Here is a 107,596-nt window from a genome sequence, read left to right as displayed (position 1 = left end):
CTGCCACTATGGTGGGAGAGTATGTCACCGCCTTTCTTTTGAAAAACCTTCAATTTAATTATTGAAGGTTTTTTTTTTGTTTGTTATTTTTTTTGAAAAAAATTAACCCAAAATGTATGGTGGGAAATTTAATTAGTTTTATTTTGTAATTCATTTATGAAAAGAATAATTATCATTTTTTTATTAACTTTTAACAGCTTGTTTGCTCAAGTTGGGGGTGAGAGTATTTATAATTTTTTAAATTTAACTGGCTCAGCACGTCAAACAGCACTTGGAGGAAAAGTACTTACTCTAATAGATGATGTTAACCAACCTAATTGGAACCCAGCCACGATTAATAAGAGATTAAACAATAATTTAGGTGTTGGTTATTTAAATTATTTAAGTGATGTAAATTTTTTGTCAGCAGCTTATGCCGTGAATCTTAATGATAAGATTGGTACTGTTCATGCTTCTATTAATTACTTGAATTATGGGAAGTTTATTGGAGCCAATGAGTTAGGCGAAGAAACAGGTAGTTTTGGAGCTTATGATGCATCTTTAGCTATTGCATACTCACATCGTTTATTTAATTCAAATGTTCAAGTTGGTGGTAGTTTGAAATTTATTAATTCTGTAATTGAGAATTATTCTTCATTTGGGTTAGCTCTGGATTTTGGGATTATTTATTATAATGATTCAAGTCCTTACATTGTTACATTGGTTGTTAGGAACATGGGGTCGCAAATATCGGCATATGATGAGGAAAAAGAGAATTTCCCTACACAAGTGGATTTTGGAGTTTCTTATAAACTTGAAAATGTTCCTTTAAAGTGGTATTGTACAATTGATAATATTCAGAAATGGAATATTTCTGAAAGTAATCCTTCAAATGATATTGTTGATATAGATGGAAATAAAACGAAAGAAGAAATATCTTTTTTTGATAATGCATTGAGACACGTTTCTATTGGTGCTGAACTTTTTTCAGAAAGTGTATTTAATATACAGTTAGGATATAATTTTAGAAGATCGAAGGAGTTTAAATTGATTGATAAGAGAACTTTTTCGGGGTTTACTGCTGGTTTTGGAATAAGAATGAAAAAAATTAGGTTTAATTATGCATTTTCAAAGTATCATCCAGCATCCAATGCTAGTACATTTAGTTTACTAATAAATTTGAATTAAAATTGAAAAGAATTACAATTGCAATTGATGGTTTTTCATCTACTGGAAAGAGTACGGTTGCCAAGGAATTGGCAAATAAGTTGGAATATGTATATGTTGATTCTGGTGCAATGTATAGAGCGGTTACGCTTTTTGCGATGGAGCATGGTTTTATTACGGAAAATATTTTTAATCAAAATGATCTTATTAAAAATTTAAAGGATATACAATTAGAGTTTAAATTTAACACATTACTTGGTTTTGGGGAGATGTATTTGAATGGTAAAAATGTTGAAAAAGAAATTCGTTCTTTAGAGGTTTCGAAGTTGGTAAGTAAAGTAGCGGCTATTTCTGAGGTAAGAAAAGTTTTGGTTGAACAGCAGCAAAAGATGGGAGCAAAAAAAGGTGTAGTAATGGATGGAAGAGATATTGGTACTGTTGTTTTTCCAAAGGCTGAATTGAAATTATTTATGAATGCTTCTGCAGAGAAAAGAGCTCGAAGACGATTTGATGAATTAACAAAACGAGGTGATGATGTTTCATTTGATGAGATTTTAAAAAATGTTGAATATAGAGATTATATTGATTCAACTCGAAAAGATTCACCTTTATACAAAGCTGATGACGCGATTGAAATTGATAATTCTGATTTGAATTTAGAAGAACAGTTTGAAATAATTTTAAAAATAGTTAAGAAAAGAATTAGGGAATCTTAAGGGATATTTAAATATTTATGAGTTTGTAATGAAATTTTCCAATGTGGGTTTTTCATTACAAATTCAACAATTAAAGGAGTCATTTTTTCTCTTTTACTCCATTCTGGTTGTAAAAACAATTCACAATTTTCTGATACTTTTGCAGCTTCATTTTTAGCAAATATAAAATCGTGTTTATTGGAAATTATAATTTTAAGTTCATTAGCAACCTTATATATGCCTTCTAATGGCATTTTAGTTTTTTTTGGAGAAAGGCAAATCCAATCCCAATTTCCGCTTAATTTATATGCACCTGAAGTTTCGATGTGAGTTTTAATATTATTTTTCTTAAGTAGAGAAGTTATATAATCCAAGCTCCACATTAAAGGCTCACCTCCTGTTACAACAACAGTATTTGCGTAGCTTTTGGCATTTTCAACAATTAAATCTGTTTTTGTGGGAGGATGTAAATTAGCATTCCAACTTTCTTTTACATCGCACCAATGGCATCCAACATCACAACCTCCAATTCTAATAAAATAGGCGGCTTTCCCAGTATGAAATCCTTCACCTTGAATTGTGTAAAATTCTTCCATTAAAGGCAACATTTCACCTTTATTTATTTCTTCTTGAATTTGGGCACTAATTTTCATGGTGCAAATATAGACATTAGCTTTATATTAAAATAATGGAATATAATTTCTATTGAAATTTTTAATTTGACTTATATATGTTATTTTTATCAAAAAATATATAATGAGTAGAAAGGAAGATTTTTTTAATATTATTACGGAAGGATATAAATGTAAAGGTGATTATTTAACATTTGGCTCTGCTATTTTAGATGGTGAAACTTTGAAAGATGCTTTTGTAAATGTTCCATTGAAAACATTAAACAGGCATGGTTTAATTGCTGGTGCAACTGGTACTGGTAAAACAAAATCGTTACAAGTCATGGCTGAGAATCTTTCAGAAAAAGGAGTACCGGTTTTATTGATGGATATTAAAGGTGATTTAAGTGGTTTGGCACAACCTAGTCCTGGGCATAAAAAAATTGATGAGCGTCATGAGGCTATTGGATTACCATTTGAAGCAAAAAAGTTTCCAGTTGAATTATTATCTATTTCAGAACAAGATGGTGTTCGTTTAAGAGCAACTATATCTGAATTTGGACCTGTATTGTTGTCACGAATATTAGATTTAACGGAAGCTCAAAGTGGAATTGTTTCAATAATTTTTAAGTATTGTGATGATAATAAGTTACCTCTTTTAGATTTAAAAGATTTTAAGAAAATTTTACAATTTGCTACGGCCGAAGGCAAAGAGGAGTTGCAAGCAGAGTACGGTAGAATTTCTACAATGAGTACCGGAGCAATTTTAAGAAAGTTGGTTGAAATAGAACAACAAGGTGGTGATTTGTTTTTTGGAGAGCGTTCTTTTGATGTAAAGGATTTGGTAAGACAAGATGAAGATGGTAAAGGGGTTATTTCAATTTTACGTTTAACAGATATTCAAGACAAGCCAAAAATGTTCTCTACATTTATGTTACAATTATTGGCTGAAATTTATAGTACCTTTCCAGAACAAGGGGATAGTGGAAAACCAGAATTAGTAATTTTTATTGATGAAGCTCATTTAATATTTAAGGAGGCGTCTAAAGCTTTAATGTCTCAAATTGAAAGTATTGTTAAGCTAATACGTTCTAAAGGAATTGGATTATTTTTTGTAACTCAAAATCCAAAAGATATACCAGAAGATGTTTTGGCACAATTGGGTTTAAAAGTGCAACATGCACTAAGAGCTTTTACGGCAAAAGATAGAAAAGCAATTAAACTTGCTTCAGAAAATTATCCAGACACCGAATATTATGATGTTGATGAATCATTAACACAACTTGGAATAGGAGAAGCATTTGTATCAGCACTAAATGAAAAGGGTATTCCAACACCGTTAGCAGCTACAATGATGAGAGCGCCAATGAGTAGAATGGACGTTTTATCAGATAAAGAGCTAAAACAATTAATTGATAATTCTAGATTGTATTATAAGTATAATGAAGATATTGATAGAGAAAGTGCTTATGAATTGTTAAATGAAAAGATTGAGTCTATTAATGAAAAAGAAGAAGTTGAAAAAAAGAAAAAAGAAGCTTCAAAATCAACAAGGTCTTCTAGTAGAAGTGGAAGAAAAAGTACTCGAATGAACCCAATTTTAAAAGTAGTAACAAGTGCAACTTTTATTAGAGGAGTTTTGGGAATATTAAAGAGAGTTATGTAAATCAAATATTAATTGGTTTCTTTCGTTATATTATAAATTTAAAAATATTTATCTGTTTTATGTCATTAGTGAAAAAAGTTTTTTTATTGTTAGTTTCTATCATATTTATACGATGTGGAAATGATAATGAATTTCTAATAAAAAAAGGAAATGTAGGTAATATAAATAAGAAAACTACTGTACAAGAGCTAAATTCTATCTTTAAAAATGATTCTATTGCAATAAGTGGTATAGAAAATTTGGATGACAAGGAGTTAAATCTAAATTCAACAAATGAACTCATTGTTTATTCCAAAGCAGGAAAGAAAATGTTGGAAATTGTACCTGATAATCAGAGTGATTCTATATCCAAAATAAAAAGTGTCCAAATTTTTGATTCAAATTATAAAACGGATAGGGGAATATCATTAAAATCTACATTTAAAGAAATTAATGAAAACTATATGGTTAACAAAGTTGAAACTACTTTAACCTCGGCAACGCTTTTTATTGATGAATTGAACGCAACAATTTCTATTGATAAAAAAGAATTAGGTTTGAATAGTTTTAGTAGGGAACAAGTTTCTATTGATCAAATACCTGATATTGCGCGAATAAAATATTTTACTATTTGGTTTAATTAATTTGAAACAAAATTTCTAAAAAAAAACTATGGAGGTTCTTTACCGTTTCCAAAATTGAATACTGAAAATTTTGAACCTCCAATTGCTTTTAGATTTATTATTATTATTATTATTATTATTAGTCTAAGTAATACTCATTATCCAATTTCGCAACAGTACATTTCCAGTTTAAAGTTGTTCTAATTTTAATTTTTAAAGCTTGACTTTGATGTGGTTCACCATGATTTATTAAGGTGAGTTTAGGCGGTTTTTTAAAATGTTTTAGCCAATCTATTAATTCGTTTTGATCTGCGTGACCAGAGAATGCATTAATTTTAAAAACTTCGGACTTAATTTTATAATACTTTCCAAAGAATTTTAGTTCGGGATCTCCGGATAGTAAAGATCGTCCACGTGTTCCTTCTGCTTGAAACCCTACAATTAAAATACTATTTTTTTTATCTTCGATGCATTTATCTAAATAATGTAATACTCTACCACCCGTTATCATTCCACTTCCAGCGAGTACAATTTTTGGATTATTATCATTGACTACTGATTTAGAAATTTCTACGTCACTAATTAATTGGACAGTATCTATCATATTTTTTATATCCTCTGATGATAATTTGTGATTGTTGGAATGAGAAAAATAAACATCAGTGGCATTTACACCCATTGGACTATCTAAATAAATAGGTATTTTAGGTAGCTTATTCTTTTGTTTTAATAAACTTAATAAATAAATAATTTCTTGAGCTCGTTCTACTGAAAATGTTGGTATTATTAATATCCCACCTTTTTTGTAAGTATGATTAATATATTCTAGTAATTTTTCATTTATCGAAGTTTTTTCGTGCAATCTGTTTCCATAGGTGGATTCTAGTATCAAATAATCGGCATTTTCAATATATTCAAATTTAGGAAGTAATATTGGATCTTTTCTACCAATATCACCAGAAAAAACTATTATTTTACCGTTAACTTTAAGTAAAACAAAAACGCTACCTAAAATATGACCACTATTTAAAAATTTAAATTCAATTTCGTCATCTACTTTATACCAATTATTGGATTCAACAATTTTAAAATTTTTTAATGCAATTTTTGCATCTTCAACAGTATATAATGGTAATGGTTTGTTGCGCTTGGAATATTGATATTTAGCTGCTCTACGCGCATCTTCTTCTTGAATTTTACCAGAATCAAGCAAAATTATTTTGGTTAAATCTTTTGTGGCCGAAGTGCAATAAATAGGCCCATTATAACCATTTTTAACAAGTACGGGTATATAGCCAGAATGATCTAAATGCGCATGAGTTAAAATTACCAGATCTAATTCCTTTAAATTAAAAGGAAGTGGTTTCCAGTTCTTTTTTCTTAATTCCTTTAATCCTTGAAACAATCCACAATCAATTAATATTTTTTTATAATTAAATTCAAGTAACATTTTGGACCCGGTAACTGTGCCTGCTCCACCATAAAAAGTAAGTTTCATATTTAGAGAATTTAATGAATAAATTAGGTGCTACAATCATATCTAATTTACAAAAAACAAATGAGAATAAATAATTGTAATATAAAGGATTAATGCGTAAATTTAGTAGTCAATTATAAGTTTTCAGCTTATGAAAATAAACAAAAGCAAATTTTATTCTATCTATTTTTTTATTATTATTTCAGCTTTTCAATTATTTTATTCTTGTGATAATAGTGAAGAAAAATTTTCACCTATAAAACAAGATATGGTAGAGTCGGTTTATGCTTCTGTAATAATTCAACCCGATAGTTTGTATAATGTTCACAGTATTGTTTCTGGAATATTAGAATTTAATTTTGTAAAAGAAGGAGATTTGGTTAATAAAAATGATTTATTGCTTCAAATTTCAAATACGACTCCATTATTAAATACTAAAAATGCAAAATTGGCCTTTAACCTAGCTAAGGAAAACTATGAAGGAAGTGCGGCAATTTTAGATGGAATAAAAGATGAAATAATAGCAGCAGATTTAAAATTTAAAAATGACTCTATAAATTATTTTAGACAAAAGAGATTGTGGGATAAAGGAATAGGTTCTAACATTGAATTCGATGCAAAAAAGTTAAATTTTCGGTTATCTAAAAACAACTTACAATTGTTGGAGGGAAAGTATAATAGAACTAAAAAAGAATTACTTTCTATTCTTCAACAAGCGGAAAATAATTATAAATCATCTAAAAATAACACCGAAGATTTTACCATTAAAAGTGCAATAACTGGCAAAGTATATGAATTATCAAAAATGCCTGGAGAGATTGTTTCTAATTTTGAATCTTTAGCAATTATAGGGAGCGCAAATTTTTTTATAATTGAAATGCTGATAGATGAAGTTGATATAGTAAAAATTAAAGAAAATCAACAGGTAATTATAAGTTTAGATGCATATAAAGATGAAGTTTTTGAAGGTGAGATTTCAAAAATTTACCCCAAAAAAGATGAACGAAACCAAACATTTAAAGTTGATGCAATTTTTACTAAATCGCCAAGTAAATTATATCCAGGTTTATCAGGTGAAGCAAACATTATAATAGGAACTAAAAAAGATGTTTTAACGATACCAAAAATATATTTAACCGAAAATAATGAAATTAAAACTTCAAATGGTTTAAAGAAAGTAATAACTGGATTACAAAATATGGAATTTATTGAGGTGGTTTCTGGAATCTCGGAAAATACAATTATTTATAAACCAAAATAATGACAAACTGGAATGTAATAGCATCTATTGCAAAAACACATTTGCTAACCAAAATAAAGCAAACATCAACTGCTGCAATTGGTGTAACTTTTGGAATAGGAGCATATATTACTTTAGTTAGTTTTATGTCAGGATTAAATCAAATGATGGATGATTTAATTTTAAATTTAACACCTCACATTCATATTTATAATGAAATCGAACCATCAGATAGGCAACCATTAAATTTATATGATAAATTTAAAAATAGTTTTAATGTTGTACATTCTATAAAGCCTAAAATGAATCAAAAAAAGATTCATAATGCATTTCCTATTATAAATTATTTAAAAGAAAATGAAAATGCATTAGGTGTTTTACCGCAGTTAAAATCGCAAATATTTTATATAGCTGGATCTATTGAAATGGCAGGAAGTTTAACGGGAATTAAACCATTGGAGGAAGCAACTTATTTTAAATTAGATGATTATATTGTTCAAGGATCCTCAAATGAGCTTCATAATAACTCAAACGGAGTTTTATTAGGAATTGAAATTGCAAAAAAAATGTCACTACGGGTTGGTGATAGAGTGCAAATAAGTACCATTGATGGAGGTGTTTTTCCTTTAAAAATTGTAGGGTTGTATCAAAGTGGAATTGCAGATATTGATGCGATTCAGAGTTTTGCTAACATTAAAACTGTACAGCGCATATTAGGAGTTCCGCAAAATTATATAACCGATATTAACGTAAAATTAAATAATATTGATAAAGCATTTTTATTAGCAAAAAACATTGAAAAACAGTTTAATTTAACCGCTGTTGATATAAATACCGCCAATGCTCAATTTGAAACAGGAACATCTATTAGGAATTTAATTACCTATGCGGTTTCAATTACATTGTTAATAGTAGCGGGATTTGGTATATATAATATTTTAAATATGCTTATTTATGAAAAAATGAACGATATAGCAATATTGATGGCTACTGGTTTTTCTGGTACTGATGTGCAATTAATATTTATGTTACAAGCAATAATAATTGGAATTGTGGGAGGAATATTTGGTTTAGTAGTTGGTTACGGTTTATCTAATTTAATAGATAATATTCCTTTTGAAACACAAGCTCTACCAACGGTTAAAACCTATCCTGTAATTTTCAATATTTGGAATTATGTAATTGGAATTTCATTTGCTTTTATTTCAACTTTTTTTGCAGGATATTTTCCTTCTCAAAAGGCAAAAAAAATAGATCCTGTAACCATTATAAGAGGTCAATAATATGAATTTAGTTTTAGAAACAAATAATATTAATAAATACTTTAAAAAACCTGTACTTTTTCATGTTTTAAAGGATATTAATTTTAAAGTTTCTAAAGGAGAATTTGTTTCAATAATGGGGAAATCGGGTTGTGGAAAGTCTACATTATTGTATATTTTGTCAACTATGGATAATGATTATACTGGAAAATTGTTTTTAAATAATCAATTGGTGACAGGTAATTCAAGACAAGAATTATCGGCCATTAGAAATAAACATATAGGGTTTGTTTTTCAATTCCATTATTTATTATCAGAATTTTCGGTTTTGGAAAACGTTATGTTACCAGCTAAAAAACTAGGAAGAAAAACATTTAAAGAAATAGAATTTGATGCATTACAAAAACTAAAAATGTTACATATAGATCATTTAGCAAAAAAAAGAGCATCTAGAATTTCTGGGGGTGAAAAACAGCGAGTAGCCATTGCAAGAGCATTAATAAACAATCCGTCAATAATTATGGGAGATGAACCCACAGGAAACTTAGATAGTCATAATTCTGAAAACGTATTTAACGTTTTTAAAGAATTAAGTGTGGAGCAAGGATTGTCATTATTAGTTGTAACACACGATGATGACTTTGCTAGTCGTTCTGATAGAATAATACGAATGGAAGATGGAAAAATTATTGTTTAAATAGAGAATTGTTTTATTTTTAGTTTTGAAAAACTTATAGAATGAAAAAATATAAAATTCAAAAAACACCTTTCATTGTTCCAACAACAGATGGAAAGTTAATAGAAGAACATTTTGGTTTGGCTAGTATTGTATCCGAATTAAGTATTGCTCATATGATTGCACCTCCAAATTGGTCTGAACCTTTTCAAACTCCTAAATTTGATGAATACACATACATAATTAAAGGTAAAAAACAGTTTAATATAGAAGGTGATATAGTAATTTTAAATGCTGGGCAATCAATAAAAATTGAAAAAGGAACAAGAATTAAATATTCAAATCCTTTTGAAGTAGAATGTGAATATTTAGCAATTTGTTTACCTGCTTTTTCAATGGACTTAGTGAATAGAGAGGATTAAAACGAATTAAAAAATCAAGTATTTTTCTCGGATCTTTGAAAAGAAAAAGGAAGGTAAAATAGAAAAAAGTAAGGTAACAAAACTAACTCAACAACAATAATATATGAAGGCCAATTACCCAAATAATCCAATGCAGTTGGACCTATTGGCTTATGATTTGTATAAAAATAATTTGCACCGGTAATATAATTAACCAAAAACATAAGAATTATATAAATCTGTAACGCAAAGAACGATTTAAATACACTTTTTAATCTTGGTTTGTAATTATATACAAACGTAACATATAGAATAAAAATTATTAATCCAGCATGTACATGCCAATACTTAAAAAACACAAAATTAGGAAACCCATTTCGTAAATCTGGAGTAATAACAGAATGAGATGTTCCTGCTAAAATCCAAAAAAAAAGTATTTCATAAATAGTTTTGTTTTTCGTTATTGAAAATACGGGAAGTAAAAGAGCAATTATATTGCAAAGATGCAAAGGAAGGTCTTCTTTTATATTAAAACCGTTTAAATAAATTTTAAGAAATGTCCAAACAATTACTGTTGTAGATAAAGAGAAAGCTAAAATATTACCAACAATATATTGTTTTTTCTGATTGATATTTTTAGCCCAATTTATTAATAAGATACCAAAAATAAGATAAAAAATGAAGGCAATCACATGTTGATTGCCAAACATTTCAAAATCTTGGTTGTATTTTAAAAAGTATGATTCAGTCAAAAAAACAATTTTATTGACTAATATACTAAAAGTATTTTAAGATTTTTGTTTGCAAGCTAAAAGAGTATTCTTCATAAGCATTGCAATTGTCATTGGTCCAACTCCACCAGGAACAGGTGTTATATAGGCAGATTTTGGAGCTACACTTTCAAAATGAACATCACCAGCTAAGCGATATCCACTTTTTTTAGTAGTATCACTAATTCGTGTAATTCCAACATCAATAATGGTAACACCATCTTTAACCATATCACCAGTTAAAAATTCGGGAATACCTAAAGCCGCGACAATTATGTCTGCTTGTAATGTTAATTCTTTTAAGTTTTTTGTTCTACTATGAGCTACAGTTACAGTTGCATCACCAGCAGGTCGTTTTTGACTCATTAAAATACTCATTGGACGACCAACTATATGACTTCTTCCAATAACAACAACATTTTTACCTGAAGTTTCAACTTTATATCGTTCTAATAATTCTAAAATTCCGAAAGGAGTTGCAGGTAAAAAGGAAGGTAAATCAAGTGTCATTCTTCCAACATTGGTTGGATGAAATCCATCAACATCTTTATCTGGATTAACAGCCATTAAAACTTTTTGCTCATCTATATGTTTTGGCAAAGGTAATTGAACAATAAAACCGTCTATATCTGGGTTTGTATTTAGTTTTTCAATTTCTTCTAACAATTTTTCTTCCGTAGTTTCTTCAGGTAAATCAATTAATGTAGAATTAAAACCAACTAATTCACAAGCCTTTACTTTTGCATTTACATAAGTCATACTCGCTCCATCGGTTCCAACTAATATTGCTGCTAAATGAGGAGTTTTTTCACCTTTAGCCTTAATTTGTTTTACAGATTCAGCAATTTCTAGTTTTAAATCTGCTGAAGTTTTTTTACCGTCTAATAAAATCATATTAATATAGTTTTCAGTATAAAAAAAGGTAAACTTTATCGGTTCACCTTGTAATTTTTATTTACCCATTCCTTTCATCATTTGCATCATTTGCCTGCCACCACCACCTTGCATCATTTTCATCATTTTACTCATTTGAGTAAACTGTTTAAGTAATTGATTTACTTCTTGTATAGATGTTCCAGATCCTTTTGCAATTCTCTTTTTTCTACTAGCATTAATTGTTCTTGGTTCAGTTCTTTCACCAGGAGTCATTGAATGAATAATAGCTTCGATACCTTTAAATGCATCATCATCAATATCCACATCTTTCATCATTTTTCCAGCACCAGGAATCATTCCCATTAAATCTTTCATATTACCCATTTTCTTGATTTGCTGAATTTGTTTCAGGAAATCATCGAAACCAAATTGGTTTTTGGCAATTTTCTTTTGAATTTTACGAGCTTCTTCTTCGTCGTATTGTTCTTGAGCTCGCTCAACTAACGATACAACATCTCCCATTCCTAAAATTCTATCGGCCATACGGTTTGGATGGAAAACATCAATTGCCTCCATTTTTTCACCAGTACCAATAAATTTAATAGGTTTATCTACAACCGATTTAATTGATAATGCAGCACCACCTCTGGTATCACCATCTAATTTTGTAAGTACAACACCTTCAAAATTTAAAATATCATTAAACGCTTTTGCAGTATTAACAGCATCTTGTCCAGTCATAGAATCCACAACAAATAAGGTCTCCTGTGGATTTACAGCTTTATGAATGTTTGAAATTTCAGTCATCATAGCTTCATCAACTGCTAAACGACCCGCCGTATCAATAATTACAACATTTTTACCTTCAGCCTTTGCGTGTTTAATTGCATTTTCTGAAATTTCTACAGGGTTTTGATTTCCAACTTCAGCATAAACTTCAACACCAATTTGTTCTCCAACAACTTGTAATTGATTTATGGCAGCAGGACGATAAACATCGCAACCCACTAATAAAACGTTCTTGTTTTTTTTAGTTTTTAAGTAATTTGCTAATTTACCAGAAAAAGTTGTTTTACCCGATCCTTGTAAACCAGACATTAAAATAACTGTAGGTGTTCCTGATAGATTAATTCCAACAGATTCACCACCCATCAATTCAGTTAATTCATCCTTTACAATTTTTACCATTAATTGCCCAGGGTTTAAGGATGTTAATACATCCTGTCCTAACGCTTTTTCTTTAACAGTATTTGTAAAGTTTTTAGCTATTTTAAAGTTAACATCGGCATCTAAAAGTGCTCTACGTACTTCCTTTAAAGTTTCGGCAACATTTACTTCTGTAATTTTACCGTGTCCTTTTAATACGTGGAGAGCTTTATCTAATTTATCACTTAAATTATTAAACATGTTTTCGCTTTAATTTTGAGAATTGCAAATATAATAAAAATGGATAAGAAAATATTTTATTAAACATCATTTTATCTTATTCTTAAAAGATTAATTTCTTAACCCTAGAACACAAATTTTTAATTATCAACAATTGATTATTAAATCTTGATTAAACATATTTAAGATTATTGAATTATTATTTTTGATTTGGGATTTAAGGTAGTTATAGAAAAAATTTACGCAAACGTAATAGTAATAATAGTAACGCTCTAGTTTAAATAATTATCTAAAATTTGCAGAAATATTTAAAAGAAATGAAAAAAGTTATAGTAATTGGAGGTTTATCAGCAGGACCATCTGCAGCTGCGAAAGCCAGAAGAGAGGATGAAACGGCCGAAATTATTTTATTTGAAAAAGGGGCAAATATAAGTTATGCAACTTGTGGTATGCCTTATGCATTTTCGGGTGTTATTGAAGATAGAAGTAACCTAATAGTTGTAAAGCCAGAATTGTTAAAATCGCGTTTTAATATTGATGTTCGTTTAAACGAAGAAATAATTAAAATAGATACAAAAAATAAAGTAGTTTATTCCAAAAAAGGAGATTATGGTTATGATACTTTAGTTTTTGCTACTGGAGCTAAATCAATTGTTCCTCCAATAAAGAATATTGAAAAATCAACAAATTGGTCTACTTGCAGATCAATGATTGATTTTGATAAAATTACCGAAGAAGGGTTAGCTTCACAATCAAAACATATAACAGTTATTGGAGCAGGCTTAATTGGGGTTGAAGTTGCAGAAAATTTGCGCGACGCGGGCAAGGAAGTTACTTTAATTGAAGGCGACAATCAAATTTTAAACATGTGGCAGCCTAAATTTGGTAAGTTTGCAGAAGAAGTTTTAAAAGATAAAGGAATTGAAGTTATTACAAGTGGATTGGTTTCAGAATTTAAATTAGATGATGAATGGAAAATTTCCGAAGTAATAATAGAGGACGGAAAAACTGTAAAAACAGATTTTGTTATTTTAAGTGTTGGAATAAAGCCAAACACTGAATTGCTAATTGAAAACGGAGCTGAACATATAACTAATGGAGCCCTAAAAGTAAATGAACGAATGGAAACATCAATTAATGATGTTTATGCCGCGGGAGATAATGTTTCTATTAAAAATATTCAAACCGGAAAATTTGATTATTTCCCATTAGGAACTCATTCAAACAAAGCGGGGAGAGCTGCTGGGGCAAATGCCGTTGGAAGTAGCATTGAGTTTAAAGGAGCCTATAAAACTGCGATTATAAAAGTTTTTGATTATACACTGGCTAGAACCGGTATGAATCCGAAAGCTCTAAAACATTTAGACATTTCTTTCAAAACCGTTTTAACTATTGCAGGTGCAACACCTGGTTATTACCCTGGACAGAAAGATTTAATTACAGAAATTTATTACGATTCCAAAAGCGAAGTAATTTTAGGTGCAGAATTATTTGGTGAAGTAGGTGTTGATAAGCGCATTGATGTTTTAAGTACGGCTATTTATGCAAAACTAAAAGTTTCTGATTTAGCACAATTAGATTTGGCCTATGCGCCTCCATATTCACCGGCAAAAGATCCGGTTGTGGTTTCAAGTTTTGTTTCAGAGAATATTTTAAATGAAAATAGTACTCAAATGTCTATTGAAGAATTGGAATCTTATTTAAATGATAAAAAGTCTTCAGAATATTTATTGATAGATGTTAGAACCGTAGATGAGTATGAAAAAGGAACAATTCCTGAAGCTTTAAGTTATCCATTAGATAGTATTCGAAATAATATAGAAATTATAAAAAATAAAAATAAGCCAGTATTAATTTTCTGTCAAAAAGGACTACGAGGTTATTTGGCAGAATTAATATTACGTCATAATGGAATTAAAAACGTAGTTAATATAGCCGGAGGTTATAAATTATGGCAAATGTATAGTGACAAAATCACAATCCCAAAACCCGTTTTTGTGGATTTAAAATAATAGATATTTGTTTGTTTATAAAAGCATCTATAGCTTAATTTTAAGTTGTAGGTGTTTTTTTTTGTTTTATAAAAACAATGTTTATTTTTTATAAGTGTTTAATATTTACTATATTAGTGATCTTAAGTAATAAAAGTTACATAAATAAATCAATTACCCCTTAAATTGATTTAAAATTTTGCCCACCAAATTAACCTCATTTTTTATCCTGATATCAATAATATTTGATATATATTTTATTAACTAATTAACTAACTAAAAACAATTAATTATGAAAACAAAAGCAACATTATTGTCGCTACTATTTTTGTCAGTAGCGCTATTATCTTCATCAACTACATTTGCACAAGATGAAAAAGAATCTTATTCAATGGTAGAAATAACTTTTATGCTTCCAAAAATAGGAATGGAGAAGAATTTTGAAAATTCAGTTAAAGAACATAATGCAAAGTACCACAAAGATGGGCCATTTAGAGCTTCATTAGATTACATTTTAACAGGGAAGGAAGCAGGTTGGTACGTTTGGATTATGGGTCCATGTACATTTTCAAATTTGGATAATAGACCAGAAGATGATGCACATAGAGCGCATTGGGATAAAAATGTATCTCCTACTGTAGCTAAATATGGACGAACTGAATATTGGAGATATAATGAGAAAATATCTGTTCCAGGTGATGTTGTTCCAAAATATGAAACTATTTGGTTTTTAGATATTGAAAGTGGTCAATACAATAAATTTACCGAATTCATGAAAAAAGTTAAAGAGGCTAATGAGAAAAGAGGCGATATATTTTATAGAGTTTTTAACAATCAATTTTCAGATAATGACGGTAGAGATGTTGCCATAGTTTGGCCTTTTAAAAACTGGGCAGAGTTAGATGATGAAAATAGCGAAATTAGAGAAACATATGAAGAAATAAATGGTCCAGGAAGTTGGGAAAGAGCTTTGGACGATTGGAGATCCTTTACAAATTCTGTAATTTCTCAACATTGGAAAATTGGAGTGAACTAACAAATACAAAAAAACATGGATATAAAAAATATCCATGTTTTTTACATTTTAATATCTATTTATTTAAAATTAGAGATGTTCTTTTAATCTTTAATAAATTTTATCGAAGAAGTATTCACGCAGTATCGCTGTCCCGTTGTTTCTTTTGGCCCATCATTAAAAACATGACCTAAATGACCATCGCAAGTTTTACAAATAATTTCGGTTCTTATCATTCCGTGAGATTTATCCAAAACAAATTCTACTGTACCGTCAATAGCATCATCAAAAGATGGCCAACCACAATGAGATTCAAATTTACTATTAGATTTAAAAAGTTTGGTTTTACAACCGGTACAAATATAAGTTCCTTTCTCAAAATGAGAAGTTAATCCTCCTTCACTAGCTCTATCTGTTCCTTTCTGACGCAAAACATAGTACTCTTGTGGAGTTAAAATTTGCTTCCATTCTTCATCAGATTTTTCTACTTTTTTAGTCATAGTTTTTTCTTTTTCCTGTGAAATTCCGTTAAAACCAAATAACAAAATTACAATTAAATAAAAATAGTTCATTTGCTAATATTTAGATAATTTAGGTCGATATAAAACAAAATAGCTTACAAATAAAATTAATTTTTTATCAATTGCTGATAATTCTTATTACTTGGAAATAACTCAATAAGTTTTTTAGCTAATTCACCGGCTTTATTAAGTTTATTTTGATCTCTATAAATAGAATAAGATAAAACTAATAAATTTTCATCATTTACATTTTTTTTCAATCCATATTCCAAGGCTTTAAGTGCTCCACTATAATTTCCCATATCATTTAGCATAATTGCGTAATAATAATGATTTTGTGGGTCTGTTGGCGCAAACTTTGTTGCTTCTTTCAATGTTTTTAAAGCGTTATTTTTATCGTTAGCTCTTATGTATGCAAAAGCTAAGGCTTGGTACGCAATTGAAAATTCCTTATTAATGGAAAGCACCTCTTTTAATAGCTTAATACTTTCTTCGTTTTCTCCTTTCAATCTTTTTAAGTCGGCATAGTTAACCTTTACAATTAAATTTAAGGTATCCAATTCAACGGCCTTTTTAAAATAGTTTTCGGCTTGGTCTAATTTATTTAACCCAATTGCAGCAACTCCTAAAGAAGATTGTCCTAATGAGCGATCTTGCCAATACAAAAGCTGTGTTATATATTCTTTCCTAGCCTGCTTAATGATTTGTTGTTTTTCGGGTGATAAATTATCTGTAGGCATATCATATAAAAAACTATTTGCTATATGTCTAACACTTGTAACTGTATCGTTAGCTAGCGGCATTGCATATTGCTGTTGAATTTCTTTGGATAATGATCTTATGGATTCCAATGCGGCCCGTCTTACCAATGGACTTTGTGATTTTAAAGCCATACTTAGATTGTCAAAAGCAAGAGAGTTGTTTTGATAATCTTGATATTTAATAGCTGTACCTAAAACTATATCCGAAATATTTTTATCTTTTATAACCGCATTTAACTCATCCTGTGCATTCGGTTTATTGTTTCTAACTTTATTAAAAGCAAATCCAAAATGAGGAATGGTATCATATTTATTGCCATACCATTTTCTAAAATGATCTAGAGACCACTCATTTGTTTTGTCCGTATGACAATTATTACAAGCATTGGTCGCTCCAGTTTTCACACTTATATCAGGTCTTGGAATACGCAAACTATGGTCAGATCTAGGATCAACAACCATTATTGTAATTTTTGGCATATGACAACTAATACAACTTGCACCTTCGCCATCTACTTTATGTTTATGATGATCGGTTGATTGGTATTTATCGGGCATATGACATTGAGAACAAACATTATCTTTCGGAATTTTTAATTTTCCGCTATGCACATTATGGCAATCTTTGCACATTACACCTTTTTGATACATTTTACTTTGAAGAAAAGAACCATAAACATAATCTTCGTCGTTATTTGTACCGTCATCGTTGTATAATGGATAATCTAATGTAGATACCATATGAGTATGTTCGAGTACTTTACCAAAAGTATATTCATCAGTTAATTGAGTTCTTCTAGAGTGACAACGCCCACACCATTCAACCTGCATTTTATTATCTCGAGGTTTGCTTCGCGTAACCAATCCACTTTTTGGGTCAATATTCCAAACAGCAGAATCTCGATCCATAATATCAAAAACCAATCCCATATTAGGTAAATCTTCTTTTTCATCTTGTTCGGCCCATTTTGCATGAATATCTCCAGGTCCATGACAGGCCTCACAAGAAACATTTATTTCATCAAAATGAGTATTATAGGTCATTGTTTTAGGATTGTAATCTTTTTTAACATTTGTAGAATGACATTCCGCACACATATAATTCCAATTTTGTAGCGATCTTCCCCAGTTAAGTTCATCGTGAGAAGCGATAAATTCATCAGGATATAAATGTTGCCATTTTTGTCCTCCATCTTCTTTTGCACGTGAATCCCAAAAAGGGGTTAATACTTGTAATTTGCCTTTAGGAAAAATTACTAGATATTGTTGTAGCGGATAATGACCAAAAGTATATTTAACCTGAAAATCTTTATACTTACCATCAGGTCCTTGGGTATTTACAAAAAATAAACTATCTCTTTTAAAAAATTTGCTTGTAACACCATATGCAATATGTTTAGTATTATTAAAATTACCTAAAACAGTTTCATCTGTAGGTAATTGCATTGCCAATTGATGGTCTGATCCTATCCAATCATCATATTCGGGTTTATGGCAATCTGCACATTTTGACGATCCAATAAACCCTTCGTCATGTTTATGATTTTTTAACGCTATTTCCAAGGGAGAATATGTTTCTTTTTCCTTACATGAAAAAAGTGATAATGAAAGAGTGATGAATATAAAAAACACAATGTTTTTTATTGAAATATGAAATTGAACTGCTGAAATATTCATTAGGATTTTTAAGTGAATTATTAAGAAATAATATAAATGCTAAAATAATAAAAAGGATTTAGATGATTACTAACCTTTAATAGTTAAATAAGTGACTTTTTGAAGTAGAAGTGTGTCAAAATATTAATTACAAAATTATTACTGTTATTATAAATGAAATGGGATTTTATTCAGTCAATGATTTATTTCATTTATAAAAATTAATTTGCTTATTAATATAGAATTTGTAATTTTAGTCAAAAACAATCAAAGAAAAATAGAAAAAATGAAAAAAATCGTATCGTTAACACTAGTGCTACTTTTTATAGTAAGTTGTTCTACAGTTCCAATTACTGGTAGAAAAAGAATAAATATAGTAAGTGATTCTCAAATTTTACCTGCCAGTTTTGAACAATATGCCGGTTTTTTAAAAGAAAATAAAATTTCATCAGATTTAAAAATGTCGAATGAAGTTCAATCTGTTGGTGTGCGAATTTCCAAGGCAGTTGATAAATTTATGAGAGCTAATAATATGGTATCTGAGGCTAATAACTATAGATGGGAATTTAATTTAATAAATGACCCAACAGTAAATGCTTGGTGTATGCCTGGAGGAAAAGTAGTTTTTTATGAAGGTATATTACCAATTTGTGCCAATACAGATGGTATTGCTGCAGTTATGGGACATGAAGTTGCTCATGCATTTGCAAAACACGGACAAGAACGAATGACAACTGCATATGGACAACAATTGGGTGGAATTGCAGTTGCAATTGGAACCTCAAAAAAAGATCCAAGAACAGCTCAATTATGGAATACAATTTATGGTGTTGGATCTCAGGTAGGAATGCTAGCATACAGTAGAACTCACGAAACAGAAGCAGATAAATTAGGTATGGTATTTATGATTATGGCAGGATACCAACCAGAAGAGGCCATTAACGTATGGATTCGTATGAGTCAAAGAGCTGACGCATCTAGTGCTCCACCAGAATTTTTAAGTACACATCCTTCAAACCAAACTAGAATTGCCAACTTAAAAGCTTATTTACCTACAGCTGTTAAAATGGCCAAAAAGTATAATGCAGTAAATACAACATCTGCTAACTAAAAATTTGAAATAAATTTAATTATAGTATATTGTAAACCGTTCTTTAATTAAGGGACGGTTTTTTTATTTTATACATATGCTAAAAAGAGGTGATAAAAAATTAATAAATGCTTGGGCATTTTATGACTGGGCAAATTCTGTTTATTCATTAGTAATTAGTACTGCAGTTTTTCCAATTTACTATAGTGGAATTACAGAGTCATTTGCAAATACCGAAGGAAAAGTTGCTTTTTTAGAAACCCAATGGAACCCTACCACATTATATGATTATACCTTAGCATTTTCATTTTTAATTGTTGCATTTATGTCGCCAATTTTATCTGGAATAGCTGATTTTACGGGGAATAAATTAAAGTTTTTAAAATTCTTTTGTTTGTTAGGATCAATTTCGGTTGCTAGTTTGTTTTTTTTCGAAGGAAAAGATACGCTTTGGGTTGGAATCGTAGGAACAATTTTTGCGAGTATTGGTTTTTGGGGAAGTATAGTTTTTTATAATGCTTATTTACCCGAAGTTGCTTTTCCAGAAGACCAAGATAGGGTTAGTGCTAAAGGTTTTATGATGGGATATACCGGATCTATACTGTTATTGCTATTAAGTTTGGTTGCGGTAAACAAACCAGAGTTTTTTGGACTTGAAAGTGCCGCAATGGCATCTCGTTTAACTTTTGTATTGGTAGGAGTTTGGTGGTTTGGTTTTGCCCAAATTACTTACCGAAGACTACCAAATAATGTTTATGATAAAAAACCTTCAAATCATCCAATTTGGAAAGGTTTGCATGAACTAAAAATTGTTGGTAAAGAGTTGATGGTTCATCCCGAATTAAAGTTTTTTCTTTCTGCTTTTTTTGTGTTTAGTGTTGGAGTACAAACAATAATTTTAATGGCGGGAATTTTTGGGAGTAAAGAATTAGGTTTACCAACTTTAGATTTAATTGCAGTAATATTGTTGGTTCAAATTGTTGCAATTTTAGGAGCTTATGTTTTTTCTAGATTATCGAAAAAAATTGGAAATATTTCAACTTTAAAAATTACTATTAGTATTTGGGCAATTGTATGTTTTATTGCGTTTATGTTGGACAAGGATCAAGAAAATGTACATTTATATTTTTATGGACTAGGTGGTTTAATTGGTTTGGTAATGGGAGCAATTCAATCTTTATCGCGCTCAACATATTCAAAATTGTTACCAGATACTCAAGATCATGCAACATATTTTAGTTTTTATGATGTAGCTGAAAAACTGGCAATAGTTTTCGGTATGATTATTTTTGGATTATTAATTTCATTAACGGGTTCGATGCAATGGAGTGTATTGTTTTTGGCAATATTCTTTTTAATATCCTTTGTTTTGCTGAACTTTGTTGGAAAAACAAAATATGTCCAATAAATCCGATTTTATTATAGTTGGTGGAGGTGTAGTTGGTTTAGCAACAGCATATAAATTACAATTAAAATTTCCTGATAAGAAAATTACTATACTTGAAAAAGAGGAAGATGTAGGAATGCATCAAACAGGAAGAAATTCTGGAGTTATGCATTCGGGTATTTACTATAAACCTGGAAGTTATAAAGCTGAAAATTGTAAAGATGGGCATAGACAACTAGTTAATTTTTCAGAAGAAAATAATGTAAAACACGATATTTGCGGTAAAATTATTGTTGCAACTTGCGATGAAGAAATTCCTATTTTAGAGGGTATATATGAGCGTGGTTTGGAAAATGAAACTAAAGGTATTAAGTTTCTTTCTTCAGAAGAAATTAAAGAAAAAGAACCTTTTATTGAAGGTGTAAAAGCAATTTGGGTGCCAACTGCAGGAATTATTGACTATGTGGGGCTTTGTAAAGCGTTGGTAATTAAAGTGAAATCTATTAATGCTAAAAGTAAATTTATTCCAAATTGTGAAGTTAGAGAAGTAATTGCTGATAAAGATAACACCGTTTTAAAAACGTCAAGAGAAGATTTTTTAGCAACTAAAGTAGTTTTTTGTACTGGTTTACAATCGGATAGAGTGGCAGAAAAGGATAATTTAAAATTAGATTTACATATTGTAGGTTTTCGAGGAGATTATTATGAGTTAACTAAGGAAGCCAAACATAAAATTAAAAATTTAGTATATCCTGTTCCCGATCCTAAATTTCCATTTTTAGGAGTTCATTTTACGAGAATGATAGATGGAAGTATTGAATGTGGACCTAATGCTGTTTTTACATTTAAACGTGAAGGTTATAAAAAAACTAGTTTTAGTGTTAGAGATACTTATGAGGCTTTAAAATTTAAAGGCACTTGGAAATTATTTAGTAAACATTGGAGAAAAGGAATAGACGAGTATAAGCGTGCTTTTTCAAAACGTTTGTTTGTAAAAGCTTTGCAAAAAATGATGCCTTCTGTTACTGTTGACGACGTTAAAGTTGCTCGTTCTGGTGTGCGAGCACAAGCAATAGATTATAGTGGAAATATGGTTGATGATTTTAAAATTATGAAACACAATAACAATATTCATGTTTTAAATGCTCCATCTCCTGCTGCTACGGCTTGTTTAGCTATTGCTGATGAAATTGTAAATGTTGTAATACAATAAAAATGAAGTTTTTTCAAAAAGAAATACAGTTAAACCCAGTAAAAAGAGGGTTTCATTTAATTACAGAAGATATTTTAATTGCATTACCTAAACTAAAGGAAATTTCTATTGGGCAATTACAAGTTTTTATTAAACATACTTCAGCAAGTTTAACTATAAATGAAAATGCAGATCCATCTGTAAGAGTTGATTTTGAAAGTCATATTAATAAAATGGTTCCAGAAAATATGTCTTATTATATTCATACTTATGAAGGTTCAGACGATATGCCAGCACATATTAAAGCATCACTTTTAGGACCTTCAATTCAAATTCCAATTACCAATGGCACTTTAAATTTAGGTATTTGGCAAGGAATTTATTTGTGTGAACATAGAGATTATGGCGGTTCTAGAAAAATGGTAATTACAGCTTTTGGAAATTAGTATATATGCTTAAAAGTCGATTTGTTGAAATATAGGGTTTTTAACCGATATATTAAAATATAGGGTTTATAACCGATATATTTTTGTTTTGTGTGATTAAAATAATATATTTGAGGAAAAGAACTATTAAAATGACAAGTGTAATAACAGGTGATATTATAAATTCAAGAAATGTTGGTCCACAATTATGGATTCCTAAATTAAAAAGTGTATTAAATAAATACGGGGTAGAACCAACCCAATGGGAAATTTACAGAGGAGATAGTTTTCAATTAGAAGTGCAACCAGATGAAGCATTATTAGCCTGTTTATTAATTAAAGCTACCATTAAAACTATAAAAGAAATTGATGTAAAATTAGCAATTGGTATTGGAGAAAAATCATATGTTTCAGAGAAAATAACAGCTTCAAATGGAAGTGCATTTATAAATTCAGGAGAGTGTTTTGAAGGCTTAAAAAAAAGTATATTAGCTGTAAAATCTCCTAATGCTGAATTTGATACAAAAATGAATTTATTATTTGATTTAGCACAATTAACTATAAATAGGTGGACACAAAAATCTTCAGAAATTGTAAAAATTTCAATAGAGAATCCTAATTTAACTCAAAAAGATTTAGCCAAATTAGTAAATAAAACACAAAGTACAATAAGTGAAAGTTTGAAAATATCTGGTTACGAGGAGGTTATGGGGATGGAAAACTATTATAGAAACCAAATTGCTAAATTATGTTAGTGTTTTTTTTAAAATTATTTCTGGCGCATATTGTTGGAGATTTTGTATTTCAACCATATAAATGGGTAAAGAGTAAAGAAAAGAAAAAATATAAATCACCTTATTTGTATTGGCATATTCTAATTCATACAATTGCTTTATTAGTTGCACTTCAATTCAATTTTAACTATTGGCTAGGGATTTTAATAATTATTAGTTCTCACTATTTAATTGATTTGGCAAAATTATATTTAACTAAAAAAGTTAATTTTAGATGGTTGTTTTTATGGGATCAGTTGGCTCATTTATTTGTGATTTTAGGAGTAGTTCGTATTTATAAAGTTTATGAAATTAATTTTTCTGCATTTTATAAACCTCAAATATTGTTGTTAATAATTGCCATTTTATTAGTTACAGCTGTTTCTTCAATAGTTATGAAAATAATTATTTCTAAATGGGAATTAGATAGTAATTCAAACAAAAAATCGTTAAATGACGCTGGAAAATATATTGGTATTTTAGAGAGGCTGTTTATTTTTATATTTGTTATAACAAATAATTGGCAAGGAATTGGATTTTTATTAGCCGCTAAATCGGTTTTTAGGTTTGGAGATTTATCAAAATCAGAAGATAGAAAACTAACCGAATATATATTAATTGGTACGTTATTAAGTTTTGGATTGGCCATAATTATAGGAATAAGCTATAATTATGTATTAAAAACCTTAATTTAAATTAATTATTCTCCTGATTCTAAGTATTTCGTAGCTCTTGAAACCGCCATGTTTATATTTGTAACAATATATTTTCGATCAATAATAGAATAAATTTCATGCTTCCTGAAATCAGCTCTCAAATCCGGACTTATTCCTGATAAAATAATTAAAACACCTTCAGATTTAAAGGTTTTAATTATTTCTTTTAAGCTTTGAAACCCAGTAGCATCTATCATTGGAACATAACGCATCCTTAAAATAACAACTTTATAATCTTTATTAAATGTTGTAATTGTTTCTTGAAATTGTCTTGCAGCTCCAAAAAACAAAGGTCCATTTATTTCATAAAGCAATACTTCTTTTGGTAAATTAGATAATTCTTCATCAAAAAGATGTTCTCCTTTTCTAATTTCAGAAGACATATTTTTAACGTGAACAGATTCACTCATTCTCTTCATAAACATAAGGCTGGCAAGTACAATTCCTATTTCAATTGCAATAATTAAATCAAAAATTACTGTTAGAAAAAAGGTAGTAAATAAAATAATTATATCGGTTTTATTACCTTTTAAAATGGATCTAAATTGGCGCCATTCACTCATATGATATGCCACAACAATTAAGATACCCGCCAAACAAGACATTGGTATTAGTTTTGCATACGGGGCAAATAAAAGCATAATAGCAAGTAAAACTATTGCATGAATAACACCTGCAATTGGAGTTCTACCACCATTTTTAACGTTGGTTGCTGTTCTTGCAATTGCACCAGTAGCAGGAATTCCACCAAAAATTGAGGAAAATATATTTGCAGCACCTTGTGCAATTAACTCCATATTTGAACGATGTTTTCCACCAATCATAGAGTCTGAAACAACTGCAGAAAGCAGAGATTCGATACTACCTAAAATAGCAATTGCAAATGCTGGTTGAATTAACGCTTTTACAATTTCAAAATTAACTTTAGGAAGTGATGGTAAACTTAAACTGTTTGGAATTTCGCCATAATTACTTTCAATGGTAGCAACAGGAATATTAAAGTAATGAACTACAAGAGTTGAAAGCAAAATAGCAATTATTGAACCTGGAATTTTATATGCCTTTTTTTGAAAGAGTATTGTAAGTAAAATTGTGGATCCAGCAATTATAATTGCAGCCCAATTAATTTTGCTGAAACTTTTAAAATACAGCATCCATTTGTCTATAAAATGAGCAGGTACATTTGAAATATTAAGCCCTAAAAAGTCATTAATTTGAGATGAAAAAATGATTAGAGCAATTCCGCTTGTAAAACCAACAATTAAGGAATATGGAATAAATTTCAAATAGTTTCCAAGTTTTAAAATTCCCATTATAATAATAATGAACCCGGCCATAAAAGTTGCAATGGTAAGTCCGTTAACTCCATATTGTTGTACAATACCATACACAATAACAATAAAAGCGCCAGTTGGGCCACCAATTTGAACTCTACTTCCACCAAAAACAGATATTATTAGTCCAGCTATTACAGCTGTAATTATACCTTTTTCAGGCGAAACACCAGAAGCTATTGCAAACGCAATTGCTAGAGGAAGTGCTACAATTCCTACAATTAAACCAGAAAGAATGTCTTTGATTAAGGTTTCCTTAGATATCCCTTGTTTTAAAAGCGAAAACAATTTTGGAATAAATTCTTTTTGCATTTTAATAAAAAATTAGGATGCAAATTTAGTAATTCTATAGACTTAACAGTTTAAAATGAGAAAAACTTTTAGATAAATTTCTAGATGCTTTTTTACTAATTCCAATCTCAATATCCCATAAATAGCCCTGGACTGCTAACATGTATGCTTTTGGTTTTTTGTTATAAAAGGTTTCACATAGATTTAAAATTTGGGTAGGAGGAACATTATGAGTTGAGAAAGAAACGTGTTTTGAAGGAAAAATTTTTTCAAATTTAAATCCATTTTTTAGTTCCGTTTTACAAGCATCTACAAAAACCACTGTTTTATAATCTCCAATTAACTCGGCATCTTCAACCATTAATTGGTATTTGTACACTATATTACTTGTATTAAACCCTTCTTTTTCTAAAAGTTCTAAAAAACGCCAACCAAGTCCATCATCTTGGCGTGTATTATTTCCTATTCCAATTATAAGTATATTATCTAATTCTTTCATCAATTATATTTCCTTTAGAATCTTCTAATTGTACAATTAAAGGCATTTGCCCTAAAGCGTGAGTAGCACAACTTAAACAAGGGTCGTAGGCTCTAATTGCTATTTCTATCTGATTTAACATTGGTTCGGTTATTTCGGGTTTATCGCTTAATACTTCATTTGCTACCGCTCTAACACCTCTATTCATTGCTTCATTATTATGTGTTGTTGAAACAATTAAATTACATTTTGTTATTAAACCTTTATCATCTGTATGGTACTCATGAATTAAAGTACCTCTTGGAGCTTCAATAATACCAATACCTTTATTTCTTGGAGTGCCATTTCTAACCAAATCATTGCCCATTAATTCATCATCTAAGAGAAGTTCTTTCATTAATTCTGCACAATGAAGCATTTCGATTAAACGAGCCCAGTGCGTATGCATTGTCATATTATTTGGTTTGTTTTGTGTATATGACTTAAAAATTTGTCTTTCAATTTCTGCTAGTGGCGTATTAATATGTGAGCAAGTATTTAATCTTGCCAATGGCCCTACGCGATTCCAACCTTTTTCACGACCATATTTTGTCATATATGGGAATTTTAAATATGACCAAGGTTCAACTGCTTCTTTAAAATGGTATCGATATTCAATATCTTCAATATTTAATAATTCATTTCCTTCTGAATCAATAGAGCGTAAACGACCATCATATAATTCTAGTGCTCCAGTTTCTTGATCCACTAAACCTAAATGGTTAGAAGGGTATTTAGCAAAACTATCAATCCAATTTGCATTTTCAGCGTGATAGGTTTTTATGAAGTTAATTATTTCTTTTGACCATTCGATCATAGTATCAACACTTGGAATCTGTTTTCCATCTAAAAAATATTCACGTTCTTCTTTTGTAAAAGTTTTATGAACACCACCAGGAACGGCTAATATTCCATGTATCTTTTTTCCAGCCAAAGCTTTAATAATTTCTTGACCGAATTTTCGCATTAAAATTCCTTTTTTAGCTAATTCTTGATTAGATTCTGCGACTGCAACAATATTTCTTTTTTCGGCAGGGGCATTTATTCCAAATAATAAATCGGGTGATGCTAAATAAAAAAAATGTAATGAATGTGATTGAAAAACTTGTCCATAATGTAATAATTTACGCAATTTTGTAGCTGTTGGCGATAAATTTTCTGGATCTACTCCAACTAATTGGTCAATAGCTTTTGCAGCTGCAATGTGATGACTAACAGGGCAAATTCCACATAAACGTTGTACAAGCACAGGTGCCTCCCAGTATGGATGACCTTGAATAAATTTTTCAAAACCTCTAAATTCAACTATATGTAAAAAGGCATCTTCAACCTGACCTTTTTCATTCATTTTAATGGTAACTTTTCCATGACCTTCAACACGAGTAACGGGTTCTATTACTATTTTTCTTTTGCTCATTTTGTTAGTTTTTAAAAGTTAGTCGTATTTAAATTCTGGATAGGAAATAGAATATTCCTCTTCAAAAAGAATGTTTTTTACAACATTCCAAATGTGGTTTGCGTTTGGAGGGCAACCAGGAATATGATAATCTATTTTAACAACCTCGTGGTTAGAGTATACTTTGTTTAAAATTTTTGGTATATCTTCATGGTTTGGTATTACTGTTTCATCTTCTTCACTTGTAAGAGAATCTAAATAAGCTTCACGTAAACATTCTTCTAAAGGAACAGTATTTCTTATTGCTGGAAGTCCACCCCAAATTGCACATTCTCCAACAGAAACTAAAACATCACAGTTTTTTCTAAATTCACGAAGAACTTCAATATTATCGGTGTTACAGCAGCCTCCTTCAATTAAACCAATATCACAACGGTCAGAAAATTTTTTAATATCAGTTAAAGGAGATTTGTTAAATTCTACCAATTCAATTACATCTAAAATACCTAAATCTATATCTAATAAGGACATGTGGCATCCGAAGCAACCAGCTAATGAGGTTGTTGCAATCCGTTTTTTCTTTAGGTTGGTTGTTTTATGCTTCTTAATATCAGTTAACGGAATGTTTTTATTAGCATTTGAATTATCAAATTGTCGATCTCCAAAAGGTTTTCCAAACGATTTTCCTTTTACTAAAATAGAACCTGTTGGACAAATATGCATGGCATGTTCTGCTTGAGATTCTGAAAGTTTAGCTTCTTGTTCATAATCAACAGATACTAATGTTTGATTTCCTCTATTTGTAAAGTTAAAAACTTTATAACCATCATTTGTTATAACTTCTTCAATACAGCGCTTGCATTTAATACAGCGGTTTTGATTTACAACTATGCGTTCTGGACGAGCATCAACAATTCTGTCTACAAATAAGTGAGGAAATCGGGTATAACGAATTCCTGTTTCGTAACCTAAATTTTGCATTTGACAATCTCCACTTTTTTCGCAAGAAGGGCAGAAGTGGTTTCCTTCAACAAACATCATTTCTAAAATAGCTTTTCGAGCATCTAATAATTCAGGAGTGTTTACTTCAATATCCATTCCGTCATCAATAGAAACTGTGCATCCAGCAATTGTTCTACCGTTTTGTTTAACCGTACAAACCCTACAACTTCCTAACGGATTTAAATGTTTGAAATAACATAAAGTAGGAATAAATATTCCGTTTTGTTTGGCAGCTTCTATTAGGTTTTGGCCTTTTTCGGCTTTACAATCTCTTCCGTCTATTTTAAATGTTACTTCTTTCATTTTACAATCTTTAAAGTTGTGTATCTTTAATTATACTATCAAATTCGTGTATGGCATTTTCCATATCAAATTCTACATTTTGGGATTCGTTTGAAGGTGGAATTTTTAGATTAAAATATTCTTTAAACTTATCAATGGAATATATTAATGAATTTGGAGAGGATTTTCCCAAACCACATCTGCTAGAAAGTTTAATTATATTACCCCATTCTTTAATTTCATTAACATCGTCATTTGAAGCTAAACCACGCTGCATCTTTTTAACTTTTTCATTTAGAATAAAATTACCAGCTCTACACGGTGTACAAACCCCACACGATTCTTCTTTAAAAAACTCCATAAAGTTGCGTAGTATATGTAAAATATCTCGTGTACGATTAAATACCATAAAACTACCACCACATAGAATATCTTCCATACAAATTTTTCGATCGAATTCAGCTGGAGAAACGCATTCTCCTGATGGTCCGCTAACTTGCACATAATATGGAGCAGTTGCTTGGCTCATTTCTATACCTAATAATTCTCTAATTGATGTCCCATATTCAATTTCATAAATTCCAGGTTTGGCAACATCACCAGAAATACTAATTAGTTTTGTACCTGGAGTTTCCTTAGTTCCTATACTTAGGAAAAAATCTTCGCCAAGTTCTATAATTCTTGAAGCATAGGCTAAAGATTCTACATTATTTACTACTGTTGGTTTATGTTTAAAGCCGTGTTTTGTTGCACTCCACATACGTACTGGCGGTTCTCCTCTGCGGCCTTCCATTGATTCTATTAAGGCAGAAGCGGCACCACAAACATAGGAGCCAGCCCCTAATTGAATTCTTATATCAAAATCAAAACCTTCAATTTTTTGAATGTTTTTTCCTAAAAAATTTTGATTGTAAAATTCATTTATTAAATCGTCTAATTTTTGTTTAAAAAATTGATACTCGGCACGTAAATAAATAATCCCTTCCTTGGCACCAGTTGCATAACCAGCTAAAACCATGCCTTCAATTACCAAACCTGGTATATGTTGTAATACCGCACGATCTTTAAATGTTCCAGGTTCTCCTTCATCAGCATTGCAAATAATGTACTTTTCGGTATCTTCATTACTTTTACAAGATTGCCATTTGTAGCCAACATCAAAAAATGCACCACCACAGCCTTTTAGTTTGGACTTATATATTTTATCAATTATTTCTTGAGGTGTAAATTTTATTCCTTCTTTTATACTTTTACCTAATTCATAATTTCTAAAAATAATTGTTTTATCATCTTCGGGTGTGAATTGAATTTTACTAATGGTTTTACTAGCAAAATCTTTTACATTTTCGCCATTTTTAATTTTAGTAATAATTTTTCTAACCTTATTTGGGGTTAAATCTGTAAAAGGTTGAAAATTTATTAAAGCCGCAGGTTCTTGATCACTCATTCCAATACAAGAGGTTTCAAATAAAGAAAATTCTGAATTGCCATAATCGCCAAAATTGCAACCAGTTTCTTTTTCAATTGTAGCCTTAACATTTTCAAATCCTTTTAAATCGGAAATAATGCTATTATTTAAATAAATAATATTTTTTTCGGTAGGTTGGTTATGAAAAAAATGATAGAAGGATACCACGCTTTCAATTTCTATGGTTGATACATTTAATTCTTTCGAAATAGTTTCAATAGCACTTTTTGAAACAAAACCAAATTTGTGTTGATATTCCCAAAGTTTATTTAATAACAATGTTCTGTCCATGTGATAAAAATTTGATACAATTAAAGTTACGAAGTTTTTAGCTTGAAATATATGATTTCAAACGTTTTCGAACGATTTGAGTATTTTTAAAATCTTTCTAGCAGGTACTTTTGTTTTGTCAATATTTTGTTGTTTTTATAATTAAGTATTAATAAAAAGTAATGTTTCTTTATTAGATTTGTTTGTTGAAAAATCAATAATGCCATATTAATTATGATTTTTATTTAAAAACACGATGTAAAGAATCGTATATTTTAAACTATATGTAAAATATAATATAATTAAATCTTTAATTTTGTGTGCTTTGAATAATATTATCGTATTCAAAAACTGCGGCTTCCATATCAAATTCAATATTGCAATCTTCTTCGCAAACAAAAACTTTTAAGTTAAAGTATTCTTGAAATTTATCTATTGCCGAGATAAATGTATTGGCTGCATATTGCCCAAGTCCGCATCTACTGGTTAATTTCATAATTTCACCTAATTCTTTAATTTGATTTAGGTCTTCACTTGAGGCAATTCCCTTTTTTATTTTTTTTATTTTCTCAATTAAAATTTGATTTCCAGCTCTACAAGGTGTGCAACTTCCGCAAGATTCTGTTTTAAAGAAATGAGTGAAATTCTCTATAATTTGTATGATACTTCTATACTTGTTAAAAATCATTATAGATCCACCACACGCTAAATCTTCTTTAGATATTTTTCTGTGAAATTCATTTTTGTTAATGCATTCACCAGAAGGTCCACTAATTTGAACGTAATTTGGAGCTGTTGCTTGGGCCATTTCCATACTAATAAGTTGGTTTATGGAAGTTCCCCATTCAACTTCATAAATTCCTGGTTTTGCAACATCTCCAGAAACACTTAATAATTTGGTTCCCTTGCTTTTAGAAGTGCCAATTTTTTGAAAGAAATTACTTCCTAACTCTATAACTCTTGCAGCTAAAGCCAAAGTTTCAACATTATTTACAATGGTTGATTTATTGTTATAACCTATATGTGTTGGGAAATATTTTCGAATTCTAGGTTCTCCACGTTTGCCTTCTAGCGATTCAATTAAAGCTGTTTCTGCCCCACAAACATAGGCTCCGGCTCCTAGAAATACTTCAATATCAAAATTGAAATTCTTAATGTTGGCAATATTTTTCCCTAAAAAACCATTAGTGTAAAATTTATTGATAGTTTTTTCAATTTTAGGTACTAAATAATTGTATTCAGCACGTAAATAAATTATTCCTTTTTGGGCACCACTTACATATGCAGCCGTTACCATTCCTTCTAAAACTAATCCTGGGGCATAATTTAATAAAGCCTTGTCTTTAAAAGTTCCGGGCTCACCTTCATCAGCATTACAAATAATATACTTTTTATTGGTTGCACTATTTTTTGAATATTGCCATTTAGTAGCTGTTGGGAAAAATGCACCTCCACGACCGGAAACATCGGCCTTTTCTATTTCTTTTAAAACTTCATTTGGTTTTAGGTGTTTTAATTTAGTTATTGTATTACCTAAGGAATAATTTCTAAAAAATATAGTTTTATCTTCTGTAGGTTTATATTGAATTTTACTGGTAGGATTGTCTTCAATATCAGTTAGTTTTCCTCCACCTTTTAAATGATTAATTAGACTACTTACTTTTTTAGGTGTTAAATTTGTAAATGGTGATGAATTAATTAGAGCAGCCGGTTCTTTATCACTTAAACCAATACATGAAGTTTCGAACAATGAAAACATTGGATTTTTATCATAAATTCCAAAAGTGCCACCTGTTTCTTTTTCAAAAGCACTTTTAACTTGGTTAAAGCCTTTAAATTCTGAAACAATGCTATTGTTGAGATATATAATGTATTTTCCTGTTGGTTTTGAGTGAAGGAAATGATAAAAAGTTACCACACCTTCTATTTCAATTTTTGAAACATTTAATTTTTTTGCAATTTCAGTAATTGTGTTATTGGAAATATAACCGTGTTTTTGTTGAAATCCCCAAAGAACTGGTAAAAGACTTGACCGTTTCATATTTTATGGATTTTACCTTAAATTTAAGCATTATATGCTTGATTATCAATTGATTTTTAAATCTTATTGATTTTTTAATGTATTAAATGAAAAAGATCAATTATGGTAATTTATGTTTAAAGGTTTAATTTATTATGGCTGTATTTTACAGTTTTATAAAAAAGTTAGGGTTTAAAATAAGGAAAATTTATTGTCTAGTATTTAGAATCAAAATAAATTAGAAAATTGTTAATTGTATGTTAAAAATAGTTTTTAAATAATAAGATTAAATTGTCTGTTTTGTAGTATTTTTGCACCTTAATTTTTTTATAAACATTAACTAATCAACACAATGAAACATCTAATTACTCTTTTTACAATTTTAGTGACTGTATCTGTTACTTCTCAAAATTTTCAATTGCATAACGATTTTGAAAGAGGACATTTAACTACAACATTTGAAATGTTTAAACCAGATAAGTACGGTAATACATTTACTTTTATAGATTTTGATTACAATGCAGCAGCAGGAACAAGCTTAGCTTATTATGAAATAGCTCGTGTATTAAAAACTGAAAAAATGCCAGTTGGTTTACATGTTGAATATAATGCAGGTCATACAAATAGTTTTACAATTCCAGAAGCTTGGATTTTTGGAGCTAACTATAGTAAGGGAAATGCAAAATGGGGATTCTCAACATATGCAGGTTATAAAGCTTTTACTGGTGCAGGTGAAGGAAATTTTCAAGTAACTGCTACTTGGTATTGGAATATTATTGCCGATAAATTAACATGTTCTGGTTTTGCAGATTTTTGGTCTGAAAAAGGAGATTTTGCTTTTGGTTATACAGATATAAATGTATTTTTAGCAGAACCTCAATTATGGTATCATTTAAATAAAAGTTTTTCTGTTGGTGGAGAACTTGAGATTTCATCAAATTTTGGAGGTGGAAGCGATGCAATTAAAGGAAGACCTACATTAGGTGTTAAATGGAATATTTAAAAACTAGATTATGTTAGATAAATTTTTTAAAATAACAGAAAACAAATCAACTTTAAAAACTGAGGTTATTGCAGGTATTACAACATTTATGACAATGGTGTATATATTAGCTGTAAACCCGAGTATATTAAGTGCCGCAGGAATGGACAAAGATGCAGTATTTACTGCAACAGCTTTATCTGCCGTAATTGCTACTTTAGTTATGGCTTTAGTTGCTAAATTACCATTTGCCTTGGCGCCAGGTATGGGTTTAAATGCCTTTTTTGCATTTACAGTTGTATTAGGAATGGGATATTCTTGGGAATTTGCTTTAACAGCAGTTTTCCTAGAAGGTATTATTTTTATATTATTAACGGCATTTAATATTAGAGAATTAATTGTAAATTCTATTCCGTTAAATTTAAAACACGCCGTATCAGTTGGTATTGGACTATTTATTGCTTTTATTGGATTAAAAGGAACTGGATTAATTTCTGATAACCCTGCAACATTAGTGCAATTAGGCGATATGAAAAATCCGGCAGTTTATGTTGGTTTAGCAGGTGTAATTTTAATTGGAGTTCTTTTAACTAAAAAAGTAAAAGGAGCTATTTTAATAGGTATTTTAGTATCAACTATAATAGGTTTATTTGTTGGAGTTACAGTTATTCCAGAGAACTTTACATTTGTTAGTTTACCTCCATCAATTGAACCAATTTTCTTTAAATTCGATTTTTCTCAAATATTTACAATAGACATGTTGTTGGTGTTATTCACATTTTTATTTGTTGATATGTTTGATACCGTTGGAACTTTGGTTGGAGTATCTTCAAAATCGGGAATGTTAGATAAAGAAGGTAGAGTGCCAAGAGTAAAACAAGCATTATTTGCAGATTCAATAGGAACTTTTGTTGGTGCAATATTGGGAACTTCAACAGTTACAACATATGTAGAAAGTGCTGCCGGTGTTGCCGAAGGAGGTAAAACAGGTATGACAGCCTTAACTGTTGCTGGTATGTTTGCTTTATCATTATTTTTTGCTCCGGTATTTATGATAATTCCTGCTGCGGCAACTGCTCCAGCACTAATTATTGTAGGGTTATTTATGATTTCTCCAATAATGAAAATCGATTTAACTGATTTTACGGAAGCTATTCCAGCATTCTTTACCATTATAATGATGCCTTTAACATATAGTATTGCTGAAGGAATTGTATTTGGTATGCTATCATATGTTTTACTAAAGATACTTACAGGGAAATTTAAAGATATTAAACCTATAATGTACATTATTGCAATTCTATTTATAATTAAATTTTATGTTTAATTCTAAATAAGAATAAAACAAAAAAGAGTGTGCAATTGTTGCACACTCTTTTTTTTGTTTAAGATTTAAAAGTAATTGCTGTAGCTCAGTTTAATCTTTAATTATATTTTAAAGCAGTAATAGTGTTTAAAATACGAGTTATTTATTAATTTATTTTACAAACGAATGTAAATCTTTTCCAGTGGGTTCTTCAAAAACTTCTAAATCAAAGTAAGGAATTGCTGCAATTACATGGTCAAAAATATCTGCCATTATTACTTCATAATTAGCCCATTGTTTATTACTGCTAAAACAATAAATTTCTAAAGGAATACCTTTTGAGGTTGGAGCTAACTGCCTTACCATAGAAAACAAATCTTTACTTACAGAAGAATTTTGTTCTAAATATAAATCTAGGTACTTTCTAAAAACACCAAAATTAGTTAAGTTAAGTCCATTTATTAAAACAGACTTATCAGCATTTATTTTTTTATTGTGTTCAGTAATTTCTTTACTTTTAAATTCAAGATATTCCGTTACTAAATGTATTTTTTTTAAGTCATCAATTTCTTTTTCAGTTAAAAATTTTATTGAAGATTGCTTAATTAATACAGCTCTTTTTATTCTTCTTCCTCCAGATTCTTCCATTCCTCTCCAATTTTGAAAAGAATCTGAAATTAAACTATACGTTGGTATGGTGGTAAATGTATTATCCCAGTTTTGAACACGAACTGTTGCTAAATTAATATCCGTTACGGTACCGTCTGCACCAAATTTAGCGTACACAATCCAATCACCAATTCGTACAATGTCATTAACTGAAACCTGGATAGAAGCTACAAAACCTAAAATTGTATCTTTAAAAATTAACAAAATTACAGCAGATGCTGCTCCTAATGTTGCAAAACTTAAAATATCTCTTCCTGTTATTTGATAAACAATAAAGAAGGTTGCTAGACCCCATAAAAAAATCATTACAACTTGCACATAACTTTCTAAAGGTTTGTCTTTATAACGCTCTTTAGTTCTTAAATACTTATGCGTAGATCTTAAAAAACTTCTAATAATTTTTACAAATAGAACAACAGCATAAATATTTATAACATTATTAAAACTTTTTAATAAGAATGGAAAATCTTTTAAAACTAAGGGTACTAGACCTTTTAAAAATAATAGAGGTATGATATGTGCAAAATATCTAGAAAATTTACTTTGCACTAAAAAATCGTCAAAAGTTGTTATTGTTTTTACTGAGAAAACATCAAATGACTTAATAATGACTTTTCTTAATACTCTATCCAAAAAATATGCAGTTAAAATAATTAAACTAAGTACAATTATTAAATTTATAGTCTCAGCCCAAAAATCAGAAACACCCTTATTTATTAACGCTTCTTTAATAAAATTTAGGTAATCAATAAATTTAATAGAATCAATCATATTTTTTATTTTTAGCCTTTATAAAGATCCAATATGTAGTAAAGAAGGTAAAGAATTAATTAAAAAAACTGTTTAAAATGCGGCTATTTTAAAATAGACAAAAATTAAAATACATAACTTGTTTTAATATTTTAAGATGCTGAGAATTAATTGCTTTTAGAAAACATTTAGTTTAAATGATGGATTTTTTAAACTAAAATTCAGAATTTACGTTCCAAGATTCTAAATAATCTTTAACTTCTTTTATAAACATTCCTCCTAAAGCACCATTTACAACTCTATGGTCATAAGAATGTGAAATAAACATTTTATGCCTTATTCCAATAAAATCTCCTTCAGCGGTTTCAATTACGGCCGGAACTTTTCTAACTGCTCCTAATGCTAAAATGGCAACTTGTGGTTGATTAATAATAGGAGTTCCAAATACACTTCCAAAACTACCAACGTTTGTAACAGTATAAGTTCCATCTTGAATTTCATCGGGTTTTAGCTGTCCGCTACGGGCTCTATTTGCTAAATCATTAACAGCTTTTGTCATTCCAACCAAATTTAACTGGTCTGCATTTTTAATTACAGGAACAATTAAATTACCATCGGCTAATGAAGCTGCCATTCCTAAATTAATAGCTTTTCTTTTAATTATTTTGTCTCCATTAACAGAAATATTAATCATTGGAAAGTTCTTAATTACTTTTGCTACAGCTTGCATAAAAATAGGAGTGTAGGTTATTTTTTCTCCCTCACGTGCAAAGTATTTATCTTTAATGTTTTCTCTCCATTTTACAATATTTGTAACATCAACTTCAATAAATGATTGAACATGAGCTGAGGTTTGTACAGATTGTACCATATGATGTGCAATCATTTTACCCATTCTACTCATTTCAATTATTTCATCATCTCCATTAACTGAAACAGGAGCCGCTTTAACTTCTAATTTTGAAGGTGTAATTTCTTTGGCAGTAGTAATTACGATCGGTTTTTTATCTTCAATTTTTTTGGCTGTTTCTTTTTTAGAATTTTTACCAGATTTTAAATACGCTAAAATATCGTTTTTGGTTACTCTATTATCCATTCCAGTACCAATAATAGATTCTAATTCGTCCATTGATATACCTTCAGTTTCGGCAATATTTCTTACAAGAGGTGAGAAAAATTTACCACTTGGAGAAACTTTTTCAATACTTAAGGATTCAATAGTTTTAGCTACTTCTTGTTCAATTTCTTCTATATTATCTGTTATTTCAATTGCATTATTTTCATCCGCTACAGTTCCATTTTCATTATCTAGAGTTTCAATTATAGCTATTGTTTCACCAACTTTTACTACGCTATCAACTTCATAAAGTAAATCTATTACTGTACCTTCTACTTCACTTGGTATTTCAGAGTCTACTTTGTCAGTAGCAATACCTACAATTGATTCGTCAAGTTCTACGCTATCACCAACTTGCTTTAACCAAGAAGTTATTGTTGCTTCCGCTACGCTTTCACCCATTTTTGGAAGCTTTACTTCGAATTTTGCCATTGTAAAATATTTAAGTGCTGCAAATTTACAAAAAATATGTCCTACCTATTAATAAACAAAGAATAATTGAAAAAGTGATTTATATAAAATTGTAAAGTTTTTAAAATAAACAATTTATAAGTTTAAATTTTGATAATTAGTTATAATTACTGCCATTGTATTGAATATTTAATAAACGGGTTGTCAACTTTAATTCTTTTTTTAAAGTTCTCATAGTTTACTAATGTAAACGGTTAGCAATATTTGTTACATAACAGTGTAATAAAAATTGCCTTTGATGCTCTTTTACTAAAGTACTTTTGCTTCAAACTAAAAGAAACAAAAAATGCAAAGAAAATATGTTTTATTGGCAACAACTTTGTTACTAACTTTATTAAATTTAAAGGCGCAACAAGAAATTGAGATTTCTAAAGATGCCATATTGCAAAAGGTTTTAGAAAATAATTATACTCTTAAAATTTCTGAACAAAATTATAAAGCTGCAAAGGCAGAATTCAATCAGACCAATTCAATATTATTACCAAATATTTCTGTATCTCATTCGGGTATTTCAACAAATAACCCATTAATGGCGTTTGGCTCAAAGTTGAATCAAGAAATTTTGACAGCGGCAGATTTTAATCCGGAGCTATTAAATGATCCTGATAAAATTGAAAACTTCACAACCAAAATAGAAGTTTTACAACCAATTTTTAATGCAGATGGAATTTATATGCGTAAAGCTGCAAAAGCAAAAATGACAGCAATGGAATTACAAACTGGTAGAACAAAAGATGCTATAAAACTTGAAGTAGCAAAAGCTTATATGCAATTACAACTTGCTTATAAGGCAGTTGAAGTTTTAGAGAAAGCTAAAGAAACGGCCTTTGAAAGCAAAAAAATTGCCGATAATAATTTTAAACAAGGTTATATGCAAAAATCGGATGTTTTATCGGTTGAAGTATATGTTACCGAAGTTGAGAATCAATTGCTTTCTGCAATAAGCAATGTGCAAAATGCTTCAGATTATATTCACTTTTTAATGGGTGAAGATTTAAACCAAACATTAAAGCCAAGTACAACATTAGTTTCGGAAGTAAACTTGGATGTATATAACAATCAAATTTCAAATAATAGACCAGATATTGAAGCAATGGAAAAAAGTACAGATGCTTTTCAAAACATGTATAAAGCTTCAAAAATGAGTTATTTACCTACTTTAAATGCTTTCGGAAGTTATCAATTGTATGATGATAAAATACTTAGCGGAAATGCAAGCGGTTATTTAGTTGGAGCACAACTATCTTGGAATTTGTTCGAAGGATTTAAAAGAATTGGAAAAACTCAAAAAAGTAAAGCCGAATTGGATAAGGCTAGCTTAAGTTTAGATGAATATAAAAGTAAAAGTAATTTAGAGTTTAATAAATCTAAACGTCAATTAAAAGATGCTGAAAACAGTATGCGATTAACAAAATTGGCCGTTGAACAATCTGAAGAAGCTCTTAGAATTAGAACTAACCGATTTAAACAAGGTTTAGAAAAATCTTCAGATTTATTAATTTCTGAAACACAATACTTACAAAAACAATTAGAATATCTTCAAACGGTATTCAATTATAATTTCACCAAAGAATACGTGAAATTTCTAACAAATTAAAACTAAAAAAATTAAGATTTAAAAAATCATTCATATGAAAACAATTACTAAAATATTATTTATAACAACCCTGTTTTTTATTTATAGTTGTGGCAAAGAAAAAGTAACATCAGCAGATAATAGAACAACTGTTAATGTAACAGTAAGTAGTCCAAAAACAGAAAGTGAATCATTTATTACTGCAAGTGGAAAAGTAGAAGCTGTACAAAATGCAAATTTAAGTACGCGTATGATGGGTTATGTTACAAATGTTCATGTAAAAGTTGGTCAAAAGGTTACAAAAGGACAGTTATTGGTAAGCATTAACAGTGCAGATATAAACGCTCAAAAAGCACAAGTTAATGCTTCAATAGCTGAGGCAGAAGCTGCCTTAAAAAATGCTGAAAAAGACTACAATCGTTTTAAAGCACTGTTTGAAGAGAAAAGTGCATCGCAAAAAGAAATGGACGATATAACTGCCAATTATGAAATGGCAAAAGCCCGCTTAGAAGCAGCAACTCAAATGAAAAATCAAGTTAATGCTCAACTTTCATATTCTAACATTACATCTCCATTTAGCGGAGTTGTTACAGGGAAGTTTATTAATAAAGGTGATATGGCAAATCCAGGAATGCCGTTAATTAGTGTTGAAACACCTGGTAAATTTCAAGTCATGGCAATGGTTCCTGAAAACGAAATTACTTCAATAAAAAATGGAGCTACGGCAAACGTTTTAATAAAATCTACCAATGATATAATTAAAGGAAAAGTAACTGAAGTTAGTTCATCGGCAAAAAATACAGGAGGTCAATACATGGTAAAAGTACTATTAGAGGAAAGTGATGTTAAATTGCTTTCGGGAATGTTTGCTTCTGTTCAGTTTTCGTCGAGTAATTCAAATAAATCGTCAGCAATTTTAATTCCTACAACTTCAATAATTTACCGAGGAGAGTTAAGAGGAGTCTATGTTGTTAGTGAAAGTAATACAGCTTTATTACGTTGGTTAAGATTAGGAAAAGAATTTGGTGATTATACAGAGGTTTTATCAGGTTTATCTCCAAATGACAAATTTGTTTTAACTGCAGAAGGAAAATTAGTAAATGGAGCAAAACTTAATATCCAATAATTATGAAGGAAGGATTAGCTGGTAGTATTGCCAAAGTATTTATTAATTCAAAACTGACCATTTTACTCATGATTATGTTTATGGTAATTGGTGTATATAGTTCATTTTTGATTCCAAGAGAAGAAGAACCTCAAATTGATGTTCCAATTGCTGATATTTTTGTTAGTTATCCAGGGGCAAGTCCGCAAGAGGTTGAGTCTAGAGTTATAAATCCTTTAGAAAAAATTGTATCTAATATAAAAGGTATTGAATATGTTTATTCAACTTCTATGAATGAGCAAGCAATGTTAATTGTGCAATTTTATGTAGGCGAAGATATCGAACGCTCATTTGTTAAGCTTTATAACGAAATTATGAAGCATATGGATCAAATGCCGCAAGGCGTTTCAATTCCATTGGTAAAAACAAGAGCAATTGATGATGTACCAATGTTAGCCTTAACTTTGTGGAGTGAAAATTATGATGATTATCAATTAAAACAAGTCGCAAACGAGTTAACTAGTGAAATTGAAAAAATAAATGATGTTGCTATTACTAAAACAATTGGAGGAAGAAATCGCCAAGTTCGTGTAGTTTTAGATAAAGATAAAATGGCCGAAAGTGGTTTGGATATGTTAAGTATTACTCAAAAAATACAAGCAAATAACCAACAGTTAACTTCTGGTAGTTTTGATAAGAATAATACTGAATATCTTGTAAACACGGGTAACTTTTTGACAAGTGTTGAAGATGTTGAAAATTTAGTAGTTGGTGTACAACAAAATCAACCAATATATTTAAAGCAAATTGCTAACATTTCTGATGGACCTGAGATTCCAAAAGAATATGTGTCTTTTGGTTATGGAAAAGCTAACGAATTATCGAACACTTTTAATTCTGAATATCCAGCTGTTACTATTTCTATAGGGAAAAGAAAAGGAGCTGACGCAATGAAAATTTCAGAAAAAATCTTAGGTAAAGTTGAACATTTAAAGCAAGACTTATTGCCTAATGATGTGCATATGACAGTTACACGTAATTATGGTGAAACAGCCTCACACAAAGTTTCAGAATTGTTAATGCACTTAATTGGATCCATTTTAGCCGTTACTATTGTAGTTATGTTAGCAATGGGCTGGCGAGGTGGATTGGTAGTTTTTCTTTCAGTTCCAATTACATTTGCTATGACGTTGTTTAGCTACTATATGCTAGATTATACATTAAACAGAATTACATTATTTGCCTTAGTATTTGTAACCGGTATTGTGGTGGATGACTCCATTATTATTGCCGAAAATATGCATAGGCATTTTAAAATGAGGCGATTACCTTTTAAGCAAGCTGCTTTATATGCTATTAACGAAGTTGGAAACCCAACAATTTTAGCAACTTTTACAGTAATTGCATCGGTATTACCAATGGCGTTTGTCTCTGGTTTAATGGGGCCTTACATGAGCCCGATGCCAATTGGAGCTTCAATTGCTATGATTATTTCTTTATTTGTAGCATTAACAATTACACCTTACTTAGGTTACTATATTTTAAGAGAAAAAGAAACGCAAGAGAATAAAGAAGAAGCCGGTTTAGAAACTTCTTTAATTTATAGAATATACAATAAGTTTGAAAAACCTTTAATTGAAAATAAGGTAAAACGTTGGGGATTTTTAGGGTTTACATTCTTACTTTTAATAGGTTCATTAGCATTGTTTTATACAAAAGGAGTTGCGGTAAAAATGTTGCCATTTGATAATAAAAATGAATTTCAAGTGGTTGTAGATATGCCCGAAGGAACAACATTAGAAAACACATCAGCCGTTACTCTAGAAATTGCAAATTATTTATCACAAAGACCCGAAGTTGATAATTACCAAAGTTTTGTTGGTACTTCAGCACCAATTACATTTAATGGTTTAGTTCGTCATTACGACTTACGTGGAGGTTCTAATATGGCAGATATTCAAGTAAATTTGGTAGATAAATCATTACGATCAGAACAAAGTCATGATGTTGCTAAAAAATTAAGAGCAGATATACAAGCAATTGGAAAACGATTTAATGCCAATGTAAAATTAGTTGAAGTTCCGCCAGGACCACCAGTACTTTCTACAATTGTAGCAGAAGTATATGGACCAGATTATGAAGAGCAAATTAAAATAGCTAAACAATTAGAACACATTGTTGCCACAACAGACGATATTGTTGATGTTGATGATATGATTGAAGCCGATCAAACAGAATACAATTTTGTAATTGATAAAGAAAAAGCAATGTTAAATGGGGTTGCTCCACAACAAATTGTGGCTACACTAAAAATGGCGCTTTCAGAGCAACCAATTTCAACATTATATAAAGAATCTGCCAATAACCAAGTTGGTTTAGTATTAGCATTTGATGAAAAGGAAAAATCATCTTTAAATGATATTAAGCAAGTAAAAGTAATTTCGCAAAGTGGAATGGCAATTCCAATAGGAGACTTAATTAAAATTGAAGAAAAAGTAAGAGACAAAACAATTTATCGTAAAAACCAAAAACGTGTTGTTTATGTTGTAGCTGATATGGCAGGAAAATTAGAAAGTCCTGTTTATGGAATTTTAAATATGAGTGACCGCCTGGGTGAAATTAAAATACCAAATGGTTATAAATTAAACGAGGAATTTAATCAACAGCCAGAACACGAAGATGATTATACTGTAAAATGGGATGGAGAATGGCAAATTACTTTTGAAGTATTTAGAGATTTAGGAGCTGCTTTTGCGGTTGCAATATTTGTAATTTACTTATTAATTGTTGGTTGGTTCCAAAACTTTAAAGCACCATTAGTAATGCTGGTTGCTATACCACTTTCTATGGTTGGAATTATGTTAGGTCACTGGGTTTTAGGTGCTTTCTTTACAGCAACATCAATGATTGGTGTAATTGCTTTAGCAGGAATTATGGTACGTAATTCAGTATTATTAATTGATTTTATTGAATTGCGTTTAGAAGATGGAGTACCATTAAAACAAGCAGTTATTGAAGCCGGAGCTGTTAGAACTACACCTATTTTATTAACTGCTGGTACAGTTGTAATTGGAGCATTTGTAATATTGTTCGATCCTATTTTTCAAGGACTAGCAATCTCATTAATGGGTGGTACAATAACTGCAACAGTTCTTACATTATTGGTAGTTCCGTTGGTGTATTATATGACTGAAAAGCACAAACATGAGGATAAATAATCAATTATTGACATTCTAAATGAAGTGATAACAGAATTAAGAATCTTATTGTCAAGAGCAAAAAGATTCTTCACTACCGTTGAGAATGACTTATAACAAATACGTCAATCCGAACTTGATTCAAGTTCTTACAAAATTGGAAACAATTATGATGAGATTCTGAATCATGTTCAGAATGACGAGTAAAAAAATACAGCATTATTCACCAAAAACACCTAAAATGAAACTACTATTAATAACAAGTGTATTAGAATTTGAAAAAGACATTTGCAAGCTTTTTAAAAAAGCGGAGATTAATGTTTACAGTACTTCAGATATACAAGGGCATAAATTTTTTTCCTCGAAAAATATACAGGATAATTGGTTTTCTGCCCAAAGAGATTCTCACGATTCTAAATTATATTTTTCTTTTACTTCAGAAGATAAAATTGATATCATTTTTAAAAGTATTGAAGAATTTAATTCGAAAAAAACGAACTCTAATCCAATTAAAGCAATTGTATTAGATATTGAAAAATTTATTAATTAAAAATAAGACAATATGAAATCAAGATTAATGAACATTATACCGGGAGCTTTTATATTAATTAGTTTGGTGTTAGCTTTAAAAGTTAATATAAATTGGCTATGGTTTACTGCATTTGTAGGGGCTAATTTATTTCAACGAGGTTTTACAAATTGGTGCTTACTAGAAATAATTCTAGGCAAATTAGGAGTAAAAGATTAAATTATTTGTAATATTGCCGAAAATTTAAGGTATTAACAAAATAGCAAAACATATAATTTCAAGTGTATTAATGTTTGCTGTACTGCTTCCTTTCGCCGTACAGTTTGTGCACTCATTCCATCATCATTCACATCATGTTTGTAATGAATATGATTTGCATATTGATGAACACGAATTTGATTGTTCTGTTTTTCACTTTAAAATTAATCAGAATTCTGTAGATTTTTCTTCTGAAATTGTAATAAATGAAAATACTTTTTCAGAAACAAAATTTGCAACTTTTGAAGCTTTAATAGCTTCAATTAAACTTACACATAAATCATCAAGAGCACCACCAGTTTTATTGTAACAAATAGTATAAATACATATAATTAACAATAAAACAAATTCATATATGAAATCATATATTTTAACCTTATTTATGGGGTTAACGAGTATTGTGTATTCGCAAAACTCAATAAAAGGTACTGTTTCTAGTACACATAATCAAAAATTGTTTGGAGTAGAGGTTTATATAAGTGAACTAAATAAAGGTACTGCAACAAATGAATACGGATATTTTGAATTAAACAATTTGCCAAGTAGTACTTTAAAAATAAAAGTAGCTTATATTGGATATAAAACTCAAATAAAAACTATAAAATTAACTGAGGAAATTACCGAATTAAATTTCATTCTAGAAGAGAGTGTGTTTAAAATGGATGAGGTAATTATTTCAACTCCTTTTAATAAACTACAAAGTGAAAATGTTATGAAAGTTGAAAAAGCTTCATTAGCTCAACTTCAAAACAAAGGAATTGTAACTTTAAGTGAGGGAATTACAAGTGTTCCTGGAGTTTCAGTAATTTCAACAGGAACAGGTATAGGAAAACCAGTTATTAGAGGTTTAAGAGGGAATAGGGTTTTGGTTTACAGCCAAGGTTTAAGATTGGAAAATCAACAGTTTGGAGACGAACATGGCTTGGGAGTTGATGCTTCGAGTATTGAAAGTATGGAGGTAATAAAAGGACCGGCATCTTTATTATACGGTTCTGATGCATTAGGAGGAGTTCTATATTTTAATCCTGTAAAATTTGCACCACTTAACACATTTAAAGTTTCTGGATCTCAAACTTTTTATTCTAATACGGAAGGTACAAATACATCGTTAAGTGCTAAGCAAAGTTTTAATAAGTGGAAATTTTTAGCAAATGGAGCATATAATACACATAGTGATTATAAAACATCAAATGATGAAAGAGTAACCAATACTAGATTTAATGAAACAAGCTTTAATGCTGCCGTTGCTTATAATAGTGAAGTAATTTCCAGTGCGCTTCGGTTTTTATATAATGACAGTAATATTGGAATTCCTGAAGAAATTGGAGATCAATCTACTTCAAAAGATAAACTTTTTCCATATCAGGCTTTAACTACAAGAATGGTGAGTTTAAATAATACGTTTTTCTTAAATAATTCAAAAATTTCGACAGTTTTTGGATTTACTAGAAATAATAGAAATGAGTTTGAAGAACACCATCACGAAGATGAAGAACATGAAGATGAAGAACATGAAGAAGAACATGTTGAAGCTGCATTACAACTAGTGTTAGATACATATAGTTATGATGTAAAATGGCATTTACCAGAAATTAAAAATATTGATGCAGTTTTTGGAGTTCAAGGAATGTATCAGGAAAATAGGAATTTTGGTGAAGAAATTTTGATTCCGAATGCTGATATTAATGACTTTGGAATTTTTGCTACTGCTATGCACGCTATTGATAATCGTAGTATTCAAGCAGGGATTCGGTTTGATTATAGAAATATAGCAACTCAATATCATGAAGTGGCTCATGAGGATGAAGTTCATATATTTGAAGCTATCGATAAATCTTTTAATAATATATCGGCTTCATTGGGCTACAAAACATTAATTTTTAATAAAATTATAAGTAGAATTAACTTAGCCTCAGGATTTAAAGCTCCAAACTTGGCTGAGTTAACTTCAAATGGTGTTCATCATGGCTCAAATAGATTTGAACTGGGTAATAATTTACTTGAACAAGAAAAGAATTACCAAAGTGATATATCTTTTGAATACAAAACAGATCATTTTGAAATGGTATTAAATGGTTTTTATAATTATATAAACGACTATATTTTTATTTCTCCAACAGGTGAAATTGAAGACGATTTTGAAGTGTATAGTTACACACAAGACAATGCTAAATTGTATGGTGGAGAATTTGGTTTACACTTGCATCCGCATCCTTTAGACTGGATGCACTTACATAGTAATTTTGAAATGGTAGTTGGTAAACAAAACAATGGAGATTATTTGCCTTTAATTCCTGCAAATAAATTAACAAATACTATTAGAGCAGAAATTAATAGTATTAAATGGTTACAAAATGGTTTTGCCTCAGTAACACTAGAAAGCACTTTTGAACAGGATAATTTAAGTGCATTTGAAACCAAAAGTGATGCATATAATTTGTTGAATTTGGGAATTGGGGGAACTATAAAACTGAGCAAGTTAAGTTTTGATGTTAATTTCAACATAAATAATGCATTAGATAAATCTTATATTTCACATCTTTCTCGTTTAAAATATAATGGAATAAATAATATTGGAAGAAATTTTATAACAAGTATAAAATTTAATATTTAATAGCTAGAATAATTCTAAATTAAGGGTTTACAGAACAATCTAAAGCTTGATATTTAGGTTGTTCTGTTTTTATGGTTAATTTTGTGAGATTTTAAAAACAAACCCAAAATGATACCAACACAAACTAACAACACATCAGAAATTAAAAGTACTCCCAGGCGGATAATTATTGGAATTCAATTTTTATTTGTTGCATTTGGTGCTACTGTATTAGTTCCGTTATTAATTGATATTGATCCGTCAGTAGCCTTATTTACTGCCGGTGTAGGAACACTAATTTTTCACATAATAACAAAAGGTAAAGTTCCTGTATTTTTAGGAAGTAGTTTTGCTTTTATAGCGCCAATTGTTGCAGCCACAAAATTATATGGTTATCCAGGAACACTTGGAGGTCTTATTGCTGTTGGTATTGTATATGGTATTGTTTCGGCAATTGTAAAGCTATGGGGATTAAAGGTAATTGAAAAAATATTTCCATCAATTGTAGTTGGTCCCGTAATTATGATTATTGGTTTATCATTGGCTTCTGTAGGAGTTGATATGGCCAAGAATAACTGGCTAATTGCAATGTCTGTTTTAATTACAGCTATTGTAATTGTTGTATACGCAAAAGGTATTTTAAAACTTATTCCAATATTTATTGGAATTGTAGTAGGATATATAATTTCAATTTTTGCAGGTTTGGTAGATTTTTCTTCAGTAAACGAAGCAGCTTGGTTTGCACTTCCAAAATTTACGACACCAGAGTTTAACTGGGCGGCAATTGTTTATATGATTCCTGTTGCTGTAGCACCAATTATTGAGCATATTGGAGATATGTATGCAATAGGTGGAGTTGCCGAGAAAGAATTTGTAAAAGAGCCAGGTTTACATAGAACTTTACTTGGTGATGGTATTGCAACTGCTTTTGCAGGATTTTTAGGAGGGCCTCCAAATACAACATATAGTGAGGTTACTGGAGCTGTAGCTTTAACAAAAATTACAGATCCAAGAGTTTTACGTATTGCAGCTGTTACTGCAATTATATTTTCATTGGTAGGTAAAATTAGTGCTGTATTAAAAACAATACCTGCTGCAGTTTTAGGTGGAATTATGTTATTACTTTTTGGAATGATTGCAAGTATAGGTATTAAAACTTTAATTGATGCGAAAACAGATTTTTCCAAAACTCGTAACCAAGTTATTGTTTCAATTATATTAACAATTGGTATTGGAGGCGCTCAAATGAGTTACGGTAATTTTTCATTAGCTGGTATTGGTTTAGCATCAATTGTTGGTGTTATTTTAAACCTTATATTACCAAGTAAGTCTTCACCTATAAAAGGAAGTCACGTAGAAGATTAAAAAATATTTTGTATAAAAAAAAGTCCATTTAAATTAATTTAAATGGACTTTTTTTGCTTTAAACGGTTGTACTAAGATTCACTAACCTTTAATCTTGCAGTAGCAGCAACAGTTTCTTTTGAAAAATCGTCATCTAAATATTTTAAATATCCAACAATTGCAATCATAGCTGCATTGTCAGTAGTATATTCAAATTTTGGGATATAAGTTGTCCACCCAAATTTGGTTTCAGTTTCTTTTAAAACTTTTCTTATTTCTGAATTAGCACTAACTCCACCGGCAATAGCAATATGCTTAATTCCGGTTTGTTTTACAGCTAGTTTCAGTTTGTCAAATAATATTTCTACAATTGTATGTTGAATGGAAGCGCAAATGTCATTTAAGTGTTCTTCAATAAAATTGGGATTTTCTTTTACCTGTTTCTGTATAAAATAAAGAATACCAGTTTTTAATCCACTAAAGCTAAAATTTAAATCATCTACTCGAGGTTTTGTAAACTTATAAGCTTTTGGATTTCCTAATCTTGCATATTTATCAACCAATGGACCTCCTGGGTAAGGTAACCCCAAAATTTTAGCAGATTTGTCATAGGCCTCGCCAACTGCATCATCTAAAGTTTCACCTAAAACTTCCATTTCAAAGTGATTTGTAATTTTTACAATTTGTGTATGTCCTCCACTAATGGTTAAACATATAAATGGAAATGGTGGTTTTTTATGATTTTCTTCTTCAATAAAATGAGCTAAAACGTGTCCTTGCATATGATTTACAGCAATTAACGGAATATCTAAAGCCAATGAAAGCGACTTAGCAAATGAGGTTCCAACTAATAAAGAACCCATTAATCCAGGTCCGCGCGTAAAAGCTATGGCATTTAAGTCTTTTTTGTCGATATTTGCTTGTTGAATTGCTTGTTGAATTACAGGAACAATATTTTGTTGATGAGCGCGTGAAGCTAATTCTGGAACAACACCTCCATATTTGGTGTGAATTTCTTGATTTGCTACAACATTTGATAATATTTTTCCGTTGCAAATAACAGAGGCACTTGTATCGTCACAAGAAGATTCAATACCAAGAATGTAAATTGGTTTATTTTTAATCATTTAATAACAAATTAGGGCACGAAAATTGCCGTAAAAATGCAAATTTAGCGCATATCAAACGAATTAAAAAAATAGTAGTTAAAATTTTTGTTGCACTAATGCTTTTTTTAGTTGTAGTGAGCTTGCTTTTAAGTATTCCAGCTATACAAACTAAATTGGGTAAAGTTGCAACAAATTACTTACGTAATGATTTTGATGTTGATATTAATATTGATAAAGTTAGTTTAGCATACTTAGGAAACGTGCAATTAAAGGATATTTTTATAAAGGATCATCACGGAGATACTTTAATTTTAGCTAAAAATTTAACAACATCAATTTTTAGTTATAAAAATATATTAAATAATAAATTAGAGTTTGGAACTATTCATTTAGAAGATTTTATTTTAAACATTAAAACATACAAAAATGAAATTGATGACGGATTAACAGTTTTTGTAGATAAATTTGATGATGGAACTATAAGTGACAAACCTTCTGGCTTTTTATTAACTGCTTCTAATTTAAAACTCGAAAATGGTTATGTTAAAATATTGGATGAAAATGATGAAAACCAAAACCCTATTTATTTTAATGAAATAAATGGAGAAGCAAATAATTTTAGGGTAGAAGGTCCAAATGTTTCTGTAAATATTAATGATTTTAGTTTTATTGAAAATCATAATTTAAAGGTAGAACACTTTAAAAGCGATTTTACATATACTAAATCGTTTATGAACTTTGAAAATTCTGTTATTAAAACAGCTTCATCATCTATTCTTGCCGATATTAAATTTACGTACAAAAGAGAAGATTTTTCAGACTTTAATAATCTTGTTAATTTAAAAGCAACTGTTAATAATGCCGATATATCTTTAACCGATTTAAAAAACTTTTATAAAGAGTTTGGTACAAATGATGTTTTGCATTTTTCAACAGAAATAGAAGGGACTTTAAATAATTTTACGGCACATAAATTACAGTTGAAAACAGATAAAAATGCCATAATAAATGGAGATTTAAATTTTAAGAATGTTTTAAATCAAGAAAATGGATTTTCATTTGATGGAGATTTTCTTAATTTAACTTCAGATTACAATCATTTAAAAATACTGTTGCCTAAAGTACTTGGAAACTCATTGCCAACAAGTTTTGAAAAATTAGGTAGGTTTACATTAATAGGTAAATCTCATATTACTTCAACAAAAATTGACGCGAAATTAACGTTAAAAACAGATTTAGGAACTTCTATTTCTGATTTGGTTTTAACAAATATTGATAATATAGATAATGCGGCTTATAAAGGCCATATTAAAGTAATTGATTTTAAACTTGGTGAAGTTATAAAAGATAGTTTAGTTGGTGTATTATCTATGGAAGCAGATATTGATGGAAAAGGGTTTACATTAGAAAATTTAAATACTGCTGTTAAAGGGAAAGTTTCAAAGCATCAATACAAAAATTACACTTATAAAAACATTAATCTAAATGGACTTTTTAAAAACAAACATTTTGATGGCGAAATGGAGGTTAATGATGATAATATAAAATTAAATTTTAATGGTTTAGCCGATTTATCAGGTTCAGTTTATAAATTTGATTTTAAAACTACAGTTGATTATTGCGATTTAAATACGCTTAATCTTTTTAAACGTGACAGCATATCAAAAATTAAAGGTGATATATTAATTGATTTAAAAGGAAATACAATTGATGATTTAGAAGGAACCATTAATTTTAAAAACTCATTATATTTAAACCAAAAAGGGAATTATTTTTTTAAAGATTTTAATGTTACCTCTTCCTTTTCAGATAGTGTTAGAACAATTACAATAAATTCTCCAGAGATTATTACAGGTAAAATTGTTGGAAATTTTAAATTTAACGAATTATCTAAATTAACTCAAAATTCTATTGGTAGTATTTATTCAAATTATAAACCTTATAAAGTAACTTCAAATCAAAACTTAGAGTTTGGTTTTAATGTTCATAATAAAATTGTAGAGGTTTTTTATCCAGAGATAATTTTGTCTCCAACAACTACAATAAAGGGAAGCATAAATTCAAACGAGAATTTATTTAAGTTAAACATAAAATCTCCAAAAGTAGATGCATTTCAAAATGAAATTGAAGAATTAAAACTACAAATTGACAACAAAAACCCGTTATTCAATACTCAATTAACCGTTGATAAAATAAATTCTTCTATTTATGATATTTCCGATTTGCATTTGGTAAATATTACACTTAGTGATACGTTGTATTTTAGAACAGAATTTAAGGGAGGAGAAAAGCAAACGGAGAATTTCGAACTGTCTTTTTATCATACGTTTAATAAGCAAAACAAATCTGTTTTTGGATTACAAAAGTCTAATTTTACATTTAAACATAACAAATGGATTATTAATCCTGAAGATAATTTAAAAAATAATGTTGTATTTGATGGAAAAACTAAAACATATGATATTAATTCATTTTTAATTGCAACAAAAAATGAGAAAATAGAATTTTCAGGAACCATAAAAGATACAATTTATAAAAATCTTAATTTTAAATTTAAAGATGTAAAGCTATCAAGTATTACACCAGATATTGATAGTTTAAAACTTGTTGGGGTTATAAATGGAAATCTTAATTATAATCAATTAGAAAAAGTAGTAAAACCAACGGCTAATCTAAAATTATCCAATTTTAAGGTAAATAACTCGCTTCAAGGAGATCTTAACATTAATATTGAAGGAAAAAATTCAATTAAAAAATATGGTGTAAATATGTCTTTGGTAAGAGATAAAAATATAACTTTCTCTGCAGTTGGTGAGTTAGATTTTGAACCAATAAAACCAGTTATGGACATTGTTGTAGATTTTGAAGCTTTTAAATTGGATGCCTTAAGTCCATTAGGAGAGGATGTAATTTCTAATATTAGAGGTTTTGCTTATGGTAATGTAAATTTAACAGGCGAAATAAGAAACCCATCAATGCTAGGCGATTTGTATTTAGATCAAGCAGGTTTAGGATTTCCATATTTAAATGTTGATTACAATTTTGAAGGTACAAGTGTAATTACTTTAACCGATCAAACATTTAATTTAGAAGATGTTTTAATTCAGGATAATTTAAAAAAGAGTAGAGGTTCTTTAAATGGAACAATTTCACATAAATTTTTTGATAATTGGAAACTTAATTTAGAGTTAGTTACTTCAAATTTATTAGTTCTAAATACCGAAGAAGACGAAACTTCGGTGTATTATGGAACGGGATTTTTAGCAGGAAATGCAACAATAAAAGGACTTACAGATAAATTGGTAATTGATGTTAATGGTAAAACAAATAAAGGAACTCGGTTTGTAATTCCAATAAGCGACGTAAAAACGGTAGAAACTTCTCAGTTAATTAGATTTGTTGTCCCAGAAGATAATAAAAAAGACACTAAAACAAGAAAACAAATAGTATCGGAAAAATTAAAAGGACTTTCGTTAAATTTTAATATTGAAGTAACCAAAGATGCAATTGTAGAAATGGTTTTGGATAAATCAACGGGAAGTTATTTAAAAGGTAGTGGAACCGGAAATTTACAATTGGAGTTAGATACCAAAGATAAATTCAATATGTATGGCGATTTTATTGTAGACAATGGGATATATAATTTTAAATATGGAGGTATTATAAATAAACCATTTATTGTTGAACGAGGAGGAAGTGTATCTTGGAGCGGAGATCCTTTTACAGCCGATATTAATATAGAAGCAATTTATAGAGTTTCGGCAAATCCAAAATCTTTATTAGATAATATAACAACTAATAGAAAAATTCCAATTGATTTAATTACTCGTTTTTCTGGAGAATTATTTAATTCGCAACGTACTTTCGATATTGAAATTCCAAATTCAAGTTCAACAGTAGCATCGGAGTTAGCATTTAAATTAAACAATAACGATACTAATAGCAAAACAATTCACTTTATGGCTTTATTAGCCACGGGTAGTTTTTATAATGAAAGTAATTTAAGTGTAAATAGTACAGGCTTAGTTTATGGAACAACTTCAGATTTGTTATCAAATGCATTCGACAATATTGTTAATAAAGGAAATAGTAAGTTTAAATTAAAACCTGTTTATACCTTTGGAGAGAAAAATAGAATTGATAATTTAAATATTAACGATCAACTAGGACTCGATTTTGACTACCAATTAAACGATAAAATAATTATAAATGGTAAAGCAAGTGTTCCAATTGGATCCAAAGAACAAACAAATATTATTGGAGAAGTAAATGTAGATTTCTTAATGAATGATGAAGGAACATTAAAATCTTCTATATTTAATCGTCAAAATGAAATAAATTATTCCGAACAAGAAGAAGAAGGTTATACACAAGGAGTTGGTATAAATTATCAAATTGATTTTGATAACAGCAGAGAATTATTAGAAAAGTTAGGTTTAAAAAAGAAAAAACAAAAAGATTCAATAAAAACACCAACTAAAGAAATTGAAAATAAAATAAAATCAGAAAAATTTATTAATATTAAAAGTAAAAATAAAAATAAAGATGAATAAGCCAACATTAGTAATTTTAGCAGCAGGTATTGGAAGCAGATATGGAGGATTAAAACAATTAGACACATTTTCGGAACAAGGAGATACCATTTTAGATTTTTCTATATATGATGCAATACAAGCAGGTTTTGGAAAAGTAGTTTTTATTATTAGAAAAAGTATAGAACAAGATTTTAAAGACTTCTTTTCTCCTAAATTAAAAGGTAAAATTGAAGTTGAATATGTATTTCAGGAAATTGACAGTATTCCAGAAAAATATAAAGATAACAAAAGAGAAAAGCCTTGGGGAACTGGTCATGCATTACTAATGGCAAAAGATGCGGTAATAGAAAATTTTGCAGTTATTAATGCCGATGATTTTTATGGAAGAGAAGCTTTTGTAGGAGTTGCCGAAGCTTTAAATAATACCGATAAAAATTCAACAAGCTTTAATATGATGGGATATGTGCTAAAAAACACAATCTCAGATTATGGTTTCGTTTCAAGAGGAGAATGCAGTGTTGATGAAAACAACTATTTAACAGGTATAGTTGAGCGTACACATATTGAAAAAGTAGACGGTGTATTAAAATTTAAAGATGATGACGGACAACTAAAACCAATTTCTGAAGAAACTACGGTTGCCATGAACTTTTTTGGATTTACACCAAGATATTTTGATATTTCAGAATCAATGTTTGAAACATTTTTAGAGAAAAATTATAAAGAACCAAAGGCAGAATTTTTTATTCCATTGGTTGTAAATAATGTAATAGTTGAAAAAACAGCTACAATGGAGGTATTAAAATCTAATGCCCGTTGGTTTGGTGTAACATACAAAGAAGATAAAGAATATGTGACTTCAGAGATTAAAAAATTAAAAGATTCTGGAGTTTATCCAAAATTTTTATGGAAGTAAATTATAACTTTTTCTAGTAGTTTTTTAGAAAATGATAATTAATTAAAATTTAGTTTTAAATTAGCGACCAATTATGGGAAAAGGTATAAAAAAAATTGGTGTATTAACATCGGGAGGTGATGCTCCAGGAATGAATGCTGCAATACGTGCAGTAGTAAGAGCTTGCGCTTATTATAATGTGCAATGTGTTGGTGTGTATAGAGGTTATCAAGGTTTAATTGAAGGAGATTTTAGAACATTAGCAGCACATGACGTTAGTAATATTATTAATTGTGGAGGAACAATTCTAAAATCGGCTCGTTCGCAAGAATTTAGAACCAAAGAAGGAAGGCAAAAAGCTTACGAACAAATTAAAAAAGAAAAAATTGACGCAATTGTATTAATAGGTGGAGATGGTACTTTTACTGGAGGAATGGTTTTTAATGATGAATTTAATTTTCCTTGTTTGGGTATACCAGGTACAATAGATAATGATATTTTTGGTACAAATTATACAATTGGATATGATACTGCATTAAATACAGTAGTTGAAGTAATTGATAAAATTAGAGACACTGCAAGTTCGCATAACAGATTATTTTTTGTTGAAGTTATGGGTCGAGATGCAGGATTTATAGCCTTAAATGCAGGTGTTGGAGCAGGAGCCGAAGAGATTTTAATTCCAGAAGAAGATCTCGGTTTGGATAGATTGCTTGAAGCCTTAAAAAGAACCAAAAGATCTGGTAAATCATCAAGTATTGTTGTTGTTTCTGAAGGGGATAAAATAGGTAAAAATGTATTTGAATTAGCAGATTATGTGGAAGAAAACTTGCCCGAATACGAAGTAAGAGTGTCAGTTCTTGGTCATATGCAGCGTGGAGGTTCTCCTAGTTGTTTCGATCGTGTTTTAGCAACCAGATTAGGTGTTAAAGCAGTTGAACTACTTTTGGATGGAAAAACAAATTTAATGGTTGGATTGGTGAATAATAAAGTTGAAACAACCGATTTAGATAATGCTGTAAAGGGGCATCATGAAATAAACAAAGAATTACTTCGGGTAAGTGATATAATGTCTATTTAGTATAGATATTCCTTTTATCTACGATATATAATAATGATAAGAATAGGAATAAATGGATTTGGAAGAATAGGAAGACTAGCTTTTAGATCCATACTTACTAGAGAAAATGTAGAAGTAGTTGCAATAAATGATTTAGAAAATATTAATCAATTAGCATATTTGCTTAAGTACGACTCTATTCATGGACGATTTAATGGAACAGTTAAGGTAATTGACAACTATTTAATTGTAAATAATAAAAAGGTACGAATTTCTTCTAAGAAAAATCCGAAAGATATAAATTGGGGAGCGTTGAATGTAGATTTTGTTATAGAATCTACAGGCTATTTCACCTCTAAAAATGAAGCAGCACTACATTTAAAAGCCGGAGCAAAAAAGGTGGTTATTTCGGCACCTTCAAAAAATGCTCCAATGTTTGTAATGGGAGTAAATAATAGTAATTTAACAATTAATGACCTTATATTTTCAAACGCTTCATGCACAACTAATTGTTTAGCACCAATTATTAAAGTTTTGAGAGATAATTTTGGTATTGTTGAAGGTTTAGTAACAACAGTTCACTCAACAACATCAAGTCAAAATACAGTTGATGGGCCTTCAGATAAATGGAGAAGAGGCAGAGCAGCATTAAATAATATGATACCAACTTCAACTAGTGCATCGGATGCTATTGCTAAAATAATTCCTGAAGTGGAAGGGAAAATAGCAGCAATGGCTGTTCGAGTTCCTATTGCAAACGTTTCATTGGTAGATTTAACCGTAAGATTAGAAGCAACAACAACATATTCTGAAATTAAAAAAGTAATGAAGCTTGCTTCAGAAAATGAATTAAAAGGAATTTTAGGTTATACAGAAGACGAAGTTGTATCTCAAGATTTTGTTTCGGAACCGAGAACTTCGGTTTTTGATGCTCATGCAGGAATGGAATTGAACAATCATTTTTTTAAAATAATTTCTTGGTATGATAATGAGTTTGGATATTCAAATAAGCTCGTTGATTTAATTGAATATTCAGCTTCGCTTGAATAATTTTTAACTTATAAAATAATTAATTATGGAAATAGCAATTATTGCTCATGATGGTAAAAAAACCGAAATGGTTCAGTTTTTAATGGATTTTAAAGCCTTAATTATTTCAAAAAAAATTGATCTAATTTCAACTGGTACTACTGGTAAAAATGCTGAAAAAGCTGGTTTTAAAGTAAGTAAATATTTATCTGGTCCATTTGGTGGTGATGCTCAAATTGCGGCAAGAGTTGCTGAAGGAAAAACAGATATGGTTTTCTTTTTTAGAGACCCATTAGGAATGCATCCTCACGAACCAGATATTGCAATGCTTATGCGTTTATGCGATGTTCATGATGTTCCGTTGGCAACAAATCCAGCAACTGCAGAACTTTTAATAAAATCTATTTAGTATTTTATTTAACGGCAATTACAGAAATTTCAACATGCACAAACTTTGGTAAGTTAGCAACTTCTACTGTTTCACGTGCTGGAGCTGTTTCTGAATTAAAATAACTTCCGTAAACCTTATTAATTTCTGAAAAATCATTCATATTTGTTATAAATATGCTCGATTTAATCACATTTTCAAATGTCATTTCAGCTTTTTCTAAGACTGCCTTTAGGTTTTCCATAACCTGAGTTGTTTCGGCTTCAATAGAATTTAAAACCAACTCTCCAGATATTGGATTGATAGCTATTTGTCCAGAAGTATATAAAGTGTCTTTAACCAAAACTGCTTGGTTATATGGTCCTATAGGTGCAGGAGCTTTTTTGGTGTTGATAATTGTTTTCATATGTTAAAAAAGTCTTTTATCTGGAATTTGTCTTTTATCGTATTTTAAATCACTTAGCATAGATGATTTAACTCCAATAAAAAAGTAATATGTTTGTCGATCTCCAAAAGGTACCCAATTAAAGTTTAATTTCCAACTATCTAAATCTCTAGAAAATTTTAAATTTGTATAGGTAAATCCTTTTTCATTTATATCATAACCCGAAGAAAATCCAACAGACCATTTAGGTGTTAGTTCTAAATCTCCATTAAACATTATAGAATTGGATGAAATATTTTTTTCTCTTTTTACATTGGTATAGTTTATTGCATATGCAAGTTGCATTGTCCAAGGGATTTTTGCTCCAAACAATTTTGTTTCTTTTATTTCGGAATCTTTATTTACAGGACCATCGTCTCTATTTGATGTAGTTAAATCTTCACTAAAAATACCATCAGAATTATTAGCTTTTGCCTTAGCACTTTGTTTCGATTTGGAATCTTTTTTACTCGAAAAAGAATAATTTAAAGTTAAGCCAGCATTGGTTAATCTGAATAAACTTCCACCATTTTCAAAATTAAATTTATCTATTTTTTTTCCACTAACATCTAACGCATAAGGGTCTAATGTAGCTCTTACATTTACATTTAACTTGTTATTAAATAATTTAGTACCAGCATTAACACCTACCGGTTGCCATTTTAATGAATCGGCAGCCATATTATAACTCGTTGAAAAATTTAAGTTATTTAAAATAATAATTTTCTTAGCATCCGCGGTATCTGTAGAGTCTTTTTTTCTCAATTTGGCTTCCAAATTGTTATTAATAGCAAAGCTTAAACTATTAGAAATACCTGTTCCTGGTTTACCAAAGATACCATTTTCAAAAGGAGAATATTCTACAAATTCACCTTCGGCATTTAAATACTCATCATTTTGATAACTAAAATCGGGTCTGTAGCTATAAGAAATACTTGGCCTTACAACATGTCTAATAGCTTCTATTTTTCCTTTTTTAAATTTAAACATTCCATAAAAAGTAGTTCCTAAAGATACCGATGTTGAGTATTCGTTAAATCTACTAAAACTACTAATAGTATCCGTAACAACTCCTTGTTCTACATCATCAAATTTCTTTTTCAACCTATCAAAATACCAAACATCTTCATACGTTAAACTAGGCGAAATTGTAAAATATTTAAATGCTTTCATATTTGTATTCATGGAGATATTATGCTGAATACCGGACTTTGCGTCGTCAAACATTTCTTTCTTAAAAAAGAAATCTTCTTGCACTTCCATTCTATTATCTCCTTTCATAGAATATGATAATCCTATTTTTTGTATTGCATTATTCTTTGCTCCACCTTTACCTGTAAATGGATAAATACGATCCATATTTAATTGTAATGATGGCAAAGTCATATTAACTTTTTGCGTATTTGTATTTTGCGAATGAGTTGCCGATAACGACATGTTAAAAGGAGTACCAACAAATGTTTTTGAAAATGAAATGGATGAATTCATTGTGTTGTTTAAAAACGCATTGGTATTAATCTCATTATTTGATTGTTTAAAATATTGACTACTACCAAGGTTTACAGAGGCTGAAAATCTTGAATTTGGACTTGCTTTTGCATCTTGAGAATGGCTCCACCTTATATTGTAATTTGTAGTTTTGGAATAATCATCAAAACCTTTCAAGCTAGAGCTTAAATTTTCGTACCTAACATCAAAGTTTCCGGAGAATTTATATCTTTTTTTATAGCTAGATTCGGCTCTTAATCCCCAACTTCCATTTGAATAAATATCTCCTAATACGGCTAAATCAAAATTATCATTTATAACAAAATAATAACCTCCATTTTGTAAAAAAAAGCCTTGGCTATTATTATCTCCCCAAGTTGGCATTAAAAAACCTGAAGTTCTCCCTTTTGTTAATGGTATATAGGCAAACGGTAATATAACTGGAGTAGGAACATCAGCTAAAACTAATTGACTTGTACCTGCCACAAGTTTTTTATCTTTAATAAATTTAGCTTTTGGAATTCTTATGTAATAATCTGGATTTTTTTTATCGGAAGAGGTTAATCTTATATTTTTTATAAAAATTACAGAGTCGTTATGTTTTTTACTTTGTTCACCTAAAATTATTATTCCTTGCTGTTCGGTTCTTAAATTCCAAATTTTTGCTTTTTCCGATTTAAAATTAAAACTAATGGTATCTTGAGTTGATTCTTGATCACCTTGTTTAAAAAGTGGAAGTTGTGAGTATTCTCCAACACTATCTTTAATTCCTTTAGCTATAACCGTATTTGTATTGTTATTAATTTCAATATATCCTGCAGTTAAATCAATATCCTTATATTTAATATGAGCATTTTTATATAGGATAATTTTATTGTTTAAAACATCTTGCCTAATTAAACTATCTGCACTATGTTCAACAATTCCTTCAAGCAATTCTTTAGGCTTAGCTATAGAGTCTTTAGATTTTAGAAGTAAAGAGTCCTTCTGATTAATTTGTAATGTATCCTTAACCAAAGGTTTTAAGGTATCTATTTTTCGAGCAGAAATTGTATCTTTTAAAGATGTACCTAATTCTTGGGTATAACCAACTGAATTGACTAAGTTTAAAACTTGTGTCAAAATAAAGATGATATATATTTTTTTACTAATTGTTTTAATAATTAAAATATTTGTAAAATCATTATATAAATTGGGTTGATACCATAACTTTTTTTATTTTAGCTTTAAAGCTATCAACCTTGTTTTATTATTATAATATTTATGGCTTAATAATTGTATAACCATTTAACAGTTGCCAAAAATAACTAAAATTATTGATGAACTCACTACTCTTTTATAAAATTAAAATTAGAACGAAAAGCTTAGTGTTTTTCGTACTTTTTTGTACTAATCTTTTTGTAATTAATTCACTTTTTGCTCAAAAAAGAGAATATGTTGTTGTTTTAGATGCAGGTCATGGAGGAAAAGACCCCGGGAAAGTTGGTTACAAAAAAGTAAAAGAAAAAGATATAGCCTTAAATATTGTTTTGCAAGTAGGGAAGCTTTTAGAAAAAAAAGGTGATATAAAGGTTATATATACTAGAAAAACAGATGTTTTTGTTGATTTATGGGAGCGAGGAAGAATTGCTAACAGAGCAGATGCGGATTTGTTTGTGTCAGTGCATTGTAATGCCCACAATACACAAGCCTCAGGAGCTGAAACTTGGGTTTTAGGTACCAATGCTAATCATAAAAACTTTGAAGTTGCAAAAGCAGAGAATTCGGTAATTCTTTTAGAGGATAATTATGAGAAAAATTATAAGGGATTTGATCCTAATTCGCCAGAATCGGTTATAGGACTTACCTTAATGCAAGAAGAATATTTAGATAAAAGTATTCAATTAGCAAGTATTATTCAGGATGGTTTTACAAATGAATTGAAAAGAAAAAATAGAGGAGTAAAACAGAATGTATTTGTTGTGCTTCACCAAACATACATGCCAAGTATTTTAATCGAAACAGGTTTTATTACAAACACGAAAGAAGGTGTTTTTTTAGGATCAAAAAATGGACAAGAAAAATTTTCTAAATCAATTTACAACGGTATTTCTAAATATATAGAGCAATTGAAATTAAACACTATTGCCGAAGAAAGAATTGTATCTAAAAAGAATAATATTTCAAGTTCTAATAAGTCCAAAGTTGTAGAAAATGTCCAGTTTAAAGTTCAAATAGCTTCAGGTTCAAGAAAGTTAGAAACAAAGTCTTATAATTTTAAAGGCTTAAAAAATGTAGATAGAGTTAAAGTTGGAAATAGTTATAAATATTATCTAGGAAATACTTCCAATTATTCAGAAATTAAAGAACAACTTTCAATTGCAAAATCAAAAGGATATAAATCTGCATTTGTAGTGGCTTTTGAAAATGGTAAAAAAGTTTCGGTAGATCAAGTTTTAAAAAAATGATGTTACTTTTGCCGTTTACTACCAAAAATTATTATTAATATTGCTTTAAAATTTATAGTATTTTGAAAATTTCAAGAGAATTTAAAACAGGCGTAGTTGCTGTTGTAATAATTTCATTATTTATATGGGGTTATAACTATATGAAGGGACTTAATTTATTTGATGGTCCTTTACAAACTTATTTTACGGAATATACTAATGTGCAAGGATTAAATACTTCAAGCGTTGTAACTATTAATGGAGTAGAAGTAGGTAAGGTTTTAGATATAAAATTTAGTAAAGACGAAACTAAAAGAGGCCGTTTAATTGTTGAATTTAGTGTTGAAGAAGATTTTGAATTTTCAAAAAACAGTGTGGCAAAAATCTATAGTGCTAGTTTAATGGGAGGAAAATCTTTAGCAATTGTACCATCTTATGAAGGTGAAACGGCTGTTTCAGGTGATTTTTTAAGAGGTGAAATAGAATCAGATATCTTCTCATCTGTAACTGAAAAATTAAACCCACTACAGGCTAAAGTTGAAAACGTAATTGTTAGTGCAGACTCTTTAATGACAGGATTAACAGATGTGTTGGATGTTAAAAGTAGACAAAGTTTAAAATCGAGCATTGCCGAATTAAACCTTACTGTAACAAATTTTAAAAATGCATCACAAGCGGTTAATAAATTAATTGAAAGTAATGACGAAAAACTGTCTAGAACTTTAACTAATGCCGAAGAAATGACCAAAAACCTATCAAAACTTTCAGATACGTTAGTAAATGCCAATTTAGGTTTAACAATTAGAGATATTGAATCAACAATTACAAGCTTAAATGCAGTATTAAATGGATTAGAAAAAGGAGAAGGTTCATTGGGTAAATTGCTTAAAGATGAAGAAATGTATAATAATTTAACAAATGCATCTAAGGAATTAGAAGAGTTGTTAAATGAAATGAAATTACATCCAAAACGTTTTGTTCATTTTTCATTATTTGGAAAAAAAGATAAGGGATATGTAGAACCGAAACAATAACAGTTGTGTTGTTGATACAAGTAAATTTTGATACTTTTTTACAAAAAAAACGATTTTAAATATGAGAAAGAATTAAAATATGGTAAATTACCCGTATTAAAATATTAAGGTGTTAAAAATGACTTATATTGATAACATAGCATTTGCAATTCTTCTTTTTTTAGGGATTGGTTTTTTTGTAAAGAATATTCAAAAACTAATTCGTAATATTAAGTTAGGAAAGGAAGTAAATCGATTAGATAATTCTTCTGCTCGATGGAAAAATATGGCAATGATTGCATTAGGACAATCTAAAATGGTAAAACGTCCAATTGCCGGAATACTTCATATTATTGTTTACATAGGTTTTATAATAATAAATATTGAAGTAATTGAAATTATTATTGATGGTTTATTTGGAACTCATCGAGTATTATCTTTTTTAGGTTCGTTTTATAATTTTTTAATTGGATCTTTTGAGGTTTTAGCACTTCTGGTATTGGTTTCTGTAACTGTTTTTTGGATAAGAAGAATGATTTTAAAAATTCCACGTTTTTGGAATAAAGAAATGAAAGGTTTTCCAAAAAACGACGCGCTTTATATTCTGTATTTTGAAATGGTGCTAATGTCTTTATTTTTAATAATGAACGCCACGGATGTTCCTTTTCAGCAAAAGAATTTTGGAAACCCAATAAGCCAGTTTTTAGTGCCGTTATTTCAAAATTTTGAAGTTAATACACTGTTTTATATTGAGCGAACAGCCTGGTGGTTGCATATTGCAGGAATATTAATTTTCTTAAACTATTTATATTACTCCAAACACCTTCATATTTTGTTAGCTTTTCCAAACACCTATTTTGCAAATTTAAATGCAAAAGGACAGTTAAGCAATTTAGAAAGTGTTACAAACGAAGTGAAAATGATGATGGATCCAAATATAGATCCATTTGCAGCAGCGCCAGAGGGAAGCGAAAATGATGTGCCTGAAAAGTTTGGAGCTAGTGATGTTCAAGATTTAAATTGGGTACAGTTGCTTAATGCCTATACATGTACTGAATGTGGAAGATGTACATCTTCTTGTCCTGCAAATATTACAGGGAAAGAACTTTCACCAAGAGCTATAATGATGAAAACTCGTGATAGACTTGAAGAAGTAGGTGAAAATATTTCTAAAAATGGATCATTTGTTGATGATGGCAAACAATTATTAAATGATTATATAAAACCAGAAGAAATTTGGGCCTGTACAAGTTGTAATGCATGTGTTGAAGAGTGTCCTGTAAATATTGATCCTTTATCTATAATTATGGATATGAGAAGGTATTTAGTAATGGAACAGTCAGCAGCACCACAAGAATTAAATTCAATGATGACCAATATTGAAAATAATGGAGCACCGTGGCAGTATAATCAAATGGATAGATTAAATTGGAAAGACGAGTAATAATTAAATTTTTTTAAAATGAATGTACCTACAATGGCCGAAATGATGGCACAAGGAAAACAACCAGAAATTTTATTTTGGGTTGGCTGTGCAGGAAGTTTTGATGATAGAGCAAAGAAAATTACAAAAGCTTTTGTTAAAATATTAAAGAAAGCAGGAGTTGATTTTGCTGTTTTAGGTACTGAAGAAAGTTGCTCGGGAGATCCAGCTAAAAGAGCAGGTAATGAGTTCCTATTTCAAATGCAGGCTATGACAAACATAGAAGTTTTAAATTCATATGAAGTAAAAAAAATAGTAACTGCTTGCCCACATTGTTTTAACACACTTAAAAATGAATATCCTTCACTCGGAGGAAATTATGAGGTGGTTCATCATACAGAATTAATAAAATCTTTACTAGATAATGGACGACTTTCTATTGAAGGAGGTAAATATAAAGGTCAAAAAATTACTTTTCACGATCCTTGTTATTTAGGACGAGCTAATGATATTTATGAAATTCCAAGAGATTTAATAAAAAAATTAGAAGTAGAGCTTGTAGAGATGAAACGCTGTAAAAGCAACGGGTTATGTTGCGGAGCAGGTGGAGCACAAATGTTTAAAGAACCCGAAAAAGGAAACAAAGATATTAACGTTGAAAGAACCGAGGAAGCAAATGCAACAGATTCAAGTATAATTGCTACCGGATGTCCTTTTTGTAATACTATGATGACCGATGGTGTTAAAGCTACAAACAAGGAAGATAGCGTTAAAGTATTAGATATTGCTGAACTAATTGCAAACGCGGAGAATCTGTAACCAAAATTACTACTACTATTTTAAAATGATAAGGCATTATATTGAAGCAGCACGTCTTAGAACTTTACCACTTTCTATTTCTGGAATTATTGTTGGAAGCTCAATAGCAGTATCCCAAAATATTTTTAATTGGAAAATATTTCTTTTAGCATTGTTAACTACTGTGGGATTTCAAATAATTTCAAATTTTGCAAATGATTACGGAGATGGAGTAAAAGGAACTGATAATAATGATAGAATAGGACCTAAAAGAGCAATCCAGAGTGGAGTTATAAGTCCAAAACAGATGTTGTTAGCCATAAAAATTTCGGTAGTTATTACATTTTTAATTGCTGTTCTTTTAATTTATATTTCATTTGGAAAAGAAGATTTTGTAAATCTATTGGTGTTTTTTATACTTGGTTTAATGAGTATTGTTGCAGCAATAAAATATACAATGGGTAAAAAAGCCTATGGATATAGTGGATTTGGCGATTTTTTTGTATTTGTATTTTTTGGGCTTTTAAGTGTGTGTGGAAGTTATTATTTATATTCTAAACAAATAGATATACTTGTGTTTTTACCGGCTATTTCAGTTGGTTTCTTAAGTATTGGAGTTTTAAACTTAAACAATCTTAGAGATCGAGAATCAGATATTAAGGCTGGTAAAAAAACACTGGTTGTTAAAAAAGGTAGCGAGTTTGGTAAATATTATCATTATTTTTTATTAATAGCTTCATTTTTGTTTGCACTGCTTTTCGGTGCTGTAAATTATAAATCTGCTTTTCAATTTATATTTGTTTTTGCCTATGTGCCAATTTTTATTCATTTAAAAGTTGTTTATAAAAACAGAATTCCAAAATTGTTAGATCCAGAATTAAAAAAATTAGCAATAAGTACTTTTCTTTTTTCGGTTTTATTTGGTTTGGGTTTGTTTTTAGCTAATTAAGAAATATATTTGGAACCTATTATTTTCGTAAATGAAAAACCAATTTTTAGGAATCTTATTTTATATGCTGTATTTGTTGGCAATGGTTCGGCCAGTAGTTCCTATTATTGAGTATTATGCCAATTATGACTATATAGCTACAGTGCTTTGTGAAAATAGAGATAAACCATATTTAGAGTGTAATGGTAAGTGTTATCTAGAAAAACAGCTTAAGCAAAATAATCATAATAATCATGAGCATAAATCAACAATACCTCAAATTAATTTTGATGATTACCCAATAAGTCCATTAACTCAATTTACCTATAAATTAAAAAGCTTTAGTAATTACTTTAGAAATAATTTTATATTAAAAAGTGAACATGTAATAGGTTTTTATGAATCTATACTAAAACCACCTCGGTATTTGTCCTAAATTTTAGCGGTATAGATATTTTTAAATAAAGCATACATAATTAAGTTTGCTTTAAATATTTGTACGCACACTACATAAAATTAACAAATCAATATTCAAAATTAAAATGAAAAACGTAATTCTAAATATTACTGTAATGCTTTTTGCTGCATCAATATTTGCACAATCAGGAGAAATTAGAGGTAAAATAATAAACAAAAATAATAAAAATGTAATTGAGTTTGCCTCCATTAAAAGTTTAACTAGTCACGTAGAAACAATATCTAACAATAGAGGAGAATTTGCAATAGAAGGAAAAATTAATGAAGAAGTTGAAGTGTCATGTGTTGGTTTTAAAACCAAGATTGTGAAGCTAAAACAACACATTACAATCGAGTTGGAACAAACTCAAATTGAGTTAAATGAAATAGTAGTTGAAGCCAACCCTTTAAATAATTTATCCCAATCAGTAGTAATAAATGATACTGAAAAAAGAATTAGTCAGCCTAGAAGTGTAGGACATTTATTTAAAGAAATTTCTGGATTTGGGATTGCAAAAAGAGGAGCGTATGCCTCTGAACCAGTTTTTCGTTCATTTAAATATGAGCAATTAAATATTCAATATGATGGTGGTTTTAAAATGCTGAATGCTTGTCCCAATAGAATGGATCCAATTACCACACATGTTATTCCAGAAGAAATCGAAAAAATTGAAATTGTAAAAGGTCCTTTTACTGTTCGTTTTGGTCAAAATTTTGGAGGAATCATAAATTTAGTAGGTAAAAGTTCTGAAAAAGGAAAAAAAGGATTAAGTGGAAGCGTAGAAGGTGGATATGAAACCAATGGAGGTAATTTAGTTTCTGGAGCTTCAGTTTTGTATGTTGCAAACAAGGTTGATATTCATTTTACGGGTTCTTATCGTGAGTTTGGTGATTATGATGATGGAAATGGAGAGGAAGTTCCTTCTTCATTTAGAACTACAGATTATTCTCTAAAAATAGGAGTTAACCCTAATGAAAATCAACGATTACAAGCAACTTGGAGACAGTCTTTTGGAAGAGATATAGAACACGCAGGTTTACCAATGGATTCTCCTTACGACGATAGCTTTTTAGCAGGTTTGGATTATAAATGGAAAAATATTTCAGAAAAAATTGAAAATTTCAATACAAAAGTTTTTTATTCATACGTAGATCATTTAATGACAAATGGTAATCGCCCTAACTTTAATATGGTAGATGCACAATCTCCTGTGGAGGTTACAACATATGGAGGTAAAGCAGAGTTGGTTCTGACTCCGTCTATAAAATCTAAATTATTTGTAGGAATAGATGCCAATAATATTAGAAGAGATGGATCTAGAACAAGAATTGTAAAAATGGCTAACGGAGCGGTTTTACCACAGCCAAAAATTTTTATTGATAAAATTTGGCAAGATTCAGAATTGAACGATTTTGGAGTTTTTGCAGAAGGAAAATTTGCCTTGGCAAATAAACTAACATTAACTACTGGAATTAGAGCCGATTTTATAAAAGCTGTAATTAAAGACCCAGCAGACGATTTTTTAGCCCTTAATAATGGGGAAATAGATGATGCTACTGAAACAAATATTAGTGGAAATGCTTCAATTAGATTTCAAAATAATGGATTTCAAGCCCAATTAGCATTGGGAAGAGGAATTAGAACAGCTAATATGATTGAACGCTTTATAAATCATTTTTCAGTAGGAGTAGACCCTTATGAATATGTTGGAAATCCTAATTTGAAACCAGAAATAAACAATCAGATTGAACTGTCATTTAATAAAAAATTGAATTCTGTTCAAATAGGCGCATCAGTTTTTTATTCCTTCTTAGAAGACTATATTGTGCCCGTGGTAAATAGTTCAATTCCTAGAAAGTTTATGCCATCAACACCTCCTGTTGTTGCTAAACAATTTGTAAATATTGATAAAGCTTCACAAACTGGACTCGAATTTAATTTAAATTATAGAGCAACGGAAAAATTATTATTTACTTCTAATTTATCTTATACTTATGCAAAAAATAAGGATTTAAACGAGCCTTTAGCACAAATACCTCCTTTTATGGCAATTTTAGGGGCTAAATTCGAAAATAAAAATTATTGGTTTTCATTAACCAATCGTTTGGTTGCTAAACAGTCTAGAGTATCAAATTCTTTTATGGAACAAGAAACAGCAGGTTTTGGCACCTTGGATTTTAGGGCAGGTATTGAGCCATTTAAAAATTTATCGCTAGGAGTTGCTATCTTAAATATATTTGATAAAACTTATTACGAACATTTGAATTTTTCATATAGCAATTCAAACACGCTATCAGGGAGAATTTACGAGCCAGGTAGAAATTTCACCACTTATCTTAAATATAAATTTTAAGTATAAAAATATATGTTAATGCAGTTAAAGCCACAGGAATTAATTTTTCTGTGGTTCTTTTTTTGATTTTATTTAATTAAATTGCAATTACCAAATAAAAAATTACTTCACATGAAAATAACATATTTAGGGCATTCAAGTTTAAGCATCGAAACCAAAGACAAAACATTATTAATAGATCCTTTTATTTCTGGAAATGAATTGGCAAAGGAAATTGATATAAATACATTACAAGCAGATTATATTTTAATTACCCACGCACATCAAGATCATATATTAGATGTTGAAGCTATTGCGAAAAGAACTGGAGCAAAAATTATTTCGAATTATGAAATAGTAACACATTTTGGCGAAAAAGGAATTGAAGGTCATCCAATGAATCATGGTGGTAAATGGACGTTCGATTTTGGAACAGTACATTACACCAACGCCATTCATTCAAGTTCTTTTCCAGATGGGACTTATGGCGGACAACCAGGTGGTTTTGTTATTGAAACAAGTCATCATAGATTATATATTGCAGGAGATACCGCATTAACATTGGATATGAAATTGATTCCAGATGTGGTAGGGGAGTTAGATTTAGCAGTTTTACCAGTTGGCGATAACTTTACAATGGGAATTAAAGAGGCTATTAAAGCTAGCACCTTTTTAAATTGCAATAAAGTACTGGGATACCATTTTGATACATTTGGTTATATTAAAATTGATAAAATAGCCGCTATGAATAAATTTACAAAAGCAAAAAAAGAATTAATATTATTGCCAATTGGGGGAAATATTAAAATATAATACTATACAAATTATTACTAACTAAAAATTAATTATTATGTACATAGCACTTTACATTTTTCTAATTCTTTTATTCTTGATTGTAATTTTAGCTTTAATTGCACCAAAATCATACGATGTTAATCGTGCCATTTCAATAAATAAACCATTACCAGAAGTATTTCAATATTTAAAATTGTTGAAAAATCAGGATAATTGGTCTCCTTGGGCTGAAAAAGACCCAAACATGAATAAAACATTTAAAGGAACTGACGGGGAAATTGGATTTGTTTCTGCTTGGGTTGGAAACAAAGATGTTGGAGAAGGAGAACAAGAAATTACAGGTATTATTGAAAACGAAGTGGTTAATTCACAACTACGATTTTTGAAACCATTTAAATCTACATCTGACGCTTATTTAAAAGTAGAAAAAGTAGGAAATGGAACAAAAGTAGTTTGGGGTTTTTCAGGCAAAAACAAATTTCCAATGAGTATTATGATGTTGTTTATGAATATGGATAAAGCCGTTGGGAAAGATTTCGAATATGGTTTAAATAAATTGAAATCGATACTTGAAAACTTATAAAATCTATAATTATGAAATCTAATATGTTATGCTGGTTCGAGATTCCGGTAAAAGATATGAATAGAGCTGTAAAGTTCTATCAAGAAGTATTCAATATTAAAATTGATGTGCAGGAGTTTTGTGGAACTCAAATGGGGTGGTTTCCTTTTGCAAAAGATAAAGATGCGGCTGGAGCAAGTGGCTCATTAATTTACAATCCAAAACATTACAATGCAGGAACTAATGGTGTATTAATTTATTTGTCTTCTCAAGAGAATGATGTAAATGTAGAATTAGGTAGAGTAGAAGCTGCTGGCGGAAAACCAATTGTTGAAAAAATGCAAATTACCGAAGAAATTGGTTATATGGCTGCTTTTATTGATACCGAAGGGAATAGAATTGCTATACATTCAAAAAACTAATTTTTTTGAGGTTGCCATTTTAAAATGAAACAAAGAAAAGCTGAGTATTCTCTAATAATTAAAAGTGTTTTAATATGAAAAAATATAAAAACTGTCAAAGTTGTGCAATGCCTTTAAGTAAAGATCCTAAAGGTGTTGGAGGAGGAACAAATGCAGATGGACAACCAAGTAATATGTATTGTAGTTATTGTTATGAAAACGGTAAGTTTTTACAACCAGACATAACTGCTGTAGAAATGCAAGATTTTGTAAAAGAAAAACTTAAAGAAATGGGAGGTTTTATGAAATTGTTTGCAGGTTTTTTTTCAAAAGGAATTCCAAAATTAGAACGTTGGAAAAAGAAATAACCATTGTCATTCTAAGAGTAGCGAATAATCTCACTTAAATGTAAAAGATTCTTCATTTCATTTAGGATGACATATATATTAGATCAATTTTTTTGTTAAATATGTAATCTATTTTCTTTTAATAACTACAATTATAAATTGTATTTTTGGTTTTCAAATGAAAGCGACTTACAAAAAGTACATTCTTAATTTTAAGCAAGCAAGCGGAACTTCTCGTGGAATTCTGCGTTCAAAAGAAACCTATTTTATAATTATTTCAAGTAATAAAAATAAAGGTTTTGGAGAATGTGGTTTATTTAGAGGTTTAAGTATAGATGATAGACCAGATTATGAAGAAAAACTACAATGGCTTTGTAATAATATTCATTTAAATAAAGTAGATTTATTAAATCAATTAAAAGAATTTCCGTCCATTCAATTTGGTTTAGAACAAGCATTGTTGAGTTTTAAAAGTAAAAATCCTTTCGAATTATTTCCTTCAGATTTTACAGCATCAAAAAAAGCCATTAATATCAATGGTTTAATTTGGATGGGAAGCGAAGCTTTTATGAAACAACAAATTGAAGATAAATTAAAAGCTGGATTTTCAACCATAAAAATGAAAATTGGTGCTATAGATTTTGATACAGAACTTTCATTATTAAAAAGTATTAGAAAAGATTTTTCATCAAAAGAAATTGAATTACGTGTAGATGCAAACGGAGCATTTAAACCGGATAAAGCTTTGGAAAAATTAAAAAGATTATCTCAATTTGAAATTCATTCCATTGAACAACCTATAAAGCAAGGACAATTTAATGAAATGGCAGATTTATGTTCAAAAACGCCATTGCCAATTGCTTTAGATGAAGAATTAATTGGTGTTTTTAATGTAACAAATAAACAAAAACTACTACAAACAATAAATCCGCAATACATTATTTTAAAACCAAGTTTGGTTGGTGGTTTTAAAGGGAGTGAAGAATGGATAAATTTAGCCGAAAAACAAAACATTGGTTGGTGGATAACTTCAGCGTTAGAAAGCAATATAGGGTTAAATACTATAGCTCAATGGACACATAGTTTGGGCAATTTAATGCCTCAGGGTTTAGGAACAGGAAGCTTATTTATAAATAATTTTGAAAGTCCATTGGAAGTTAAAAAGGGACATTTGCATTATAACAATATTAAAAACTGGAAAGTTAATCTTTAATTGTCATTGCGAGGAGTGAAGCGACGTGGCAATCTGTAAATTAATAAAATATGAAATTTATACAACAAGCATATAAAGGAATTAACGAGTGGTGGGCATATTTAGTAACCTTAATATTATTAATAATTGGTTGGCAATTTATAGGTATTATTCCATTAGTTGGTACAGCATATTTACATTCTAACGATTTAGAGCATTTTATGGCTTCTGCGGAGGATAGCTTTGCTACAGTAGGAATAAATTCAAACCTTTATTTGTTTTTAGTTATTGTAACATTTGTTGGTGGACTGATAGCTCTTTTATTTGGAGTTAAAATGATTCATAAACGAAAAGTAATTTCTGTAATAACAAGCAGAACTAAAATTGATTGGGGAAGAGTTTTGTATGCATTTTCTATTTGGGGAGTTGTAGGTTTAATAATGATTTTGGCCGGATATTATTTAGAACCAGAAAATTATATTTGGAATTTTAAACCAATCCCATTTTTAATTTTAGTAATAGTATCCTTTTTATTTTTACCATTACAAACAAGTATGGAAGAAATTTTATTTAGAGGTTATTTAATGCAAGGTTTTGGAACCTGGTTTAAAAAAGGATTTATAGCGTTAATAATAACATCTACTATTTTTGGGCTTTTACATGGTTTAAATCCTGAAGTTGAAAAACTAGGTTGGATTACAATGGTTTATTATATAGGAACTGGATTGGTACTAGGAATTTTTACTATTATGGATGAAGGAACAGAATTATCTTTAGGGTTTCATGCAGCGAATAACATTATTGCGGCGGTTTTTGTTACAGCAGATTGGGTAGTTTTTCAAACTGATGCATTGTTAATTGATACTTCAGAACCGTCAGTTGGGTGGGAAATGTTTTTCCCAGTTTTGGTATTATATCCATTAATAATAATGTTGTTTTCAAAAAAATATGGTTGGACCAATTGGAAAGAAAAAATGTTTGGAACTATTAGAAAACCGATAGAACTAAACGAGGACGAATTTATAGCTTAATTAAGTTATGAATAAACAGTTTCATAATAGCTTTAAATTAAACGGAAAATCTTTTTCTGAAGTTTTAACATTGCTTCATTTTTCTAAATCAATTTCTGAAGAAGTTTATACGTTTTTAAAAAAATGGTTTGATGAAACTGAATTTGTTGAAGTAAAAACCTCAGGTTCTACAGGGAAACCTAAAACAATTCAACTTAAAAAAGAATTTATGAAAAATAGTGCATTGGCAACAGGTGCATTTTTCAATTTAAAAGAAAATATAACAGCATTGTTGTGTATGTCGCCAAATTACATTGCAGGGAAAATGATGTTAGTTAGAGCTTTGGAGTTAGGCTGGCAATTAGATGTTATTGAGCCAACTTCAAATCCGTTAAACTATTTAAATAAAACCTACGATTTTTCGGCAATGGTTCCGTTGCAATTACACAATTCTTTAAATGAAGTTTATAAAATAAAAAAGCTAATTGTTGGCGGAGGTGTTGTTTCAAATGAATTATTATCAAAAATTCAGAATATAGAAACCGAAGTATTTGCTACTTACGGAATGACCGAAACCATTACTCATATTGCAGTAAAACAACTAAATAAATTACGTTATTCTAAACTTGTTTCGGAATCTCACTATCAAGTATTACCTAACATAAATATCTCTCAAGATTCTAGAGGGTGTTTGGTAATTGATGCTCCAGAGATAACTTCAGAAAAAATAATTACAAACGATTTGGTTGAATTAATTTCAGAAAATGAGTTTAAATGGTTGGGGCGATTTGATAGTATTATTAATTCTGGAGGTGTAAAATTAATTCCAGAACAAATAGAAGAAAAACTATCTAGTATAATTTCCGAACGTTTTTTTGTGACTGGATTTCAAGATGCTGTTTTAGGAGAAAAATTGGTGTTAATTGTTGAAGGAGTAAAAAACAAAGCTATTCTTAACAAGGTAAAGACTTTAAAAACACTTTCAAAATTTGAAAAACCTAAAGAAATTTACTTTTTAAATAGTTTTATAGAAACACCAACAAAAAAAATAAATAGACCAAAAACAGCAGGTCTTTTAAATATAAACTAGCTCAAAAACTATGTTTACTGGCTAAAACTACCCGATTACTCATTTTTACTATTTATATGTTAAGAAAGCATTTACTTTTAAGTATTAACTTTTAAAACATATAACTATGAAAACTTATTTGGCTATACTTCTTACATTATTTATTAAGTTACAAATCAACGCACAAGAAAAAACAATTACTGGAGTGGTAACAGATGGTACTCACCCAATTCCTGGAGTTTCTGTATTAATTAAAGGAACCTCCAATGGAGCCATTACAGATTTTGATGGGAAATATTCCATATCGGCTTCAGAAGGAGATAAACTTATTTATAGTTTTATAGGTTTTATTTCAAAAGAAATTAAAGTAGGAACTAGCACTATTATTAATGTAATATTGAAAGAAGATTCAACTTGTTTAGAAGAAGTTGTGCTAATAGGATATGGAACTCAAAGAAAAAGTTGGCTTGCAGGAGCCGTTCGAGGAGTTAGAGTTAGAGGTTCTAGAAAAAATAGAAAATACAATCAACCAATTAATAACTCTAATAAGGTTTCTTCAAATGATTCTTATAAAGAGATAAATGAAAATACATTTAAAAGTTCACAATTAAATCCACTTTCGACATTTTCTATTGATGTGGACAAAGCCGCTTATTCAAATGTGAGAAGAATGATTAATAATGGACAAACGGTTCCTAAAGATGCCGTGAAAATTGAAGAAATGATTAATTATTTCAATTATAATTATCCGCAATCAACAACAGAACATCCTTTTTCAATAAATACAGAAGTTGCTCAAACTCCTTGGAATGAAGTTACTAAAATTGTAAAAATTGGCTTGCAAGGAAAAGAATTAGACAAAGAAAATATTCCGAAATCTAATTTAGTGTTCTTGTTAGATGTTTCAGGTTCAATGAGTGATTTAAACAAACTTCCTTTATTAAAATCAGCATTTAAATTATTGGTAAATCAACTCCGTGAAACAGATAAAGTATCAATTGTTGTGTATGCAGGAGCAGCAGGAGTAGTTTTAAAACCAACTTCAGGAACAAACAAAGAAAAGATTTTAAATGCATTAAATAGACTAGAAGCAGGAGGTTCAACAGCAGGAGGAGAAGGTATTGAATTGGCATATAAATTAGCCGAAAAACACTTTGTAAAAGGCGGTAATAATAGAGTTGTTATGGCTACGGATGGTGATTTTAATGTTGGACCATCAGGTGATAAAGCAATGAAAGATCTAATTGTAGAGAAAAGAAAGTCAGGTATATTTTTAACTGTCTTAGGTTTTGGATATGGAAATTTAAAGGATTCAACATTAGAAACGCTAGCAGACAAAGGAAATGGAAATTATGCATATATAGACACTATGCAAGAAGCAAATAAAACATTTGGTGAAGAATTTGCAGGTACAATGTATACCATTGCCAAGGATGTAAAAATTCAAGTTGAATTTAACCCCAACAAAGTTGAAGCGTATAGATTAATTGGTTATGAAAATAGAATGTTAAATGCTGAAGATTTTAAGGATGACAAAAAAGATGCTGGTGAATTAGGTTGTGGACATACAGTTACTGCTTTGTATGAAATTATTCCAGTTGGAGTAAAAAGTAAATATTTAAAAAATATTGATAATCTTAAATATACCAAAACAACAACTTCAACTTTAAATAATGAATTATTAACTGTAAAATTTAGATATAAAAAGCCTAGTGGTAAAAAAAGTATTGAGATAATAGATGTTGTAAACGATGAAAATAAAACTATTGAAGCAATGTCTAACGATTTTAAATTTTCAACTGCTGTAGCTCTTTTTGGTATGAAATTAGCGAAATCTAAGTTTACAAATAAGGCCAATTACAATAAAGTAATTGAATTGGCAAAAGAAGGAAAAGGAGAAGATAAAAATGGGTATAGAAGTGAGTTTATTCGATTAGTAAAATCGTATAAAAACAGCAATAGTTAAAAGTATTTGCTAAAAATTTTAATCAGCACTAAAGTTTTAATAACAATTAATCCTGAAAAAAACCAAATAGGAGTTTTAGTAGTCTCTTTTAGTTCAAAATATGCCAGCTTTATATTTGCTGGCATATTACTTAAGGTATATTGTTGTTTGCACTTACCACATTCAGAAGTTCCAGATTTTCCACCAGATAAAAACGGAATGTGAATTAAATGTTTGTAATAAGCTAGTATAGAAACTTTTGTTGTGTTTTTAGCGTTACATTTTGGGCAAGTTAAATCTTGCGAAGTATCGCTTTTTAAAATAGTTGATTTTTTACCTAATAAAAACATAATTATCCTTCCATTGAATGATATACATTTTGTACATCGTCATCTTCTTCCAATTTTTCTAATAACTTATCAACGTCAGCTTGTTGTTCTTCCGTTAATTTAGTTGTTGTAGTAGGAATACGCTCAAAACCAGATGAAAGAATTTCTAAATTATTCTCTTCTAAATACTTTTGAATTGCTCCAAACTGTTCAAAAGGAGCGTAAATTAAAATACCATCTTCATCTTCAAAAACTTCTTCTACTTCAAAGTCTATTAACTCTAATTCAAACTCTTCAAGATCTATTTTTAAATCTTCAGTTTTTACTCTAAAATTACAAGTGTGATCGAACATAAAAACAACCGAACCAGATGTTCCCATATTTCCATCACATTTACTAAAAGCTGCCCTAACATTTGCAACAGTTCTATTGTTGTTATCTGTAGCGGTTTCTACAACAACCGCAATTCCGTGAGGCGCATAGCCTTCAAATAAAGCTTCTTTATAATTAGCGGTATCTTTATCGCTAGCTTTTTTTATAGCACGTTCAACATTGTCTTTAGGCATATTTGCCGCCTTTGCATTTTGAATAACAGCTCTTAAACGTGAGTTAGTTTCGGGGTTTGCTCCACCTTCTTTAACAGCCATAACAATATCTTTACCAATTCTGGTAAACGTTTTTGCCATAGCCGACCAACGTTTCATTTTTCTAGCTTTTCTAAATTCAAATGCTCTTCCCATAATTAAATTTTAATTTGTGATGCAAATGTAAAAATTACAATGTGTATATACAATTAGAAAATGCTTTAAATATCAATGTCTAGTTTTTTCTGAACAAAAAAATAGAGAATAAAACATTTGTATTCAATTTTTAACGATTCGTAATTTAAAAAACTACTATTATGTATTATGTTCGCTGTATATTTGAAAAGTATCAATTTAATTGAAAAATATATATATATGACATATTCTAAAATAATTTCATTTCTTGTTTTTATAGTGCTTATTTCTGAATTAAATGCTCAGCAATCGATAGATGTTTTAGTTTTTTCTAAAACAGCTGGTTTTAGACATAAATCTATTGAAACAGGTCAACAACAATTTAAAAATTGGGGAGCTAAGGAAAACTGGAATGTAAAAATTTCAGAAGAAACATCAGACATTTCGAATAGTATATTAAAAGACATTGAAGTTCTAGTGTTTTTAAATACTACTTTAGATGTTTTGGATGAAAACTCCAGAAAATCTTTAAAGAAATATATAAATAATGGAGGAGGATTTGTAGGGATTCATTCCGCAACGGATACCGAGTATAATTGGCCTTGGTATCATCAAATGATTGGGGCTCAGTTTGAGAGTCATCCTAAAACTCAAGAAGCTAAAATCGACGTACATCATTCTTGTAATCATCCAAGTATTAACCATTTTGAAGATACATTCACAGTTAAAGATGAATGGTATAATTTTAAGGATGAAGTGCTTTCTCGTGTAAACGTACTTTTAACTTTAGACGAAAGTACTTATGAAGGAAAAAGAATGAATAAAAATCATCCAATTGCCTGGTACCAATATTACGAAGGAGGAAGAGTTTTTTATACTGGAATGGGGCACACTAATGAAATATTTCATAATCCTATGTACGAAAAGCATGTAATAGAAGGTGTTAATTGGGCAGCAAGTAGAACAAATGTTAAAATGAAAACAGATTGGGAAAATTTGTTGGATTCAAAATTATCGAAGTTTGATAAATTTATTGGAGTTCCTCATAAAACAGTTGATTTAGAATGGGAAGGAAAAAGTACAGATGGAAGAACAGGAAAACCATTAGGAATTAATAACGATCCAAAAAATGTGTTTTCAACAATTGAAGAAAATGGAGAAACCTTGTTGTATATAACAGGTGAAGTTTATGGAGGTTTAACTACAAAACAGGAATATGGTAATTACCATTTTAAAGCTCAATTTAAATGGGGAGAAAAAAAATGGGAGCCTCGTTTAAAAAATAAAAGAGATAATGGGATTTTATACCATTGTAAAGGTCCACATGGAGCCTTTTGGAACGTTTGGATGAGCAGTTTAGAATGTCAAATTCAAGAAGGTGATTGTGGAGATTTTATTGCATTAAATGATGTTTATGGTGATGTTCCAGCAAGTAAATCATTTCGAGAAAATGGTAAGGCATATTTTGTATACAATCCAAAAGGAGAATTAACACCATTAAAATGGGGAAAAGGTTTTGAGGACGGACAAGCTTCAAAAAACAAGCTGTACGAAAAACCAAATGGAGAATGGAATACAATTGAAATTATTTGTGTTGGAAGAACGAGTATGCATATTGTAAACGGACATGTTGTAAATGTGGTAAAAAATGCTAGATATGATTTAGATGGAAAAACCATTCCTATTGAAAGTGGTAAAATTCAAATTCAATCCGAAGCAGCCGAAACTTATTACAAAAATATTCAAATTAAACCAGTAAGTAAATTTCCAAGAAAATATAAAAAACAAGCAAAATTATAAAACATGAAATATCTAGTAATTTTAGCATCACTGCTAATTGTGTCTTGTTCAACGGCACAAAAGAAAGAAGTTGAATTAAAAGAAGGAACTTTTCCTTACGAATTTCCAAATGAAAAACCGAATATTAAAATAAGTTCGGCAATGGAACGTAATTACGATGCGTACATGGCGCCTCGTCCACAAGACAACGAATTGTATTCTCAATTTAAATATACCGAATTAAAAGGGTTAGATTACAGTAATCATGACGGTACAATTTCACGTCGTGATCCTTCAAAAGTAATTTTTGCAAATGGTAAATATTATGTATGGTATACACATAGAGAAACTCCAACACCGCCTCAAGGGGCAAAAAAATGTACGGATGTTATTCCTTCAAGCGATTGGGATTTATGTGATATTTTTTATGCAACAAGCGAAGATGGTTTTACTTGGGAAGAACAAGGAGTTGCAGTACCAAGACCAGAAAAACCAAATGTAGGTTGGAGATCTGTTGCTACTACTGATATTTTAGAGTGGAAAGGGAAGTATTATTTATACTACCAAGGCTTTATGGAAGCAAGTGGAAAACGAGGAGATGATTGTCCGGTTGCAGTTTCATATGCAGATTCACCAGACGGACCTTGGACACCTTATAATAAAATTGTAATTCCTAATGGAGCAGAAGGCGAGTGGGATCAATACTCTATTCACGATCCATACCCAATGGTTTATAAAGGAAAAATATATTTGTATTATAAGTCAGACTCTAATGGGCAGCCAAATTTAATTAGAATGCAAGGATTGGCAACTGCCGATAATCCTTTAGGACCATTTACAAAACATCCTCAAAATCCTATTATAAATTCAGGACACGAAACAACATTGTTTCCTTTTAAAGGAGGTATTGCTGCGTTGGTTATTAGAGATGGAAATGAGCATAATACCGTGCAATATTCTGAAGATGGTGTAAACTTTAACATTGCTTCAATTACAGCAGATATGCCAAATGCAGGTGGGCCTTTTATTCCTGATGCTTTTACTGATACAAAAGACGGGAGAGGAATTACTTGGGGAATTTCACATTTTACAGCTGTAAACGGTTGGTCAACTAATCATGCAGTTTTAACACGTTTTGATTGTGATTTAAGTTTAGATGTAAATGATCCGGATATGAAAAAAACACATGTATACCATAAACCAGAATATTATTATAAAATGGGGTTGAATGGTAAACAAAGAAAGAGAATTGCAGAAGAAAATAAAGCTTTAAATAACCAATAAAATGTATAAAAAGTTAATAATTCTTTTAGTTGTTTCATTAATAACTTCAGTTTTAAGAGCCGATCCACCAGATCCGCCTGTTGGAAAAAGATGGGTGCTAAATGCAAAATTTTCTGATGAGTTTAACGGAAATAAATTAGATGCTACAAAATGGTATGATTATCACCCAAATTGGAGTGGTAGAGAGCCTGGTATATTTTTGCCATCACAAGTTAAAGTAGGAAATGGATATATGTCTATTACCGGTAAAAAATTGGAAAAAGACTCTATTCAAATTAGAAAAGATGGAACTAAGAAAATTTTTAACATTGCAGGTGGAGCCGTGGTTTCAAAAACAACTGACGCCTATTTTGGATATTATGAATGTAAGTTCAAAGCAGCCAAGACTACAATGTCTACAACTTTTTGGATGTCTACCAGAGGAAGTACAGATGGACCAACAGATTGTGAAAATGATAAATACGGATTGGAATTAGATTTTCAAGAATGTATTGGTAGAGAAGGCGATTTTGATGGTAAATATTTTGCTCGTGGAATGAATTCTAATTCGCATTATTGGTATACAGATTGTGAAGGAAAACGACACGATTATCGTGCACCACAATCTAAAATAGAAACTAAAACAATGCCTTCCGAAGATTTTTATACTTATGGAGGTTGGTGGCACAACGAAAGTAAAGTGAGTTATTATTTAGATGATAGAAAGGTTAAAACGGTTGATTTTTATGATGAAGTTACTAAAAAGCCTTTTGATAAATCAATGGGATTAAATATGGTTTCTGAAACCTATCCTTTTCCTTGGATTAAACTACCAAATGATGAAGAATTAGCTGATCCAACAAAAAACACGTGTTATTACGATTGGGTACGAGTGTATAATTTGGTTGATATTGACGAGAAAGTTAAAAATAATGCAACAGAGAATTTATTCATTTTTAATGATAGAGTATATTTCAACAATAAGTTATCTAAAATTTCTTCAGAAAATAATATAGATGTAAGCTACTCATATATGTCTAATTTAGACAGAGAAGTTTTAATTAAAGTATTTGATGAAAATAAAAAGCTCGTTATCCAAACAAAACATACTGTATTTGCTGGTTTTGGAAATAGAGATTTGCAATTAAAGTTGAATAATAAATTAAAGAATAATAAAACGTATGTTGCAAAAATTTTTGTTAAGCAACCAAATGCAAAAAAGAATATTGTAACAGATGAATTTAAGTTTGTTTACAAAAAGTAGATAGCAACAAGATATATTTAGAAGTATGATTAAAATGAAATATAAGTTTTTTGCATTTTTAGTTGTTTGCTTTGCAAGTAGCTTTAATTTAAAAGCACAGGAAGTAGATTTTTCTTTTCAAGATTCATCTCTTTCAATTGATAAGCGAGTGGATATTTTAGTGTCTCAAATGACATTAGTAGAAAAAGTTGGACAATTAGTAAATTCTGCGCCTGCAATTGAACGTTTAAAAGTTCCAGATTATGATTGGTGGAATGAAGCCCTTCACGGAATTGCTCGTAACGGAAAAGCAACAATTTTTCCTCAAGGTATTGGTTTAGGGGCAACTTTCGACCCCGTTTTGGCAAAAAAAGTAGCATCTGCAATATCTGATGAAGCACGAGCAAAGTATAAGGTTTCACAAAGTATGGGAAATCATAGTAGATATGCTGGACTTACATTTTGGACACCAAACGTAAATATTTTTAGAGATCCACGTTGGGGAAGAGGTCAAGAAACTTATGGTGAAGACCCTTTTTTAATGTCTAAAATTGGAGTAGCTTTTGTTAATGGTTTACAAGGTGATGATCCAAATTATTTAAAAACAGCAGCTTGTGCAAAACATTTTGCCGTTCATTCAGGCCCAGAAAATGTTCGTCATACTTTTAATGCAGAACCGAATAAACAAGACTTATATGAAACGTATTTTCCTGCTTTTGAAGCTTTGGTAAAAGAAGGTAAAGTTGAAGGTGTTATGGCAGCTTATAATGCAGTATACGGAAAACCAGCAGCAGCAAGTCCTTATTTATTAAAAGAAGTTTTAAGAGATACTTGGGGATTTGATGGTTATATAACATCAGATTGTGGTGCTGTTGGAGGAATTGCTTATAAAATGAAGTATGTGAAAACTGGTGTTGAAGCTGCAGCTGTAGCTATAAATGCTGGAACTAATTTAAATTGTGGAAGTACATTTAAACATGTAAAAGAAGCAATGGAAAAAGGACTTGTAACAGAAGAGTTGATTACTGAAAGAACCAAGCAGTTATTTAAAACTCGTTTTAGATTAGGAATGTTCGATAAAGATGATAACAATCCTTATTTAAATATTGGAAAAGAAGAAATTCATTGTGATGAGCACGTACAATTAGCGTTAGAAACTGCTGAAAAATCAATTGTTTTATTAAAAAATAAAAACAACGTATTGCCATTACCAAAAGATATTAAAGTTCCTTATGTAACTGGGCCTTTTGCTAATTCTGGAGATATGTTAATGGGTAGCTACTATGGTGTAAGTTCTAATTTAGTTACAATTTTAGAAGGAATTACAGATATTGTTTCACTTGGAACTTCATTAAATTATAGAAGTGGAGCATTACCTTTTCATAAAAATATAAACCCTAAAAATTATGCACCAGTTGTTGCTTCAATGTCTGATGTAACAATTTGTGTGGTAGGTTTAACAGCTGATAGAGAAGGTGAAGAAGTTGATGCAATTGCCTCACAAGATATTGGTGATAAAGCAGATTTAAAACTACCTGAAAACCAAATTAATTATGTTAAGGAAATAGCTGAGCGTAAAAAAGGACCTCTTGTATTAGTTGTTGCTAGTGGAAGTCCAATTTCATTGGAAGGAATTGAAGAAGATTGCGATGCAATTTTACAAATTTGGTATCCAGGTGAACAAGGTGGAAATGCAGTAGCGAGAATTTTATTTGGAGATGTTTCGCCTTCAGGGCATTTGCCAATTACATTTCCTAAAAGCATAGCTCAACTACCAGCTTATGATGATTATTCTATGCAAGGTAGAACTTATAAGTATATGAAAGAAGAGCCAATGTTTCCATTTGGTTTTGGTTTAACATATTCAAAAACTGAAATTAAAAACCTTACTTTAAATAAAGATAAACTTAAAAGTAAAGACGATTTAAGTGTTTCTGTTGAAGTGAGCAATACTGGTAATTTCGATATTGATGAGGTTGTTCAATTGTATATTAGCCCAGTTGAAAATAATGATAATTTACCAAATACTTCATTAAAAGGGTTTCAACGTATTACTTTAAAACAAGGAGAAACTAAGAAAATTGATTTCACTATTCTAGGTGAGCAGTTAAAAGTTGTGAACGCTAATGGGGAAACTGTTTGGCGAAAAGGCGAATATAAAGTTATAGTTGGTAATTCTTCACCTTCAGCATTGAGTGAGAAATTAGGAGCAGCTAAACCACAATCAGGAATTATTAGATTGAGATAGGTTTAAATATTAAGGAGGTTATTTTAAAAGTATAATTTTCGTCAACCTGAACTTGATTCAGGTTCTCATAATAACTAGTAATCAGTTTGATGAGATTCTGAAATAAATTCAGAATGACGGCTCAACCATATTTTTAAAATAACCTTTTTTATGATTTAATTAAAACTAAACTTGTATTATTCCAAGATTAAATTGTTTTTCAATTGGAGCGTGGTTTGCAGCTTCAATACCCATACTAATCCATTTTCGGGTATCTAAAGGATTTATTACAGCATCTGTCCATAAACGTGCAGCTGCGTAGTATGGCGAGGTTTGAGCATCATATTTTTTTTGAATAGATGCTAAAATCTCTTGTTCTTTTTCTTTAGTAATCTCTTCACCTTTCTTTTTTAATGTTGCTTTTTCAATTTGAAGCAAAACTTTCGCTGCTTGTGCACCACCCATAACAGCTAACCTTGCTGAAGGCCAGGCAACAATTAATCTAGGGTCGTAAGCTTTACCACACATTGCATAGTTTCCTGCACCATAAGAATTTCCTGTTATAATAGTAAACTTAGGAACTACAGAATTACTCACAGCATTTACCATTTTGGCGCCATCTTTTATAATTCCACCGTGTTCACTTTTGCTACCTACCATAAAGCCTGTAACATCTTGTAAAAAAACTAATGGAATTTTTTTCTGATTACAATTAGCTATAAAACGTGTTGCTTTGTCAGCAGAATCAGAATAAATAACACCTCCAAATTGCATTTCTTTTTTTCCGTTTTTTACTACTTTACGTTGGTTTGCAACAATTCCAACGGCCCATCCATCAATACGAGCATATGCACAAATAATGGTTTTACCATAGTCTTTTTTATATTCTTCAAATTCAGAATTATCAACAATACGTTCAATAATTTCTTTGGTTTCGTATTGGTCAGTTCTAGTTTTTGGAAGAATGCCAAATAATTCTTCAGGATTTTTTATTGGTTCACTTGATTCTTCCCTATTAAAACCGGCTTTATCAAAATCACCAATTTTATCTACAATATTTTTAATTTTATCTAGGGCATCTTTATCGTCAGAAGCTTTATAGTCGGTAACACCACTAATTTCGCAATGTGTAGTGGCACCACCTAAAGTTTCATTATCTATACTTTCACCAATAGCAGCTTTCACCAAATAACTTCCTGCTAAAAAAATACTAGCTGTTTTATCTACAATCATTGCTTCGTCACTCATTATAGGTAAGTATGCTCCACCGGCAACACAGCTTCCCATAACTGCAGAAATTTGGGTAATTCCCATACTACTCATAATAGCGTTATTTCTAAAAATACGCCCAAAATGTTCTTTATCTGGGAAAATTTCATCTTGCATTGGTAAATATACACCTGCGCTATCTACCAAGTAAATAATGGGTATTTTATTTTCAATTGAAATTTCTTGAGCTCTTAAATTTTTTTTAGCAGTAATAGGGAACCAAGCTCCAGCTTTAACAGTTGCATCATTTGCTACAACAATACATTGTTTGTTTTTTATGTACCCAATTTTAACAATAACACCACCAGAAGGACATCCGCCATGCTCTTTATACATGTTTTCACCTACAAAAGCCCCAATTTCAATTGAATTACAATTTTCATCAAGAAGATAGTCAATACGTTCTCTAGCAGTTAGTTTTCCTTTTGCTTTATGTTTTTCAATTTTTGCATCACCACCTCCTTTGTATACTGTTAAAAGTTTCTTTTTTAGCTCAGCTAATTGAAGTTTATTGTAGTCTTCATTTTTATTGAAGTTAATGTCCATATTTTTATTCTAATTTGTATTGCTAAAGTACAAAATGAATGTTAAATAATGTTAAATAATATACCTGAACAATAATTACCCGGGTATATAAAATTATTTCTACTATATTTGCTATAAGTTAAAACTAAAAAAATGAAATCAGAGATTCACAAAAACAAGAAACTAAATAAAAACAATATGAATAAAACAAACAAAATTATTTATTGGGCGTCAACTAGTTTATTAAGCGCATTATTATTAATGTCCGCAGGAATGTACGTGTTTAATAATGAAATGGTTCAAGGACTTTTTACAAGTTTTGGATATCCTACTTACATAATATATCCATTAGCTGTTTTAAAAATTGCAGCTGTAATTGTATTGCTAAGTCAAAAACAATCTAATATTAAAGAATGGGCTTATTCAGCATTATTTTTCGAATTTATTTTAGCGTTTTTCGCTCATGTTATGATTAACGATGGTGAGCAAATGGCGTCTATTATTGCAATGGTATTGTTGCTAGTTTCTTATTTCTTTGGAAAAAAAATATTTACATCAAAAATAGTATAATTATGAAAAAAATTGTCACAATAGGAGCAAGTACAAGTAAAAAATCTATCAACAAAATACTAGCTGAGTATACGGGAGATTTAGTAAGCAATGTTGAAGTATTAAAAATTGATTTAAACAATTATGAGATGCCAATTTTTTCAGTTGATGTTGAAACTGAAAATGGTGTTCCAGATAAAGCCATTGAATTGAATGAAGTTTTTAATGTGGCAGATGGTTTTATTATTTCTTTCGCCGAACACAATGGTGCATACTCAGCTGCTTTTAAAAATGTATTTGATTGGTTAACACGGATTGAAGGTAAGATTTGGAGAGATAAGCCAATGTTATTATTAGCAACTTCACCTGGAGCCAGAGGTGGTCAAACAGTTTTGGATATTGCTTTAGGAAGGTTCCCTTATATGGGGGCAAATATTATTGGGAGTTTATCTATACCATCATTTTTTGAAAATTTTAAAGAAGGAGAGTTAGTAAATAAAGAATTGCGTGCAACTCTAAATGTGTTAGTAAATGACTTTCAAAAAGTAATTTAGTTATGGCAGAGTTTTCAAAAGAAATAAATTCAAAATTTGCCAATGAGAGGGTAAAGGCTATGCTAAATATAAAATTTACAGCAAATTATTTAGATAACATTGGAAGTAAGTATTTGAAGCCATTTAAAATATCGGAACAACAATATAACATCCTTCGAATTTTGCGTGGAGCAAAGGGAAAAATTACGGTTAAAACCGTTAAGGATAGAATGGTGCAAAAATCACCAAATTCAACACGGTTAATGGATAAGTTATGCGATAAAGGCTTAATTGAACGTGAACGATGCGAAAATGATAGAAGAGTTGTTTATGTAAAAATAAGTGAAAAGGGCTTGAGATTACTAGATGAAATAAATTTAGATGACTTTGATAGTTATTTAAACAATTTATCGGAGAAGGAAGCTAAGCAATTGAATGAATTATTAGATAAATTTAGAGAAAAATGAAAAAAAAGATATTTAAAGCAAAAGATCGAGGAACAGCAGACCATGGATGGTTAAAAGCAAATTTTTCATTTAGTTTTGCACATTATTATAATCCGGATAATATTAATTTTGGTGTGCTACGTGTGTTAAATGATGACTATATTCAAGGTGGAATGGGTTTTGGAACCCACCCGCATGATAATATGGAAATTATAACCATTCCATTAAAAGGTGCTTTAAAACATAGAGATTCTATGAGTAATAAATGGATTCCGGTGCATACAGGAGAAGTTCAGGTTATGTCGGCAGGTACAGGAATTCAACATTCAGAAATGAATAATCATCCCAATGAAGAACTAAATTTATTTCAAATTTGGATAATACCAAATAAGCAAAATGTAGCTCCAAGATACGATCAAAAAAAGTTTGAAAGTAAGAACCGATTAAACAAGTTACAAACCTTAGTTTCTTGCATAAATAGTCCTATTGAAGGATCTTTAGCTATTCACCAAGAAGCAATTATATCTCGGATAGATTTAGAAGAAAATACTAATTTTAAATACAGTTTAAATAAAGAAACAAATGGAGTTTATTTAATGGTTATTGAAGGGGTTGTTTCAATAAATGAAAACAAATTGCAAAAAAGAGATGCTATTGCAATTGAGCAAATAACAAACTTTGAAGTAAAGTCAGAAAAAAATAGCGAACTGTTATTTATTGAGGTGCCAATGAATCTTTAATTTGAATTTAGCCTAAACTATTTTTATTTTCAGTATCGATGATTTGAGATGTTGGAAGTGTAAATGAAAAAACACTTCCTTTACCATAAGTACTTTCAACAAATATTTCTCCTCCTTGTTTTTCTATAAATTCTCTACAAAGTAATAAGCCTAATCCGGTACCTTTTTCATTTTCTGTACCTATACTAGATTCGGTTTTATCAATCCTAAATAAGTGTTTTAATTTGTCTGGATGTATACCCATACCGGTATCCGAAATAGATATTTTTTGAAAACTCTTTTTATTAATAATTGTTAGATTTGAAGAAATTTTAACAACCCCATTTCTTTTAGTGAATTTTAGGGCATTCGACACTAAATTTCTAATAATAAGAGCGGTTAAATCAGGATCGGCAATAATAGTTGCATTTTTTTGAATGGTATTTAAAATTGTAATATCCTTTAATTTAGACATTGCATTAAGTTGCCTAAATAATTCTTCAAAAGATTTGCCAATATTTAATGTTTCATTTTGAATTACTATTTTTCCAGATTGAGACATTGACCATTTTAATAAATTTTCAAGTAGATTATTTAATTGCACGGAAGAATTTTGTGTAGCTTTTAATAGTTTTTTTATTTTTTTATCCTCCATGGAATTATAATTATCAACCAATAAGTCTAAAACAACTTTTTGAGCTCCTAAGGGGTTTTTTAAATCATGTGCAATAATTGAAAAAAACTGATCTTTCATATTGTTCAGTTTTTTTAAGTTTTTTTTAGATTGAATTAATAATTTTTCTTGCTGTTTTTTTTCAGTAATGTCATACGCATTTAAAATAACCGTATTTTCTGATTTTGGGGTTATTCTAGCCGCAAACCAATGTTGCTTATTTTTAATTTGAAGCGGATACTCTATATTTACTAAACGTTGTTCTGTTGCGCACTTTTCAATTGCATTTTTAAATTGAAGAGCTTGTTGATTACTAAACACTTCGAATATGTTTTTTCCTATAATTTCTTCTTCAGGAAGATATAGTAAATCTTTGTTTGAATAATTAATGTTTAAATATTCACCTTCAAAGTTAAATTCTACAATTATACTGTCTATAGATTGTAAAATAGCTTTCATTTCTTTTTCATTATTGCTAATTTTTATTAAAGCCTTTGTTATTAATAAAATTAAAAAGCTAATTATAAATACGCTAACAATTAAAATTATAAAAAGTGTTTTATCTTGATCTAAATAATTCCCCCAACCAGTAATGGGTATGGCGGCTAATTCCCAATTTCCAATAGGAAGATTTATAGGGATAATTACTGGGTTATTGTTAAATATGGTTGGTTCACCCCAAAAAACTTCACCATTTTTTCCAGTGCCATTAGTACCTCTTAGTACAAATGAATAGCCATTTTCAGTAATTTTTAATTTCGCTTCATCTATTAAACGGTTTTTCTTAATTACAATATCGGTTACTCCCCAAAAATCATTTTGATCTACTCCTTTCTTAATAAAAATAGGGGTATAACTAATAAAAGCAGAGCCACCTTCTATCAATTCAACAGGACCAGCCACAAATGTAAGTTTGGTTTCAATAGTATTTTGAACTATTTCTTTTCTTTCAGGGTGAGATAATAAATCTAGGCCAATTGCAGATTCATGTCCTTCTACTGGATAAATAGCATTTATAACACAATTCTTAGAAAGGGCCATTGTACCAATAACCGAATCTTTTCTTATGTATTCTTTTGCCAATTCATGAAATTCTGAATTTGTAATATTCGGATTCAAACTCACATAAGTAGCAACACCTCTGGTATAATAAATTCGAGAGTATAAGGCTTTCTCTAAATTGGATTTTTTACTTGTTAATAAATCCAATAAATTGGCTCTTTCATCCTTTTCCCATTGACCCTTTGTGTGGTTAGTGTAACTTAATACCGATAAAATTAAAATAATAAAGGTAAAAAGTGCAAAAATGAATGGGAGTATCCTTTTTTTAGAAAATATTGGGTGCTTTTTCATTTGATTTGCAAATCTAATGATTTACTATAATAAATTAGAATAAATGTTCCAATTTTACAACGATGAATACTTTATTCAAGCAAACTTGATGAAATAAAAACAATTATTTTTACGATATTTGCTAATTGCTATGGATATTATCTAAAAATAATATAAACAAAAATATATAAAATGAATAAAAATACGGTTTTGGCTTGGGCTACGGCAATAATGATAATTGTAGGATTAGCACTTATTGCACTTGGCGCATTTAGATATGATGATGTTGCAGGTTGGGGATTTGCATCGGTTGGAATAGGCTTCTTTGCAATTGCTTGGGTTTTCAATGCATTAAAAGGTAGAGTGTAAATTAATAAGTTAATCCTTTAAGATTATTTAAAATAAATAAAAAAATAGTTTAGAATGTCAGACGATAAAAAAGTGATTTTTTCGATGTCCGGAGTAAGTAAAACTTATCAAGGAGCGAATAAACAAGTATTAAAAGATATTTATTTAAGTTTCTTCTATGGGGCTAAAATTGGTATTTTAGGTTTAAACGGTTCAGGTAAATCAACCTTGCTTAAAATAATTGGAGGTTTAGAAAAAAATTACCAAGGAGATGTTGTATTTGCACCAGGTTATTCTGTAGGTTATTTGTCACAAGAGCCTAAATTAGATGAGGATAAAACAGTTTTAGATATTGTAAAAGAAGGTGTGGCAGAAACGGTTGCAATTTTAGATGAATACAATAAAATAAACGACATGTTTGGTTTAGAAGAAGTGTATTCTGATGCAGATAAAATGGAGAAGTTAATGGCGCAACAAGCCATTTTACAAGATAAAATTGATGCTGCAAATGCTTGGGAATTAGACACTAAATTGGAAATTGCTATGGATGCGTTACGTACTCCAGATGGTGATACCCCAATAAAACATTTGTCTGGTGGTGAACGTAGAAGAGTTGCTTTATGTAGATTGTTGTTACAAGAGCCAGATGTACTATTGTTAGATGAGCCAACGAACCATTTAGATGCTGAATCTGTACATTGGTTAGAGCATCATTTACAACAATATAAAGGAACTGTAATTGCAGTAACGCACGATAGATATTTCTTGGATAATGTTGCGGGTTGGATTTTAGAACTGGATAGAGGTGAAGGCATTCCTTGGAAAGGAAATTATTCATCATGGTTAGATCAAAAATCAAAGCGTTTAGCACAAGAATCTAAACAAGCTTCTAAACGTCAAAAAACATTAGAACGAGAGTTAGAATGGGTGCGTCAAGGTGCAAAAGGGCGTCAAACAAAGCAAAAAGCGCGTTTGAAGAATTATGATAAATTAATGAGCCAAGATCAGCAGCAATTAGATGAAAAATTAGAAATTTATATTCCAAATGGACCTCGTTTGGGAACCAATGTTATTGAAGCAAAAGGAGTTTCAAAAGCTTTTGGAGATAAATTATTATACGAAGATTTAAATTTTAATTTACCCCAAGCAGGAATTGTTGGTATTATTGGTCCAAACGGAGCCGGTAAAACAACTATTTTTAAAATGATAATGAATGAATTAGCTCCTGATAAAGGCGAATTTATTGTAGGTGATACTGCAAAAATCGCGTATGTAGATCAGAGTCATTCTAATATAGACCCAGAAAAAACAATTTGGCAAAACTTTTCTGAAGAACAAGAATTGATTTTAATGGGAGGAAAGCAAGTAAATTCTCGCGCTTATTTAAGCCGTTTTAATTTTTCTGGAAGTGAACAAAATAAAAAAGTAGCTACGTTATCTGGTGGTGAACGTAACCGTTTACATTTAGCAATGACATTACGTGAAGAAGGAAATGTATTATTGTTAGATGAACCTACTAACGATTTGGATGTAAATACATTACGTGCCTTAGAAGAAGGTTTAGAAAACTTTGCTGGTTGTGCAGTAGTAATTAGTCACGACCGTTGGTTTTTAGATAGAATTTGTACACATATTTTAGCATTTGAAGGAGATAGTCAAGTATATTTCTTTGAAGGTTCTTTCTCGGAGTATGAAGAAAATAAGAAAAAACGATTGGGTGGTGATTTAATGCCGAAACGTATTAAGTATAAAAAATTAATTAGATAAATACTTAAAAATCCCAGAAGTTATTCTGGGATTTTTTTTAACTATTAATTTTTAACATGTTTTGGTTGTGAATTATAAAAATCTATAATCTCAATGGTTTCAAAATCGTTAAAAGGCATAGCGAACTTTGAAAAAAGAGCTGTATTTGTACGAATTATTTTAGCTTCTTTGTCTAAATAATTAAATCTTAAATCACCTAAAGTTTCATAGACAGTTTCTTCATTAATTATTTTTGGAATTTTAAAAGTTTGTAGAGGAACTTCAACTAAAATATCTAACCAATTATTTGTCCAGTGTGCACCTACAACTTTTAAAGCTCCAACGGTATAATAATTTGCAGGGTCTGTTTTTTTTGTTGTAAATGTAATGGTTTCTTTTTCTGCAATATTTTTTATTTTTTCACCAAATTCAGCTCTTATTTGTTTGGAGGCATCTTCTAAGTTTTTAATATCATTTGCAATTTTTAAAAACCTTTCATCATTTACGTTTTTATTTTGAGTGAAAATTACTTCGGCTGTTTTTTGAAGTGCTTTTATTTTATCTTCATATATATTTATTTTATTCATTGCTTCGTGAGCTAGTTTAATAATAGTTGCTTTATCATTTAATCCTTTAGCATTAATTGTAAATAAAGAAGCGTCTTTAGAAGGTAAATTTCCCGTTATAATTTCATCATTTATATTATTATTTTTAGTTAAAGACTGATTGTCGTTTTTTGGGATTGTTGTGGAATGTCTTTCCTTAATTCTCATTGCTGCATCATATGATATTTTTAAACCAGCAACTACTATACTTGCAAATATTAATTGAGGAGCAATAGGTGCTAGGGAAGGAGCAAAAGCCATTACGCTAGCTGTTGCAGAAGTTACAGTTGCTTCTAAACCAATGAGTCCTATTGCAGTGCTTAATTCATTTAATAGAAATTTATTATTTGGATCAGCTAATGTAATTCCCATAGATTTTGTGGTTTCTTTAATGGTCTCCAATACTAGTTGTTTAGGACCTTGAAGTCCAGCGAGTATTCCTGAAATTGCTGTACTAGCAAATCCTAAGGCATCAGAAATCGAAGAATCTAAAACAAATATTTCATTATTGTAAAATGGACCATGGCTTTTATTCTTTTCAAATAATACATTATTTGGATTATTAAGAGTTTGAGGAACTATAAAATTTTTTTCTTTACTAATAAGTTTACTATCATTATCTTTTATTAAGAGATCTAGTTCACCAGATGCATTCGAATTTATTTTAATATTAAAATTTTCAAAAGCCAAGTATTTTGGGAGTCCATTTTCATCAAATTCCAAAATGATTGCTTCCGATTCTTTATTTTCCTTATAAATTAGTGTCTTTATAGTTTTTAAGTCATCAAATAAATCAAACCCTATAATATTGTTATTTATATGTAAGGCAAGCAAATCCATTTCAGGATCATCGGTTTTTATAATGACAAAATCTTCAAAAATACCAGCCTTTTTAGAACTTATGGTATTTTGAGTTATAATTTTATTTTGTGTGATCTCAAGAATTTTTTCTTTGATTGGATCTAAAATTTTTTCTGCTTGTTTTTTAGACATTGGTAAAGGATTGTCTATCCATTTATTGTTTGATTGATATTGTCTGTTTATTAAGGAAATAGTTAAGGTGTCTAAATTGTAATCAATTTTAAATTTTAACCGGTTTTTAATCATTAAACTTGTATAGATGTAAAAGTCACTATTACTTGTTGTAGTATTTTTAAATAGATATGTATTAGGTAATTTAAAATCTTTAAATGTAGTATTTACAGCATTCCAGGCTTGTTCTTTAGAAATATTGCTTATTTTAAAATTTGTATACTCTTGAGCAACTATTAAGTTATTTAAAAGAAAAAATAAGAGCGTAATAAGTAAAAGCTTTGTTTTCATAATGAGAGTTTTAGAATTACAAACAGATATAAAAAATCCCAGAAGTTATTCTGGGATTTTTTATTTCAATTGATAAAAGTTATCCAATTATTTTAATTACCCAATTTCCATTAACTTTAATTAATGAAACATTTTCATTATCGGTTTTACCATTTTTAAAATGAATTGTAAAGTCAACTTGAGCAGAATTGCCATCTTCACTTATTTTTTCTTCATTAATTGTTACTTTATCTAAACCTCCTTTTTTATCAAATTCTTTAGCTCCCATTCCAACCATTCCTTCTAATTTTTTAGTTTCATCATTAGATAATTGTTTGCCATCTTTGGTAACGTACATTTTGGCAACTTTATCAAACTCGTTATTTTTCATTTTCTCATAAAGAGATGTCACTGCCATTCCGGGCGTATTTGAACTAGTGCTATTGCAAGAACAAAATCCAGCAAATAGAATAATGACGAAAGTGGTCATGTAAATTTTTGAATTTTTCATAATAAATGTGTTTTTAATGGTTAAATAATTTTATAAAAAAATGGGGATTTTGTAAATTCAGATGGTAAAATAATTTGTTGATTACCAATAATGTAGTTAAATTCTTTTGGTTTTAATTTTAAATGAATTCCCACTGTTTTAAAAGCTTTTAATATCATTTCTGTACAGTATAATTTTGTATTTGTTGTTAAATCATATTTAGAATCAAATTCATATTTATTTATGTAATAACTATTTGCTACAATTACAACTTCATCTAGTTTTACTTGTTTAAAACTACTTCTATATATTGCAAATTTTGACGTATTGTTTGAATTTAAAAAAGAAGTTATGGTTTCTTTTTGGATTAAATTGGTTTTGCTTGGTACAGAGTGAATTACATATGGAGCCTTATTTTCGATACAAATAATACCAACATGCGTAAATTCAGTATTTTTATCTGCTAAATAAACTGCAAAACTATTTGTAGATCGTCCACAACGAAAAATTAAATCGCCATTATTAAGGTTAGTAAAATTGTTTGCTGATGTTATTTTATTTTTACAGCTAAAGTTTATAAAACAGAGTGCTGTTAAAAAAAATATTGTAATTATAATAGGAAGGAATAATAATTGAACTAATATAATCGCATTCTTAATCATAACGCAGAGTTTAAAACCTGGGGCTTTTTTCTCTATATGATTAATTTAGAAGTAGTGTAATAAATTTAATTAAAAATACTGGTATTGACAAGTTTAGTGTTTAAAATGTTTTTATTGTTATTTATTAAATCCATTGACAATCAATATAATCGGTAAGCATATGAAAAAGCAATCCAATTGCAATTATTCTAGTTTTTACGGGTATAAGTAAAAACAAGTAAAGAATTATGGCATAATAGGAGTGAAGAGGATGATAATTTATACTACACCTATTTGGGTTAAATAAAGGAGTTGCGTACAAATGATCTAAATCTATTAACATTGTAGCTAATAAAAGTAGATACACAGTTTTCCAGTTATTTTTAAAAAAAATATATGCTATTATTCCAGGAGCTAAAAAATGCAATCCATAATGTGTTAAAAATCGAACAAACTCCAAAATTTAAAATTCTAATGTTTGGCTTTCTAAATAATTTAAGGCATTAGGCCCCTCCATAAATAGTAAATCTAAAATACTTAAATTGGGAATAAAGCCATGGTTTTGTTCAAAAACCTGAATATATCTATCGAAAGTATAAATTGGTTCTCCTTTTGCTATGGCTAGTTTTCGAAAATCATTTTGTTTTATTTCTTTATTATATTCTTTGGTTTTTGAATATGCAATATTAGTTTGTAAAGCATCCATAATTGAGGAATGACATTTCAAATTTAAATCCAATAAGAAGTTGTGTTTTTTATTGAATATTGGTAATAAATCATCAATATAAAATTCAAAAAAAGGAGAAGAACTATAAGTAGTTGTTAGAGTTTTTAAATGAAGTTTATTCCAATTATCTTTATAATCAACCTTAACATCTTTAGTTTTTTGTTTTACACCTTTCATTTGCTCAATAGGAACATTTAATAAATGTTTTCCATTGGCAGTATAAATATAACAACGATTTCTATAAGTTTGTTTTTGAAAATTATCTTCAACCTCAAATTGTATTTTTTTAGAATTAACAATAGCGATGTATTGACTAATTGGAGAAAAATATGTAGGTTGAAATAGATTCATAAAATTTTTAAAGTAATTATAGACAATTCTAGATTAATCTATTTCTTCTTCTTTTTTACGCTTTCTATAACTGTTATAACCAAACCATAAAATTAATGCACCTAAGAAATAATACAAATATGAAACTGGTTTACCTTCACCATGAACTGTGGTGAAAACACGATCCCAACGTATTTTATTGGCTATTCCATCTCCATTTGTATCCCAACTAAACCAAATAAATACAGGTTTACCAACAACATGGTCAAAAGGAACATAACCCCAAAAACGCGCATCTTCAGAATTATGACGGTTATCTCCCATCATCCAATAGTAATTTTGCTTAAAAGTATAGGTTGTAGCCAATTCTCCATTTATAAAAATATCATCACCGTTAATAGTTAAATTATTATTTTCGTAAACTTCTATTATTCTTTTGTAAAAAGGTAACGAAGCTGAATTTAAATCAACTGTTTTTCCTGCTTCAGGTATGTATATTGGGCCATAATTATCTTCAGACCAAGGATATTGTTCGTTATGTGGAAAAACCCTAGAGTTAAATTCTCCAGCAGGAGCATTTTCTTTTATTATATTTTTAACTAATGGATTTTTTTTGAGTCTTGCAGCATTTTCATCGGTTAAATTAAGAATATAATATTCTCCCATATTACGCCCTTCCGTTATGTCGTATCTTTTTAAAGTTGTAGCACTTAATTGTTGACCGTTAGTTTCAACTTTGTGCATAAACTGAGGTTTTGCTCTATCCGGTAAAACCGTCTTTTCCCCATTTATATATATATATCCATTTTTAATTTCTAATGAATCACCTGCAATTCCTACACAACGTTTTACGTAGTTCGACTTTTTATCAATAGGTTTGTCAATATGAATATTAGACGTGTCAAAAAATCGTTGTACAGTATCAACTGGCCAACTAAAAACTACTATTTCATTTCTTTTGATGTCCTGAAAACCTGGAATTCTAAAATATGGAAGTTGTGGTTTTTTTAAATACGATTTAGTTCCAATAAAAGGTAATGAATCATGTACCATTGGAGCAGCAATGGTCGTCATTGGAGTCCTTGCTCCATAATGAAATTTGCTTACAAATAGAAAATCACCAATTAATAAAGATTTTTCAAGAGAAGAGGTTGGAATTGTATAGGGTTGCATAATATAAGTATGCACTATGGTAGCAGCAACAATTGCGAAAACAATTGAACTTACCCATTCACCAAGTTCAGTTCTCGATTTTAAACTTCTATCTTCAATATAATTAACATTTTCTATATAATTTAAATAATAAATATAAAAACCTAATGTAAAAACAGCTAAAAAAGAGTCGGTAGTTTTGTATTTACCAAAACTTCTAACAGTTTCAACCCAAATTACAGGAAACATTAATAAATTTATTATTGGAATAAATAATAAGATAACCCACCATGTTGGTCGGTTTATAATTTTCATTAGGACAATTACATTATAGATAGGTATAATTGCCTCCCAAGCTTTTTTTCCGGCTTTAACGTATAGTTTCCATGTTCCTAAAAAATGGATAACCTGAATTATTAAGAAAAATACAAACCACTCAATCATTGTCATAATAAATGTTTTTTAATATTATTTTAAACCTAATACGTCTTTCATAGAATAAACTCCTTTTTTTCCAAACAACCATTCAGAAGCAATTACCGCTCCTAAAGCAAATCCATCACGTGTAAATGCAGTATGTTTAATATCAATTGAATCGATAGATGATTTATACTCAATTGAGTGTGTTCCAGGAACGTCAGGAATTCTTTTTGCAACTATTGGTATCTCATTTTCGTTAGATGTTACATCTAATGCCCAATTTTTTTTATTGCTATGTTTTATAATACCTTCTGCTAAAGAAATAGCAGTACCACTTGGTGCGTCTAATTTTTTTGTATGATGAATTTCTTCCATAGAAATTTGATAATCAGTCAAATTACTCATCATTTTTGCTAAATACTCATTTAGTTCAAAAAAGATATTAACACCTAAACTAAAGTTAGAGGCATATATAAAACCTCCATTATTTTGTTTACAAAGTTCTAATGCTTCTTCATATTTATCTAACCAACCAGTTGTACCACTAACAACTGGTACATTGTTTTTTAAACAATTTGAAATGTTTTCAAATGCCACAGATGGAATACTAAAATCAATTGCTATATCAGCTAATTTTATATCATAGCTTTCTGTGTTTTCATCAACTTTTAAAACTATTTCATGTCCTCTTTGTAAAGCAATTTGTTCAATTGTTTTACCCATTCTTCCATAACCTAATAAAGCTATTTTCATTGTTAAAATTTAAAGTTAAGAGATGCAACTAGAGTAGATTTGTTGTTGGTTACATCTTTAATTATTTGTGGAGAAAATGTTAAATTATCATCCACATTATGTTGTAATAAATGTGCGTTTGTACTAGCTTCTAAAATTTGTAAAACATACAACGCAACTGTTACTAAGAGAGACAAGTCTCGGTCTTTTTTATAAGATTTTTGTGCCCTTACAAGTGCATCTTCTGAAAGGAAAATATTCCCATCTAAGCCATCAAATTCATGGGGTTTACCACTTTTTAATAATTTAAACGCGGTTCTAGATCTATTATATCTAGAATTGTTAAAATCATAGAAGTATACACCAGCTCCTAAGGCTCCATAAACGAAAGGAATTTTCCAATATTTTTTATTATAGGCTTGTCCTAAACCAGGTAGTATTGCCGAATAAAATGCCGCTCGTGATGGAGAAAGCATGTCAAATTCAACTGGGCTTACGGCAATAGAATCTTGAGCATTGATAATTAAATTGTCTTGAGCAAAACTAGATGTTGCAACAAAACTAATTAAACTGAAAAAAAAATATAGTTTTTTACTAAGCACTATTCAAGTAATTTTTTTAATCTGTTAAAATCTTCTTCAGAATGAAATGGAATAACAATTTTCCCTTTATCCTTTCCAGATAATTTAACGTCAATTTTATGACCAAAGTATTCACTAAATGTTTTAATTCCGTTATTTATAAATTTAGGAGTTTCTGTCTTTTTTGGAACGGCACTCTTTTTTTTTGGGGAGCCATCTTTATAGTCTTTAACAAGTTGCTCTGTTTGTCTTACAGAAAGTTTGTTTGCAACTATATTTTCGTAAATTTTTAATTGATCTTCTGAATCTTCGATGTTTATTAATGCCCGGCCATGTCCCATTGAAATAAATGAATCGCGCATTCCTGTTTGGATTATAGGATCTAATTTTAATAAGCGTAAATAATTTGTAATTGTTGATCTTTTTTTACCAACTCTTTTGCTCATTTCTTCTTGAGTAAGATCAATTTCATCAATTAATCTTTGATAGGACAGCGCAACTTCAATTGGGTCTAAATCTTTTCGCTGAATATTTTCAACCAAGGCCATTTCCAACATTTCTTGGTCATTGGCTAGTCTTATATAAGCCGGAATTGTTTCGTTTCCAATTAGTTTAGAAGCTCTAAACCTTCTTTCACCAGAAACAAGTTGGAACAATCCACTTTCTAATTTTCTAACAGTTATTGGCTGAATAACTCCTAGCTCTTTTATAGAACTTGCTAATTCTTGTAAAGCCTCTTCATTAAAATAACTTCTTGGTTGAAATGGATTAATTTCAATTTGATTTAATTCAATTTCTATAATACTACCAACAACTTTATCAGCATTTTTATCATTTGCAGAGGTAACATTTGTACTGTTTTCTTTTAATAGAGCCGATAAACCTCTTCCAAGAGCTTGTTTTTTAGTTGCTTTTGCCATTTTTAGGTATTACTGTGTTGTTTTAAAATTTCATGGGCTAAGTTAATATAATTTACTGCGCCTCTACTTGTTGCATCATAAGCTATAATGCTTTCTCCATAACTTGGAGCTTCACTTAAACGTACATTTCTTTGTATTATGGTTTTGAACACCATATCCTGAAAATGTTTTTTTACTTCCTCAACTACTTGATTTGATAACCTTAATCGAGAATCATACATTGTAAGTAATAATCCTTCAATATCCAAATCCGTATTATGAAGATTTTGAATACTTTTAATAGTATTTAATAATTTACCCAAACCTTCTAACGCAAAGTATTCACATTGAATAGGAATAATAACAGAGTCGGCGGCAACCAAGGCGTTTAAAGTAATTAACCCTAATGATGGAGCACAATCAATTAGAATATAATCGTATTCGTCTTTTATTTCAGCTAATGCCTGTTTAAGCATATATTCTCTATTGTCTTTATCTACTAATTCAATTTCAATAGCAACTAAATCAATATGTGCTGGAATTAAGGAAACATTTGGTGAATTTGTATCTACAACAGCTTCTTTTGCAGAAATAGCATGTTCCAATAATTGGTATGTACCAAATTCTACATCATCTACAATAACTCCTAAACCAGAGGATGCATTTGCTTGTGGATCGGCATCAATTAACAACACTTTCTTTTCTAACACGCCCAATGCAGCAGCTAAATTTACTGTAGTTGTAGTTTTTCCAACACCTCCTTTTTGATTGGCAACAGCAATAATTTTTCCCATAAAAGATTTTAGAATTTATTTAAGCCGTAAAAATACAATTATTTATGGTTTTTAAAAGTTAATATTGTTAACAAAGAATTAAAAAAATAAAAGCGATTGAATTAACAACCGCTTTTAATATTTACCTTTTAGTAGGTATATTCTCTAAAATTGTTAACAAATATTTCCAGAATTTTTGTGCCGATTTAATACTAGCTCGTTCATCTGGAGAGTGAGCTCCTTGTATTGTTGGTCCAAATGAAATCATATCCATTTCTGGATAATTTGTTCCAAGTATTCCGCATTCTAATCCTGCATGACAAGCAACTACGTTTGCTTTTTCATTGAATAACTTTTCATAAGAACTAGATAATACTTTTAAAATTGGAGAATCTACATTTGGTTTCCAACCCGGATATGAACCCGACAATGTTACCATATAACCAGCCATTTCAAAAGTTGATGTAAGCATATTTGTTAAATCATTTTTCGAAGATTCTACAGACGACCTTGTTAAACAAAGTATTTTAATAAGTTCATCTTTTACAATTACCCTTGCAACGTTATTAGAAGTTTCAACTAAATCTTCCATATCATTACTCATTCTATATACTCCATTATGTGCAGAGTATATTGTTTTTAGTAAAGTAGTTTGGCTAATGGCAGTCATCACCTTGTTAGGTGTTTCAACTTGTTTACATTCAATTTCTAAGTTAGGGTCAACAGTTTTTAATTCAGTCTTAATCTGTTTAATAATTTTTTTTGACTTCTTTAAAAAGCCATCTTTTTGAGAATTATAAACAGATATGATAGCAAAGCTTTCTCTTGGAATAGCATTTCTTAAACTACCACCATTAATTTCTGAAATTCTAATGGAATCTTGGATTTCATATAAAACTCTGTTCATTATTTTGTTAGCATTTCCTAAACCTTTATGAATATCCATACCCGAATGACCTCCGTTTAAACCTGTTACAGAGATAGCGTATCCAACACTATTTGAAGGTGTGTGAACTTCATTGTATGGATTTTCGGCAGTAATATCGATTCCACCTGCACAGCCTATATCAATTTCATCATCTTCTTCGGTATCTAAATTTAAAAGAATTTCACCATCTAAATAACCAGCTTGTAATCCCATTGCTCCAGTCATTCCAGTTTCTTCATCAATTGTAAACAAAGCTTCAATAGCTGGGTGTTTTATTTCAGATGAAGCTAAAACGCTCATAATTGCTGCAACTCCTAAACCGTTGTCGGCACCCAAAGTTGTTCCATCGGCTTTTACCCAATCACCTTCTATTTTCATTTTAATACCTTCTGTATCAAAATCAAAAACAGTGTCTGCATTTTTTTGATGTACCATATCTAAATGCGATTGCATAACTATGGTTTTTCTATTCTCCATTCCTGCAGAAGCAGGTTTTTTTATAATTACATTTCCAACTGGGTCAACAATTGTTTTTAGGTTTAATTTATTTCCAAAATTAACCATAAATTGTATTACACGTTCTTCTTTTTTTGAACCTCTTGGAACTGCATTTAAATCAGCAAAATTATTCCAAAGTGATGTTGGTTCTAAAGCTCTAATATCATTATTCATAACTAAGTTTTATAATAAGATTTTTAATTTATTTCAATAATAGTTTCACTAAGTTTTTTTCTAACTTTTTTCATTCCGCTCATGATGTCGTCTTTGGATCGAAATCCAACAGGTAACAATAAAACAGATTTTAAATTTAAAGCTTTTAAATTTAAAAGTTCATCAATTTTATCAGAAACAAATCCCTCCATAGGGCAACTATCAATTTTTTCTACCGCGCAAACTGTTAATAAATTACCAAGTATTATGTAAGTTTGATATATGGCAGATAATTGACGTTTTTCAAGTGGCATATTTTCATACATTTCTACTAACTGTTTTCTAAATGCAGAAACTACATCTTCAGAAGTTCCTCGAGTTTCTTTTTCTAAATTAAAATAATTGTTAATATCGTTTGTTGTTGTATCCGTATCAATGCATAATACCAACAAATGAGATGCGTCTGCAACTTGACGTTGATAATAAGAGTGCTCTACAAATTTTTCTTGTAGCTCTTTATTATTAATTACAATCATTTTTACGGGCTGTAAACCAAATGAAGTTGCTGTTAAATTAAAAGCTTCCTTTAGAGTGTTAACTTGTTGAGTAGATAGTTTTTTTGAGGAATCGAATTTTTTTACTGCATACCTCCATTTTAAACTATTTATAATGTCCATTTTAATCTGTTTTATGGGCAAATTTAATTCAAAAATATTTAAAATTAAGAAACAACAACTTTCAATTTTCAAAAGTAAAAGTTAATTTTTATTTTTATGAAGTTATAATATTGCTATGAACGAAAAATTAATACATTTTATATGGAAACTTAGGTTGTTTTCTACTAAAAACTTGCTTTCTACAAAAGGAGAAAGTATTGAAATTATTTCAAATGGAATTCAAAATTTTAATACAGGTCCAGATTTTTTTAATGCGAAAATTAGAATCAACAATCAGATTTGGGCAGGAAACGTTGAAATTCATTTAAACTCTTCCGATTGGTATAATCATAAGCATGAGCAAGATTCTAATTACGATTCAGTGATTTTGCATGTGGTTTGGCAACACGATATTGAGGTTTTTAGAGAGTCAAATGAAATAATTCCTACACTGGAATTAAAAAAATATATAACTCCTCAATTATTAATAAATTACGAAAATTTATTTGAAGGTAATAGGAAATGGATTAATTGTGAAAATGAAATTGAAACCGTTGATTCATTTGTAGTTAAAAATTGGATTGAACGTTTATATTTTGAAAGATTGGAAAATAAGTCTTTTGTTATTGAAGACTTATTAGTGAAAAATAAGAATGATTGGGAAGCTATATTATTTAAATTGTTAGCTAAAGGTTTTGGGTTAAAAGTAAATGGTGATGCCTTTTTAAATTTTGCAAATTCATTTGATTTTAACTTGGTAAGGAAGCTAAGTGGTGATAATGAGCAATTAGAATCCTTATTTTTTGGTCAAGCTAACCTTTTGTTTAAAGAATGCGAATCAGCTTATTTTATGAAATTAAAAAACGAGTTTGAATATTTAAAAACTAAGTTTAAAATAGAGCCAATTTCTAGCGGTCAGATTCAGTTTTTTAGACTTAGACCAAATAATTTTCCAACTATTAGATTATCTCAATTAGCAAGTTTATATAATAGTCATCAAAATTTATTTTCAAAACTTATGGAAATAAACTCTGTAAATCAATACTATAAATTATTTGAAATTTCGGCTGCTCCTTTTTGGCAAACGCATTATACCTTTGAAACTGAATCTAAAAAAAGCACTAAAAAACTTACAAAATCATTTATAGACTTGTTAATTATTAATACCATAATTCCATTAAAATTTGTTTATTTAAAAAGTTTAGGAAAAACTGATTTTAGCTTAATATTATCCTTAATTGAACAACTAAAACCAGAGAGGAATACAATTATTTCAAAGTTTAGCAACTTAAAAATAAAAAGTAAAAGTGCTTTTGAAACCCAAGCAATGCTTCATTTAAAAAATGAATATTGTAATAAGCAATTATGTTTAAACTGCGCTATTGGAAAAGAATTATTAAAACCTTAATTTTAACGATACCAATTTTTTAATTTTACTGAAATATTTGGGTCTTTTGAGATTACAATTTCTTTAAATTTTTTCACATCACTTAATCCATTTTTTCCTCTGTAATGATAAGGATATACTGTTTTAGGTTTGAATTCCAAAACTGCACTTGCCGCTTGATGTATATCCATAGTATAAGGTAAATTCATACAAACAAATGCAATATCAATATTTCTAAGTGATCTCATTTCTATAATGTCCCCAGTATCTCCAGATATGTAAATTCGTTTATCGCCAATAGATAAAATATAGCCGTTTCCTCTCCCTTTAGGATGTTTAGAATTAGATTCTTCAGGTAAATTATACATCGCAATTGCTTGAATAAAATAATCTAATCTATGAACCCCTTGTCCATTTTTTAAAACTACAATTTGTGATTTATATTTTTCTGGAAGTTTATTTGCTACGGCTTGTGGAACTATAAAAATACTTTTTGATGTATTTAATTGATTTAAAGTTGTTAAATCTAAATGATCTCCATGAATATCAGTAATTAAAATAATATCTGGGGTATTATTCGTTTTATAGATTTCAGAATTACCATGCGGATCAATAAATATAGACTTGTTGTTATGAGTTAATATTAAACTAGCGTGTGTAACGGGTTGAATACCTATAGAGCCATTTAATGTTTTTATTTGGTCAATATCAATGCTTTGAGCAAAACCAAAATTAATAGCAAGCAAAACGGATGAAATTAGTAGGTTTTTAAATTTCATAAAAATATGTTTAATTAATAAGTATAATTAATTTTATACTAAAGTATTAAAATCCAATATTATGCCAAATAAATAAAAAAATATAAAAAATTAGAAGTTGATTAACTTTTTCTTTTATCATAAAAGTCTTTTACCCAGGCAACCATTTGATTATCAGTAATTAAATCTGAATTATAAACACCTAATAGTTTATTGGATATTTTCATATTATTTCTAATTTCCTTTTCAAGTAAACGTTTCATTTTAGAAGGCCCAAATATAACAACACCATCAGAATTTTCAATTATTTTAACTAAGTCTTTCAGGAAAAACGTGATTTGTAAATTTTTTCGATTGAGTCTGTTTTTTTCATAAGTTAGATATTGTCCACCAAATCGACCGAATTTTTTTGATTCTCCTTTTACGCGTTCACGAGTTTCTACGTTCGATTCAATTTTTTTAAATGAACTTTTTCCGTTGTTGTAATTAACAATAATAGCTTGTTTGGTGTCTATCCAAATTCCAATGTTTTTTTTCATAATCTTAGTTTTAATGATTATTCAATTGGGGTAGAAAAGGTCGTTTTTTGCTACATTAAAGTTACAAAAAAAAGTGATGGTAAAAAATAAAAAATGCCATAACATCACGTTATGGCATTTTACGATTGATTGAACTAATTGTTTTCTAGAAACAATATTGGTTTTCAGTTATTAACTTTTCAGCAATAACTTTTCTTAATTTTATAGGGTTAGGGTTGTTTGTATATTTTGTAAAACGTTTTAATCCCATTAACATCATGCGCTGTTCATCTCCTTCAGAAAAGTATAAAATGGCTTCTTTTCCAAAACTATTTACGGTTTCAATGGCGTTAAATAGATTTAATTTGGCCATTGCAATTTGTTGCTCAGCTTCTTTTTCTGAAGTCTTAATAACTAATTTTTCAGCTTTTAAAATAGCTGATTCAGCCATATAAATTTCAATCATAATTTCAGCTGCAGCTAAAATCAATTGCTGATGCTTTTCTAAATCCATTCCAAATGTTTGAACTGCTTTTCCAGAGACCATTAAAAAAGCTTTTTTTAGTTTTTTTAACATATCTTTTTCTTCAGAAAGAACTTCTGAATAGTCAGGCGTTTCAAATGAAGGTATTCCCATTAAACTTTCACCAACTTGCATTGCTGGAGTTATAATATCTAACTGACCCTTCATTGCTTTTTTTAGCAACATTCCAACAGTTAAAAGTCTGTTTATTTCGTTTGTACCTTCATATATTCTTGTTATACGTGCGTCTCTCCAAGCACTTTCCATAGGGGTGTCCTTTGAGAATCCCATTCCTCCTAAAATTTGGATTCCCTCATCTGAAACAAATTGAGAAACTTCAGAAGCATATACTTTAATTATTGCGCATTCAATGGCATATTCTTGAAAAGCAGCTAGTTCTGCATCTTGATGAGATTTCCCTTCGGCTAAACCATCGTCAATCATATTTTGAATGTCTTTTGCTGCTCTATAACAAGCTGCGTCTATGGTAAAAGTTTTGGTGCACATTTCAGCATATTTTTTCTGAATAGCTCCAAAATTTGAAATTACAGTTTTAAATTGTTTACGTTCGTTTCCATATTTAACCGAATTTGTAATTATTCGTCTACTTGCATCTAGACAGGCAGCACCTAATTTAATTCGTCCAACATTAAGCGAGTTTAATGCAATTTTAAACCCTTTTCCTCTTTCGGAAAGCATATTTTCAACAGGTACTAATGTATCATTGAAAAATACTTGACGAGTGGATGAAGATTTGATTCCAAGTTTGTGCTCTTCTTCTCCAAGTGTAAGACCGTTTGGGTTTTCTTTGTCGTATTCTAAAATAAATGCAGTAATATTTTTATCGTCTTCAATTCTAGCGAAAACAATAAAGATTTCAGCAAAGCCTGCGTTTGAAATCCACATTTTTTGCCCATTAATTTTATAATGCGTTCCATCTTCAGTTAAAGTGGCTGTGGTTTTTCCTGAGTTTGCGTCACTACCAGCACCGGGTTCGGTTAGACAGTAAGCTCCAAATTTTTCTCCAGAAGTTAAGCTAGGTAAGTATTTCTGTTTTTGCTCTTCAGTTCCATATAAAAAAATTGGCATAGTTCCAATTCCTGTATGAGCTCCGAAAGCAGTTCCTACCGAACCAGTTGCAGCTGAAATATAATCTGTAACCAACATTGTAGAAACAAATCCCATACCAATTCCTCCATATTTTTCGGGAATGGAAACACCTAAAAAGCCCATTTCACCAGCTTTACGCATTACTTCTTCTGTGAGCGCATAATCTTTATTCTCAAAACGTTCTTTATGAGGCCAAACTTCACGGTCTATAAATTCAATAACCGCTTCTTTCATCATATTTTGTTCTTCATTAAAATCTTCAGAAATAAAAATAT

At 29.6% G+C, this 107,596-nt stretch carries 94 protein-coding genes (1 of these 94 only partly in view); 57 read left to right on the top strand and 37 right to left on the bottom strand.

The features are described 5' to 3' along the window. Positions 1–156 precede the first annotated feature (156 nt). Positions 157–1,167, top strand: a complete 1,011-nt coding sequence (porQ, locus tag Q0776_RS16265) for a type IX secretion system protein PorQ (RefSeq protein ID WP_298370593.1) — start codon at positions 157–159, stop codon at positions 1,165–1,167. Between the two features lie 2 nt (positions 1,168–1,169). Further along, complete coding sequence (cmk, locus tag Q0776_RS16260) at positions 1,170–1,862, top strand: (d)CMP kinase (protein ID WP_298370590.1); 693 nt, start codon at positions 1,170–1,172, stop codon at positions 1,860–1,862. Here cmk and Q0776_RS16255 read toward each other — a convergent pair. Next, positions 1,859–2,494: a 7-carboxy-7-deazaguanine synthase QueE gene (locus Q0776_RS16255; RefSeq protein WP_298370587.1), complete on the bottom strand. Its 636-nt coding sequence runs from the start codon at positions 2,492–2,494 to the stop codon at positions 1,859–1,861. The genes cmk and Q0776_RS16255 overlap by 4 nt on opposite strands. Before the next feature lie 103 nt (positions 2,495–2,597). On the opposite strand from Q0776_RS16255, the gene Q0776_RS16250 reads away from it, so the two are divergent. Next, positions 2,598–4,118, top strand: coding sequence for a helicase HerA-like domain-containing protein (locus Q0776_RS16250; RefSeq protein WP_298370584.1), 1,521 nt, complete (start codon positions 2,598–2,600; stop codon positions 4,116–4,118). 59 nt (positions 4,119–4,177) lie between these two features. Continuing rightward, the gene (locus tag Q0776_RS16245; protein WP_298370581.1) at positions 4,178–4,741 is read left to right on the top strand and encodes a hypothetical protein; all 564 of its coding nucleotides are present in this window, start codon (positions 4,178–4,180) and stop codon (positions 4,739–4,741) included. 118 nt (positions 4,742–4,859) lie between these two features. On the opposite strand, the gene Q0776_RS16240 is transcribed toward Q0776_RS16245, so the two are convergent. Then, complete coding sequence (locus tag Q0776_RS16240; protein WP_298370578.1) at positions 4,860–6,218, bottom strand: MBL fold metallo-hydrolase; 1,359 nt, start codon at positions 6,216–6,218, stop codon at positions 4,860–4,862. 130 nt (positions 6,219–6,348) lie between these two features. Here Q0776_RS16240 and Q0776_RS16235 point away from each other — a divergent pair, with 130 nt between their 5' ends. From Q0776_RS16235 to Q0776_RS16220, 4 genes are read left to right on the top strand one after another with little or no spacing between them, the layout of a single operon-like run. After that, the gene (locus Q0776_RS16235; protein WP_298370575.1) at positions 6,349–7,458 is read left to right on the top strand and encodes an HlyD family efflux transporter periplasmic adaptor subunit; all 1,110 of its coding nucleotides are present in this window, start codon (positions 6,349–6,351) and stop codon (positions 7,456–7,458) included. Further along, the gene (locus Q0776_RS16230; protein ID WP_298370572.1) at positions 7,458–8,720 is read left to right on the top strand and encodes an FtsX-like permease family protein; all 1,263 of its coding nucleotides are present in this window, start codon (positions 7,458–7,460) and stop codon (positions 8,718–8,720) included. Before Q0776_RS16235 ends, Q0776_RS16230 begins: the two co-directional genes overlap by 1 nt. 1 nt (position 8,721) lies before the next feature. Beyond that, on the top strand, positions 8,722–9,396 hold the full coding sequence (locus tag Q0776_RS16225; protein WP_298370569.1) for an ABC transporter ATP-binding protein: 675 nt from the start codon (positions 8,722–8,724) through the stop codon (positions 9,394–9,396). Positions 9,397–9,437: 41 nt separating this feature from the next. Beyond that, complete coding sequence (locus Q0776_RS16220) at positions 9,438–9,797, top strand: cupin domain-containing protein (RefSeq protein ID WP_298370566.1); 360 nt, start codon at positions 9,438–9,440, stop codon at positions 9,795–9,797. Between the two features lie 14 nt (positions 9,798–9,811). On the opposite strand, the gene Q0776_RS16215 is transcribed toward Q0776_RS16220, so the two are convergent. Genes Q0776_RS16215 through ffh form a run of 3 tightly spaced genes read right to left on the bottom strand, consistent with a single transcriptional unit; the run spans position 9,812 to position 12,829 of the window. Beyond that, entirely contained in the window at positions 9,812–10,528 is a 717-nt protein-coding gene (locus Q0776_RS16215; RefSeq protein WP_298370563.1) for a TIGR02206 family membrane protein, read from the bottom strand. Positions 10,529–10,564: 36 nt separating this feature from the next. Next, the gene (locus Q0776_RS16210; RefSeq protein ID WP_298370561.1) at positions 10,565–11,440 is read right to left on the bottom strand and encodes a tetrahydrofolate dehydrogenase/cyclohydrolase catalytic domain-containing protein; all 876 of its coding nucleotides are present in this window, start codon (positions 11,438–11,440) and stop codon (positions 10,565–10,567) included. A gap of 57 nt (positions 11,441–11,497) precedes the next feature. After that, positions 11,498–12,829 (bottom strand): signal recognition particle protein, encoded by a 1,332-nt coding sequence (gene ffh, locus Q0776_RS16205; protein WP_298370558.1) that lies wholly within the window; start codon positions 12,827–12,829, stop codon positions 11,498–11,500. A gap of 296 nt (positions 12,830–13,125) precedes the next feature. Here ffh and Q0776_RS16200 point away from each other — a divergent pair, with 296 nt between their 5' ends. After that, on the top strand, positions 13,126–14,820 hold the full coding sequence (locus Q0776_RS16200) for an FAD-dependent oxidoreductase (RefSeq protein ID WP_298370555.1): 1,695 nt from the start codon (positions 13,126–13,128) through the stop codon (positions 14,818–14,820). Between the two features lie 271 nt (positions 14,821–15,091). Next, a complete protein-coding gene (locus Q0776_RS16195) occupies positions 15,092–15,835 on the top strand; it encodes a hypothetical protein (RefSeq protein WP_298370553.1) in 744 nt (247 codons plus the stop codon). An 83-nt stretch (positions 15,836–15,918) separates the two neighbouring features. Here the strand turns inward: Q0776_RS16195 and msrB are convergent, their stop codons facing one another. Together msrB and Q0776_RS16185 are read right to left on the bottom strand one after the other, a co-directional pair. Continuing rightward, positions 15,919–16,386, bottom strand: a complete 468-nt coding sequence (msrB, locus tag Q0776_RS16190; protein ID WP_366139411.1) for a peptide-methionine (R)-S-oxide reductase MsrB — start codon at positions 16,384–16,386, stop codon at positions 15,919–15,921. A gap of 56 nt (positions 16,387–16,442) precedes the next feature. Beyond that, entirely contained in the window at positions 16,443–18,773 is a 2,331-nt protein-coding gene (locus Q0776_RS16185) for a tetratricopeptide repeat protein (protein ID WP_298370550.1), read from the bottom strand. A 265-nt stretch (positions 18,774–19,038) separates the two neighbouring features. Between Q0776_RS16185 and Q0776_RS16180 the strand changes: the two genes are divergently transcribed. The 6 genes from Q0776_RS16180 (at position 19,039) to Q0776_RS16155 (ending at position 24,314) form a co-directional block, all read left to right on the top strand. After that, positions 19,039–19,863 (top strand): M48 family metallopeptidase, encoded by an 825-nt coding sequence (locus tag Q0776_RS16180; protein ID WP_298370547.1) that lies wholly within the window; start codon positions 19,039–19,041, stop codon positions 19,861–19,863. 76 nt (positions 19,864–19,939) lie between these two features. Next, positions 19,940–21,250, top strand: a complete 1,311-nt coding sequence (locus Q0776_RS16175) for an MFS transporter (protein WP_298370543.1) — start codon at positions 19,940–19,942, stop codon at positions 21,248–21,250. Next, positions 21,240–22,442: an L-2-hydroxyglutarate oxidase gene (gene lhgO / locus Q0776_RS16170; protein WP_298370540.1), complete on the top strand. Its 1,203-nt coding sequence runs from the start codon at positions 21,240–21,242 to the stop codon at positions 22,440–22,442. The genes Q0776_RS16175 and lhgO overlap by 11 nt, the downstream gene beginning before the upstream one ends. Before the next feature lie 2 nt (positions 22,443–22,444). Further along, complete coding sequence (locus Q0776_RS16165; RefSeq protein WP_298370537.1) at positions 22,445–22,867, top strand: secondary thiamine-phosphate synthase enzyme YjbQ; 423 nt, start codon at positions 22,445–22,447, stop codon at positions 22,865–22,867. Between the two features lie 131 nt (positions 22,868–22,998). After that, positions 22,999–23,601 carry a SatD family protein gene (locus tag Q0776_RS16160; RefSeq protein WP_298370534.1) on the top strand — a complete coding sequence of 201 codons (603 nt, stop codon included), beginning with the start codon at positions 22,999–23,001 and terminating at the stop codon, positions 23,599–23,601. Next, a complete protein-coding gene (locus Q0776_RS16155; RefSeq protein ID WP_298370531.1) occupies positions 23,595–24,314 on the top strand; it encodes a DUF3307 domain-containing protein in 720 nt (239 codons plus the stop codon). Before Q0776_RS16160 ends, Q0776_RS16155 begins: the two co-directional genes overlap by 7 nt. A gap of 5 nt (positions 24,315–24,319) precedes the next feature. Here the strand turns inward: Q0776_RS16155 and Q0776_RS16150 are convergent, their stop codons facing one another. The 6 genes from Q0776_RS16150 to Q0776_RS16125 all read right to left on the bottom strand — a co-directional run bounded on the left by Q0776_RS16150 (position 24,320) and on the right by Q0776_RS16125 (position 32,936). Next, complete coding sequence (locus tag Q0776_RS16150) at positions 24,320–25,981, bottom strand: SulP family inorganic anion transporter (RefSeq protein ID WP_298370529.1); 1,662 nt, start codon at positions 25,979–25,981, stop codon at positions 24,320–24,322. A gap of 34 nt (positions 25,982–26,015) precedes the next feature. Further along, positions 26,016–26,459 (bottom strand): hydrogenase maturation protease, encoded by a 444-nt coding sequence (locus Q0776_RS16145; protein ID WP_298370527.1) that lies wholly within the window; start codon positions 26,457–26,459, stop codon positions 26,016–26,018. After that, positions 26,443–27,894, bottom strand: a complete 1,452-nt coding sequence (locus Q0776_RS16140) for a Ni/Fe hydrogenase subunit alpha (RefSeq protein WP_298370524.1) — start codon at positions 27,892–27,894, stop codon at positions 26,443–26,445. The genes Q0776_RS16145 and Q0776_RS16140 overlap by 17 nt, the downstream gene beginning before the upstream one ends. An 18-nt stretch (positions 27,895–27,912) precedes the next feature. Further along, positions 27,913–29,178 (bottom strand): 2Fe-2S iron-sulfur cluster-binding protein, encoded by a 1,266-nt coding sequence (locus tag Q0776_RS16135; RefSeq protein WP_298370522.1) that lies wholly within the window; start codon positions 29,176–29,178, stop codon positions 27,913–27,915. Positions 29,179–29,188: 10 nt separating this feature from the next. Continuing rightward, positions 29,189–30,916 (bottom strand): NAD(P)H-dependent oxidoreductase subunit E, encoded by a 1,728-nt coding sequence (locus Q0776_RS16130; protein WP_298370520.1) that lies wholly within the window; start codon positions 30,914–30,916, stop codon positions 29,189–29,191. Positions 30,917–31,205: 289 nt separating this feature from the next. Beyond that, positions 31,206–32,936: an NAD(P)H-dependent oxidoreductase subunit E gene (locus Q0776_RS16125; RefSeq protein WP_298370518.1), complete on the bottom strand. Its 1,731-nt coding sequence runs from the start codon at positions 32,934–32,936 to the stop codon at positions 31,206–31,208. A 331-nt stretch (positions 32,937–33,267) separates the two neighbouring features. Here Q0776_RS16125 and Q0776_RS16120 point away from each other — a divergent pair, with 331 nt between their 5' ends. Together Q0776_RS16120 and Q0776_RS16115 are read left to right on the top strand one after the other, a co-directional pair. After that, a complete protein-coding gene (locus Q0776_RS16120; RefSeq protein WP_298370516.1) occupies positions 33,268–33,918 on the top strand; it encodes a DUF5020 family protein in 651 nt (216 codons plus the stop codon). 10 nt (positions 33,919–33,928) lie between these two features. Continuing rightward, positions 33,929–35,224 carry an NCS2 family permease gene (locus tag Q0776_RS16115; RefSeq protein WP_298370514.1) on the top strand — a complete coding sequence of 432 codons (1,296 nt, stop codon included), beginning with the start codon at positions 33,929–33,931 and terminating at the stop codon, positions 35,222–35,224. Positions 35,225–35,374: 150 nt separating this feature from the next. On the opposite strand, the gene Q0776_RS16110 is transcribed toward Q0776_RS16115, so the two are convergent. Both Q0776_RS16110 and Q0776_RS16105 read right to left on the bottom strand, forming a co-directional pair. Then, entirely contained in the window at positions 35,375–36,643 is a 1,269-nt protein-coding gene (locus tag Q0776_RS16110) for a mechanosensitive ion channel domain-containing protein (RefSeq protein WP_298370511.1), read from the bottom strand. 193 nt (positions 36,644–36,836) lie between these two features. Further along, the gene (locus tag Q0776_RS16105; protein ID WP_298370508.1) at positions 36,837–38,171 is read right to left on the bottom strand and encodes a dihydrolipoamide acetyltransferase family protein; all 1,335 of its coding nucleotides are present in this window, start codon (positions 38,169–38,171) and stop codon (positions 36,837–36,839) included. 325 nt (positions 38,172–38,496) lie between these two features. Here Q0776_RS16105 and Q0776_RS16100 point away from each other — a divergent pair, with 325 nt between their 5' ends. From Q0776_RS16100 to Q0776_RS16065, 8 genes are all read left to right on the top strand, one after another. Continuing rightward, positions 38,497–39,807: a TolC family protein gene (locus tag Q0776_RS16100; RefSeq protein ID WP_298370505.1), complete on the top strand. Its 1,311-nt coding sequence runs from the start codon at positions 38,497–38,499 to the stop codon at positions 39,805–39,807. A 34-nt stretch (positions 39,808–39,841) separates the two neighbouring features. Further along, a complete protein-coding gene (locus Q0776_RS16095) occupies positions 39,842–40,912 on the top strand; it encodes an efflux RND transporter periplasmic adaptor subunit (RefSeq protein WP_298370504.1) in 1,071 nt (356 codons plus the stop codon). Between the two features lie 2 nt (positions 40,913–40,914). After that, positions 40,915–44,109, top strand: coding sequence for an efflux RND transporter permease subunit (locus Q0776_RS16090; protein ID WP_298370502.1), 3,195 nt, complete (start codon positions 40,915–40,917; stop codon positions 44,107–44,109). Between the two features lie 220 nt (positions 44,110–44,329). Beyond that, a complete protein-coding gene (locus tag Q0776_RS16085) occupies positions 44,330–44,638 on the top strand; it encodes a hypothetical protein (protein ID WP_298370499.1) in 309 nt (102 codons plus the stop codon). Positions 44,639–44,650: 12 nt separating this feature from the next. Then, positions 44,651–44,836 (top strand): DUF2892 domain-containing protein, encoded by a 186-nt coding sequence (locus tag Q0776_RS16080; RefSeq protein ID WP_298370496.1) that lies wholly within the window; start codon positions 44,651–44,653, stop codon positions 44,834–44,836. Positions 44,837–44,906: 70 nt separating this feature from the next. Further along, positions 44,907–45,185 carry a hypothetical protein gene (locus Q0776_RS16075; protein ID WP_298370494.1) on the top strand — a complete coding sequence of 93 codons (279 nt, stop codon included), beginning with the start codon at positions 44,907–44,909 and terminating at the stop codon, positions 45,183–45,185. A 45-nt stretch (positions 45,186–45,230) separates the two neighbouring features. Then, positions 45,231–47,489 carry a TonB-dependent receptor gene (locus Q0776_RS16070; RefSeq protein ID WP_298370491.1) on the top strand — a complete coding sequence of 753 codons (2,259 nt, stop codon included), beginning with the start codon at positions 45,231–45,233 and terminating at the stop codon, positions 47,487–47,489. A 108-nt stretch (positions 47,490–47,597) separates the two neighbouring features. Beyond that, positions 47,598–48,833, top strand: coding sequence for a solute carrier family 23 protein (locus Q0776_RS16065; protein ID WP_298370489.1), 1,236 nt, complete (start codon positions 47,598–47,600; stop codon positions 48,831–48,833). 71 nt (positions 48,834–48,904) lie between these two features. On the opposite strand, the gene tsaD is transcribed toward Q0776_RS16065, so the two are convergent. Beyond that, the gene (gene tsaD, locus Q0776_RS16060; protein WP_298370608.1) at positions 48,905–49,936 is read right to left on the bottom strand and encodes a tRNA (adenosine(37)-N6)-threonylcarbamoyltransferase complex transferase subunit TsaD; all 1,032 of its coding nucleotides are present in this window, start codon (positions 49,934–49,936) and stop codon (positions 48,905–48,907) included. A gap of 101 nt (positions 49,937–50,037) precedes the next feature. On the opposite strand from tsaD, the gene Q0776_RS16055 reads away from it, so the two are divergent. From Q0776_RS16055 to Q0776_RS16035, 5 genes are all read left to right on the top strand, one after another. Further along, positions 50,038–54,474, top strand: a complete 4,437-nt coding sequence (locus Q0776_RS16055; protein WP_298370487.1) for a translocation/assembly module TamB domain-containing protein — start codon at positions 50,038–50,040, stop codon at positions 54,472–54,474. Then, positions 54,467–55,372 carry a sugar phosphate nucleotidyltransferase gene (locus Q0776_RS16050; protein ID WP_298370484.1) on the top strand — a complete coding sequence of 302 codons (906 nt, stop codon included), beginning with the start codon at positions 54,467–54,469 and terminating at the stop codon, positions 55,370–55,372. Before Q0776_RS16055 ends, Q0776_RS16050 begins: the two co-directional genes overlap by 8 nt. Before the next feature lie 73 nt (positions 55,373–55,445). Continuing rightward, positions 55,446–56,432, top strand: coding sequence for a 6-phosphofructokinase (gene pfkA, locus Q0776_RS16045; RefSeq protein ID WP_298370482.1), 987 nt, complete (start codon positions 55,446–55,448; stop codon positions 56,430–56,432). A 27-nt stretch (positions 56,433–56,459) separates the two neighbouring features. Then, entirely contained in the window at positions 56,460–57,461 is a 1,002-nt protein-coding gene (gene gap / locus Q0776_RS16040) for a type I glyceraldehyde-3-phosphate dehydrogenase (protein WP_298370605.1), read from the top strand. A gap of 25 nt (positions 57,462–57,486) precedes the next feature. Next, the gene (locus tag Q0776_RS16035) at positions 57,487–57,849 is read left to right on the top strand and encodes a methylglyoxal synthase (RefSeq protein ID WP_298370479.1); all 363 of its coding nucleotides are present in this window, start codon (positions 57,487–57,489) and stop codon (positions 57,847–57,849) included. Positions 57,850–57,853: 4 nt separating this feature from the next. On the opposite strand, the gene Q0776_RS16030 is transcribed toward Q0776_RS16035, so the two are convergent. Both Q0776_RS16030 and Q0776_RS16025 read right to left on the bottom strand, forming a co-directional pair. Then, a complete protein-coding gene (locus Q0776_RS16030) occupies positions 57,854–58,234 on the bottom strand; it encodes a Rid family detoxifying hydrolase (protein ID WP_298370476.1) in 381 nt (126 codons plus the stop codon). A gap of 3 nt (positions 58,235–58,237) precedes the next feature. Next, a complete protein-coding gene (locus Q0776_RS16025; protein WP_298370473.1) occupies positions 58,238–60,862 on the bottom strand; it encodes a putative LPS assembly protein LptD in 2,625 nt (874 codons plus the stop codon). A 197-nt stretch (positions 60,863–61,059) separates the two neighbouring features. Here Q0776_RS16025 and Q0776_RS16020 point away from each other — a divergent pair, with 197 nt between their 5' ends. The 15 genes from Q0776_RS16020 (at position 61,060) to Q0776_RS15950 (ending at position 76,459) form a co-directional block, all read left to right on the top strand. Further along, on the top strand, positions 61,060–62,187 hold the full coding sequence (locus Q0776_RS16020) for an N-acetylmuramoyl-L-alanine amidase (protein WP_298370470.1): 1,128 nt from the start codon (positions 61,060–61,062) through the stop codon (positions 62,185–62,187). A gap of 62 nt (positions 62,188–62,249) precedes the next feature. Next, positions 62,250–63,200 carry an MlaD family protein gene (locus Q0776_RS16015; RefSeq protein ID WP_298370467.1) on the top strand — a complete coding sequence of 317 codons (951 nt, stop codon included), beginning with the start codon at positions 62,250–62,252 and terminating at the stop codon, positions 63,198–63,200. A 118-nt stretch (positions 63,201–63,318) separates the two neighbouring features. After that, on the top strand, positions 63,319–64,623 hold the full coding sequence (locus Q0776_RS16010; RefSeq protein WP_298370465.1) for a (Fe-S)-binding protein: 1,305 nt from the start codon (positions 63,319–63,321) through the stop codon (positions 64,621–64,623). Positions 64,624–64,641: 18 nt separating this feature from the next. Next, complete coding sequence (locus Q0776_RS16005; protein WP_298370462.1) at positions 64,642–65,421, top strand: (Fe-S)-binding protein; 780 nt, start codon at positions 64,642–64,644, stop codon at positions 65,419–65,421. Between the two features lie 25 nt (positions 65,422–65,446). Further along, positions 65,447–66,349: a 1,4-dihydroxy-2-naphthoate polyprenyltransferase gene (locus Q0776_RS16000; RefSeq protein WP_298370459.1), complete on the top strand. Its 903-nt coding sequence runs from the start codon at positions 65,447–65,449 to the stop codon at positions 66,347–66,349. 31 nt (positions 66,350–66,380) lie between these two features. Continuing rightward, on the top strand, positions 66,381–66,764 hold the full coding sequence (locus Q0776_RS15995) for a hypothetical protein (protein ID WP_298370456.1): 384 nt from the start codon (positions 66,381–66,383) through the stop codon (positions 66,762–66,764). A gap of 106 nt (positions 66,765–66,870) precedes the next feature. Then, positions 66,871–69,138: a TonB-dependent receptor gene (locus Q0776_RS15990; protein WP_298370453.1), complete on the top strand. Its 2,268-nt coding sequence runs from the start codon at positions 66,871–66,873 to the stop codon at positions 69,136–69,138. A gap of 111 nt (positions 69,139–69,249) precedes the next feature. Beyond that, positions 69,250–69,930 carry a metal-dependent hydrolase gene (locus tag Q0776_RS15985; RefSeq protein WP_298370450.1) on the top strand — a complete coding sequence of 227 codons (681 nt, stop codon included), beginning with the start codon at positions 69,250–69,252 and terminating at the stop codon, positions 69,928–69,930. A gap of 37 nt (positions 69,931–69,967) precedes the next feature. After that, the gene (locus tag Q0776_RS15980) at positions 69,968–70,495 is read left to right on the top strand and encodes an SRPBCC family protein (protein ID WP_298370447.1); all 528 of its coding nucleotides are present in this window, start codon (positions 69,968–69,970) and stop codon (positions 70,493–70,495) included. Between the two features lie 11 nt (positions 70,496–70,506). Continuing rightward, the gene (locus Q0776_RS15975) at positions 70,507–70,896 is read left to right on the top strand and encodes a VOC family protein (RefSeq protein ID WP_298370444.1); all 390 of its coding nucleotides are present in this window, start codon (positions 70,507–70,509) and stop codon (positions 70,894–70,896) included. A gap of 74 nt (positions 70,897–70,970) precedes the next feature. Further along, complete coding sequence (locus Q0776_RS15970) at positions 70,971–71,243, top strand: zinc ribbon domain-containing protein (RefSeq protein WP_298370442.1); 273 nt, start codon at positions 70,971–70,973, stop codon at positions 71,241–71,243. A gap of 157 nt (positions 71,244–71,400) precedes the next feature. Continuing rightward, positions 71,401–72,435 (top strand): o-succinylbenzoate synthase, encoded by a 1,035-nt coding sequence (locus Q0776_RS15965; protein WP_298370439.1) that lies wholly within the window; start codon positions 71,401–71,403, stop codon positions 72,433–72,435. A gap of 50 nt (positions 72,436–72,485) precedes the next feature. Next, positions 72,486–73,445, top strand: coding sequence for a CPBP family intramembrane glutamic endopeptidase (locus Q0776_RS15960; RefSeq protein WP_298370436.1), 960 nt, complete (start codon positions 72,486–72,488; stop codon positions 73,443–73,445). A 7-nt stretch (positions 73,446–73,452) separates the two neighbouring features. Beyond that, on the top strand, positions 73,453–74,514 hold the full coding sequence (locus Q0776_RS15955; RefSeq protein ID WP_298370434.1) for an AMP-binding protein: 1,062 nt from the start codon (positions 73,453–73,455) through the stop codon (positions 74,512–74,514). 106 nt (positions 74,515–74,620) lie between these two features. After that, on the top strand, positions 74,621–76,459 hold the full coding sequence (locus Q0776_RS15950; RefSeq protein ID WP_298370432.1) for a von Willebrand factor type A domain-containing protein: 1,839 nt from the start codon (positions 74,621–74,623) through the stop codon (positions 76,457–76,459). Here Q0776_RS15950 and Q0776_RS15945 read toward each other — a convergent pair. Both Q0776_RS15945 and Q0776_RS15940 read right to left on the bottom strand, forming a co-directional pair. Beyond that, positions 76,456–76,788: a hypothetical protein gene (locus tag Q0776_RS15945; protein ID WP_298370431.1), complete on the bottom strand. Its 333-nt coding sequence runs from the start codon at positions 76,786–76,788 to the stop codon at positions 76,456–76,458. The genes Q0776_RS15950 and Q0776_RS15945 overlap by 4 nt on opposite strands. A 2-nt stretch (positions 76,789–76,790) precedes the next feature. After that, a complete protein-coding gene (locus Q0776_RS15940; RefSeq protein ID WP_298370428.1) occupies positions 76,791–77,507 on the bottom strand; it encodes a YebC/PmpR family DNA-binding transcriptional regulator in 717 nt (238 codons plus the stop codon). Between the two features lie 219 nt (positions 77,508–77,726). Here Q0776_RS15940 and Q0776_RS15935 point away from each other — a divergent pair, with 219 nt between their 5' ends. Genes Q0776_RS15935 through Q0776_RS15920 form a run of 4 tightly spaced genes read left to right on the top strand, consistent with a single transcriptional unit; the run spans position 77,727 to position 84,019 of the window. Further along, the gene (locus Q0776_RS15935; protein WP_298370425.1) at positions 77,727–79,286 is read left to right on the top strand and encodes a ThuA domain-containing protein; all 1,560 of its coding nucleotides are present in this window, start codon (positions 77,727–77,729) and stop codon (positions 79,284–79,286) included. 3 nt (positions 79,287–79,289) lie between these two features. Continuing rightward, positions 79,290–80,549, top strand: a complete 1,260-nt coding sequence (locus tag Q0776_RS15930) for a family 43 glycosylhydrolase (RefSeq protein WP_298370422.1) — start codon at positions 79,290–79,292, stop codon at positions 80,547–80,549. Position 80,550: 1 nt separating this feature from the next. Continuing rightward, a complete protein-coding gene (locus tag Q0776_RS15925) occupies positions 80,551–81,792 on the top strand; it encodes a beta-porphyranase D (protein ID WP_298370420.1) in 1,242 nt (413 codons plus the stop codon). A 34-nt stretch (positions 81,793–81,826) separates the two neighbouring features. Next, a complete protein-coding gene (locus Q0776_RS15920; RefSeq protein ID WP_298370418.1) occupies positions 81,827–84,019 on the top strand; it encodes a glycoside hydrolase family 3 C-terminal domain-containing protein in 2,193 nt (730 codons plus the stop codon). A gap of 165 nt (positions 84,020–84,184) precedes the next feature. On the opposite strand, the gene Q0776_RS15915 is transcribed toward Q0776_RS15920, so the two are convergent. Then, complete coding sequence (locus Q0776_RS15915; protein WP_298370416.1) at positions 84,185–85,813, bottom strand: carboxyl transferase domain-containing protein; 1,629 nt, start codon at positions 85,811–85,813, stop codon at positions 84,185–84,187. A gap of 132 nt (positions 85,814–85,945) precedes the next feature. Here Q0776_RS15915 and Q0776_RS15910 point away from each other — a divergent pair, with 132 nt between their 5' ends. Genes Q0776_RS15910 through Q0776_RS15895 form a run of 4 tightly spaced genes read left to right on the top strand, consistent with a single transcriptional unit; the run spans position 85,946 to position 88,060 of the window. Further along, positions 85,946–86,362 carry a DoxX family protein gene (locus tag Q0776_RS15910; RefSeq protein WP_298370413.1) on the top strand — a complete coding sequence of 139 codons (417 nt, stop codon included), beginning with the start codon at positions 85,946–85,948 and terminating at the stop codon, positions 86,360–86,362. A gap of 2 nt (positions 86,363–86,364) precedes the next feature. After that, the gene (locus Q0776_RS15905) at positions 86,365–86,895 is read left to right on the top strand and encodes an NAD(P)H-dependent oxidoreductase (protein WP_298370410.1); all 531 of its coding nucleotides are present in this window, start codon (positions 86,365–86,367) and stop codon (positions 86,893–86,895) included. A gap of 2 nt (positions 86,896–86,897) precedes the next feature. Then, positions 86,898–87,341, top strand: coding sequence for a MarR family transcriptional regulator (locus tag Q0776_RS15900; RefSeq protein WP_298370407.1), 444 nt, complete (start codon positions 86,898–86,900; stop codon positions 87,339–87,341). Continuing rightward, on the top strand, positions 87,338–88,060 hold the full coding sequence (locus tag Q0776_RS15895; RefSeq protein ID WP_298370404.1) for a pirin family protein: 723 nt from the start codon (positions 87,338–87,340) through the stop codon (positions 88,058–88,060). The genes Q0776_RS15900 and Q0776_RS15895 overlap by 4 nt, the downstream gene beginning before the upstream one ends. Positions 88,061–88,067: 7 nt before the next feature. Here the strand turns inward: Q0776_RS15895 and Q0776_RS15890 are convergent, their stop codons facing one another. Further along, positions 88,068–90,065 (bottom strand): ATP-binding protein, encoded by a 1,998-nt coding sequence (locus Q0776_RS15890; RefSeq protein ID WP_298370402.1) that lies wholly within the window; start codon positions 90,063–90,065, stop codon positions 88,068–88,070. 171 nt (positions 90,066–90,236) lie between these two features. On the opposite strand from Q0776_RS15890, the gene Q0776_RS15885 reads away from it, so the two are divergent. Together Q0776_RS15885 and ettA are read left to right on the top strand one after the other, a co-directional pair. Continuing rightward, the gene (locus tag Q0776_RS15885; RefSeq protein ID WP_090123957.1) at positions 90,237–90,413 is read left to right on the top strand and encodes a CAL67264 family membrane protein; all 177 of its coding nucleotides are present in this window, start codon (positions 90,237–90,239) and stop codon (positions 90,411–90,413) included. Between the two features lie 54 nt (positions 90,414–90,467). Beyond that, positions 90,468–92,159: an energy-dependent translational throttle protein EttA gene (gene ettA / locus Q0776_RS15880; protein ID WP_298370394.1), complete on the top strand. Its 1,692-nt coding sequence runs from the start codon at positions 90,468–90,470 to the stop codon at positions 92,157–92,159. A gap of 44 nt (positions 92,160–92,203) precedes the next feature. Here the strand turns inward: ettA and Q0776_RS15875 are convergent, their stop codons facing one another. The 12 genes from Q0776_RS15875 to Q0776_RS15820 form a co-directional block, all read right to left on the bottom strand. Then, positions 92,204–94,066, bottom strand: a complete 1,863-nt coding sequence (locus tag Q0776_RS15875) for a hypothetical protein (protein ID WP_298370392.1) — start codon at positions 94,064–94,066, stop codon at positions 92,204–92,206. Positions 94,067–94,145: 79 nt separating this feature from the next. Then, entirely contained in the window at positions 94,146–94,556 is a 411-nt protein-coding gene (locus Q0776_RS15870) for a DUF4878 domain-containing protein (protein ID WP_298370390.1), read from the bottom strand. Positions 94,557–94,576: 20 nt separating this feature from the next. Next, positions 94,577–95,197, bottom strand: a complete 621-nt coding sequence (locus Q0776_RS15865; RefSeq protein ID WP_298370388.1) for a YiiX/YebB-like N1pC/P60 family cysteine hydrolase — start codon at positions 95,195–95,197, stop codon at positions 94,577–94,579. A 124-nt stretch (positions 95,198–95,321) separates the two neighbouring features. Beyond that, a complete protein-coding gene (locus Q0776_RS15860; protein ID WP_366139409.1) occupies positions 95,322–95,636 on the bottom strand; it encodes a DUF6122 family protein in 315 nt (104 codons plus the stop codon). Positions 95,637–95,639: 3 nt separating this feature from the next. After that, a complete protein-coding gene (locus Q0776_RS15855) occupies positions 95,640–96,254 on the bottom strand; it encodes a WbqC family protein (protein WP_298370387.1) in 615 nt (204 codons plus the stop codon). 33 nt (positions 96,255–96,287) lie between these two features. After that, positions 96,288–97,835 carry a signal peptidase I gene (gene lepB, locus Q0776_RS15850; RefSeq protein WP_298370384.1) on the bottom strand — a complete coding sequence of 516 codons (1,548 nt, stop codon included), beginning with the start codon at positions 97,833–97,835 and terminating at the stop codon, positions 96,288–96,290. Between the two features lie 18 nt (positions 97,836–97,853). Beyond that, positions 97,854–98,558 (bottom strand): 4-hydroxy-tetrahydrodipicolinate reductase, encoded by a 705-nt coding sequence (gene dapB / locus Q0776_RS15845; RefSeq protein ID WP_298370381.1) that lies wholly within the window; start codon positions 98,556–98,558, stop codon positions 97,854–97,856. A 2-nt stretch (positions 98,559–98,560) separates the two neighbouring features. Further along, positions 98,561–99,139 (bottom strand): DUF5683 domain-containing protein, encoded by a 579-nt coding sequence (locus tag Q0776_RS15840; protein ID WP_298370379.1) that lies wholly within the window; start codon positions 99,137–99,139, stop codon positions 98,561–98,563. Then, entirely contained in the window at positions 99,139–100,038 is a 900-nt protein-coding gene (locus tag Q0776_RS15835) for a ParB/RepB/Spo0J family partition protein (RefSeq protein ID WP_298370377.1), read from the bottom strand. The genes Q0776_RS15840 and Q0776_RS15835 overlap by 1 nt, the downstream gene beginning before the upstream one ends. A 2-nt stretch (positions 100,039–100,040) precedes the next feature. Continuing rightward, the gene (locus tag Q0776_RS15830) at positions 100,041–100,811 is read right to left on the bottom strand and encodes an AAA family ATPase (RefSeq protein ID WP_298370374.1); all 771 of its coding nucleotides are present in this window, start codon (positions 100,809–100,811) and stop codon (positions 100,041–100,043) included. Between the two features lie 121 nt (positions 100,812–100,932). After that, positions 100,933–102,390 (bottom strand): aminoacyl-histidine dipeptidase, encoded by a 1,458-nt coding sequence (locus Q0776_RS15825; protein ID WP_298370371.1) that lies wholly within the window; start codon positions 102,388–102,390, stop codon positions 100,933–100,935. Positions 102,391–102,413: 23 nt separating this feature from the next. After that, positions 102,414–103,046 (bottom strand): nitroreductase family protein, encoded by a 633-nt coding sequence (locus Q0776_RS15820; protein ID WP_298370368.1) that lies wholly within the window; start codon positions 103,044–103,046, stop codon positions 102,414–102,416. A 115-nt stretch (positions 103,047–103,161) separates the two neighbouring features. Between Q0776_RS15820 and Q0776_RS15815 the strand changes: the two genes are divergently transcribed. Then, positions 103,162–104,433 (top strand): DUF2851 family protein, encoded by a 1,272-nt coding sequence (locus Q0776_RS15815; protein WP_298370366.1) that lies wholly within the window; start codon positions 103,162–103,164, stop codon positions 104,431–104,433. A 2-nt stretch (positions 104,434–104,435) separates the two neighbouring features. On the opposite strand, the gene Q0776_RS15810 is transcribed toward Q0776_RS15815, so the two are convergent. The 3 genes from Q0776_RS15810 to Q0776_RS15800 form a co-directional block, all read right to left on the bottom strand. Continuing rightward, positions 104,436–105,191 carry an MBL fold metallo-hydrolase gene (locus tag Q0776_RS15810; protein WP_298370364.1) on the bottom strand — a complete coding sequence of 252 codons (756 nt, stop codon included), beginning with the start codon at positions 105,189–105,191 and terminating at the stop codon, positions 104,436–104,438. 101 nt (positions 105,192–105,292) lie between these two features. Next, positions 105,293–105,709: a hypothetical protein gene (locus tag Q0776_RS15805; protein WP_298370361.1), complete on the bottom strand. Its 417-nt coding sequence runs from the start codon at positions 105,707–105,709 to the stop codon at positions 105,293–105,295. A gap of 145 nt (positions 105,710–105,854) precedes the next feature. Continuing rightward, a protein-coding gene (locus Q0776_RS15800) for an acyl-CoA dehydrogenase family protein (protein ID WP_298370358.1) crosses the window boundary here: on the bottom strand, positions 105,855–107,596 show its 3' portion. 52 nt of this gene lie beyond the right edge of the window; 1,742 of the gene's 1,794 nt are visible here — the last part of the coding sequence; the start codon falls outside the window, past its right edge — the gene reads right to left on this strand; its stop codon occupies positions 105,855–105,857.

It is taken from the genome of uncultured Lutibacter sp. (assembly GCF_947495725.1).
Taxonomy (GTDB): Bacteria; Bacteroidota; Bacteroidia; order Flavobacteriales; family Flavobacteriaceae; genus Lutibacter.
Note: the sequence above shows the minus strand (reverse complement) of the source record. Positions and strands in the feature narration are given on the sequence as shown.

What these genes read in the sequence shown, in the direction of transcription:
- porQ (WP_298370593.1), top strand. Translation starts at nt 157, where the DNA reads ATGAAAAGAATAATTATCATTTTTTTATTAACTTTTAACAGCTTGTTT.
- Q0776_RS16255 (WP_298370587.1), bottom strand. Translation starts at nt 2,494, where the DNA reads ATGAAAATTAGTGCCCAAATTCAAGAAGAAATAAATAAAGGTGAAATG.
- Q0776_RS16250 (WP_298370584.1), top strand. Translation starts at nt 2,598, where the DNA reads ATGAGTAGAAAGGAAGATTTTTTTAATATTATTACGGAAGGATATAAA.
- Q0776_RS16245 (WP_298370581.1), top strand. Translation starts at nt 4,178, where the DNA reads ATGTCATTAGTGAAAAAAGTTTTTTTATTGTTAGTTTCTATCATATTT.
- Q0776_RS16240 (WP_298370578.1), bottom strand. Translation starts at nt 6,218, where the DNA reads ATGAAACTTACTTTTTATGGTGGAGCAGGCACAGTTACCGGGTCCAAA.
- Q0776_RS16235 (WP_298370575.1), top strand. Translation starts at nt 6,349, where the DNA reads ATGAAAATAAACAAAAGCAAATTTTATTCTATCTATTTTTTTATTATT.
- Q0776_RS16230 (WP_298370572.1), top strand. Translation starts at nt 7,458, where the DNA reads ATGACAAACTGGAATGTAATAGCATCTATTGCAAAAACACATTTGCTA.
- Q0776_RS16225 (WP_298370569.1), top strand. Translation starts at nt 8,722, where the DNA reads ATGAATTTAGTTTTAGAAACAAATAATATTAATAAATACTTTAAAAAA.
- Q0776_RS16220 (WP_298370566.1), top strand. Translation starts at nt 9,438, where the DNA reads ATGAAAAAATATAAAATTCAAAAAACACCTTTCATTGTTCCAACAACA.
- Q0776_RS16210 (WP_298370561.1), bottom strand. Translation starts at nt 11,440, where the DNA reads ATGATTTTATTAGACGGTAAAAAAACTTCAGCAGATTTAAAACTAGAA.
- ffh (WP_298370558.1), bottom strand. Translation starts at nt 12,829, where the DNA reads ATGTTTAATAATTTAAGTGATAAATTAGATAAAGCTCTCCACGTATTA.
- Q0776_RS16200 (WP_298370555.1), top strand. Translation starts at nt 13,126, where the DNA reads ATGAAAAAAGTTATAGTAATTGGAGGTTTATCAGCAGGACCATCTGCA.
- Q0776_RS16195 (WP_298370553.1), top strand. Translation starts at nt 15,092, where the DNA reads ATGAAAACAAAAGCAACATTATTGTCGCTACTATTTTTGTCAGTAGCG.
- msrB (WP_366139411.1), bottom strand. Translation starts at nt 16,386, where the DNA reads ATGAACTATTTTTATTTAATTGTAATTTTGTTATTTGGTTTTAACGGA.
- Q0776_RS16185 (WP_298370550.1), bottom strand. Translation starts at nt 18,773, where the DNA reads ATGAATATTTCAGCAGTTCAATTTCATATTTCAATAAAAAACATTGTG.
- Q0776_RS16180 (WP_298370547.1), top strand. Translation starts at nt 19,039, where the DNA reads ATGAAAAAAATCGTATCGTTAACACTAGTGCTACTTTTTATAGTAAGT.
- Q0776_RS16175 (WP_298370543.1), top strand. Translation starts at nt 19,940, where the DNA reads ATGCTAAAAAGAGGTGATAAAAAATTAATAAATGCTTGGGCATTTTAT.
- lhgO (WP_298370540.1), top strand. Translation starts at nt 21,240, where the DNA reads ATGTCCAATAAATCCGATTTTATTATAGTTGGTGGAGGTGTAGTTGGT.
- Q0776_RS16165 (WP_298370537.1), top strand. Translation starts at nt 22,445, where the DNA reads ATGAAGTTTTTTCAAAAAGAAATACAGTTAAACCCAGTAAAAAGAGGG.
- Q0776_RS16160 (WP_298370534.1), top strand. Translation starts at nt 22,999, where the DNA reads ATGACAAGTGTAATAACAGGTGATATTATAAATTCAAGAAATGTTGGT.
- Q0776_RS16155 (WP_298370531.1), top strand. Translation starts at nt 23,595, where the DNA reads ATGTTAGTGTTTTTTTTAAAATTATTTCTGGCGCATATTGTTGGAGAT.
- Q0776_RS16150 (WP_298370529.1), bottom strand. Translation starts at nt 25,981, where the DNA reads ATGCAAAAAGAATTTATTCCAAAATTGTTTTCGCTTTTAAAACAAGGG.
- Q0776_RS16145 (WP_298370527.1), bottom strand. Translation starts at nt 26,459, where the DNA reads ATGAAAGAATTAGATAATATACTTATAATTGGAATAGGAAATAATACA.
- Q0776_RS16140 (WP_298370524.1), bottom strand. Translation starts at nt 27,894, where the DNA reads ATGAGCAAAAGAAAAATAGTAATAGAACCCGTTACTCGTGTTGAAGGT.
- Q0776_RS16135 (WP_298370522.1), bottom strand. Translation starts at nt 29,178, where the DNA reads ATGAAAGAAGTAACATTTAAAATAGACGGAAGAGATTGTAAAGCCGAA.
- Q0776_RS16130 (WP_298370520.1), bottom strand. Translation starts at nt 30,916, where the DNA reads ATGGACAGAACATTGTTATTAAATAAACTTTGGGAATATCAACACAAA.
- Q0776_RS16125 (WP_298370518.1), bottom strand. Translation starts at nt 32,936, where the DNA reads ATGAAACGGTCAAGTCTTTTACCAGTTCTTTGGGGATTTCAACAAAAA.
- Q0776_RS16120 (WP_298370516.1), top strand. Translation starts at nt 33,268, where the DNA reads ATGAAACATCTAATTACTCTTTTTACAATTTTAGTGACTGTATCTGTT.
- Q0776_RS16115 (WP_298370514.1), top strand. Translation starts at nt 33,929, where the DNA reads ATGTTAGATAAATTTTTTAAAATAACAGAAAACAAATCAACTTTAAAA.
- Q0776_RS16110 (WP_298370511.1), bottom strand. Translation starts at nt 36,643, where the DNA reads ATGATTGATTCTATTAAATTTATTGATTACCTAAATTTTATTAAAGAA.
- Q0776_RS16105 (WP_298370508.1), bottom strand. Translation starts at nt 38,171, where the DNA reads ATGGCAAAATTCGAAGTAAAGCTTCCAAAAATGGGTGAAAGCGTAGCG.
- Q0776_RS16100 (WP_298370505.1), top strand. Translation starts at nt 38,497, where the DNA reads ATGCAAAGAAAATATGTTTTATTGGCAACAACTTTGTTACTAACTTTA.
- Q0776_RS16095 (WP_298370504.1), top strand. Translation starts at nt 39,842, where the DNA reads ATGAAAACAATTACTAAAATATTATTTATAACAACCCTGTTTTTTATT.
- Q0776_RS16090 (WP_298370502.1), top strand. Translation starts at nt 40,915, where the DNA reads ATGAAGGAAGGATTAGCTGGTAGTATTGCCAAAGTATTTATTAATTCA.
- Q0776_RS16085 (WP_298370499.1), top strand. Translation starts at nt 44,330, where the DNA reads ATGAAACTACTATTAATAACAAGTGTATTAGAATTTGAAAAAGACATT.
- Q0776_RS16080 (WP_298370496.1), top strand. Translation starts at nt 44,651, where the DNA reads ATGAAATCAAGATTAATGAACATTATACCGGGAGCTTTTATATTAATT.
- Q0776_RS16075 (WP_298370494.1), top strand. Translation starts at nt 44,907, where the DNA reads ATGTTTGCTGTACTGCTTCCTTTCGCCGTACAGTTTGTGCACTCATTC.
- Q0776_RS16070 (WP_298370491.1), top strand. Translation starts at nt 45,231, where the DNA reads ATGAAATCATATATTTTAACCTTATTTATGGGGTTAACGAGTATTGTG.
- Q0776_RS16065 (WP_298370489.1), top strand. Translation starts at nt 47,598, where the DNA reads ATGATACCAACACAAACTAACAACACATCAGAAATTAAAAGTACTCCC.
- Q0776_RS16055 (WP_298370487.1), top strand. Translation starts at nt 50,038, where the DNA reads ATGCTTTTTTTAGTTGTAGTGAGCTTGCTTTTAAGTATTCCAGCTATA.
- Q0776_RS16050 (WP_298370484.1), top strand. Translation starts at nt 54,467, where the DNA reads ATGAATAAGCCAACATTAGTAATTTTAGCAGCAGGTATTGGAAGCAGA.
- pfkA (WP_298370482.1), top strand. Translation starts at nt 55,446, where the DNA reads ATGGGAAAAGGTATAAAAAAAATTGGTGTATTAACATCGGGAGGTGAT.
- Q0776_RS16035 (WP_298370479.1), top strand. Translation starts at nt 57,487, where the DNA reads ATGGAAATAGCAATTATTGCTCATGATGGTAAAAAAACCGAAATGGTT.
- Q0776_RS16030 (WP_298370476.1), bottom strand. Translation starts at nt 58,234, where the DNA reads ATGAAAACAATTATCAACACCAAAAAAGCTCCTGCACCTATAGGACCA.
- Q0776_RS16020 (WP_298370470.1), top strand. Translation starts at nt 61,060, where the DNA reads ATGAACTCACTACTCTTTTATAAAATTAAAATTAGAACGAAAAGCTTA.
- Q0776_RS16010 (WP_298370465.1), top strand. Translation starts at nt 63,319, where the DNA reads ATGACTTATATTGATAACATAGCATTTGCAATTCTTCTTTTTTTAGGG.
- Q0776_RS16005 (WP_298370462.1), top strand. Translation starts at nt 64,642, where the DNA reads ATGAATGTACCTACAATGGCCGAAATGATGGCACAAGGAAAACAACCA.
- Q0776_RS16000 (WP_298370459.1), top strand. Translation starts at nt 65,447, where the DNA reads ATGATAAGGCATTATATTGAAGCAGCACGTCTTAGAACTTTACCACTT.
- Q0776_RS15995 (WP_298370456.1), top strand. Translation starts at nt 66,381, where the DNA reads ATGAAAAACCAATTTTTAGGAATCTTATTTTATATGCTGTATTTGTTG.
- Q0776_RS15990 (WP_298370453.1), top strand. Translation starts at nt 66,871, where the DNA reads ATGAAAAACGTAATTCTAAATATTACTGTAATGCTTTTTGCTGCATCA.
- Q0776_RS15985 (WP_298370450.1), top strand. Translation starts at nt 69,250, where the DNA reads ATGAAAATAACATATTTAGGGCATTCAAGTTTAAGCATCGAAACCAAA.
- Q0776_RS15980 (WP_298370447.1), top strand. Translation starts at nt 69,968, where the DNA reads ATGTACATAGCACTTTACATTTTTCTAATTCTTTTATTCTTGATTGTA.
- Q0776_RS15975 (WP_298370444.1), top strand. Translation starts at nt 70,507, where the DNA reads ATGAAATCTAATATGTTATGCTGGTTCGAGATTCCGGTAAAAGATATG.
- Q0776_RS15970 (WP_298370442.1), top strand. Translation starts at nt 70,971, where the DNA reads ATGAAAAAATATAAAAACTGTCAAAGTTGTGCAATGCCTTTAAGTAAA.
- Q0776_RS15965 (WP_298370439.1), top strand. Translation starts at nt 71,401, where the DNA reads ATGAAAGCGACTTACAAAAAGTACATTCTTAATTTTAAGCAAGCAAGC.
- Q0776_RS15960 (WP_298370436.1), top strand. Translation starts at nt 72,486, where the DNA reads ATGAAATTTATACAACAAGCATATAAAGGAATTAACGAGTGGTGGGCA.
- Q0776_RS15955 (WP_298370434.1), top strand. Translation starts at nt 73,453, where the DNA reads ATGAATAAACAGTTTCATAATAGCTTTAAATTAAACGGAAAATCTTTT.
- Q0776_RS15950 (WP_298370432.1), top strand. Translation starts at nt 74,621, where the DNA reads ATGAAAACTTATTTGGCTATACTTCTTACATTATTTATTAAGTTACAA.
- Q0776_RS15945 (WP_298370431.1), bottom strand. Translation starts at nt 76,788, where the DNA reads ATGTTTTTATTAGGTAAAAAATCAACTATTTTAAAAAGCGATACTTCG.
- Q0776_RS15940 (WP_298370428.1), bottom strand. Translation starts at nt 77,507, where the DNA reads ATGGGAAGAGCATTTGAATTTAGAAAAGCTAGAAAAATGAAACGTTGG.
- Q0776_RS15935 (WP_298370425.1), top strand. Translation starts at nt 77,727, where the DNA reads ATGACATATTCTAAAATAATTTCATTTCTTGTTTTTATAGTGCTTATT.
- Q0776_RS15930 (WP_298370422.1), top strand. Translation starts at nt 79,290, where the DNA reads ATGAAATATCTAGTAATTTTAGCATCACTGCTAATTGTGTCTTGTTCA.
- Q0776_RS15925 (WP_298370420.1), top strand. Translation starts at nt 80,551, where the DNA reads ATGTATAAAAAGTTAATAATTCTTTTAGTTGTTTCATTAATAACTTCA.
- Q0776_RS15920 (WP_298370418.1), top strand. Translation starts at nt 81,827, where the DNA reads ATGAAATATAAGTTTTTTGCATTTTTAGTTGTTTGCTTTGCAAGTAGC.
- Q0776_RS15915 (WP_298370416.1), bottom strand. Translation starts at nt 85,813, where the DNA reads ATGGACATTAACTTCAATAAAAATGAAGACTACAATAAACTTCAATTA.
- Q0776_RS15910 (WP_298370413.1), top strand. Translation starts at nt 85,946, where the DNA reads ATGAAATCAGAGATTCACAAAAACAAGAAACTAAATAAAAACAATATG.
- Q0776_RS15905 (WP_298370410.1), top strand. Translation starts at nt 86,365, where the DNA reads ATGAAAAAAATTGTCACAATAGGAGCAAGTACAAGTAAAAAATCTATC.
- Q0776_RS15900 (WP_298370407.1), top strand. Translation starts at nt 86,898, where the DNA reads ATGGCAGAGTTTTCAAAAGAAATAAATTCAAAATTTGCCAATGAGAGG.
- Q0776_RS15895 (WP_298370404.1), top strand. Translation starts at nt 87,338, where the DNA reads ATGAAAAAAAAGATATTTAAAGCAAAAGATCGAGGAACAGCAGACCAT.
- Q0776_RS15890 (WP_298370402.1), bottom strand. Translation starts at nt 90,065, where the DNA reads ATGAAAAAGCACCCAATATTTTCTAAAAAAAGGATACTCCCATTCATT.
- Q0776_RS15885 (WP_090123957.1), top strand. Translation starts at nt 90,237, where the DNA reads ATGAATAAAAATACGGTTTTGGCTTGGGCTACGGCAATAATGATAATT.
- ettA (WP_298370394.1), top strand. Translation starts at nt 90,468, where the DNA reads ATGTCAGACGATAAAAAAGTGATTTTTTCGATGTCCGGAGTAAGTAAA.
- Q0776_RS15875 (WP_298370392.1), bottom strand. Translation starts at nt 94,066, where the DNA reads ATGAAAACAAAGCTTTTACTTATTACGCTCTTATTTTTTCTTTTAAAT.
- Q0776_RS15870 (WP_298370390.1), bottom strand. Translation starts at nt 94,556, where the DNA reads ATGAAAAATTCAAAAATTTACATGACCACTTTCGTCATTATTCTATTT.
- Q0776_RS15865 (WP_298370388.1), bottom strand. Translation starts at nt 95,197, where the DNA reads ATGATTAAGAATGCGATTATATTAGTTCAATTATTATTCCTTCCTATT.
- Q0776_RS15855 (WP_298370387.1), bottom strand. Translation starts at nt 96,254, where the DNA reads ATGAATCTATTTCAACCTACATATTTTTCTCCAATTAGTCAATACATC.
- lepB (WP_298370384.1), bottom strand. Translation starts at nt 97,835, where the DNA reads ATGACAATGATTGAGTGGTTTGTATTTTTCTTAATAATTCAGGTTATC.
- dapB (WP_298370381.1), bottom strand. Translation starts at nt 98,558, where the DNA reads ATGAAAATAGCTTTATTAGGTTATGGAAGAATGGGTAAAACAATTGAA.
- Q0776_RS15835 (WP_298370377.1), bottom strand. Translation starts at nt 100,038, where the DNA reads ATGGCAAAAGCAACTAAAAAACAAGCTCTTGGAAGAGGTTTATCGGCT.
- Q0776_RS15830 (WP_298370374.1), bottom strand. Translation starts at nt 100,811, where the DNA reads ATGGGAAAAATTATTGCTGTTGCCAATCAAAAAGGAGGTGTTGGAAAA.
- Q0776_RS15825 (WP_298370371.1), bottom strand. Translation starts at nt 102,390, where the DNA reads ATGAATAATGATATTAGAGCTTTAGAACCAACATCACTTTGGAATAAT.
- Q0776_RS15820 (WP_298370368.1), bottom strand. Translation starts at nt 103,046, where the DNA reads ATGGACATTATAAATAGTTTAAAATGGAGGTATGCAGTAAAAAAATTC.
- Q0776_RS15815 (WP_298370366.1), top strand. Translation starts at nt 103,162, where the DNA reads ATGAACGAAAAATTAATACATTTTATATGGAAACTTAGGTTGTTTTCT.
- Q0776_RS15810 (WP_298370364.1), bottom strand. Translation starts at nt 105,191, where the DNA reads ATGAAATTTAAAAACCTACTAATTTCATCCGTTTTGCTTGCTATTAAT.
- Q0776_RS15805 (WP_298370361.1), bottom strand. Translation starts at nt 105,709, where the DNA reads ATGAAAAAAAACATTGGAATTTGGATAGACACCAAACAAGCTATTATT.